This window comes from Anoxybacillus sp. ST70 (assembly GCF_019553625.1).
Lineage (GTDB): Bacteria > Bacillota > Bacilli > Bacillales > Anoxybacillaceae > Anoxybacillus > Anoxybacillus gonensis.
Window position 1 is genome coordinate 115,343 of the sequence record NZ_JAHZOF010000004.1, and the last position, 102,399, is coordinate 217,741.

Here is a 102,399-nt window from a genome sequence, read left to right on the forward strand (position 1 = left end):
TTTAATTTTCGTCTTATTTCCAACCATGTCGTTGCCTTGTTTAATTTGTTCTGCACGACGCACTTCTAAACGAACAGACGCATAAAACTTCAATGCACGACCTCCAGGAGTTGTCTCTGGGTTCCCAAACATAACTCCCACTTTTTCCCTTATTTGGTTAATGAAAATGGCGATCGTTTTAGATTTGTTGATGGCGCCTGATAGTTTACGTAGCGCTTGGGACATGAGTCGCGCCTGCAATCCAACGTGAGCATCACCCATTTCCCCTTCAATTTCTGCCTTCGGAACAAGAGCTGCGACTGAGTCAATGACGATAATGTCAACTGCCCCACTTCGCACAAGTGCTTCGGCGATTTCTAACGCTTGCTCTCCTGTATCTGGCTGTGAAAGCAACAATTCATCGATATTGACCCCTAATTTTTCAGCATAAATAGGGTCTAACGCATGTTCCGCATCAATAAATGCAGCTTGACCTCCTTGCTTTTGCACTTCTGCAATCGCGTGAAGGGCAACCGTTGTTTTCCCCGAAGACTCCGGACCGTAAATTTCAATAATCCGTCCGCGCGGATATCCTCCTACGCCTAGCGCAATATCAAGAGCAAGAGAGCCACTCGATACCGTCGAAATTTGACGATCTGTTTGCTCCCCTAGCTTCATAATTGAACCTTTTCCAAACTGCTTCTCAATTTGCTTTAACGCTTGTTCTAATGCTGCTTGACGATCGTTCAAAGAAACTCCTCCTTTTGCTTGTGAAAAATAAAGCAGTAACTGCTACTTATTACTATACAGCTTTTCTATTTATTTGCCAAGAAAAAATCGAATAAGTGTTCGTAAATTAATGTAGCAATTGCAGCAAATAATAACAACCGTATTTCGCTGTACGCATCCGAATGGCTCGGCGTCCGCCTGATAATGTAAGGCCAAATGTCTTTGTCCCTTGTTCTGTCGCAATCCCTATCCATACCGTTCCTACTGGCTTTCCTTCCAACTCGTTCGGTCCTGCAACACCTGTAAAACTAATACCGATATCGCTTCCACAAAGTTTTCGAACATTTTCTGCCATCAACTGCGCACATCGTTCACTAACTGCCCCCTCCGTTTGTAATATTTCTTTCGGCACATGGAGCACATTTTCCTTTATTTCATTCGTATAACAAACAACTCCCCCCGCGATAACTGTAGAAGCCGTTGGGAGTGCTGTCATTTCTTCTAAAAATAAACCTCCCGTTAAACTTTCAGCAACAGCGAGCGTCTGATTGTTTTCTTTCAATGTAGCTAACAATTTGCTAAACAACGTGTCATCATTATAACCGTAAAAGTAAGGACGAACGCGGGCTAAAATGTTTTGCTCCAACTCATCAATGAGCCGCTTTGCTTCTTCTTCACGCTCATGCTTCGCTGTTAAGCGAAGAGTTACTTCGCCATCAGACGCCAGTGGAGCAATCGTCGGATTTGTTTGAGCATCGATGAAATCCTCAATTTCTGCTTCTAACTGTGATTCACCGATATGAAAAAAACGGAGAACACGTGAAACAATTTTCTCGCGAACATGACGTTTTTGCAATAAAAAAGGACGTCCATATTTGATGAACATCGGTTGCATTTCTTTTGGCGGTCCCGGGAGGAGCATGTACGTGATGTGATCAACAGTTATTGCCATTCCCGGGGCCATCCCATGTTCATTTTTTAACACATAACTTCCTTCCAATACGAGCGCTTGTTTTCGATTGTTCGGAGACATTGGGCGCTTCGTTTTCGAAAAATAATCACAAATAGAACGCCATGCTTCTTCATCTAAAACGAGCGATTTATTTAACATGTTTGCAATTGTTTCTTTCGTTAAATCGTCTTTTGTCGGACCAAGTCCCCCTGTGAAAATGATTAAGTTCGAGCGTTGCTTCGCTACTTCAATCGCATGTGTAAGCCTTTGAGGGTTATCGCCAACAACCGTATGGTAATACACATCTATTCCTATTTCAGCTAATTGTTGCGATAAAAACTGAGCGTTCGTATTTGCAATTTGACCAAGTAAAAGTTCTGAACCGACCGCAATGAGTTCTGCTTTCATCTTTCTCCCATCCCTTTTTATTTACTTTGAATGACGAAATGCGTGTTTATTTTTCGCAAAGTAATCCCATCCTGACCAAATCGTGAAAACAAGTGCAACCCACAACGAAATGTCCGCAAACGGAAACGACAAAAGCGAAAAAGGAAGATTATGCAAAAGAAGCGCAGCAATCGCTACAATTTGTGTCCACGTTTTAATTTTTCCAAGCATATTTGCTGCTACCACTTCACCTTCTCCCGCTAAAACAAGCCGTAATCCGGTTACAGCAAATTCACGGCTAATAATGACAATCACGATCCATGCAGGAGCTAAACCTAATTGGACAAGCGCAATGAGCGCAGCAGATACAAGTAATTTATCTGCGAGAGGGTCAAGAAACTTCCCTAAATTCGTTACTAATCCATATTTTCGTGCATAGTATCCATCAACCCAATCGGTTGTTGATGCGATGATAAAAATAAGCGCAGCTATGGCGTGTGTTACCGGCAACTGTTCTGTTCCGATTTGAATCACACCGAAATCAATCGGTGCCAACAAAAAAATAAGAAAGAAAGGAATAAGCAACATTCGCGCAATCGTAATTTGATTCGGTATATTCACAACACTGACCTCCAACACTTCATCCAACATTATTGTTTTTTATAGATAATAGTAATATCTTGGCGCACATGATCGTTTGGATTGACAGGGTATTGTAGCGTCTGCCCGTTTATTTTTACTTCTGCATTCAATGTTTGTCCGATGACTAGCAATACTTCTGTTTCATTTGTTAAATCAAATGTTTCAGATTGATTCGCATACATCATTTTCCGTGCAAACGCCTTTCCTTTTCCGTTTTTCACTTCAATCCAAGCATCTCCTTTTGTTGCAATGTCAATGATCAATTGCTCTCCTGTCACTTCAAGTGTCGATCTTCTTCCATTCGTTTCAATCACTTTAACCGTCGCTTCTAATGGTTGTTCCTGCTGTTCATTTTCTCCTTCGTTTTCAGACTGTTGTTCACTTTGTTTTTCCGGTTGTTGCTCGTTTGCTTGCTCGGACTGTTCAAATTCTGTCTTTTCGTTAATCACTTGCTCTTGTGGTTTTTCGTTCACCGTCCGATTTTGGAAAAAAAACCAAAGAACAACAGCCACTCCAATCACTAATGTACCAATTAAAATTTTCGGAAGAACATCGAGCACTTTTGCGCCTTGTTCTGATAATTGTCGCGATTTTACACGCGATAGTTCGCCAGGAAGTTCTTCTTGTTGGGCATTTGGAATTTCGTTTGCATATTGCTCAAACAGTTCGTCAGCATCAAGGCCGACTGCCTCAGCATATTGCCGAATAAATGCTCGAACATAAAATTTTCCTGGCATAATTACATAATTTCCTTGTTCAATTGCGATTAAATATCGTTTTTGAATTTTAGTGATTTCTTGCAAATCATCTAAACTCATATGACGTTGTTCTCTCGCTTCTTTCAAACGCTTCCCTAACTCTGTCAACGGAAACACCTTCCATCTTTAAAAGTCGATATTTGAAAATCCGTCATTTCCAAAAAATGAAGACTGATCAACGAGATCATACGTAATTTCCTCATCTGCATCGTGACGCAATTCAATGATATAGTCAAAGTCATCGAGCTTATATTCTGTATGCCTTACAAAAATATCAGGATGTTCAATCACTTTCGTCGCCGGTAGACGCATGAGCTCACGAATGAGTTGCCAATGTCGCTCGTTTGACCGACGCGTCGAAACAATCCCGTCAATAATAAAAACATTATTTTCGCTATATTCATCTTCGATTAATTGACTACGAATCGTCTGTTTAATTAATGTAGAAGAAACAAACAACCAACGCTTGTTTGCACACACGCTTGCAGCTACGATCGATTCCGTTTTCCCCACGCGTGGCATGCCACGAATTCCAATTAACTTATGCCCCTCTTGTTTAAATAGCTCTGCCATAAAATCAACGAGCAAACCTAGCTCGTCTCTAACAAAGCGAAACGTCTTTTTGTCGTCAGCATCGCGCTGAATATAACGCCCGTGCCGAACAGCAAGACGGTCCCGAAGCTTCGGTTCACGTAATTTCGTTACCGTAATATCTTCCATCGTCGCTAAAATGGATTGTAAGCGCTCAATTTGTTCATGACTTTTACATAACAAAAGCATACCTCGCCGCGAATCATCCACACCGTTGATCGTGACGATATTAATGGAAAGCATGCCAAGGAGCGATGCGATATCTCCTAACAACCCCGGGCGATTCATATGTATTTCATACTCTAAATACCATTCTTTTTTCTCCATATACCCCTTCTCCCCTTTACGTTACACGATGCGATCATTTAAGCAACGCTTTGTCGAAACACGCATGTATGTTTATTTTACCATTTGAATGCGAGAATGAAAAGAATGGACGAGGGTTTTTTGTGAACAGATAAACATAGTAAAACAAGCTGGTGGATATCACCAGCTTGCGCTTACATGACTTATTTATTTTGGACAAGTTTAATCATCATGTTTGCAATAGCATGTTGCTCTTGCTCATTTGCGACATGCCACAAATCAGCAAGTACACGCTCTTCTGGGTTTTTCGGATCGACTTGTTTCGCCAAATAATCCCCAATTTGATAAGCAATATCCGAAATGACTTGCTGGTTCATCCCTTGCTCTTGTGCTTGATGAAGACGATCAGCTAAAAAGCTTTTCCATTGTTCAAAATTATCAAGAACAGACATATGCAAACCTCCTTGAAATTCGTTTCAAGAACAGTTTGCCTCACAACATAAAAAATTATGCTTGCTTAACAATACCAACCGCCATTTACAGATAAAATTTGTCCCGTAATATACGATGCATGATCAGAAATTAAAAATGACACAGCTTTTGCAACATCTTCGGGCTTCCCTATTCGCCCGAGTGGAATATCATCAATTAGGGCTTGAATTTCTTCTTCAGTAAACTCTTGAAGCATCGGTGTATCAATGGCCCCTGGAGCGATCGCATTGACTCGTATGCCACTTGGAGCAACTTCTTTTGCTAACGCTTTAACAAATGTATTTTGCGCACCTTTTACCATCGAATATAACACTTCGCAAGACGCACCGGTTAGTCCCCAAATGGATGAAATCACTACAATTTGTCCACGACGTTGTTGAATCATAGAAGGCAACAGTCGTTTTGTCAGTAAAAATGGACTTGTTACATGTAGTTGCACCATTTGTTCTACTTGTTCATTAGTCATGTCCGTCATCAATCCATACGCACTCATTCCACTATTATGAATAAGCACGTCAATAGGATGGAAAATAGAAGACATTAACACATCTACCCCAGAAGGATGAGATAAATCAGCTTGAATCGCATATGTGTCTGTGGATAGTTCTTTCATTACATGTCGAACGGATTGTTCATTTTTGTAGTAATGTAAGTATAAACCATACCCATCTTTAGCGAGCTGCCGAGCAATTTCTTGCCCAATTCCCCCGCTCGCTCCCGTAATTAACGCATATTTCATCTCATTTCACCTTTTCGGAACAACTTGACATACAGTAAACTGTTCGCGAACAAAACATTCGCGAGCGACCGTTTTTAAATCGTCAGATGTTAATGATTGTAACGTTTCTACCACATCGAACAAACTCATATGATCAAACGCATACCGAGTAAACTGATTTGCAATATATTCAAGAGAGTTTAACGAACGTAAAAATGTGCCGATCTTTTTTCTTTTCATTCGTTCGACTTGCTCATCATCAATATCGTCAAACTCCAAAAGAATACGCTGAATTTCTGCCGCTAATTGATCAGGTTGCGATGTATCACCGCCAACTAAGCCGAACCCAAAATCACTTTCTTCCGTATAGTCGACCATAAATGTTTCGTCAATTAATCCTTGTTGATACAATCGCTCATAATGCGGCGAGCTTTTCCCAAATAAATAGTCGAGCAATAAACCGATGGCACATTCATGTTTTAACTTTTCTTTTCCTTTTGTATATACGTTGGTTGCTTTTATACCAACGAAACATTTTGGCGTTTGTACGTTCATTTCAATGACATGTCGTTCACGAGCAACATGAGTCGGCTCCTCATAACGAAATCGCTCGATCTCTGTTGGCGGACGGAACGTTTTTTTCGCTTGATTCGTTCGAATTTGTTCAAGTATAGCGGATGGCTCAATAGGACCTGTAACAAACAATAACATGTTGCTCGGATGATAAAACGTTTCATAACACTCATATAATAAGTCTTTCGTAATGTGTGAAATCGACTCTACCGTTCCTGCAATATCAATTTTTACGGGATGGTGATGATACATGCTTTCGATTGTCCCAAAATACAAACGCCAATCCGGATTGTCATCATACATGCGAATTTCTTGACCGATAATTCCTTTTTCCTTTTCAACCGTTTGTTCTGTAAAATACGGCTCTTGCACGAAATCCAGTAACGTTTCTAAATTTTTTTCTACATTTGTTGTACTAGAAAATAAATAGGCCGTGCGTGTGAAAGACGTAAAAGCATTCGCAGATGCGCCTTGTTTGCTAAACGTTTGAAATACATCGCCATCCTCTTTTTCAAACAATTTATGTTCTAAAAAATGAGCGATGCCATCTGGTACCTTTTTCATCGTTGTTTTTCCGTATGGAGTAAAGTAGTTATCCACCGAACCGTATTTCGTTGTAAACGTCGCATATGTTTTGTTAAATTCTTTTTTTGGCAAAATGTAAACATCTAATCCATTGTTTAACCGTTCATAAAATAATTGTTCCTGTAATTGATCGTGGTGAATGATTTTCATTTTTTCTCACCTTCCTTCTCCGTTAAAAAATAAATCGTATCTAATTCAATTTTTTCCCCCACACGAACGATATCTTCTCGCGTCACTTTTTCAATCCCTTCAAGCCATTGTTGTAACGGACGTTGATTTGTTGCAATGACATTGTGGTAAGACATTTCGATCATCCCTCTAGCTGTATCAATCGTTTCTAATAGTTGATTACGAATGACCGCTTTTGTTTGAACGATTTCTTCATCGCTAAATTGTCCGTTACGCATCGCTTCTGCTTGAGCATGGATGATTTCGAGTGCACGCTCGTATTTGCTTGGGTCAATTCCTGCCATGACCATCATCATTCCTTGGTGACTTTCAATACGTGAAGCTGCGTAGTAAGCTAAACTCGCTTTTTCGCGCACATTAATAAACAATTTTGAATGTGCAAATCCTCCAAATATCCCATTCCATACTTGTAACGCATCATAATCTGGATCATTATATGTCGTGTTCGTTCGATAACCGAGATGAAGCTTCCCTTGTTTCACATCTTGTTTTTCTACAACTTCTTGCACATCTGTTCGTCTTATGATCGTCGGTGTCGCTATTGAACGCGGCGGGCGCACTTCTAACGAAAAACGTTCAGCCACATCATGTTCTACATCCGCTAACATGACATCTCCGACAATGTATAAATCTATTTCATCGTGTTTCAACATGTGCTCATAATGTTCATATAAACGTTTGGCATCAATCGAATCGACATCCTCTAGTTTACCATGAACATCGAGCGCATAAGGTGAACCTTTATACATTTCTTCCATGAGTCGATGTTGGGCATATCGCATTTTATCGTCAAACAACGATTGAATTTTTTGTTTCAATGCTCGTTTCTCCTGTTCAACGATCGCAACAGAAAATCCATCTCCCTCGGTAAACGGACGAAATAGCATATCGCTAAATAACGTCAACGCTTCACGTAATAATGGGGATGTGTCACCTAAAAATTTTTCGTTTGCAATATCCATTCGAATAGTAATAATATGATTTTCTCCTTTTTTCGCTAAATCAACTTGTAACGTAGCACCATATAGTTCGTCTAAATATGTACGTAACGCTTTCATCGACGGATGTCGCTCAGTAGCGTTTTGTAGCACGTATGGAACAAGAGCTCGCATCGTTACATCTCGTTCACATAACGGCGCTTTCATCTTTAATACGAGCGTATTCGTTTTATATTTTTTTGTCGGAATGACATGAAGACGAAGACCGCCTATCGTTTTTACTTCTTCTTGAAACATACAATCACTCCTTTTTATTTTATAGCCTCGACATTTTTTATCGCTCTTATCCGCTAAATAAATCGGATGATAAATATCGTTCTCCTGTATCTGGTGCCATGCAGAGCACACGTGCATCTTCCGGAAGAGTGCGAGCCACTTGAATAGCACAATAAGCTGCCGCTCCAGCTGAAGCTCCGACGAAAATTCCTTCTTCTTTCGCTAATCTTCTTGCCATCATTTGCGCTTCTTCATCTTTGACGAGCAAAATATCATCATACACCGTTCGATTTAAAATGCGAGGAATAAAACCTGGCCCAGTACCAGGAATTTTATGCGGCCCCGGTTGCCCACCCGAAAGGACGGGAGACCCATATGGTTCCACAACATAAATGCGTAAACGAGGAAATTTTTTCTTTAATTCTTCCCCCGTTCCTGTCACTGTCCCGCCAGTTCCTGCCGTAAGTACAAACGCATCAATCCCATCTGGAAATGCTTCTATAATTTCAAGCGCTGTGCTAATTCGATGAGCATCTGGATTTGCTTCATTTTCAAATTGCATGGGGATAAAGCTGTTTGGAATGTTCTCGGCAAGCCGATACGCTTCATCAATCGCCCCTTGCATGCGCAAAGCTGCCGGAGTTAAGTACACTTCTGCGCCATATGCTTTTAATAAATTGATCCGTTCTTTCGTTGCATTATCTGGCATCGTAATGATGCAACGATATCCTTTCGCAGCACATACCATCGCTAATCCGATCCCTGTATTTCCTGATGTCGGCTCAATAATTGTGCTTTCATAAGGCACGATTTTTCCTTCTTTTTCCGCTCGTTCAATCATTCGTCTAGCTGCGCGATCTTTCACGCTTCCACCTGGATTAAACGACTCGAGCTTTATATATACACTTGCTCCCTCTCGAAAAACGACCCGATTGAGCTTTACAATGGGCGTGTTTCCGATCAAATCGATAATCGATTGATACATCATTTTCCCTTCTTTCCATGTAAACTTTTTTTCATTGTACTACATATGAAAATAACAATGGTGTCGAAACGTTTGAAGAAATGAAAAAAATAAGCTAGAATACATGCGTGGGTATTTGATTATATACGGAGGTTGATGACAAGATGAAAAAATGGACTGCTCTTTTATTCACATTTCTCCTCATCATAAGCGGATGTGCACAAGAGCGCTATACAAACATTTCTGTTGATGAAGCCGCACAAATGATACAAAAAGGAGACGTTGTCGTTCTCGATGTTCGCACGGAAGAAGAATACGCTTCTGGTCATATTCCGGGCGCGATGTTACTTCCTTTACAACAACTGCAAGAGCGCATAAATGAATTGAAAAAAGACGAGACATATATCGTTGTTTGTCGTTCAGGTAATCGCTCAGCGCAAGCAAGCGAATTACTAGCGAAAGAAGGGTTTACAAATATATATAATATGACTGGCGGCATGAACGAGTGGAATGGTGATGTTGAAAAATAGGAGGCAGTCCTCCTATTTTTCAAACGAAAACGATATACGTTTTTCTTTTTCATCCCATATGAGCGCGGCGTTAAATGTGTTTTCTCCTTTTTTAAACCCTTTGATGACATTTGTCTTTCCTTCTGTTAACAATTTTTTTATGTTTGTTTGTGAAATGGATTTTCCTAACATCGTTTTTGAAATCGTAAATGAGCACTTTGTTTTTGTATAGTTGACACAACCGTAAAACGAACCTTTATCAATGACCGAGCCCCCACAAAGCTTACAAACCCCAACTTGTTTTCCGATCGTTGTTTTTTTCTTCCGCTGAATCGAAGCAGTATCAAGCCCTTCAAATGACCAGCCGCTTGCCATTTGCACCGCATCTGTTACAATTTTCGCTGCTAATTTTTTGACTTGTTCCATAAAATGTGTCGCTGACGCTTTCCGTTCACCAATTTCACTTAACCGTTGCTCCCATTTCGCTGTCATCTCGGGTGACGCTAAAATATGTGGACCGATTGCTTCAATTAATACTTTTCCTTTATCGGTTGCATATACTTGATTATTTTTTATTTCGATATAGTTTCGCTCCTTTAATGTTGTAATAATGGAGGCGCGCGTCGCTTCCGTGCCGAGTCCTTCTGTTTTTGCTAATACTTTTTCTAGTTGTTCATCGTCTAAAAATTTCCCTGCTGTCTTCATTAACGTAATGAGTTCGCCTTCCGTGTATCGCTTTGGCGGCTGTGTTTTTCCCTCTTTCACATGCACATCATATACCGTTCCTTTTTCTCCGCTTTGTACATTTGGTAAAAGTTGTACATCATCATCTTGTGACATAAGGACGTTCCGCCATCCTGCTTGTATTTGCTTTTTTCCTTTTGAAATGAAACGTGCTCGCCCATCGACGAGAGTGATTATCGTCGTATAGTCAAATACCGCCTCTTCACAATGGGCAGCGATCAATCGTCGAACGATCAGATCGTAAATATTTCGCTCATCATGGCTCAGTTTTTCCAAATCTGGAACTTGTTCAGTCGGAATAATGGCATAGTGATCCGTTACTTTCTTTTCGTTTACATAACGTTTATTATGTAAAATTGAATCATGAGCAAGCGGAAAGTAAGAAGCATACTCTTTCTTTTGCGCAAGCTCCTTTAAAATGTGCGGAAACGTTTCCGCTTCCCCTTTCGTGACATATTGTGAATCCGAACGCGGATACGATACATATCCTTTTTGGTATAGATTTTGTAATATATCCAGTGTTTTTTGTGGTGAATATTTAAATCGCTTGTTGGCTGTTGCTTGTAATGTTGACAAATTAAACAAAAGCGGCGGTAAAAATGTTTTTCGCTCACATGTCACTTCTTCTATCTCTACTTGTTTTCCTCTGCAAAATGCGCTCACCTTTTCGGCGAGCTGCTGATCATATGTTCTTGTTTCATTTTCATGCCACCACTTTCCTTCGTATCGTTTTCCATTCACATCAAACGTAGCAACAACTTCCCAAAACGGCTCGGGACGAAACTGTTCAATTTCTTTTTCTCGTCTCACAATTAATGCAAGCGTCGGCGTTTGTACACGCCCGACGGAAAAAACATCGTTCATCCCTTTTTGTTTCAATAAAATTGTATACACTCTCGATGCGTTCATACCAACAAGCCAATCGGCACACGTCCGCGCATACGCCTCTTCATATAGCGGACGCGTCTCGTTTTCATCTAACAACTGGCGAAACCCTTGTTCGATTGCTTTCGGTGTTAACGATGAAATCCACAGCCGTTTGATCGGTTTTTTGACGCCGCTCATATAAATGATATTTCGAATAATCAATTCTCCTTCTCTCCCTGCATCGCCTGCATGAATAATTTCTGTCACTTCTGGCTGACGGAGCAATTGTTTAATGATAGAAAATTGTTTCGCCTTTTTTCGATCCATTTTATATTGAAAACGATCAGGAATAATCGGCAACGTATCTAGTGTCCACCGCTTCCAGCTTGCTTCATACGTTTCCGGAGAAGCTAACTCAAATAAATGTCCAACTGCCCATGTCATATAAGCACCTTTCGGAAACAGCTCATTCGGTAAAATTTCAATATACCCTTCTCGTTTTTTTGTTTGAAAAATAGATGCAAGCGTCTTTCCTTGATCCGGTTTTTCAGCAATAATCACTTTCATTTTTTCACCCCTTCACGAAAAGAAACCTGCTCAGCTAGCGAGCAGGTTATTTGGCAACTTCTGTATCGTATCTTTTCCATTGTGCACGCATGATAAGCGACTGAATAATTGAAAAACATCCACCAACGACCCAATATAGCGACAAAGCCGAAGGGACAGAACTCGCTCCCATGAAAATCATAACAGGCATAATATATGACATCATTTTCATTTGTGTAGCCACTTCTGCTGTTGTAGCAGTCGGAGATAACCGCATCGAAATAAATGTCGTTAAGCTTGCTAATATCGGCATAATGAAATACGGATCGCGATGACCGAGCTGCATCCATAAAAACGAGTGCAGTTTAATTTCTTCCGTTCGCGAAATTGCGTAATACAGCGCCATAAAAATAGGCATTTGAATAAAAATCGGTAAACAACCGCTCATTGGGTTGACACCGTGTTTTTGATATAGTTGCATCATTTCTTGCTGTAGCTTTCTTTGCGTTTCCATGTCTGTGCCTTTATATTTTTGTTGAAGTTTTTGTATTTCCGGGCGAATGCGCTGCATCGCAATATTGGCACGAAACTGTTTGATGATCAGCGGAAGCAATCCAAAGCGAACAACAATCGTCAATGCAATAATAGCGAGTCCGTAATTTTCTTGAAATGCGTGTCCAAGCATCAGTAATAGCTTTGACATCGGGTAAACAAAATAGTGATCCCATACACCTTGACTATGTTCTGTAATTGGTACATTTCGATTGCATGCACTTAATAAAAATACAAAAAATAAAATAATCCATTTTTTCATTATTTTACTCCTCCTTGTTTGTTATCATAAGCAAACAAGGAGTGTCCTTCCTTCTTCATCACTCGCATACGATCGTTCATCAATCGGAATTTTCCGCTGTTGAAATGTAACAAATCGCACGTGTAACGACATATATCTATACGCATCGCTCGTCTTCACACAGACGTTTACATCGTATGGAACGAATCGTTGAATGGAGATCGGGTAATTTACTTGTCGCGTCACATAGCACGTCATCGCCACAACGAACATACTGAAGAGCGATACATACGTAAATACATCGAATGAAAACTCCATAAACATGACCATTCTCCTTCCCCTATCAATTATAACATGGAGAAGAGAAAATTACATACGAGAACGAAAATGCGCGTTGATTTGTCCTTTTCTCATCGTTTCACGAATTTCTTTCATCATTTCATAACGAATTTCTCGTGTTTGCACTCCTTCCTCGCGTTTGTTTGCGATCTCAACAAGCCATTCAACATCAGCAAAGGAATACTTTCTCGTTCCTTTTGATCGATCAGGAAAAATAAGTTGGCGTTCTTCATAATACCGAATTTGTCTCGGTGACAAACCTGTTAACTCACTAACAATACCAATCGAAATGACTTTTTTATGTTTATACGATTCCATCCTCATCCTCCTCATGTACGTTACATTTCATAACATTAATATACTGTATTTTATGAATATTGAAATGAATTTTGTTATAAAAATTAACAAAATTCATTATTCGTGTTATAAAAAGTAACAAAAATGCTGTTTACAATATAGAGAATAGATATAATGATTATCAAATAAATGACGGAAGGAGGAAAGAACATGGGAACCCTTCTGCAAATAACGATGAAACAAAAACAATTTTATATCGACAAACTGCATGAAGGAGGAGAAATACATCATTGGACATTAGCAGAACTGCGAAAAAAATATGAACAACTTCGAAAGGAGATTGCCAATGGAAAAGAAAGCGATAGATTTAGCGAAACAAATTATTGAGCTTGATCTGCAGCGAGACGCGATATTCGAGCAACTCCTTGCACTTCTTGGCGATCGCGCCTATGAAATATTGCGGCATATGCAAAACAAGTATTAAAGGCTCTTAGCGCTAAGAGCCTTTAATACTCATATACGTACGGTTGCTCTGGCGCATTCACAACGGTGACACTTGGCTTTATGATTACGGGAACAAACCTTTCTCTGTATGTCGTTTCATCAATAATCCCTTCAACTTTTACCCATGTATCGTTTTCCCACTTTGCTGCCTCGTCTGTTTTTACTAATATCCCATAAACGGTTGCATCAGCCACACAACAAGTTAATCCATAACGTGCAACAACGAACTCATTTGCAGCAAAATCACGTTCCCGAAATACAAATCCTGTAATTTCAATTCTTTTCCCAATCATAGCATCGATTTGTTCGTTAATGAAATTTAACGTTGATACGTACTTGTCATCGTTTACAACAACTGTTTGCGCCTCTAACAAATCTTCTTTTAACTGTTCTTGTTTCTCAACTTTTTCCATACCTTCATCTTGCATAATATTTTCAATTTGCTCATCAATATTTTCCATATATCCTTCTGGATCTTCTAAAAACTGTTCGACGATCTGTTTATTTTCTTCACTTATTTCTCTTCCACCTAACTGCACACCACGTTTAGCTGCAAGTGAGCTATCTAGTACATAGTTCGAAAACATAAAACCGATAAGCAAAGGAACAATAAACACTCCATACACTCGTATGCTTTGTCCGACTGTTTTCGGAACATGATGCCCCCCTTCACAATGATGACAACATCTATCCTCTTCCTTTCTCCATATTTGTATACTTCCAAGTAGTAAAAGTGTGAACGTTGCAAAATAAATAAAAGGTAACATTTTAGGGGCGATATAGTTTGTCAAGTTCCCGCTTAATAATAATTTGATAAACAATAAAGCATATCCACACAATAAAACACCTCGAATCATCATCATCCCTCCTCATCCTATGAAGTGAAATATATAGATGCACACATACACAACAGTCGTCACAACACCGATAAATATAACGACAAATATTCGCCGAAAATATGCAAGCATCATTAACGTATTTTTAAAATCAATCATTGGACCATATATTAAAAATGCTAACAGAGACGCTGGAGTAAATGTCGATGTAAACGATGCCGCAACAAACGCATCTGCCTCTGAACAAAGTGACAACACATAAGCAAGCCCCATCATTAAAGCCGGACCAATTATTTCGTGTTGTCCAACTTCAACTAATATTTCACGATTAATCACAACTTGAAAGAAACTAGCGACAAATGCACCAATAATTAAGTAGCGACCAACATCAAAAAACTCATCAATTGCGTGAGTCAACGTTGCTGTTAGCCGACTATTTACATGATGATCATGTGAATGCTTAATCGACTTTAATGGCAAATGATTCTGAAAAATAACATAAACAATTAAACCAATAATCAAAGACGCAACAAATGCAATGCCCATTCTTCCATAAACGATAGACATATTTGACGAAAACGCATAGTACGTAGACGCAAATACAACAGGGTTTAAAATCGGTGCCGTTACCATAATAACTACCCCTACATGAAGCGGCATTCCTTTTGCGATGAGTCGACGAACAACAGGAATAATGGCACATTCACAAATAGGTAGCAGGGCACCAACAACTGCCGCTGGAACAAGTGCAGCTAATGGGCGTTTCGGAATCCACTTTTGTACCATCTGTTCCGAAACGAACGTCTGAATTAATGAAGAAGCAAATACACCTAATAAAATAAACGGAATAGCCTCCAACAAGATACTTAAAAAAATTGTTCCTACTTGTAAAGTAAATGAAGGAACGTTTACTCCCTTAACAAGAACATCCCCAAATAAAAATAAGACCATGATCAATATAAACAATATTAATGAAGCTAAATCCCCTTTTTTATCAACCACTTTCTCCATATCCACCCTCCAAAAAAGAATGATTCTTATTTTCTTTATATGCTTGTCTATCTTTTAACATACAACTTTTTTCTTGTCAAAATAAAATCCCGAATAGATGAACATCCATTCGGGCTACTTCAGCACACGTATTTGTTTGTTTACTGAAATCGTAATTTCGCCTTCGCCAATTTGCTCGCCATCTGCATGGAGAGGAAGAGACATATTGCTGCAAATATGAATATATTTCCCTTGAAACGTATGTACTTCTTTCATCCTTATATGACCACCCCAAAAAACCGTCACAAATAAAGCGAGTAATTTTAGACGGGATATATTATCGACAACAACTACATCAAAATATTGATCATTTGACTGTGCAAATGGAGCAATCTTCATTCCACCGCCATAATACGGATGATTCGCAACAGTGACAAGCCACGCATTCGAAAACGTATATTGTTTTTGATCAACTGTCAATTGCACAACGGTCGGTTTATATATAAACAACTCTTTCAATAAATAAAACACATAAACAAACTTTCCTAAATATAATCTATTCAAAAGATGTTTCCATCTCGAATGATTCACCTTTCGTGAAATATGTGCATCGAATCCACAACCGACACTATTCACAAAAACACCTTGTTTCACACCTTTAAACGTTCCGATATCATACGGTTCGACATGCATATCCTTCACACGTAATAACATTTGACTAAGCGCTTTTCTCCACGTTATCGGGATGTTTATCCCTCGGGCAAAATCATTTCCTGTTCCAGCTGGAATGTATCCGACAGTAACATGATCATACATTTCAACACCGTTCATCACCTCATGGATCGTTCCGTCTCCACCAACTGCAATTAATATAAACGGTTCATGCGTTTGTCCAGCGATTTGTTTCGCTAGCTTCGTTCCGTCTCCTTGTTTTTGTGTAAATACAACATGATAACGAATGTGATGATCTCGAAGTGTTCGTTCGATTTTTTTCCATATTTCTTTACATTTCTCATTTTTCGCTGAAGGATTTACAATAAAATATAGTACCAAACCTTCTCCCCCATTCTCTAACCCTTTCCTTTCATTTTACCATGGCATATACATGTATGACATCAATCTTTTCCCTTGACATACTTTTTAAAGCCTTATACAATTAAAAACAAATTGTTACACCGAACGATTAATAGCAAACTCGTTTCCTAGTTTTGTCTTAGCGTTTTTGACATGGCGACATGGCGAAAACGAAAGGACTGACGCCGAAACGAGTTGAGCTAAAAATACATCGGTATGTTTCACTTCAATCTATATGTGAGGCATGCCGTTTTTTGTTTCTAAAGGGGGATCAACGTGAAAACAAAAGGAGAACTAGAAGATCAAATTAGTCGCGCGCTCACCCAATGGGAAAAAGAATATTTAGGCCGCGGTCCACTCTCTGTGAAAACAGATATTTTACGAAATATGGTCATCGTACAGTTGCGCGGTATTTTAACTCCTGCTGAAAAAGTATTGTGCGAAACAAAAGAAGGGATGTTGTCGATTAAACGCATTCGCGCAGATTTAATCGAGTCAGGTAGCGAGCATCTAAAACAAATGATTTATACATTGACAGGTAAGCAAGTAACAAGCATGCATACAGATATTAGCACAAAAACAGGAGAACGAATGATCGTCTTTTTATTACAAGAACCAATCGATATACAAGGTTGATCTTTTAAAGGCCCATGGCGGTCAGTAAAAGATAAGCCGGAAATATTTTTCGATCGCGTCGAAAAATGTTTCCGGTTTTTTTGTTGAATATAAAAAAAGAAACATAAAGGAGAGGATTAGCATGCAAGAAATGGTGATCAACAATTTAACATCCCCAGCCATTTTATTTTTTATTCTCGGCATTATTGCTGCTCTTGTCAAATCAGATTTAAAATTACCTACCGGGTTAAATGAATCGTTAAGCATCTATTTGTTAATCGCAATCGGAATGAAGGGCGGCATTGAACTTGCAGAACATTCTTTTCATGAACTTATTCGCCCGTTAGTTGGAACGTTGTCACTTGGTGTGATTATTCCAATTATGACGTTTGCGATTTGCCGTCGTCTTGGTATTGATCGCAAAAATGCAACCGGCATTGCAGCGACTTACGGATCCGTTAGCATCGTTACGTTTGGTGCCGCACTTGCTTTTGTTGAACAAGCAAATATGTCATACGAAAGCTATATGAATGCCTTTGTCGTCTTATTAGAGAGCCCTGCAATTATCGTGTCGCTCGTCATATTGAAATTGTTAGAAAATCGCTCATATAAGCAAGAAGTAGTATATCGTTTCTCAGCTACATCTGTATACGGACCGATCATTAAAGAAGGACTATTTGGAAAAAGCGTCTTTTTAATGGTCGGTAGCCTTCTCGTTGGGTTAATCGGCGGCGAACGCGCCCTTACGATTGTTAAACCGTTGTTTATTGATTTATACCCAAGTGTTCTCGTCCTCTTTTTACTAGGGATGGGATTAACAGCAGGAAATCAACTTGCAGCCGTACGTAAATATGGGATCAAACTGCTCGCATTAGGTATTCTTTTACCTCCTGTATACGGGTTTTTAGGAGTGGTGATCGGTTATTATTCAGGGCTATCTTTGGGAGGAACCATTTTACTTAGCGTGCTTGCTGCAAGTGCTTCATATATCGCTGCTCCAGCAGCGATGCGCGCATCCGTTCCTGAAGCAAATCCTGCGATTTATCTTGGCATGGCACTCGGGCTTACATTTCCGTTTAACTTAACGATCGGCATGCCACTATATTATGAAATGGCTAAATGGTTTTATTGAAAAAGCAAGGGGCGTCCCTTGCTTTTCTATTTTTGAATATGTGGTGGTTGTTGTAAATGATTCGTTGCGTGACGAAGGAGAAGAACGAACTGTTCTTCATTTATATCATCTTTCGGAAAAGCGAATTGTTCATGGCGTTCATCATATATAACAATGTGCTCACTTTTTCTTTGAAATATATGATAACGATTTTTACGTTTTTCAAAAGTCACTCGTTTTATTTGATGGAGAGGAATTTCTCGTATATCCCATCGGTCAGCGTACATCAATTTTTTCGTTGTGAGCACAATTTCTCTATTTCGTTTTCTCCAATCGTTTACAACAAAAACAATTCCTAATGCGGTTAACAAAAAGGAAAGAACATATAAAAACACACTTTTTTCTTCAACTGCCACTAGCCAGCGTGAACAAATAAACAACATCAATACAGCATAAGATAACATATTTGTCCAACGAAATGACCACTGTCGTTGGAACAACGTATGTTCGATTTGTTGTTCTTTCTTTAATTGTTCAATAAATTGCTTTTTATGCTCCCCAATTTCATATTGCTGAAAGCGAATAAATGGTACATACGTATATTCAAACATACTTCCTCTATTTTTATGTTGAACATACATTCCAATCCAAGCGATGTATACTTCTTGTTCATCAACAAAAGAAAGGAGATAATAGCGAATTCTTTCACCATACTCATTTTCTATCTCAACATAATCGATGACCTTTATATCGGTCGGAACCACATCATATTCATGAGTCAATACATAAAATAAATGGCTTTTCGCAAAATGAGCTGGGTGATTGAATTCCATCGGAAACAGCTGTTGTTTTCCAATACGTTTCATTTCTTCATATAATAAATCTGCACTTTCAATATTGTTTGCACAAGTAAAAATAACATCATCATTAACAATGATATGATGTCGTAAAGAAGTAACGATCGCGCGTGCTTGAATAGTCGGATCACGAAACGATAACGCCTCTTGTAACAAAGTTGCTATTTGTTCATTGTAATAAAATTCCATCAAACAAAGGCACACATGCATATCGGATCGAACGGATAAATAATTTTCCCTCCAAAATCGAAAGACAAACGTCGGATTATAGTCTGCATCATACTGTTCATACATTTCTTTCGTTTGACAATACTGTCGAACAAGTATGGAAACAATTTTGTCGCGCTGCAAATGACAAGGTACCTCTGCGCGATGCAAATGAAGCAATAACCAGCAAAAAAGATCTGATGGTAAGTGAGCATGATCGCAATCGATAACCTTTTTAATGACCTTCATTCGATGGAGAAGTTGTTCCCATGGAATGGAAAATGTTTGCTGTTTCAACTCGCTATGAACAATATGATATAGCGCATCATCATATTGTTCATCCCCTAACTCGCATATGTAACGAAAAGCCATTTCTTTCGCCGCAGGACTAAAACGTGCAAAATGTTCGAGAATATCAGGAACAAACTGCGCGCTAAAAAAATATAACGAAAACTGAAGTACATAGTAGCTTGGATCATCCCATTCATCAACTGGATCAGGAAACGTTTCTGCCGCATATGCAATCATTTTTCGAATGAACGTAGCTTGAAGTTCTATCTCTTCTTCTGATAATTGTTCAAGCGCACACAAAGCCTCATATCGCTTTTGTGGATCGTCATGTTTTAAATCGCGCATAATTTGCTTTAGTTGTAAGTCAACCGTCGTCAATCTATACACCCCAATGACATCATTTGTTAACCCCTCTATTTTATAATGAGAAATGATTAGCGACAATATAAAGATTATGTTATTGTTAATGATGCGAAATGAAATAAAGAAGGTGTGAACAATGAATCGTTATATCGTCATCGGGGCTGGAATTGTTGGTGCTTCTGTCGCCTTTCACCTAGCAAAAGAAAAAGTGCAGGTGATTTTGATCGATCGTGAAGACCGAGGGCAAGCAACAGATGCGGCAGCAGGAATCATTTGCCCGTGGACGTCACAACGGCGAAATAAAAAGTGGTATGCACTTGCCAAAGGCGGTGCGGCATTTTATCCCCATCTCATTGAACAATTACAAACATACGGTCACCAAACAGGATACAAGCGTGTCGGAGCAATTTGCTTACATCATGATCATAATAAGTTACAAAGCATGGAAGAGCGTTTGTACAACCGGCGTGAAGAAGCACCTGAAATTGGGGAGATTATTCGTCTATCTTCGCAAGACGTAAAAACACGATTTCCTGTATTAAGTGACGAATACGAAGCATTATATGTAAGCGGAGCTGCTCGAGTGGACGGACGTGCATTGCGACGTTCTCTTATTCATGCTGCTATTCAATTAGGGGCAACATATATAAAAGGAAGTGCGACACTTCTACATAAAAATAACCGAGTCATTGGTGCTACAGTGGCAAATAAATGTTACGAAGGGGATGCTGTCATTGTTGCGGCAGGTGTTTGGGCGAAATCGTTACTTTTACCGCTAAGTATCGATTTTCTCATTACCCCACAGCGAGCACAAATCGTCCATCTACAAAACCTTGAGCAACATACTGATCATTGGCCTGTCGTCATGCCACCAAACAACCAATATATACTCGCCTTCCCAAAAGGAAAAATTGTCGTTGGAGCTACACATGAAGATGGTGTTGGCATCGATTGTCGCGTGACTGCTGGTGGAATATATGAAGTGTTACATAAAGCGTTAACCGTCGCCCCCCATCTTGCTGATTGGACTCACGTAGAAACACGTGTCGGCTTCCGACCTCACGCACCGAACTTTTTACCTGTATTCGGTGCCGTCCCACAAATTGAAGGTCTTTATGTTGCAAACGGCCTTGGGGCATCCGGTTTGACTGCAGGACCATACGTTGGCTTCGAACTAGCCAAAATGATTCTCGGGCAATCTACCTCATTACAACGAAGCGACTACGATGTCGCTCAGGCGATTCGATTTCTTTGACGAACGTACTGTTTAATGACATATCCTATTGAAAGCGGAGGTTTTCTTATGAACAAATGGGCATTTGTTTCTGACTTTGACGGAACGATCTCTCATCAAGACTTTTATTGGATCGTTATTGAAAAATATTTTCCTGAAGGTAAACAGTTGTTTCAACAATGGCGTGACGGAAAAATGAAAGATATTGACTTTTTAAGCACCGTCTTTACATCCATTCATCAAGATGAAGAAAAAATTATTGAAGATATTTATCACATTCCGATTGACGAAACGGTTTTACCCTTTATTACACGCATCCAGCAAAATGGGGGCGATTTTTACGTGCTAAGTGCGGGGACGGATTACTATATTCGCCATATTTTAAAAAAATACAATATACATGGCGTAGACATTTTTTCTAATGAAGGGTATTATCACGATAAAAATATTCATATGCGCATCGATCCGAATCATATTCATTATTCAGAACGATACGGCATCGATAAATCAAGTGTCGTTCGCACATTAAAACAAACGTACAAAACGGTTTATTTTATCGGCGATAGTGAACCAGATGTTCATGCAGCGAAAGTCGCAGATGTCACATTTGCAAAAGGCACTTTGCAATCGTTGTTGCGCGAACAACATATTCCTTTTGTTCCTGTGAACACATTTGCGGACGTTGAACGTTATTTACAAGAAAAAGGAGTATTGAAATGAACATCCCCATTCCATCCATTCTTGAAATTGGCGAAGGTGTCATTTGGCGCATCGACGAGCTGATGAAAACGTATCGTTTTTCCAAAGCTGTTATCTTATTTGATGATTTCACTTACCAAACGTACGAGAACGAAATGAAGCGAGCCATTTCATCTGCTTCTGTTCATACTGTTTTCTTACCACCGCAGCTTGATATCGTCGACATTATGAAAAAGGCGTTTGAACTTCCTCACTGTGATGTCATGATGGCGATGGGTGGCGGAGCAGTCATTGACTGCGGTAAATATATGGCGTTTTTACGACAAGTGCCGTTTCTTAGCATACCGACATCTGCGTCAAATGACGGGTTTGCAAGCACAAACTGCTCGTTACTTGTCAATGGTAAAAAAACAACCGTTCCCGCTAAAGTACCATTCGGGATTTTAGCTGATTTACATATTGTTCAACAAGCACCGAATCGTTTTATTTTAGCAGGCGTTGGGGACTTAATGTCCAATATTACGGCGTTGTATGACTGGGAATTTGAACAAAACCATGGAGTCAGTCGGGTAAACGCTTTTGCGGCGATGATCAGTAAAAAAGCAGTCAATAGCTTCATTCGTACGCCGATGCAAAACATTAAGCATCCCATTTTTTTAAAAGAATTAATTAGTTCCTTAACAATGGGCGGCATTTCAACAGTTATTAGTGGAAATAGTGCACCCATTAGCGGATCTGAACATTTAATCTCCCATGCGCTCGATCAAATTAGCGAATCACCGCATATGCATGGCATTCAAGTCGGGATCGCTACGTATATCATGGCACACGTACAACAACATCGGGCGGAACGCATTACAAAAGTGTTTACACGTACCGGATTTTTTGACTACGTTAAAACATTACGTTTAAATAAAAAAGAATATCGAGAAGCGATCGACATCGCACCAACGATCAAGCCAAACCGTTATACGTATATTCATGATGAACAATATCGTAAGCGCGCCATTCAACTTCTTGACGAAGACCCTATTTTACAAGAGATTTTCGTATAACGCACATAATTGATCACGAAACCGCTTACCCTACTGTTGAGGAGGTGGAGCGGTTGAACCAAACGTTAGCTTATTTACGTGAAGCATTAGCAAACTATGCTGACCGACATCACACGATTGCCATTCATTTATATAAAAAACTAATGAGTAAATCATACAAAAACGAGGAACAGTTCGTTCGGGATTTATCACAAAAAGAAGCGGCATTTTTAGATCGCATGCTGCGTCAAGAAATGAAGTATGCAAAAGAAGAACAAGATGTTGTTCGCGTTTATCATTTAAATGAAGTATATGAACAACTCATTTAAGCAAACCATGTCTAGCGCTTACATGGGCGCTAGACATGGTCATTTGTTTTCATCCATAAAATAACAAAACAAATAGTCCATCGTAAACAAATCGTCAGGATAATCGATCCCTACCTCTTCTCCTTCATAAATGAGCGTTTGAATGAAATCATGAAGCGAATCGATATAAAACTCATATAAAAATTCATAACTAAACGGTTCATTCGGCATATGTGAGTTCGCACATACACTCGGTGAGCAGTAATTTACATACGTGCGACACGGAATCGGCCGTACGTCATAAATGAAACATGTGTTTGTTTGTTGATTTAAAAATATACAAGGGATTTGTTCTTCCATGTACATTTTTTTTAAATGTCTTTCTTCTGTAAAATTTAACGTTTCTACTCGCTTTATTTGTTCCGCGTAGTGCTGAGTATACCATTGTATATGCTTATATATGCGTTCTCGCTCGTCATTTGGCAGTTTAGCGATATGAGTCATCATCCATCTTGCTTCTGCACGCGTCGTAATAATGGGAAAATAGCAACAGTGTGTACACCCTTTTGTACAAGTTGGGCGAATATTCACTTTGCGCTCAATTGTATGAATATGTTCATCAACAAGCGAAAGCAATTTTTTAAACGCTTGAAACATAAATTCTTTTCCGTTTTCCCCATCATATCGTTCCAACCATTCATCAACCACATCAACGAACGCTTGTCCATCCGGCATATGCTTGTCGTTAATTTGCTTACAAATCCGAACAATTTGATCATATGTTAAAGCCATCTTTGTTCTCCTTTCAAACTAGCTTCCTTTCAGTTCAATCATACAAACAGAGCATTTATTTGTCGATCTATTTTGCCCAAAACAAAAACCTTCCTTTTTCTTTTCAGAGAAAATAATAGCACTTGGCGTGCAAATGAAAAGAAAGGGTCCCCCTACACCCTTTCTTGTTTCCCTTTTAAAAACTGTAAAATTACCGATGCCGCTATCCTGCTTGTCATTTGTCGAAAATCAATCGTCGGGTCGATTTCGACAATGTCCATTGCCTGCACCTTATCATAACGCGCAAGTAGCGAAATGGCGTGCAACAGCGTGCGGCTATCCATGCCGCCTGGCCCAATCGCTGGACACCCAGGGGCAAACGCTTGGTCGAGCACATCCATATCGACCGATACATACACCGCGTCCACACCCGATAACATCTGCATACTTTTTTCGATTATCGTTTGTATACCGAGGCGATACACCTCTTCGATCGTATACATCGTAACCCCACATTGTTTTCCGTATTCCGTATACGCGCGGCTATTCGCAAAGTCGCGCAAGCCAATTTGGACAAGCCGGCTTCCATCGACGATGCCCGCTTCGATTAACCGACGAAATGGCGTACCGTTTGTTGGTCCCCCATCTTCTAAATTGCGCAAATCGTGATGAGCATCGAACTGGATAATGCCAATTGTCCCTTTCTGTTTTTGCCAGCCGCTAACGACTGGACACGTGATGGAGTGATCGCCTCCGAGGACAATCCACATCGACTTGGGCTGTAACGCGACAACTTGCTCGATTGTTTCCGCAATGCGCCTTTGTGACGCAGCAATATCAGTCGGGTGCATCACTATATCGCCATAATCAGTAACCGTAACATCCGCTAAATCTATTCCCGATTCGATAGAGTATGTGCTATAAAACGATAGCGCTTGCCGAATGGCCTGTGGGGCGAACGCTGCTCCCGAATGGCTAATCGATGATTTCGAGAGCGGTGCGCCAATCAAGCCGATGCTGCTACAATGCTTTCCGTCCCACGAAATGAGCAGTTCATTTGCTTTTGTCACATAACGGTCTTGAAAATTCGCTTTGCCTGCTTCTTTAAGATACGGAAACATCGCCTCTTCCCCTTTCGCTCACAACTTTCCCATCTTTTAGCACCATTCGGACATGGTTAATTCCGTAATGGTATGGTACGTACATATAATTCGGTGCGTCCCAAATGACGATGTCCGCTCTTCTGCCAACCATAATTCGCCCGGCGTCTTGCCCGCGATTAATTGCATATGCCGCATTGACCGTTACCGCATGCCAAATTTCTTCCGGGGTCATCCGCAAATAGAGAGCAGCGAGCGTCATAATGAATTGTAAATTTTCTGTCGGCGAGCTACCTGGGTTAAAATCTGTCGCGAGCGCCACCGCTGCTCCTTCGTCGATCATTTGCCGCGCTTTTGCATACTTTCTTTTCCCTAAGTAGAACGACGTCCCAGGAAGCAGCACTGCTATTGTATTGGAATGAGCAAGCTGCTGAATTCCTGCTTCCGATGATCCGACAAGGTGATCAGCGCTTACCGCTCCCACTTCCACCGCTAACTCCGTCCCACCAAGCGGGTCAATTTCATCAGCATGAATTTTGACGGCAAATCCTTTTTCTTTTGCTTTTTGTAAAAAGGTGCGCGACTGTTCGACGGTAAATACGCCCGTTTCACAAAAAATGTCGACAAACTCGGCAAGCTGTTCTTGCTTAATGACATCTAGCAAATCCACCATTTGTTGCAGAAAATCATCAGGATTGTCTTGATGTTCTGCAGGAATCGCATGGGCGCCTAAAAACGTTGACACGACTTCTACATGGTGCGTTTGGTGTAAGCGCTTCGCGACGCGCAATTGTTTCTGTTCTGTTTCCACGTCTAACCCGTATCCGCTTTTCGCTTCGACCGTTGTTACCCCGTAGGAAAGCATGCGGTTCAAATGCACGCGTGCTTTTTCGTACAACTCATCTTCACTTGCTGCTCGCGTCGCGCGTACAGTCGATAAAATGCCGCCGCCTCGCTTTAAAATGTCTAAATACGAAACACCTTGCTGCTTTAGCGGCAGTTCATGTTCGCGCGAACCAGCGAAGACAAGATGGGTATGCGGATCAACAAGACCGGGCGTGACGAGTTTCCCTTCTGCGTCAATGAGATGACTAGCAGAAATAGTTTTTGCTTCTTCATTGCTACCAATCCACGCCACGCGTCCATTTTTTATTCCAACGGCTGCCTGTTCAATTAGAGGGAGCGTCTTCATCTGCTCCCCCTTTACCGGTCCGTCCCCTTCCATCGTTAATAGCTGCCCAATATTTACAATCAGCGTATCCATCATATTTACCCCCTTAGCATCGGGATATGAACGTTCATTTCTTTTGCTACTTCAATTGCTCGTTCATAGCCCGCATCTGCATGGCGGATAATGCCCATGCCAGGGTCGGTCGTTAGCACCCGCTCGAGCCGTTCCTCCGCTAAATCTGTTCCATCGGCAACGACAACCATTCCCGCATGCAACGAATAGCCCATGCCAACGCCACCGCCATGATGGAATGAAATCCAAGAGCCTCCAGCAGCAGTGTTAATGAGCGCATTGAGCACCGCCCAGTCCCCGACAGCATCGCTTCCGTCTCTCATCGCTTCTGTTTCGCGGTTTGGAGAAGCAACCGAACCGCAATCTAAATGGTCGCGCCCGATGACAATCGGCGCTTTTACTTCGCCTTTGCGTACTAATTCGTTCATCGCTAGCCCCATTTTCACCCGCTCGCCATAACCGAGCCAGCAAATGCGCGCAGGAAGCCCTTGGAACGCTACTTTCTTTTGTGCCATATCAATCCAGCGCAAGAGCGCCTCGTTTTCTGGGAACAGTTCTTTAATTAGTTCATCTGTGCGATAAATATCTTCTGGATCGCCGGATAGCGCTGCCCAACGGAACGGTCCTTTTCCTTCACAAAATAGCGGACGGATATACGCAGGAACAAACCCCGGAAACGCAAAGGCGTTTTCGACTCCTTCGTCTTTAGCGACTTGGCGAATATTATTGCCGTAATCAAAAACGATCGCACCGCGTTTTTGGAACTCTAACATAGCTTCTACATGTTTTGCCATGCTTTGTTTTGAACGGCGGACGTATTGTTCTGGATTGCTTTTTCTCCATTCAGCTGCTTCTTCTAACGATAGCCCTTCTGGTACATAGCCGTTTAATGGATCGTGGGCAGACGTTTGGTCGGTCACGATGTCGATATGCACACCGCGTTGTAACAACTCATGGTGCACTTCGGCGGCGTTGCCAACAAGCCCGATCGATAACGCCTCCCCTTTTTCTTTCGCTTCCTGCGCCCAACGAAGCGCTTCGTCGAGCGAATACGTCATCCGGTCACAATATTTCGTATCCATCCGCTTTTGAATTCGGTTTGGATCGATTTCTACGGCAATGACGACTCCTTCATTCATCGTTACCGCCAGCGGCTGTGCCCCGCCCATACCGCCTAATCCAGCAGTAAGTGTAATCGTTCCTTTTAACGTGCCGCCAAAATGCTTTTTGGCTACCGCAGCAAATGTTTCATACGTTCCTTGTAAAATGCCTTGAGTGCCGATATAAATCCAGCTTCCCGCTGTCATTTGACCGTACATGATTAACCCTTTTCGATCGAGCTCATGAAAGTGCTCCCACGTCGCCCATTTCGGTACAAGGACAGAGTTTGACAAAAGTACGCGTGGTGCCCGTTCATGCGTTTTAAACACGCCGACCGGCTTTCCAGATTGAATCAATAACGTTTCATCGTTTTCGAGCGTACGCAACGTACGGACAATCGCATCGAATGCTTCCCAATTTCGCGCCGCTTTCCCAATGCCACCATAGACAATTAACTCTTCCGGTTTTTCCGCTACTTCTGGATCTAAATTGTTGTATAACATGCGTAACACCGCTTCTTGTTCCCAGCCTTTACATTCGAGTTCTAATCCTTTTTTTGCTTGAATATGTCTCATTCTCATATCCCCTTTCATCTATTGGTTACCGTTTCTATCGTTTGTAGAAAAAAATCCCCTTTCACATCCTTCAGCCATTTTGCCGCTGCCTCGATATCTTTTGCGAAGACGCGGTCTTTTGTAATGGACGGAATGATTTTCCGCGCTGCTTCATAAAACGCGCGCGTCTTTGGTGCCATTTGTTCCACTCCACGATATTCGACGGCCTGCAACGCACAAATGAGTTCAATCGCCAAGACGCGCCGCGCATTTTGAATGATCGCATATGCATGGCGAGAGGCGATCGTTCCCATGCTGACATGGTCTTCTTGATTGGCGGATGACGGAATCGAATCGACACTTGCAGGGTGTGCTAACGTTTTATTTTCCGATACAAGTGACGCGGCCGCATACTGCATAATCATTGCCCCTGATTGTAGCCCAGGTGCTGGACTCAAAAACGGCGGCAAATCGTTTAGTTGCGGATTGACAAGCCGTTCAATGCGTCGCTCCGAAATGTTGGCCAGTTCTGCCACAGCAATTTTCATAAAGTCCATCGCTAAAGCAATCGGTTGTCCGTGGAAGTTCCCGCCAGAAATAACGGCTGCACCGTGATCGAAAATAAGCGGGTTATCAGTGGCGGCGTTTATCTCAATTTCTAGTTTTTCTTTTACATAGTCGAGCGCTTGCCAAGAAGCCCCATGCACTTGCGGGATACAACGAAGCGAGTAAGCGTCTTGGACACGCAATTCGCCTTGTGTCGTCGTCAGTTTACTTCCTGCTAAATACGAACGGATGCGTTTGGCTACTTCCGTTTGTTGGCGGTAGCCACGCACAAGGTGCACGCGCTCATCAAATGCATCGATAATGCCGCGCAAGCCTTCCATCGTTAACGCTGCAATTAACTCACTTTCATAAGCGAGCTGCTCTGCTTCCAAATAACCGACGACCCCCATTGCCGTCATCGCTTGTGTGCCGTTAATAAGCGCTAATCCTTCTTTTGCTTTTAATGAAAGAGGAGCAATGCCCGCTTGTGTCAACGCAGCGAGCGCAGGCATACGGCGCCCTCGGTAAAACACTTCTCCTTCACCAAGCAATGCAAGCGCTAAATGCGATAGCGGCGCTAAGTCACCGCTCGCTCCGAGAGAGCCTTGCTGCGGAACGACTGGATGAATATGCGCATTTAATAAATCAAGCAACCGTTGAATGACGATCGGGCGAACGCCGGAACAGCCTTTTAAGAGCGCGTTGGCCCGCAATAAAAGCATCGCACGCGAAACGATTTCTGGAAACGGCTCACCTACCCCACAAGCATGTGAATGAATTAAATTCCACTGCAACTCCTCTACATCGTCTGCTTCAATAAACACGTCACTAAACTTTCCAAAGCCTGTCGTAATCCCGTATACAATTCGTTTGTTAGCAACGATTTCTTCGACCGCCTGTCGGCTTTTTTTGACTGCATCTATACTGTCTTTCGATGCAATAACGGCTTCATTTTGATATAACACCCGTTTAATCTGCTCTAACGTTAACGTGTATCCTGTTAAAATGACCACGTTCACACCCCATTCCTTTAATGAAATAAAAAAGGAGGCTACACCACCATTTGGTGGAATAGCCTCCTTCTAAACTAAAGATCTATAGGCTACATATGATTAATTCCTAATCCGATTGTTTCGTGCTCTAACCCACGAATCGGCGCCCCGATTGTTCCGTATAACGCCACAGCAATCCATTCGCCTTCTGCTTCGTTTTCATATGGCATTCCGCGTACAACCGCAAAGCGAAGACCGACCGTTCGCATGAAATCACCTAATTCTACTTGACCTCTTGTAACCCCTTGCATCGCTTCGACAACCGCGTGATATAAAGCATGCATTTCACGGTACAACTCTCCGTTCACGACACCGTTTCGTTTAGCTGCTGTTTCGATGGCGGCTACAATTTTTTGCAGTTCCATGGCTCCAACTTTTCCTTTGCAACAACGCCACTGCAATGTAGCTAAGTGCTCAAGCAGCGCTTGCTCCTCTTCTTCTTCCATCAAAGCGAGCAATATCGCATTGCGGCCAATTCTTCCTCCTGTCTTTTTTAGCAACGTATATCAACACCTATTTTTTAAATTTTCTAAAAAACTAATGATCTATCATCATTGTAAAGGTCCTTTTGCCAACTGTCAATTGTTTTTTACCACTTTTTAACAAATTAATATAGTGCCTTATTACTAAACTAAAGTTTAACTTCGCGATCTCAATAACATGACACCGGACAACTATTAAGCAAATCATCTATATCTGGCGTTTTTTATCTCCCCGCCATCCCCAAAATATAAAACGCCCTTCATATTTTTTGTTGCGGATCATTGAATTTTTAAACGGTTTGTCGATTATCATAATTTTGTAAAAAAAAAATAAAGAGGCGTTTCGCGCCCCTTTATTTCAATACCCCCATCAATTCATCGACAGATAATAGCTTTCCTGTTGATACAACTTTTTCATTTACGACAAGCGCTGGCGTGCTCATCACTCCATAGCTCATAATTTTTCCAATATCCTCTACTTTCTCTACTTGCGCATCGATTTGAAGTTGCGCAATGGCCATTCGAACGTTTTGTTCGAGCTCTTTGCATTTTTTACATCCTGTTCCTAACACTTTAATCACCATTTTTTCATCCTCCTACAATATCGCATTAAATATATAGCCAATGGCGATAATGCCAATGGTTACAATAAGGACAAACATACCAATGAGCTGCGGTTTCATTACTTTGCGAAGCAACACCATCTCTGGGAACGATAGCGCTGTCATCGCCATCATAAAGGAAAGTGCCGTTCCCGGCGCCACTCCTTTCCCCATTAACGCTTCAATCATCGGAAGTGATCCGACTGCATTCGAATATAAGGGTACTCCAAGAATGACCGCTACTGGAACAGCTAATATACTTTTTTCTCCAGCATAACGAACGAGTAAATCTTCAGGAACATATCCGTGAATCCACGCCCCAATTCCAATACCAATAAGCAAAAATACCCATATTTTTTTTACAGTATCAATGACATTTGTTTTTGCATAAGCGAATCGCTCACGCATCGTCATTTCTTGGACAACAGATTCCCCTAATTGAATATTAAACACATATGGCTCGACATATTTCTCTAATTTTAGCTTTCCAATCACCCATCCAGCGATAATGGCTAATAATACGCCAAACAAGACGTACAACACCGCAATTTTCCACCCAAAAATCGAAAACAACATAACAAGTGAGACTTCATTGACAATCGGTGACGAAATTAAAAAGGTAAACATCACCCCAAGCGGAATGCCTGCCTCGACAAATCCGATAAAAAGAGGAACGGTTGAACACGAACAAAATGGCGATACGACACCAAGCAAAGCTGCTAGTACGCTCGCAATTCCTTTTTTCTTCCCGCTAATCCATCGCTTTACTTTTTCAGGCGGAAAATAGCTACGTACAAACGAAATGGCAAACACCATAACAGACAATAAAAAAAGAATTTTTAACGTATCATAAATAAAAAAATGGAGCGCTCCTCCAAACTTTGAAGTGATCGACAGTCCGAATACATCTTCAACTAACCAATCCGCAAACATGTTAAACATGAATATCTCTTCTTTCTTCCATAAGTGGCATGACCACTTCTTGATTTAGTTGATAAATTGTAAATTTTCCTTGTTTATATACATGTACTACTTTTCCTCGCTCAAGCAATTTCAAATGATGCGTAACAGTCGATGGAGGTAGCTGCAAGGCAGCTGTAATCTCACACATACATAAATCGCTGTGCATTAACATACCAACAATGCGCAAACGTGTTTCATCACCAAGTGCTTTAAACAATTGAGCGCGATGTTGTATGAGCTGATCATCTTGAAGAAAAGGAAACGTTTGCTTTGCTTTTTCAATCACGCCGTTTAGTTCTTGCTCATTTTTTAGTTGCCAATGATTTTTCATCCGTCATTCACTCCCCTCACTTTTATAATAAAACTATTTTTCTAGTTTTATAGTTGTAAATAATGAACATTTTTTGAACATCATTTTTAAATTCCCCCAGTCTTTTTTCGTAGTCTTTAAATGACTGTTTACTCATAAAAACCCATGGTGCTACGAGCACCATGGGTTTTGCCATTAAACCGCTTCATCTACTTCTTTAAGCGTTGTTAATAGACATTGATGTGCGGGATGGACATGATTACCTTCTCCCTCTTTCAAATACCCAAAAACGACTTCCTGCAAAATTAACTGCCATGCCCGCAACCGTCGCCACGGCTTTACTGCTAAATAGCTGCATTCCTGCTAATTTATGCAGCAAATAAAGCAAAACGATTGTCGTGCTTAACGATACAAGGTTGATGAAAATAAACTGAAGAAACTCTTGAACAGATGCTTTTTTTCGTACTTGAAACGTCCATGTGCGGTTCCAAACATAGCTATTCATCATACCTGCGCTATAAGAACATACTTGTGAAAAAACATATGGAACTCCTATCGAAGCAAGCAAGAAAAATACTACGAAGTCGACGAGTGTATTTCCTATCCCAACAACGGCAAAGCGAACAAGCATCATTTTTTCATTCCACATAATATGGTACCTTTTCATTTCCGCGTCTGATTCCCCAGCTTTCTTTTAAAATATAGAGCGGGCGATGCTTCACTTCATCGTAAATGCGACCGATATATTCTCCGATTACGCCAAGCATTATAAGGACAACACCGTTGAAAAAAAGAACCGTCATCACGAGCGATGACCAGCCCGTGACGGTAGAATGGGTAAACAATTTTAAATACAAGACAGCTATCATCCAAACGACACTAACAAACGAAAGCAAAAAACCTAACAAACTGGCAAGCTTTAGCGGTTTGTATGAAAAAGACGTAATGCCGTCAAGCGAAAAGCGAATCATTTTTTTGAGCGGGTATTTTGTTTCCCCCGCAAACCGCTCGTCGCGTTCATATTCAATCGCCGTTTGTTTAAAGCCAACCCAGCTCACGAGCCCGCGCACGAACCGGCTCCGTTCTCTCATTCCTACTAACTCGTCGCGCACTTTTCGGTCGATTAAACGGAAATCGCCCGTATCAAGCGGAATATCAATTTCCGTCGCTGCCTGTAATAACCGGTAAAAGGCGTAGGCAGTTGCTTTTTTAAAAAACGTTTCTCCTTTTCGTTTCGTTCGCTTTGCATAGACGACATCGTACCCTTCTTTCCACTTTTCAATCATTTCTAAAATTAACTCTGGCGGATCTTGCAAGTCTGCATCAATAATGACAATCGCTTCCCCAGAAGCATAATCCATCCCTGCTGTAATTGCAATTTGATGCCCAAAGTTGCGGGAAAAATCCAAATATTTCACTGTATCATCTCTAACCGCAAGTTCTTTTAACATATCAAGCGTTTCATCTTTACTACCATCGTTGACAAATAATAGCTCATACGCTCCGTCCGTTTGTTCCATTACTCTTTTTAATCGCTTATACGTTTCACGAATCACAAGCGCTTCATTATAGACAGGAATCACGACCGAATATTTCACCACGTTTCTCTCCTCCTATCCTTCATATTTATACAGCTTTTCTGCACCGTCTCTCCCAAACGACTGTTGTGTATCGCTGGATTGTTTCCATTCGGATTGCGGTATTTCTTTGCAGTGTGTTTGAATCCACTCGACAATGTCATTATTGCTTTGACCGCCGCCGAATCCAGAAAGAAGGAAATATTTCACTTCCCCATTTTTCACTAAGTTCTCTAGCTTTTTAGCCGTCAATGCTGGATCGTTTCCAGAGAATCCACCCATTGCCATGACCGCTTTATCGGTTTTTAACATGATTTGTGCCGCTTCTGTCGCACGGAACGTCGCTACTAAATAAGTTTCTCCATCATAGTTCTTTTCTAAATATTGAATGAGCTTCTCATTTGCTTCATTTCTTTCCACACTCCCTATCATCCGCCCATCTTGTCGGCCATCGAAGGTTGTTTGCGGACCTGCTGCTGGAATCATGCTATTGCCACCGTACAATATAGGTGTGAGCGCCCAATAAAACGGCATGAGCAGAAGTCCAAATAAACTAGCTACTTTTACATAGTAGGCCATTCGCGTATGTTTCCGAAATGCAAGAAGCAAAACAAACGAAGCGAGACCTAATAAGCCGACGAACCATATCCAGATAGTTGACATCGCCGCTTTATTTTGATAAAGAATGTACGCTTCTAATGAAAATGTCGCCAAAAACGCACTTGGAAGCAGCCATTGTTGTTTGCCCTCTTTGTAAAATTCCCATAATAACACACTACCAATCGCCACAAGCGCTGCAATCGCTGGTGCCATCATGCTTAAATAATAGCGATGGAAAAAACCAGCAATACTGAAAAATCCCATCATCGGAATGAGCCATGCCAACCAAAATACCGCTACTTTATGCGAAATGGTAAACATCCGCTGTTTGTGGATCGATAACCCAACCGCAATCGTGCTAAAAAGAACAAACGGTAATAACCAGCTAATTTGTCCGGAAAGCTGCTGGTTAAACAGGCGAAAGATTCCGCGATTGCCTGTTTCTCCGATGCCGATCCCACCTCCACCTTTAAACTCCGGCAGTTGTGGTGGTGTATTCCCGCTGTTCTCGGATTGCCCCATACGTTGCATGCCGTTCGGTAGTTGTCCCGCACCATTTGGCAGCTGCGGCATCTCCCCTCTTTCCCCTGCGTTAGCGTCCATCGTACGATTCCCACCTGGTCCTGCACTGCCAGTAAGCCGACCGATGCCGTTATAGCCAAGCGCCAATTCCAATACAGAGTTTGTTTGGCTGCTGCCGATATACGGACGGTTGTCTTTCGGCATAAGATCAGCAATTGCGGCATACGATAGCGACGTCATCAGCAACACCACGGTTGCGAGGGCTAGCTGTTTCAATTTTCGTTTCCAAGTCTCATTTTTCGCCAACCAATAAAATATGTAAAACGCCGGCAACACCATATACGCTTGCATCATTTTCATGTTAAAGCCAACCCCAACAAGCGCAAAGCTAACAAGGAGCAATGTTGCTTTTTTCGTATGAATGGATTGGATAAGTGCCCACGTCGCAACTAACAGCGTAAAAATTAAAATCGTATCTAAATTGTTCGTGCGAGTAACTGCGACAAAAATAGGAGTGCACGCAAAAATAAAGCTCGCCCATCGCGCTGCGACGCGACCAAAAAACGGCTTGACGATGAAATAAAGAATCCATGTGGACAACACGCCAGCAAGCGCTTCTGGAAGCAAGACGCTCCAATCGCTTACGCCAAATAAGGCGACGCTCAGCGCTTGAAACCATAGCGCCACCGGCGGCTTGTCGACCGTAATAAACCCAGCTGGGTCAAGCGATGCGAAGAAAAAGGCTTTCCAATTCGCCGTCATACTTTTCGCCGCAGCCGTATAATATTCGTTCGAACCAGCGTTGCCAATGTTGTAAAAATACAAAAACGAAGCCAATCCGATGATGGCTATGAGCCACCAGTCCATCTTTTTCTCTTTCATTTTTCTTCCTCCATTTATAAAATTTTCTCTTCTAATTCACTGGTCCCATCATACAGTCTTTCAATGAAAATTAAGTGAAAATAAAAAAGAGCCAATAAACCATTTGGCTCCTTTAGTTCCTCGGCCCCCATAAGATAATCAGCACACCAAGCAAGCATACGGCTGAGCCGATCCAGTCGTAGAGATCAGGAGTTTTTCGGTCGATTCCCCAGCCCCATAAAACGGATAAAACGACAAACACGCCACCGTATGCCGCATAGACCCGCCCAAATGACGGAAACTGCTGCAACGTCGGAATGATGCCGTAAACGATCAAAATCACTCCCCCAACTAATCCGTACCAAACCGGCTTTGATTCACGCAACGAAAGCCAGATTAAATAGCCGCCGCCAATTTCTGCAAGCCCTGCTAAAATGAATAACATCACTGCCAACATCGAACCAAATCCTCCTATTTCCCAAGAAGTTCCAACCAGTCTTTCATTAGGCGATGGGTTGCTTCAAAAAACAACTCATCAACTGTATTGCCTTTCACCATGTCTCCATCGATGAGTACAAACAATCGTTTTTCATTTCCCTAAACAACCTTTTCGTTTCGCTATTTTTATACGTCCGCTGCAAAAATTTATATAATTTTTTGTTTCATATTTCTGTTCCTTATAAAAGCAAATTTTTGTTATGGTGCAATCCTCTCTTCGTGATGATAAAAATTATCATTTTCATATTATCATAAAAAATTACCCCCACGAAAAAATTTTTTTGCTGTTTTCTTGTTGTTTTTTGTAGATTTCCGTAGGTTTATTTTACATTTAATTCAGAAAAGAAAAAATAGTTTAAAAATAGGAAGGTGGGGACATATTGATCTATTTTCATCAAGTGAATAAACATTACGGAGACTTTCACGTCTTAAAAGATATTAATCTCACTATCCAACAAGGCGAAGTCGTCGTGATTATCGGGCCGTCCGGTTCTGGAAAAAGTACGTTAGTCCGCTGCATTAACCGCCTAGAAACAATTACAAGCGGCGAACTGATTGTCGATGGCGTGAAAGTAAACGATAAAAACACTGATATTAACAAACTGCGCCGCAACATCGGCATGGTTTTTCAACATTTTAACTTATATCCACACAAAACCGTCTTGCAAAATATTACATTGGCACCGATGAAAGTGCTCGGCGTGCCAGAACAAGAAGCAAAAGAAACAGCCATGTATTATTTAGAAAAAGTCGGTATTCCCGATAAGGCGAACGCCTACCCAACAGCGCTTTCCGGAGGCCAACAGCAGCGCGTCGCTATCGCTAGAGGACTAGCGATGAAACCGAAAATTATGCTGTTTGACGAACCGACTTCCGCGCTTGACCCAGAAACGATTGGCGAGGTGCTCGATGTCATGAAAACGCTTGCAAGAGAAGGAATGACGATGGTTGTCGTCACCCACGAAATGGGATTTGCTCGGGAAGTCGCTGATCGCATCGTCTTTATGGACCAAGGGAGAATTTTGGAAGAAGCACCACCAGAACAGTTTTTTGCCAATCCGCGCGAAGAACGGGCGCGCCTGTTTCTCAGCCGGATTTTAAATCATTAATATAAGGGGGAAATTTTTCATGTTCAAAACCGTTTGGAAAAAAATGATTGGGCTTGGGCTTGTCGCCATGCTCAGCGCCACTGCCTTAGTCGGCTGCAGCAGCGAAACAACAACAGAAAACAAAAATAGCAACAAATCAGAAGAAAAAGCAGCAGAAACCACGTTGGACAAAATTAAGGAACGCGGAAAATTAGTCGTCGGCGTCAAATACGACCTCAACCTTTTCGGCTTAAAAAATCCGCAAACGGGCGAAGTAGAAGGCTTTGACATTGATATTGCGAAAGGATTAGCGAAAAAAATTCTCGGCGATGAAAACAAAATTGAGCTAAAAGAAGTAACATCCAAAACGCGCATTCCGATGCTAAACAACGGCGAAATTGACGCGATTATCGCGACAATGACGATTACCGAAGAGCGGAAAAAAGAAGTTGACTTCTCCGACGTCTATTTCATGGCGGGCCAATCGCTACTCGTCAAAAAAGACAGCAACATTAACGGGATTGCTGATGTAAACAAAAAAGGCGTGACGGTATTAACGGCAAAAGGCTCTACTTCCGCACAAAACATTCGGGCAAAAGCGCCAGAAGCAACCGTGCTAGAATTTGAAAACTACGCCGAAGCGTTTACAGCGCTAAAAGCTGGACAAGGCGATGCGCTCACGACAGACAATGCGTTGTTGTTCGGAATGGCAAAACAAGATCCAAACTTCCGTGTCGTTGATGAAACGTTCTCGGAAGAGCCGTATGGAATTGCGGTTCGCAAAGGCGATAAAGAATTATTAGACGTCATTAACGAATACTTAAAAGAAATTAAAGCAAACGGCGAATACGATAAAATTTACGAAAAATGGATTGGCGAAAAGCCAAAACAATAACGAAAAGACGATGAGCGGAAATATATCCGCTCATCTCTTGTTCATTTGGAAAGGAGGCTACAAGGTGCTTGACTATTCGATTCTTATCGAACATTGGGATATGTATATGCAAGGGTTTGCCAATACATTAAAGGCGAGTGTCCTTGCGTTAATCGGCAGTTTAGCGATCGGAACGGTAATGGCCGTTTTTCGCATCGCACCCATTCGCCCATTAAACTGGATTGGCGCTGCCTATGTCGAATTTATTCGCAACATCCCGCTCATTTTAATTGTATTCGTCTTTTTTGTCGGGTTGCCTGCAATCGGCATTCGCTTTGATTCATTCACTGCCGGCACGTTAGGGTTAACTGTTTACACGGCGGCATTTATTGCCGAAGTCATCCGCGCGGGCATTCTTGCCGTTCCGAAAGGACAAATGGAAGCTGCGCGCTCATCGGGACTGACGTATTTGCAGGCGATGTGGCATGTGATTTTGCCACAAGCAGTAAAAATCGTCATCCCGCCAATGGGCAACCAATTTATTAACCTCGTTAAAAACTCATCGGTTCTCGGGGTCATCGCTGGGCTTGATTTGATGTATTTCGGTGACTTAATTTCGTCAGAGACGTTTGTCACATTTGATGTGTATATTTTCGTTGCCTTATTTTATTTACTTTTAACAATTCCATTAAGTTTAGGCGTTGGCGCATTAGAACGCCGCCTAGCAAAAAGTCGATAAAGGTGGAGTGAGAGATGGATTTTGTCGGTGCATATGCTCCTGCGCATTTGAAGTTTTTATTGGAAGGATTTATTGTTACTCTTGAAGTTGCCTTTCTCTCCATTTTCTTTAGTTTTCTCATTGGTATTATCATCGGCGTGCTACGGTATAGCCGTATTCCTTTTCTTTCTCCAGTACTTGCGGTCGGGGTGGAGACGATTCGGAACTTGCCGCTGTTATTAATTATTTTCTTTACGTACTTTGCGCTCCCTGAAGTCGGATTCAAACTTGATAAGTTTTATGCTGCGATTTTAGCGCTCGTCATTTTCGAATCAGCGATGCTATCAGAAATTGTGCGGAGCGGGCTGAATTCGATTGAAAAAGGACAAATCGAAGCCGCACGATCATCGGGACTCACCTATACACAAACGCTATGGCATATTGTTTTGCCGCAAGCGTTGCGTCGTATGGTTCCTCCGATTGTCGGGCAGTTTATTTCGCTTTTGAAAGATACGTCGCTCGCTGTCGTCATCGCCTTGCCGGAATTAATGAACCATGCCCAAATTATTAACGGCCAAAACGTCAACTATGTCATTCCTATTTTCCTATTAGTTGCCGTCATGTACTTTGTCGTCAACTACTCCCTTTCGCTCGTTTCGCTAAAACTGGAGCATAAACATACGTAACAATGAATCTCCGTTTCCTGTATAATAGGAAATGGAGATTATTATTTCCAAGATAAAGGAGATATGTATGCGCGAACGGATACTACCAATCTTGCTTCTCATCATAGCAACCGCTTTTTTCGGAGAAATGAAAGTGAATCCGTTTGGAAGTTCGTTTCGGTTTTCGCTCGGAAGCGCCGTTTTCTTTTTCGGGCTTATTTGGTTTCGAACCGTGCCAGTAATATGGACAGGAGTGCTCACAGGTCTTTTTATTTCTCTATTTCGGACAAGCATCGACCTACTGATGAACGACGAATCTTTTAGCGATCATTTTCTTTCTCATCTTCCGGCTGCGTGCTATTATCTCGCTTTTGCATTTTTTGTTCACCTATGCCGCATTCGCACTTATATGGAACTGCCTATTCATGTCGCGTTGCTCGGGGCAAGCATTGATTTCGCCTCTAATATTATCGAACTGTTTGTCCGTCATCTAATGGGCGAAATGATTGCTGTCACGCATGAAACGATTTTTATGCTTCTTTTGTTCGGAATTTTACGAAGCTTTTGTGTTGTTGGACTATACAACATTTTGATGCTTCAACAAATGCAAACGTTAGGAGAAGCCCGGCGGCAAGAACTCGAACGGCTCGTGATGATGAACGCCAGCCTCTATGAAGAAGCATTTTATTTGCGCAAATCAATGAGCCATATGGAGGACATTACACGCAAAAGCTACGAGCTATACACAACGTTAATGGACGGGAAAAGGGTTGAACCGCGCACTGCGCTTTATATCGCGGAACATGTGCACGAAGTCAAAAAAGACTCCCAGCGCATTTTAGCTGGTCTGTCAGAATTAATGAACCAAGAACAGCGTGATTTGCGCCTGTCGATTGCTGAGCTTTGCGGTATGGTCATTCGCGCGAATCAAAAATACGCGGAATCGTTAAAAAAAGAAATTGCTTTTCAATTCACGTGCGATCTCGACTTATCGACTAAGCACGTCTACGCCCTTCTTTCTGTCTTAAATAATTTAGTCGCCAATGCGGTAGAGGCAATCCCCTTATCCGGGTGGATTCAGCTTCGCGCTGAACTTGATGGCAGCGACCTCGTCTTTACCGTCACTGATTCCGGTCCTGGAATACCGGAAGACGAGCGCGATTGGGTGTTTGAGCTTGGGTTTACAACCAAATACGATGAGAATGGCAACCCATCCACTGGCATCGGGCTAACGCACGCGAAAGAAATTGTTCATAGTTTCAATGGAAACATACGATTAACAACCGACGAAAATGGCCAAACGCAATTTCAAATACACATTCCTAGCAAACAATTATAAGGAGAGGATGCCATGCACTTTTTTCTAATTGAAGATGATGCGGTTGTAAGAAAAATGTTAGAAAAAATTATTCATGAAAGCGGACTTGGAGAAGTCGTGGGACAGGCTGAGGATGGGCTAGATGTATCGATCGATCAGCTATATGCTGTCGATGTCGTGCTTATCGATTTACTTATGCCAGGGCTTGATGGCATTCAAACGATGAAAAAGCTGCGGGCGCAAGGGTTTACCGGCCCATTTATCATGATTTCCCAAGTAGAAAATAAAGAAATGATTGGGCAAGCGTATCTTCACGGCATCGATACATATATCCATAAACCGATTAACCGTTACGAAGTCGTCTCGGTTTTAAAACGAGTCGCCGACTACCTTTCTGTCGCTTCATCGCTTGACTCCATCCGCCGCCTATTGCAAACGCTAGAAAAAACGAAACAACCTCTCGCCACCCATGAAGCGACGACCGAACAAAAGGCACGGCAGCTTCTTCTCGTCTTAGGCATCGCTGGCGAAGCGGGGGCAGCCGATTTATTAGCCATTATGCGCTGGCTTTCGGAACAAGAACAACAAGGGCGATCGATTCACGACTTGCCGCCATTGAAAGAGCTATATGCCCAAATAGTGCGACGTGTGTATAAAGAAGAGCAACTTGTGCAAAAAGAAATACGCGCGATGGAACAGCGCATCCGCCGTATGGTGCTACAAGCGTTTACACACTTATCGTCACTCGGGTTAGCCGATTACACCAACCCGACATTTGAGCATTTCGCCCCACGCCTGTTTGATTTTGAAGAAATTCGCCTGCGCATGCAAGAGTTAGAAGCTGGGGAAAAAGCAACAAAATGCCGAATTAACGTAAAAAAATTTTTAACTGCCTTCTATATGGAAATAAAAAATATGTAGCAGAGGTGCCCGTAACGGACACCTTTTTTCTTTCTTTTTCTACCGTCGAATGGGTAGCTTAATAACAAACGTCGTTCCTTGTTCCGAGCTGTTGTGAAGCGCAATCGTTCCGCCATGGTTTTCAATAATTCGTTTGACGATCGTTAATCCTAATCCTGTCCCTGATGACTTCGTTGTGATAAATGGTTCAAAAATCGTCTCCTGCATATGTGTCGGAATGCCGCTTCCAGAGTCGTACATGTACATGTTGTACGTTTCATCGACATCGGAATATATGCAAATCGTTCCGCCTTCTTCCATCGCTTCGATGCTGTTGTGAAGCAAATTATATAACACTTGCATCATTTGTTTTGAATCAAGCTGTAACGGCACGTGATCAAGGCGCACGTGCACGCGTATATTTTTCGCCTCTAACGTTTGTTCAAAAAGAGAAAGAACATCTTGAACAATCGTTTCCATATACGCTTCTTTCATCACGGGGGCGCTCGGTTTTGCGATAAGAAGCATATCTTCCACAATCGCGTTAATGCGATCAATTTCTTTTAATAAAAGTGGAATATGATATTGTTCGCGATCGCGTTCATGTAAATTTTCGTTCATAAACGCTAAAAAACCGTGAATGACCGCAAGCGGATTGCGAATTTCATGCGCTGCCTTTGCCGCCATTTCCCCCATTAACGCCAACTTTTCTGATTGATGTATTCGTCTAGAAATTTTTTCAGCTTCAGTAACATCAAGAAAGAAAATAATACGTCCAATTGGCTCTTTATGTGGAATAATTAAATCTGTTTTAGAGACCAGAAATTCCCTCTCTCCCTCATCTGAGTCGTATGATATTTTTACTTGTTGAAAAGAATCTTGAGATGTAAGTAGATTCCAAAACAAACTGTTTTCTTCCGATCCTTCTCTAATTTTCTCCTTTATTTTTCTTTGATCTAAGCACAGTAATAACATAGCTGATTTGTTAATAAAATAATCAGAACGAGTTTCATCCATTGTGATAATTCCAATCGGTAAAGAGTTAAGTAATTTTTCGATGTACGCCTTATCGTCTGCCAATCTCTCGTACAAATGAGAGTATTGCCTAAAAACTGCTGAAAGTAACAACATAATAAACATATATAAAAGCAAACCGAATATAGTATCAAAAACGAAAAGAATAGCCAAGATAAGTGAGGCTGTCAATTCTACCATATAAATGTATATTAATTCTTTTATAGTATTTAACAAAATCAAACGAAACTCAGTAGATGAGCGCAATGAAAAATATATGGTCATAAGCAATACGTTTAAAACAAAAAAAGCAGCGAAGGAAGCGATATAGGCTCCAAAATAGTAAATAGAAACTTTCCCGACAACGCCCCCAAAAACGATATAAGCATAATAACTCCCAAAAATCATCATTGTATAAACAGAAAAATTAAATACATGGTTAAACCATGACGTTTTTCGTGGATACCAAAAGTACATCACAAAACTACTTATTAAAAGTATGATTAAAGAAAAGTGCAACCCATGAGTAAAAAGCAAAGCAAGGTAAACAGACGACTCTAACGTAAAAGTATTTCCATTTGGTGGCAAATATATCGTATATCTACTAAGCAAAACGGCAGCCCCAGCAAACAACAATAACAAAAACCATTCGTTTTGTACGTTCACGTCCGAAAACGGCCATGTATATAAAAATAATGCACATCCAAGCAGCGAGATGAGCGTCACATATATCGCAAATAATCGTTTCATCACATTCACCTATGACGTAAAATTGACTCTATCATTCTATTTTAAAACAAAACAATAAGCAACAAGACAATTTTCTTCTTTTTTCTGTTCAGCCCAATTCACGGTGCGATATAATAAAGGAAATGATCAAGAGGTGACCGCGATGTTTAAAATTCCGAGAAGTCGATCAAAACAATGGTATATGGTTAGCATTTTTTTGTTTTTTCTCTTTCTTTGTACGCTGATCGTATCTCGTATATTGCTCAGTATACAAATAGACTTGAAGCAATTTATTAGCTTTGCGATTATATCCTTTGTTTTATCGTGCATCATCGGAATAGGTGGCTTTTTCGGCAAAACAACGTTCATCACTATATCCTTTGCTTTTTTCCTCATAGGAATGAGCTATGTCTTGTTCATTTCCGTTACCGATTTGCACGATGGCTGGAGCGATATAACAAGCATCATTTCTTTTCTCACTATTTCATTGTTTGGCGTTGTTATCGGAGTTATTGCCGAAATCATTCGCACTCTTTTGAAAAAGAAGTCCAAGTAAAAAGAGCCATCTATAAAGATGGCCCCTACATATAAAGCATTTGTTTTTTGATTTCTACCGCAAGTGGATGATCAGACGGGAGCTTCGCGTACGTTTCAAGTGCTCCTTCTACTCCGCTTTCTTTTATCGTTTGTTGAAGTTGTACTGCTTCTGCATCCCCTTCATAATCAAATAACAACAATGCTGCGATTCCTTTGGCTAAAGATGTAGGAACTTCTCCAAAGCATTCATAATATTTCATCGCTGGGCGAATGAGCCGATCGTTTGGTCCGAGTTTACGAATTGGCGAACGAGCTACTCGTGTTACTTCATCTGTCATGGAAGAATTGACAAATCGTTGAACAATTTTTTCAATATACGCTTGATGTTCAGCTTCATTCCAACCGTATTGATGAACAAGTACTCGCCCTGATTCACGTAAAGCGTTTGTCACATCCGATAAAATATCACCGTCTTCCATCGCTTGATGGATCGTCTCATATTTTTTACGATATCCTAAATAAGCAACGATCGCATGACCTGTATTCACAGTAAACAATTTTCTTTCGATGTATGGTTGTAAATCATCAACAAAATGGGCTCCGATCATGTGTGGAATATCTCCAATCACTTCTTTCGTTTCAATGACCCATTCAAAAAACGGCTCAACGACAACGGTTAACGGATCGTCGTGACTTTGATTTGGGACGATACGATCGACTGCACAGTTTAAAAATGCACATTTATCTTTTAAAGATGTTTGTTCTTGTTCTGATAAATGTTCCCATACATATTTCTTTAAATGCTCACTACCACCAATCATGTTTTCACAAGCAATAACATGTACAGGCTGAGAACATACCGTTATTCTTTTTTGCAATCCTTCTGCAATTGTCTGTGAAATAAGCGGTAACACATTTGGCCCAACAGCTGTTGTCACTAAGTCAGCACGCGCAATTTGAGCGATAATTTCATGTCTTTGATGTTGACTATGCAATGCTGATACATGGCGAACAACTTGTGTTTCTGTCGTCTCTCCCGCGATGATCACTTCATATTGCCCTCTTTGTTGAAGCGCTTGTACAACTTTATCGTTTACATCAACAAACACAACATCGTACCCTGACTGAGATAATAAACTTCCGATAAATCCTCTTCCTATATTTCCTGCTCCAAAATGGACAGCTAACATGTTACTCCACCTCGTTTAATAGTGCTAAAATCTCATCTTCAGTCGTTGCTTCAATCATTTTTTGAATGTTTTCTTCTTCTGAACATACAATCGCAACTTTCGAAAGAATTTCTAAATGCTCATTATCTTTACCTGCAATACCGATTAAAACTTTGACGATATTTCCTCCTCCAAAATCAACGCCGTTCGGCACTTGAACAATTGATAAACCGGCTTGTTTCACAAGTTTTTTTGCTTCTTCCGTACCGTGCGGAATCGCTACAAAATTCCCCATATATGTTGAAGTTAATGCTTCTCTCTCAAACATTTTGTCGATATAAGACTCCTCTACGTACCCTCGTTCAACTAAAATACGTCCTGCTAATTGAATCGCTTGTTCTTTCGTTTTTACATCTGCACCTAGTACAATATTTTCTTTTGCTAAAACTGCCACTGTGATTCACTCCTTATGATGTTGAAGTTGTTCGTAAAAAAATTTTTCTAATTGTGTGCTTAAAAATGCATAAATTTGTTCTTTATTACCTTTTGAAAATAACTCTATACTTTCTTCGTCTTTAATAATGAGCGAACTGACATGACTAAGCACTTGCAACATATCGTCTTGCGCATCTTGAGGTGCAAGCAACAACAAAAGACGATTCACTTGCATCGGTTGCTGATCCATACCGACGATCGTTTTTGGTTGTGTTAGTGTATACATCGTAAAAGATGGTCGCAAAACAGCCTCGCTTCGCGTATGATACAACGCTAAAGTAGTATTCGGGATTCCTAATCCACCGATTTGCTCTCGTCGCAACAACTCCTTCACGACGATCTCTTTCGTTCGAATGGCTCCATGTCGTTCAAGATGTGTACAAGCATACATTAATGCATCATTCATGGAATGAGACGATAATTCGAGCAACGAAAAACTGTTTAACAATTGAACGATTGTCTCACTGACCACGTGAATCGAACGGATTTTTTCAATCCCTTTTTTCGATGGATTCGTTTTTCGAAAACGCATAGAAAACGTTTTTGTTTTTAAAAATTGGCGAATTGCAACAGCTTCCTCTTCCGGCAACATCGGATTCACAAGAAAATATGGTTGCGACGTATGAAGTGGAATCGTTGATACGATCAAATCGTATTCGTGCACATCCATATGTCGAACGTCAAAAAACGACTTTTGTTCAATATGAGAAATATCTGGAATTTCTTGTTTGAGACGTGTAGCTAATATTTTTGCCGTTCCAATTCCGCTTGAACAAATAACGAGCGCACGCAACCCTTTCTTTTCGCGCAATAACGCTGATGCAAAATGAAGAACTAAGTAACCAACTTCTTCTTTCGGCACCGTTATATCCGAAAATACATGTTGTACACCTTGTTGCACAATATGAAACAATTCGCTATAGTCTTGCATAATTTTATGAAGCAACGGATTAGTAATGCCCATATGATGCTGTATACGATATAAAGCTGGTTTTAAATGGACAATTAAATCTTCGTACAATGGATAGTCGTCCGTTAAATCAATCCCTATTTTATCGCTCACAAAACGAATGAGCTCTTGCGCTTTCATCGCGATTGCTAAACTCGCCTCTTCTAACATATATCCACGCCGAGTTCTTAGCTTTGCACCCATTAAATGCATCGTGATGTAACCAATTTCTTCTTCGGGAATCACAACATGAAAAACTTCTTCTAATTTTTTTGCGATTTTTTCTGCTGTTTCATATTCTTTCGTTGCACGAATCGCTTGCAAATGTTGGGCATCAAAATGGATAGCCTCTCCTTGCACAATGCGTTCAATGGCTAATGCCAGATGAATAACGAGAGCGATATACGAACTATCGGCAATCGTAAACGTAAGATTTTCTTTCATCGCTTCAATTTGTTGTTCGATCATAAACAATTTTTCTTTATCAACAAGCCCAAGCAACTTCTCTGTTACTGTATTTACTAAATCTGTTGACTTTTTTTGAATAGACTCTTTCATTAAAGAGAGAAATTGTGATTCATCAAAATGATCAAATAACAGTTCGCTCATCATTTTACGTTTTGCTGCTTCGGAGCCACATATTTCGACCCCGTATCCCCTTTTACGAATGAGGGAAAGGCCGTGTTTTTCTACCTTTTCTTCCATTTTGTCTAAATCGTTGCTGATCGTGGCGACTGTTACGTTTAAATCATTCGCAAGAGAGACTAACTTTACCGGTTCTCCTGATTCTAATAAAGCAATTAAAATCATCGTTTGCCGCTCTTCAGGTGTATATTCCGTATGTGATAAACGAAATACATGCATTTGTAGCTGACGCTTTTTTTCTTCTTCTCCGACGATTTGAATACCAACACCTGCTTTTTTTATTAGTTGTAAATCATATGATTCAACAACTTGTTCAACACCTTTTAAATCACGGTGAACCGTTCGCTCGCTTACATCTAATTGCTTAGCGACATCTCCTACTGTAATTCCTTTTGGGTTCGCTAATAAAAGATCTAATATTTTTCTTTCTCTCGCTGATATATACACACACTCACCTCCCATCTAGCAACGATTGTTGACAATTTTTAAAAACGCGTTTGCTTTTCAAGAAAAATTTTACCGTCACTCTTCTTGAATCACAACAAATAGAAAGCGCTTTTTCGTCATTTTACATGTTGACATTTTTTAAATGGAAGAAGCAAAAAGGTAAGCTGTTCACTTACCTTTTTGCTTGTTTATTCGTTATTCACCTTTTTTTAACATCTCGATCAATTCATCATATTTTGGACTATTTAAGAAGTTTTCAACAGATACGTGGTATGCATTTGGTAATTTTTCTTTCGCACGATCTGTTAAATTTTGATGAGTAATAACCACATCTGCATCCGCTGGCAATTGATTAATCGCTGTATTTGTTACTTCAATATCAAGTCCAGCTTTTTGCACTTTGTTTCTCATAATGGAAGCACCCATCGCACTTGATCCCATTCCTGCATCACAAGCAAAAACAATTTTTTTCACTTGTTTTGGCGCCGCAGTGCTTAAAGCTGAAGCCACGCTGCTTTTCTTTCCTTTTAATTGTTGCATTTGTTCTGTTGCTTGTTCTAAATCGCCTTCTTCTTGTTTTGATGTTTTTAAGAAGAAGGATGCCACTAAGAAAGAAACGGTAGCAGCAACGATTACACCAGCAAGAACTCCTAAGTAATGACCGCGCGGCGTCATAGCAAGTAGCGCAAAAATACTTCCTGGCGATGGAACTGCAACAAGACCTGCATTAAATACTGTGAATGTAAACACCCCACTCACACCACCGGCAATTGCAGCTAAGATGAGTACTGGGCGCATTAAAATGTAAGGGAAGTAAATTTCGTGAATTCCTCCGAGGAAATGGATGATCACCGCACCTGGCGCTGATTGTTTTGCCATCCCTTTTCCGAATAACCAATAAGCAAGTAAAATACCAAGACCTGGACCTGGGTTTGTTTCAAGCAAGAATAAAATAGATTTTCCTGTTTTTGCTGCTTGTTCAATACCAAGCGGGCTTAAAATACCATGGTTAATTGCATTGTTTAAAAATAATACTTTTGCTGGTTCAATAAAGATGTTTGCTAAAGGTAACAATTTCGCGTTAACAATTGCTTCTACGCCTGCTGCTAATGTTTTGTTTAATCCTAAAACAACTGGACCAATTCCTTTGAAAGCGACTAATGTGAGTAACCCACCAATAATACCTGCCGAAAAGTTGTTTACTAACATTTCAAAACCTTGTTTCACTTTCCCATGAACAAGTTTGTCAAACTGTTTAATGGCATATCCGCCAAGCGGCCCCATGATCATGGCACCTAAAAACATCGGAATGTCTGAACCGACAATCACCCCCATAGTTGCGGTTGCACCGACGACACCACCACGAACGTCATAAATCATTTTTCCGCCTGTATAACCAATTAATAATGGCAATAAATACGTAATCATTGGACCAACTAATTTAGCGAATGATTCGTTTGGCAACCAACCTGTCGGGATAAATAATGCAGTAATAATTCCCCACGCAATAAATGCTCCGATGTTTGGCATAATCATTCCACTTAAATAACTGCCAAATCGTTGCACTTTTACACGAAAACCTGTTTGATTTTCCATGTTCCTTCCTCCTCTTTTTTATTTGGTCTTGCTATAGCTTCATATTAAAGCGCTTACAGGTCACATTCAATGTAAAGTAAATATCATTTTGTCTGTCACAATCTTGTCATTTTTTAAAAACAAAAAGAGGAAAAAACATTTCTCAACCATTCCCATTATTAGTTTGCTTCGTAACGGCAAAAACTAATGATGCATAACGATTAAAATACCAAGGAGGGATGCACAAATGATAACAAAACTAACGAAATCTATTGCCGCCTTAAGTTTACTTGCCATTGTTGGCTGTAACAACGCAATGGATATGAACAACCGTTCAAACATTTCTGCTTTGCATACGACGCTATCAAGCGATCAATATCCTCATACAAAAGCGATATTGATTCAAGAAGCTCGCTATAAATTTGTTCCGATCGATCCGAAAGACGCAGCCAATTTACGTACACAAATCGAACGATCGTTAACGGAACAACAAAGAATGTATGTGCAACCAAGACCTTACACGCCGTCACCAAATGTGTATCAACGTCCAAATCAGGTGACGCCGACGCAACCGAACAGACAAACACAACAACCGACTCAGCAGCAACCAAGACAAACAACACCGACAACAAGTATTAGTCAATATGCACAACAAGTCATCGATTTGACAAACAGAGAACGTGCCCGTGCAGGGCTTCCAGCTTTACGTGCTGATGCACAGCTCAGCTCGGTCGCTCAGAAAAAATCAGAAGATATGCGAAAAAATAATTATTTCTCGCATACAAGCCCAACATACGGTTCTCCTTTTGATATGATGCGCGATTTTGGCGTTTCTTATCGAACAGCTGGAGAAAACATTGCGAAAGGGCAGCGAACACCTCAAGAAGTAGTTAATGCGTGGATGAATAGTGCCGGACACCGCGCGAACATTTTAAATCGAAACTTTACGCATATCGGGGTTGGATTTGACGGAAACGGAAACTATTGGACACAAATGTTTATTGGAAAGTAAAGTCTCCTTTACCATTGTAAAAGGAAATATCATTTGAAGCTAAACAACATCATAAAAAAACCGCCGTCTCCATACGAGGCGGCGGTTCTATCTTACCGTTCAGACACTTTTTCTAATAACGCATCTCCTGTCTTACTTACACGTACATAGGCAAAGCGAGCATGGCGTTGGATCTCTCCTCCTGTTTTTTCTGGAACAAAATACGTTTCCATTCCATAAATGATTGTATTTCCATATATATGTCCGTTTACTAACACATCGCCTTCTCGGTACATCGTCGAATTTCGTGGCTTCCCATTTAATGAATAAACACCAACAAATCGATGAACGCCTGTTTCATCTTTCCGTAAAATGACTTGTGCTTTTCCCCACTCATTCATTCCCTCAATTGTTGAAATTTCGTATTGAAGACGAACATAATCTCCTTGAATGAGAGAACGTGGATCGACTGGTTCAAGTTGCAGTTTTATTCGTTGACCATATTGAAGATGTTGCTCTTTATCAAACGTGACATAAGTGATAAAAGCAACTTGCAACATGATGATGACGAAAAGCGGTAACCATTTTTGCTTATGGAAAGATAATGAAATCGACTTTCTTTTTTGTACGACCGAAGCAACGATCAATAAACATACTCCAACAATGGCTAATGTCACAGATTTATGCAATAAACTCCATACCCATTCATAATACTTTAACGTTAAAAACAAAAAGATATATAACCAAGCAATCGACTGTTCTTTTTCATTCGTACGAAAAAAGAGAACAAGGGCAACAAAGCCAAGAAACAGTATATTCCATACAACATACGCCCAATCCACCACAACTAAATCAGCACTCGTTAATAAAAGAAGCGTAGCGAATGAAAAAACGAGGAAAACGAGTCGCTCATACGTATGTTTTGCCATCCAATAAATGATGCCGTAAAAAACAAATACAGTAAATAACGTAAAACGAATGTCGCTCCACTCATCAAGCATCATCATGGCGAAATAAAGCGAAACTGCCATATTCGTCATCGTTCGTACACCCGCCGACATTCGCCATGAAACAATAAATAATACAGCGATATATACAGTGATTACGATAAAGGAGACCTCTGTTACGCTAAATGCACCGAGGATATATCCAATCGCAAGCAATGTGTAACGAACAACATCGTTCCATCTTTTCCATAACAATCCCGGAACAACAAATAAAAAAACAGATATACTAAATAACCAATAAGGAGAAAACACATTAAACCAAAACGATAATAATTGCAATATACTTCCAACTACAATGATGGAAGCCACCCCTGTGACAATCACTTGAAAAGCAACAAAAAATATTTTCTCTACTTTTCCGTTGCTTCGCTTTTTCATCCAACGAAGCGCATAAATGCCTATATAAACGATAATGGCTGCCAACACAAGCCCAAATATATACCAATTGCCACCAAAATGTCGCTCAACAAAGCGAAAATATTGCACAACCCCAAACATACCTGTAAACAGCACAGTACATATAAAATACGGTTGTTTTCTTACATATATTAAAAACAACACGAAGATAAAAGCATATACGTATGGCCAAAAATGAAACTGGTCTGTGGAAATCCCTTGGATAAAGATGACAAATAGCCAACTGTGCATCGCCGTATAAGCCAGAACAGAAACAATTGATGGACGTCCAAGAAATGAAATGATTCCGTTGATTACGGCAAAAAGCAATAAAATAAAAAACGATGGCCACTCTCCACGTTCAATTTGATACGAAGACGGAAAATAGTAAAACCAACATGTAAGCTGTAGCAGTCCGAAACTGAATATAGAGAGAAACGAAATGCGAGTAAACATGGCAAACATAGCAGTAGGAATAAACCAAATGAAAAACAATAAAAAGCTATCCGCATGCGAGTTATATACTTGACCAATTAATGCGATACAAATCCCAAATGTTATCGCCCCAAAAATAAGCAACCATTTACTTAAAAAATGATGACGAAAAACCGTGGCGCTCATGCCATAAAACAAAATCATAAACCCAGCACCAATCCCGACTTTCATCAAGCGTCCAAGTTCAGGCCAATTAGAAGCAAAAAAATAAACGAGCGCTGCGACCAAAAACAAAAGTCCTAACAAATATGTTGTTTTCACAACACGTTGTGCCATAAAGTGGCCTCCTTAAACATCCTTTTTATCATTATACTATGACTAGAGGCCAAACGTATACATCATTCATCGATATCCAAGCCGTTCTGAAATTTGTTTACCTATCATTCTCATTTGTGCGTGAAGTTGTTCAATCCGCTCATTTGTCATACGAATGGTCGGTCCAGAAACACTGACTGCGGCAATGACTTGTTTCGTATGGTCAAAAATCGGAACAGCGACACATCGTATACCGTATTCGTTTTCTTCTAAGTCGAGCGCATAACCGTGTTGCCGAACACGTTCGAGCTCTTGAAACAACATTTGACGATCTGTAATCGTATAATCAGTATGTGGCGGCAATCCTTTTCGATCTAAAATATCTGCAACAACATGTTTAGGCAAATGCGCTAAAATCGCTTTTCCAACAGCCGTACAATGCATCGGTGCTCGCTTTCCAACTTTCGAATGCATGCGCAACGTTTCATTCCCATCTAACTTTTCAATATAAATGACTTCTCCTTGATCGTACACGACAAGATGCACGACTTCATTTGTCAATTTTTCCAACTCACGCAAATACGGTTTTGCTTCTTTTCGCAAATCGATCGATTCTAACAACTTTGAACTCATTTCTAGTAGCTTGTAGCCAAGTTTATAGCGCTCTGTTTCTTCATCTTGTTCGACATATCCATACTCAACAAGCGTCGACAACAACCGGTACACCGAGCTTTTATGAATTCCTATTTGTTTTGCGATTTCGGTTACACCCATTCCATGACGTTCATTACTTAAAATATCCATGATTTGCAACGCTCTACTCACTGATTTCACAAACGAATCTTTTTCCATGCTGCTTCCCACCTTTAGCACATAACGAGGGCATTCACATGGAATGCCCTCATCACATTATTGTTTTACATGCGCAAATTTTGCTTTTGCTTCTAAACGGCGGCGATGCAAAATCGGTTCTGTGTAGCCGTTCGGCTGTTCATATCCTTTGAAAACGAGATCACATGCCGCTTGAAAAGCAACGGATTGATCATAGTCAGCTGACATCGGTCGATACAATGGATCATCAGCATTTTGTTCATCTACCACTTTGGCCATTCGCTTCAATGTTTCCAGTACTTGTTCTTTTGTGCAAATTCCATGATGCAACCAGTTCGCAATATGTTGGCTCGAAATACGTAACGTTGCTCGATCTTCCATTAAACCAACATTATGAATATCAGGAACCTTTGAACAACCAACACCTTGGTCAATCCAACGAACAACGTAGCCAAGAATACTTTGGGCATTGTTATCTAGTTCCTGTTGAATTTCCTCAGGCGTCCATGTTGGATGGATTGCGACAGGAATTTGTAATATGTCATCACGATAGTTTTTCACATTTTTCTTCAGCTCATCTTGCACCGCAAATACGTCAACTTTATGATAATGAAGCGCATGTAAAGTCGCTGCAGTCGGTGACGGCACCCACGCTGTGTTTGCCCCTGCTTGCGGATGAGCAATTTTTTGCTTTAGCATCTCCGCCATCATATCAGGCATCGCCCACATTCCTTTGCCAATTTGAGCTCTTCCTTGAAAACCTGTCGCTAACCCAATCGCGACGTTCGATTTTTCGTAGCTTTGTAACCATGTGGCCGACTTCATTTCGTTTTTCCGAATCATCGGACCTGCTTCCATTGACGTATGGATTTCATCGCCTGTACGATCTAAAAAGCCTGTGTTAATGAAAACAATTCGATCTCTTACTTGATAAATGCAATTTTTTAAATTCAACGTTGTCCGACGCTCTTCATCCATCACGCCAATTTTAATTGTATTGCGTTCAAGACCGAGCATGTCTTCCACACGATCAAACAATTCGTTCGCAAATGCTACTTCTTCTGAACCGTGCATTTTCGGCTTTACGATGTAAATGGAACCTTTTCTTGAGTTCACGTATTTTCCGTTACCGAGAAGCGAATGTTTCATAATTAAAGTTGTCACAACGGCATCTAAAATGCCCTCATACACTTCTTCCCCATTTTCAAGCAAAATCGTACTGTTTGTCATTAAATGCCCAACGTTTCGCACAAACATGAGTGAACGACCTGGCAATGTGAGCGTTTCGCCATTTGGTGTCGTATACACGCGATCCGGTTGAAGGGCACGAGTCACTATTTTATTCCCTTTTGTAAAATTCGCTGTTAAATCCCCACGAACTAAGCCAAGCAAATTGCGATAAACAAGCACTTTATCTTCTGCGTCCACCGCTGCAACGGAATCTTCGCAATCCATAATCGTTGTTAAAGCTGACTCTAAATAAACATCTTTAATCCCAGCTGCATCTGTCTGCCCAATCGGATGAGTCCGATCAATTTGTATTTCAATATGCAGACCGTTATTTTTTAACAAAACGGCAGATGGTTGCTCTGGTGAGCCTTGATACCCGACAAATTTCTCACCATCTTGTAATGTTGTCGTTTGTCCATCTTTTACTGTGACAGTTAATGTCCCGTTTACAACAGCATATTGAACGGCATCTTTATGCGAATATTCACGAAGCGGTACCGCTTCATCTAAAAAGGCACGGACGTAAGCAATCACTTTCTCACCGCGTACTGGATTGTATCCTTTTCCTCGCTGTGCACCACCTTCTTCACTAATCACATCTGTCCCATATAGCGCATCGTACAAACTTCCCCAACGAGCATTGGCTGCATTGAGAGCATAACGTGCGTTTGTAATTGGAACAACGAGCTGTGGACCGGCTTGCTTAGCAATTTCATCATCTACATTTTCTGTTGTAATTTCAAAGTCATCAACTTCTGACTCTAAATATCCGATCTCTTGTAAAAACGATTGATATTGTTCAAAATCGAACTGCCCACGATGTTGCTTATGCCACTCATTTATTTTTTCTTGCAGCTCATCACGCTTCGCAAGCAACGCTTTATTTTTCGGTGTCAACTCTTCAATTAGCTGCTCAAAATCGCTCCAAAACTTGCTTGCATCTACCCCGCTATTTGGTAATACTTCATTTGTCATAAAATCATAAAAGATGTTTGCTACTTGCAAACGCCCAACTTGTACATATTCTCCCATCATCATTCCCCTTCCCCTTTTTTGTTGCGTATTACGAAACATAGTTTCAAATTTCTCGAAAATATCATACCACATAAAAACAGAAAATTTCAATAATTTTCTTGCAATGAATAAAGGCGGGAAGATCCCCGCCTCACTTGTAAATCCCATATTTTATAATATTCACATATTCCTCTAACTCTTGCACAAGCAAATTCCCGTGTTGAATTGGATTATATTTTTTATTTTTATACAATTGCATGTACTTATTCGATAATTGTTCAACGATCAACATCGTCATGCGCACGACAGTTTCAGCACATACATCATCACGTAACGTTTCTTTCTGAAGAAGATCTTTTAAAAAAATATGTTGCAATTGAAAATCTTCAGCATATGTTTCGTAATGTTTCGCAAGCAGTTGTTCCATTTCTTTTTTTACCGCTTTTGGTGGATTAGCCACTGCATCGATGACTAGTTGTGTTTCATGCGGATATGTCATAAATATTTGTTGTTTAGTAAGCACAATTTGCTTTATTCGTTCAAAAAAGTCACTACATCTTATTTCGTTTACTGCTTCCATCGTTTTTTCGGTCAACAACTGTTTTGCATAATGAACAACATATAAATATAAATTTTTTTTGCTTTTAAAATAATGAAATAACAATCCCTTTGAAATGCCAGCGCGACTCGTCATCACATCCGTTGATGCATTGTCGTATCCGTTTTGTACAAACTCTTCGATCACGGTTTGAATAATGAGTTTCTTTTTTTCTTCCGGTTGCCTTTCAAACGCTTCGTACAATCAAATCCCCCTCACACGACAATATCTTTCTTTTGATAAATTGCGTATGCTGCAACAATACTTGAAATAATGATCGCAATCATTAAACTTGTATACAATGGATCTATTTGTAAATCATAAATAATCGGTGCTGCATCAACATATTTAAACGGACTCACATATTTTAAGAACGATAAATCTTCAGAAATACTTGACATCATATTCATAAAATAAGTAACAAAGACAAGCCCAAGGGCAAATGATGATGCATTTCTCGTTTTACGCATCATCGTTGATAATAAAAATACTATGGACGCAAACGTAAAGTGAAGGAATACAGTTGCCAACGTCAATAAATAAATCGCTTTTAATGAAACATCGTATTCTTTAGCCATTTGAAAACCAATCAAACTAACAAGCAAAGAAACCACATTTAAAATAAGAATATTCACCACCACAACAAGCCATTTATTCGTTAAAATTTCTCCTCTCGTTACCGGTTTAGCAAGTAAAAATTCAATCGTTTTATCGTTTTCCTCTTTTGCAACGATGTTGGCAGCTAACATCGCTGCATAAACGCTACCAAGTAACGTTGTCATCATATATACCCGAACACCGTAATACCCTGTTAAATCGCCAATGCTTAGTTGATCCATCCCAAACGCCTTAATCATCGCTGGCGGCAATGATTGAAGAAGTTTTGTTACTTCTTTTTGCTGTTCCGCAAACTGTGGGAAAATGCTTAATGTCAAAAACACAAGACCACCAAGTACGATACTCCAAATCATTAAAGATTTTGCATTTCTCTTCCATTCACGTTTAAACATCGTCCATCCCTCACTTTTCGTAATAGTGCATAAACACATCTTCTAAAGATGGCTCGCTAATCGACACATCTTTTATGCGCAAGCTGTACAATAGGGCGATCAGTTCATTCATATCTCCTTTATATAGCATCGTCATTTCATTGCCGTTCATTTCTTTTTTTACAACACCTGCTAAATCAAATGAAGTATATTGCCCTTCTTCAAACACGATCGTCACATGTTTCAAATGGTTTTTCGTTAAATGTTCAATCGTTTCCACTTGAATTAATTTCCCTTCTTTAATAATCGCTACACGATCGCAAAGTTTTTGTACTTCAGAAAGAATGTGCGAGGAGAAGAAAATCGTCACTCCTTTTTTCCGTTCTTCCAAAAGTAGTTCAAAAAATGTATGCTGCATGAGCGGATCTAATCCACCGGTTGGTTCATCTAAAATTAACAATTTCGGCTCATGTAAAAGCGCCTGAACGATACCGACTTTTTTTCGATTTCCAAATGATAAATCTTCAATTTTTTTATAAGTATCTAAATCAAGACGTTCAGCTAACTGTTTCAATCGTCGATCCGACACTTTGTAAAATGATGCCGAATACGTCAATAAGTCGATTACTTTCATATCATCATAGTAATGCACTTCAGAAGGTAAATAGCCGACATGTCTCCGAATTTCTTTTGCATCTTTCACAATATCTTTTCCGAAAATTGTAGCACTACCGCTTGTTGGATAAATAAAATTTAATAATGTGCGAATCGTTGTGCTTTTTCCTGCCCCATTCGGCCCGATAAACCCAAAAATTTCCCCTTCCTCAATTGAAAATGTGACTCGTTCAATTCCTCGATTGTTTTTATACATTTTCGTTAACTGTTTAACATCAACAATGCCCATTATTCCGCCTCCCCGGCATCACTCATTTATTGACTAACAAGTCAATTCCATTATATAGAATTTTGACTGATTAGTCAATAAAGAATAAAAAATAATCCCCCTACACTCGTAGAGGGATTATTTCGCAAATACATGGTTTCCAATGATCACAGTCACTTGTCGTGAGCGGATCCATTCGCTTTTCGCCGTTTTTGGATTATAAAAATATAGCGACCCGCTTCCTAAACCGCGAAAAGCAATGGCTTCTTCGACCGCTCGATATGCTTCACGATCTGCCGGCTTATTAATTTCACCATTTTGTACAGGTGTAAATGCGTAATATCCTCCGGAACGATCATAAATGACTTGGCGAATAGTGTTTGGAAAATTCGGATGATCAACACGATTCAACACCACGGTTGCTACCGCCACTTTTCCTGCAAATGGCTCTCCTTTTGCTTCTGCATGAACAAGACGAGCTAATAAATCTTTATCAGCCTGAGAAATGGGTTGCGGGATGCGTAACGTTTCTCCAACAAATAAAACATCTGTTTGTTTTTGATTGATTCGTTGCAACTCTAGCAATGAAACATTGTAATGTTTTGCAATCGTCCAAAACGTTTCCCCTTGCTTGACATAACGAACTGTCGTTTGCGCAAAAGTTTCAGTTGCTGAGAAAAAGACAGTAGCTACAAACAGAGAAGCAAGTACTAGTAATTTCCTCATGTTATCCCTCCTAGTCTGTTGCTCGCTTACAAGACTAGCAGAGATTTATTAATCTATCATTATCTAATTGTTGGAAAATAGCTCAAATGATATGACGCTCAACATTCCAAAAGATATATGGAAAATGCTTCATTCACACTCCATATTCTAGTTGTCACAACTTTTTCAAAATCGCAATGATCATGTGACAAGCATCACAACAATCAACTAAAAAAAGAGATATGATTACATTGTGATATAAATCCATTTCGGAGGGTGAAAACGATGAAGAAATTATTTACCGCACAATCAACAGTTGGTGAAATTGTAGCTATATTTCCAAAAGCGAGCGATTTGTTTAGAGCATATAAAATTGATTTTTGTTGTGGTGGAAGTCGCTCTTTATCTGATGTGGTCACTGAAAAGCAATTAGATATAGAAACAATTTTAAACAAGCTACAATCAATGTATGAAAAATCGCTTGAAAAGGTAGAAAAAAATTGGTTAGAAGTTTCATATAAAGAGTTAATCGATCACATTATTCAAACACATCATCAATTTTTATTAGAAGAATTGCCTCAACTTACTCCATATGTAACAAAAGTAGCGCGCGTTCATGGTCCAACACAGCCGCACTTAATTCAAGTGCACCAATTGTTTCATGAATTAAAAATTGAGCTAGAGCAACATCTGATGAAGGAAGAAAAAGATGTATTTCCGCTTATTATACAATTTGAAACATCTCCGACGAAAGAAAACGAGCAAATAATGAAACAAGCAATTGAAGAGCTTACAGCTGAGCATGAACGTGCGGGTGATATAATTAAACGCATTCGAGAAGTGACAAACGACTTTACTCTCCCTGTCGACGCTTGCGGAACGTACCGACTAGTGTACAATCGCCTTGAAGCATTGGAGAATGATTTATTTACTCATATTCATTTAGAAAATAACATTTTATTTCCACGTATTCTACACGGAAAATGACATTCAAAAAATATCTTAGAAAACCGCTCTTTATTTAGCTATAGTCATTTACCACAAAAAATTCAAGAAGGTGTCGGAATTACTGACATCTTCTTTCTCTTTGTATCCCAATGACATATTAATCGTTGACAACTTACTTTTCGTAAGTTTATAATTATCTTGAAATCAAGATAAAGGTTGATGCATATGAGCCAAAACGATCAAACATTATCATTAAAACTATTCATTGTCCTTTCTAGAGCACATAAGGCGGTGTCGGAACATGTTAAACATGACATTCAACGTTACGGACTAAATCCAACGGAGTTTGGTGTTCTCGATTTGTTGTATCATAAAGGAGCGCAGCCGATTCAGCAAATCGGTGACAAAATTTTGCTTACAAGTGGAAGCATGACATACGTCATCGACAAACTCGAAGAAAAAGGATATATCGTCCGGCAACGTTGTGAAAAGGACCGCCGCATTACGTACGCTGTCATTACAGAAGAAGCACGAACATTAATGGATCACATTTTCCCACAGCACGCACAAAAAATGTTGGAAATTTTCCAATCTTTATCGACAGATGAAAAAGAAATGGCGATTCACTTGCTCAAAAAGATAGGTCTTTCATTAGCGCCTTTTTAAAGGCCTATCGCGCAACTTTTATCTTGAAATCAAGATATATGAAAGGAGAAATGATTATGATGCACATCGGTATTTTACTCATTCGTCTAGCTGTCGGTTTAACTTTTGTAGGTCATGGCGCTCAAAAATTATTCGGATGGTTTGGAGGATATGGCTTAAAAGGAACGGGAGGATGGCTTGAATCTATTGGACTAAAGCCCGGGGTGACAATGGCTCTCATTGCTGGATTAGCTGAGTTCGTTGGAGGGTTATTGTTTGCGCTTGGGTTGTTCACCCCATTTGCAGCTTTGTTAATCGCCGCAACGATGTTCGTTGCCATTGTAAAAGTACATGCACCAAATGGATTTTGGATTACACAAAACGGATTTGAATACAATCTCATTTTAATTGTGGTTGTCATTGGCGTTGCACTTATTGGCGCAGGCGACTACTCAATTGATGCACTTATCAAATAAGGAGGCGCACCATGATTCACGTATATCCTGCACATGAACGATTTGAATCAAATCACGGTTGGTTGCAAAGTTATTTTAGTTTCTCATTTGCTGAATATTTTGATCGAAAAAATATGAACTTTGGCCCATTACGCGTATTTAATGACGATATAATTGCTCCACAACGCGGATTTGGAGCACATCCTCATCAAGAAATGGAAATCGTTACAGTCGTCTTGAAAGGGCAACTCGAACATCGCGATAATCTTGGCAATCATCGCATCATCTCATTCGGTGAAGTACAACGAATGACGGCCGGAACAGGTATTGTACATTCAGAAATGAATCCGTCTACTACGGAAGAAGTCAATCTTCTACAGCTTTGGTTTTTACCTGAAACGTACGGTCTTACTCCGTCATACGAACAAATTTCATACGATGTTGAAAACATGAAAAATCGCTTATTGCCTATTGTTTCAAAAAAACAAGCCAGTGAGCAAGTTGCCTACATTCACCAAGATCTAACCATGTATTTATCCGATTTAGAAAATAACCAACAACTTACATTCCACCAACAAGAAGGACGCCGGATGTATGTGTTTGTTATTGAGGGAGAACTTGTGTTGAATGATGATACAATTTTACAACGTCGTGATGCCGCTCGTATCACAGATGTCACACAATTGCACATAACAGCGAACATAGACAGCCGTTTTATGCTCATTGACTTACCGTAGTTGCCAGCTTGCCCATGAAAACGGGCAAGCTGATCTTCTTTTGGAAAAGACTTTTTTCATCATTATGCCGCTCGATTTCTGTCAATCCAATATCGTTCTGACTAAAATCCTCCTGAAATATGAAACCTTTTACACCTCCATCAAAAAAGAAGTAAAATATAACTATACGTTGTCAAAAGCAGGTGAAAATATGGCAAATATTCGTGAAATCGCAAAACGTGCAGGCGTTTCTGTTTCAACTGTCTCACGTGTGCTCAATGGGTATCCATATGTCAAAGAAGAAAAACGAAGAGCCGTATGGGATGTGATCCATCAATTAAACTATAAAAAAAACATTAACGCCGTTCACTTGTCGAAAGGAAGAACAAATATTATTGGAGTGATGTTACCGACTATCAATCATCCATATTTCAGCATGATTGTAGAGGGAATTTCCGAAGAAGCATTGCGATACGGATACCATCTTCTCTTTTTTCAAACAAACTATGATATACATAAAGAACAAGAAGCACTTGAAATGTTGCGTGTCAAGCAAATAGATGGCCTCATTATTTGTTCGCATACCATTCGTCTCGAAACAATTGCATCCTATACAAACGACGGTCCAATCGTTTTATGTGAAGATACATCAGAGCCGCATCTGTTTTCCGTGTATATCGACCATTACCACGCCTTTGCGCTTGGAATGGATTACTTAATAAAAAAGGGACATTGCAAAATCGGATATTGTCTCAGTCGACCAACGAGCATCAATAGCCAAAAACGGAAAGCAGCTTATAAAGATGCTCTTCAAAGCATACATGCTCCGATTCGTCCTGATTGGATGTTCCATCATTGTTTACATATGAGCGACGGAAAACGAATTGCATCTACCATTCTCTCTCTCAAAGAAAAACCGACCGCCTTGCTCGTTGCTAGCGATCAAGTTGCTGCAGGGATCGTTTTGTGGGGAAAAACATATGGATTACATGTTCCAAACGATTTAGCCATCGTTAGTTTTGATAATCATCCTATTTCAGAAGCGTTGCATATCACGACAATTGAACTACCTCTTTCGCTTATCGGAAAAAAAGCTTTCCAGATGATATACGATTATTTTACGAATGATAAGACTCAACCAACAAAAGAAAAACTACCCGTCCGCTTGATCGAACGGGCATCTGTATAGTGGCAAACAACAAGCTTGCCACTATGCTTCTTTTGGCAACCAAAATGTCAACACGCCAAACAAAGGAAGAAAGCTACACATAACCATAAGTGTTTTTAGCGTATACACGTCTGCGATTTTGCCAAGTGCAACCGCTCCAAGCGCCCCCATTCCAAATGCGAGACCAACAATTAATCCAGAAGCCATCCCGACATTTCCTGGAAGCAATTCTTGTGCATAAACAACAAAAGTAGCGAAACTAGACGATAAAATAAAGCCTGTGACAAAAACAATTGGCAAAACAAAATGAAGTGGCACATATGGCAAAATGAGTGCAAACGGTGCCGTACCAAGCGTGGATGCAAAAATTAAATTTCGTCTCCCAAATCGATCAGCAAGCGGGCCGCCAAAAACGGTACCGATCGCTCCTGCAATCATAAAAACAAACAAATAAAGCTGCGCCTTACGAATAGAAATGTCGTAATATTCCATTAAATAAAATTGATAATAATTCGCAATCCCTGCATAATACCACGAACGTGCAAATACTAGCAACACGAGAAGAACGAGGGCAAATATAATTCGTTTGCTTGTATGTGTCTTTCCTTCTATTGTTCTGTTCGGACGATTTTTCAGTTGATGTAACTGAAGAGCGTACCATTTTGACACCCAAAATAAAACAGCCATTCCTAACGCCGCAACAATGACAAAACAACCTGCTCCCTTTTGACCAAACGGAACAAAAATGAGCGCTGTAAACAATGGGGCAAGGGCGTTCCCTGTATTGCCACCAAGTTGGTAAATGGATTGAGCGAATCCCCTTCTCGCCTGCGCAGCAAAATAAACGACACGCGAACCTTCTGGATGAAAGATAGCTGAACCAAGTCCAATGAATAAAACGGACAATAACACAAAGAAAAAATTAGGTGCAAACGCTAATCCAACCATCCCTAACAAGCTCGCTCCCATACCCAACGGCAAAAAGCTCGGTGATGGATACCGATCGGAAAACAATCCGACAACCGGCTGTAGGATAGACGAAGTCATATTAAGCGTAAACGCAATCCAACCGATTTGTGTATAAGATAGGTGCATTGATGATTCTAAAATCGGAAACAACGCCGGTACCACAGCTTGCATCGCGTCATTCAATAAATGACCAATACTAATGGCAATTAAAATCGGATAAACGACTGTTTGCATATTTGTACGTTGTTCAACACTTGCTTGCATCTTCCTCTCTCCCTAGAAAACAAATTGAATATTTACATTATAATACCTTTTGTTAATCTTTCAATTTTTTTGCCTGTTTATAAAAAAAGCGCCCTATCTTACTGATAAGGCGCCTGTTCTCCTGATTAATCATTTAGAAAAGTCCACGCGCGTTTCCAAGTTCGTCGACATCCATCTGAAGCGCTGCTGGTTGTTTCGGCAGCCCTGGCATCGTCATTACATCTCCTGTTAAGGCAACGAGAAAGCCAGCACCAATCGACGGTTTTAATTCGCGCACTGTAATAGTGAAATCGGTCGGGCGGCCAAGTTTTGTTGGGTCGTCGGAAAGCGAATATTGCGTCTTTGCCATGCAAATGGGGAACTTGTCCCACCCAAACGATGTAAATTGTTCGATTTGCTTTTTCGCCTTGTCAGAAAAAGAAACGTCGCTTGCGCCATAAACAATGCGCGCGATTTTTTGAATTTTATCCGTAATCGGTTCGTCTAATTCGTATAACGGAGTGTACGTGCTTTTTGTATTTTCGATTGCTTCCAATACTTTACGAGCTAAATCAATTCCGCCATCTCCGCCTTTTTCCCACACTTCCGTTAACGATACAGGATATCCTTTTTCTTCACAAAATGTCGTTAATGCGTGAATTTCTTTATCTGTGTCCGTGATAAAACGGTTAATGGCAACGACAAACGGCAAGCCAAACGCTTGAATCGTTTCAATATGTTTCTCTAAATTGGCTAGTCCTTTTTTTAATGCTTCGACATTTTCGCTCGCTAACTGTTGTTTTCCTACCCCGCCGTGCATTTTTAACGCTCGAATCGTTGCGACGATGACAACAGCTTTCGGTTCAATTCCTCCCATGCGTGCTTTGATATGTAAAAATTTCTCCGCACCTAAATCCGCACCAAATCCCGCCTCTGTCACAACATAGTCTCCGAGCTTTTGTGCCATTTTTGTGGCAATGACGCTATTGCATCCGTGAGCAATATTGGCAAACGGGCCACCGTGCACAAGTGCAGGTACATGTTCTACCGTTTGGACTAAATTCGGCTTTAGCGCATCTTTTAGTAAAAGCGTGAGCGCTCCTTCGACGCCAAGATCAGCTACTGTAACAGGTTGACGATCCACATTATATGCTACCACCATGTTTGCTAAACGTCGCTTTAAATCTTGCAGATCGGTTGCTAAGCAAAACACCGCCATGATTTCAGAGGCAACAGTAATATCGAATCCGTCCTCGCGTGGCACGCCTTGCGTCGGCCCACCTAATCCGACCACGACTTTACGTAGCGCACGGTCATTTAAGTCCACTGCTCGCTTCCAAACGATGCGACGCGTATCGATTCGTAATTCATTTCCTTGATGAATATGGTTGTCAATGAGCGCAGCTAAGGCGTTATTCGCGGTCGTAATCGCATGCAAATCGCCAGTAAAGTGCAAATTAATGTCTTCCATCGGCAACACTTGTGAATACCCTCCACCTGTCGCCCCGCCTTTTATGCCCATCGTCGGGCCAAGGGAAGGTTCCCGCATCGCAATCATCACTTTTTTACCGAGTTTATGTAACGCTTGACCAAGCCCAACAGTAACTGTCGATTTTCCTTCTCCCGCTGGCGTTGGATTAATTGACGTCACTAAAATGACATGGCCGTCTTGTTTCGTCGCTAACCGCTTCAGTGCATGAAGAGAAATTTTCGCTTTATAATGCCCATACGGTTCAAGCTCTTCTTCTAACAAATCCAGTTCACTTGCAATGTCTTGAATGCGCTTTAATTTTGTTTCTTGGGCAATTTCAATGTCCGTTTTGATCTTCGTCGTCGTTGTCATTGTTCAGTCCCCCAGTATAAAAATAATCCCCCCTTATTTTAGCACGATAGCATGAAAAGACGACAGAACTTAAGCAAGGAAAAAAAACACTTTTTCAGCAATCGCCAAAAAAGTGTTTTCGTCAATTACGGCAACCGATGACCTGCCGCACGGTAGATTTCGTACCATTCTTGTCGGGAGAGTTGCACATGGTTTGCTTGGCAAATGTCTTTTAAACGAGCAGAGTTTGTTGTGCCAACGATCACTTGCATGTTCGCTGGATGACGCAAAATCCAAGCGACAGCAATCGCTGACTTGCTTACTCCTTTTTCCTCAGCTAGCCGTCCGAGTACTTCATTGACTTCCGGAAATTGCTCGTTGTCAATGAACACTCCTTCAAAAAAGCCGTATTGGAACGGAGACCACGCCTGTATCGTAATCTGTTTAAGACGGCAATATTCTAAAATATGTCCGTCGCGGTTCGGCGCTCCGTCAAATAGCGTATTCGCTTGAATGCCGCTTGTCACTAAATTCGCATGCATAATACTGAACTGCATTTGATTCGCGATGATCGGCTGTTTAACGTATGCTTGCAATAGCTCGATTTGCATACTATTGAAGTTGCTCACCCCGAAATGACGGACTTTTCCGCTTGCATGTAGACAATCAAACGCCTCTGCTACTTCTTCTAGTTCCATAAGCGTATCCGGTCGATGTAAAAGCAACATGTCTAAATAATCGGTTTGAAGTCGCTTCAATATGCCGTCGACGGATGTTAAAATATGCTCTTTTGATAAGTCATAATAGCCATCACGAATCGAACATTTGCTTTGAATGTGAATGCGTTCGCGTAAATGCGGACGAGAAGCAAGCACTTCGCCAAACAGCTCTTCACAACGCCCTTTTCCATAAATATCTGCATGGTCAAACATCGTAATTCCTGCTTCAAGCGCTTCGTCTATATACCTTGATAGCTCGGAAACAGACATTTCCGAAATTCGCATGCATCCTAACACAATTTCTGAGGCTATTAGTCCAGAGTTACCAATGTTTATTCGTTTCATTTGTCCATCCTCCATATTAAAATGCCAAGGTATCATAAACTGTTTCCTATATCCTTAAAATATAAGAATCATATTTTTCGCATTTCATTTGCTAAAAATTCAACGTCTGTTCCAACGACTACTTGCAAATCTGACTGGTTGAGACGAACGACGCCTTTTGCCCCTAAACGCTTTAACTCTGCCTCGTTTACTTTTGACATATCATTTATTTTTAACCGCAAACGTGTGACGCAATTATCAAGATGGGCAATGTTCTCTTTTCCGCCTAACGCCTTCATATATTGTTGCGCCAATTCTTCGTACTTCGTACCCGACGGAATCCCACTTTCCGCAAATTCTCCCTCCACTTCGTCTTCTCGGCCCGGTGTCTTTAAATCTAGCTTTTTGATTAGGAAATAAAATACGACAAAATAAATGGCGCCATAAACAATCCCTTGCACAAATAATAGTAGCGGTTTTTGAGCGATTCCGTAGTTTAAGAAATAATCGATTGCACCAGCGGAAAACCCAAACCCGTGATGAATGCCTAATAGCGTAGCAATTGATAGCGATAGCCCCGTTAGTGCAGCGTGAACGAAATAAAGTAATGGTGATAAAAACATAAATAAAAACTCAATCGGTTCTGTAATCCCTGTTAAAAACGATGTAAAAGCAACCCCGAGAAGTGCGCCAGCTACTGCTTTTCGCCGTTCTTTTTTCGCTGCGGCAATCATCGCAAACGCAGCGGCTGGAAGACCAAACATCATCACTGGGAAAAAGCCCGCCATAAAAATCCCTGCATCAGGATCTCCTGCGAAGAAACGGTTTAAATCACCTGTTTTTCCATGGAACTCACCAAAGACAAACCAAACTAAACTATTAAGAACATGATGCAGACCAGCAGGAATTAACAAGCGATTCAAGAAACCAAAGATGCCGACTCCAATCGCCCCTGCTCCAACAATCCACTCCCCTACTGCATTAATACCGTGCTGAATTGGAGGCCATATATACCCAAATATTAGCGCGAGCACAAGCATTGCAAACGACGTAACAATCGGTACAAACCGCTTGCCGCCAAAAAATCCGAGCCAATCTGGGAGCTTTTTATCGTGATAGCGATTATACAGCACCCCTGCGACGGCACCAGAAATAATTCCACCTAATACAGCCATATTCACTTCTTCATTGATTGCAGCAGTTCCTTTCGTCAACACGAAATACCCAACTGCCCCTGCTAATGCTGCTGCACCGTTGCCGTCTTTCGCTAATCCTACCGCTACACCAATAGCAAATAAAAGTGCTAAGTTAGAGAAAACAGCATCTCCTGCAGCAGCGATAAACGGGATGTTCAGTAAATCTGGTTGGCCTAACCGGAGCAATAGCGCCGCTGTTGGCAATACAGCAATCGGAAGCATGAGCGCTTTCCCAATTCGTTGTAAAAATCCTAACATACAAATTCCCCCTTTTTCATGTATAGAAAAGCAAATGAGTTGCCTTTCTCCCGCATTAACGTTCCATTTCAATCATAAATTTGTAGCGATCCGCGCGATACACGGATTTAACGATTTCAAGCGGCTGGCCAGTTTGTAAATAGCTGTTGCGTTGAATAAGCAGCACTGGGGCTCCTTCTTTAATTTGCAGCAACTCTGCCTCCAGCTTCCGTGCGACGGATGCTTCTAGTACTTGTGTTGCGGAGCGAATGGTTAATCCTAGTTTATTTTCAATAAATTCATAAATAGAACCGCTTACATTTTGCTCCGTGAGCCCAGGAACAAGCGAACAAGGGACATACGCTGTTTCAAGCGCCATCGGCAATCCGTCAGCGAGGCGGATACGGCGGATTTCATAAACGTCCTCTCCTTCACCAATTCCAAGTTGGCTAGCGAAAGATGGAGAGGCAGGAATGGTGTGAAAAGCTAATAGGGTTGTTCCCGGTACCATTCCTCGCGCTCGCATATCTTCTGAAAAACTTGTTAGCCCTTTTAACGGTTGTTCAATTTTTTTCGTTGCGACAAACGTTCCTTTTCCTCGTTTTCTTACTAAATAGCCGTCATTGACTAAGTTGTTAATCGCTTGGCGAACGGTCATCCGGCTAATTTCATACATTTCCGCCCATTCCCTTTCCGACGGAATCATTTCCCCAGGTTGAAGCTGTCCTTTCTCAATCATTTCTTTAATTCCTTGTTCCAGTTGATAGTAAATTGGTAGCGGTGAATGTTTATTAATCATGGACGATGCACCTTTCTTTTCTCTTGGCTTACATGCGACAATGCTTCCGTATCGGCAATCACAATGACGTTTGGATGCGCTTTTAAAATAGAAGCAGGAACAGCTGGCGTGACTTCCCCTTCAAGAAGGTGAGAAACCGCCCATGCTTTTCTTTTTCCTGACACTAATAAAATGATTTGCTTGCTTTTCATAATCGTCGCAATTCCCATTGTAATCGCATGCGTTGGTACTGCATCTGCAGAAGGAAAAAAACGGGCGTTTGCTTTTCTTGTCGACTCTGAAAGTTGAACAACATGTGTCGTGGAAGCAAAAGACGTGTTTGGTTCGTTAAACCCGATGTGCCCATTTTGTCCGATTCCTAACAGCTGCAGATCAATTCCTCCACATTGCTCAATCAATCGCTCGTAGCGGGCGCATTCCTCTTCTAGAAGGGGAGCACATCCATTCGGAATATAGGTTTGTGCTAAAGGGATATCGAGAAAACGAAACAGTCTCTCATTCATATAATAGCGATAACTATTTGGATGAGTAGCGTCTAATCCAATATATTCGTCTAAATTAAACGTCCGAACATCTCGATAAGACGTGTTGTGTTGTTGATGCTCATTTACAAGCGCAGCATACGTTCCAAGCATCGTTTCTCCTGTTGCCAATCCTAGTACAGAATCGGGCTTTTTTCTGACTTGTTCGCTAATCATCTCCGCCGCCTTTTGGCTCATTTCGGCATAATCGTTCACTTGTATCACTCGCATCTATTTCCCCTCCTGTCATATGCCAATTTTCCACGGCAAAATGTCATGACAACCTCATAGGTTTCGTTTAGTACAACAAGATCGGCATCTTTTCCTGTACGAATGCTCCCTTTGCGATCAAGTACACCGAGTTGTTTTGCTGGGTTCCAACTCGCCATATGAATGGCATCTTCGAGCGAACACTTTGCAAATGCGATCACATTTTGCACCGCTTGTTTCAACGTCAGCACGCTCCCTGCTAACGTTCCGTCTACTAACATTGCTTTTCCGTTACGAACAACGACCCGTTGTCCTCCTAGTTCATATTCTCCTTCTCCAAAGCATTTCGCTCGCATTGAATCAGTAATGATGACCAATCCTTCTTTTCCTTTGTTCTTATAAGCAAACCAAACCATTTCTGGTGCAACATGAATCCCATCCGCAATTAACTCGCACATTACTTCCTCATGCATAAGTGCAGCTAAAGCAATCCCTGGTGTTCGATGATGAATACCGCTCATGCCATTAAACAAGTGTGTGACATGCGTGACCCCTGCCTGAATTGCTTTTTTTACTTGTTCATACCCCGCATCAGAATGACCAATGGATGCAATAACATCGTTTTCTTTTAAATACGAAACAAGCGCTATGCCATTGTTCTCTTCTGGTGCAAGCGTAACGAGCCGAATGTTTCCGTTTGCTTTTTGTTGCCAATGCTGAAACAACGCAACGTTTGGTTCGATAATATCGCGCGGATGCTGCGCTCCTGCCCGTTTAGGCGAAAGGAACGGTCCTTCTAAATGAATGCCTAGCACTTCCGACTGACCGGGAACGTTATATCGCATGTAACGTGCAACATTTTCTACTGCTTGTTCAATCTGTTCGGCGGGCGCCGTCATCGTTGTTGCTAGAAAACTAGTCGTCCCTTCCTCCGGCAAACGGGAGACAATCGTTTGCAGTGCCTCCATCGATGCATCCATCACATCCGCACCGAAAGCACCGTGAATATGAAGATCAATGAACCCTGGAACAAGGAAGTAGCGAGGAGCTAATTCAATCGTTGGTACATCTGGAAAAAATGTATTTGAACCAACATAAGCAATTTTCTCCCCTTCTACCAATACGCATCCATTTTCTATCCACCCTTCTTCTGTATAAACAGTTGCATTTTTCAAAAGAAATCGGTTCACCTTTTACACCATCCTTCTCTTTATATATATTAATATTATATTATCTAGTTGTCTATACCACTTATTTTATTTTTAAAATGAAATTCGGTCCCGATATTGTCGAATCCATTTTTCGTTATGCTCTTTTCCACCAGGGAGATGGTTGCTAAGAAAAATAGGTGGGGTAACTCCTTCCTCAGCCAATCGGATCGTTGCTTCTGCGAAAATAGCATGTAAAATAGCTGCACCTACAATTGTGGACGTCGGTGCAAACGAAACAGGAATCGCGGGATGGGTTAAAATCGCATCCCCTGCTGCTGAATGGTTATCAATGACAAGATCAACACATTCCGCTAATCGCTTTCCGCTCGAGTGCAGCGTTGGAAGAGACTGCGAATATGCCAATGACGTTACGCCAATCACGTAAGCCCCTTTCTCTTTCGCCCATAGCGCAACATCAATTGGCACTGGATTGCATCCTGAAGTGGAAACAACAAAAGCAACATCGTTTGGCGCAAACGTTTCTTTTGCTAAAAACATTTGCACGTATCCCTCTTTCTTTTCTAATTGCGAGGATCGGATCGCCCCTTCATGAAGCATTAACGGTTCTATCAGTATCGGTTTCACGGGCACAAGCCCACCGGCACGATAAAAAACTTCCTCCGCTGGTAGATGGGAATGCCCACAGCCGAAAATATGGACGAGTCCGTTTTGTCGCATACATTCCGCAACTTTTTCCGCTGCGAGTAAAACCTTTTCTTTTTCTTTTTGTTCTACTATAGTAAGCAACCGATGAATGTGCCCAAAATATTCAAAAAACACAGCTATTTTCCCTCACTTTTATTAAACTAACGATTCTAAAATAGAGAAATCAAACATACAAGGGCTTTTCGACAAAGCCCTTGTATGTTTCAATTAACTAAAAATCTTTGCTACATCAACCGAAAACGCTGGAAAAATAGATGAACGTACACTTCCCTTTTCCTTAATCACTTCCACCTGGTCGTATTGCTTCCGTTCGTTCAGCGCATACACTTGTATGCTATTTAGCATCGGATTGACAATCCAATATTCTTTTACTTGATAGCGCATATAAATGTTCAATTTAAAAACTAAGTCATGCGCTTGGTTCGATGGGCTTAAAATTTCTATAATCCACGTAGGTACACCAACGTATTTTTGATCTTGTAACCCTTCTTTGTCACAAATGACGCATAAATCAGGAACGACGATATATTTTTCATCAATCTCATTGCTATATAACTCCACATCAAAAGGGGCATGGAACACTTCACAATCCGTTTTCTCAAAAAAGTGAAAAAGTTCAACATACATGCGTCCAGATATTCGCTGATGCTTTGTAGACGGTGAAGGAACCATACATACAACCCCATTCATATATTCCAATGGCTTATCCGTTGTTTCTCTTAATTCATCATACTCCTCTAATGACATCCAACGTTGGTTAACAACTCTCACAACATCACCCTTTTTTACTCTCTATTATACTTTCGTTTTGAAGCTGCTTCTATGGCGAACTGCGCTCCGATTAACTCAACAGCGCACAACATGAAAATAAAAAAGATTCCCATCGTTTCTCCCTCCCTCGTGTCTTTGACACGAGCATAAGGTATGAAACGCGTTTCGATGCAATATGTTTTTTAAAACTTTTTTAATGAAACTTTTCTGCTATACGTCGAATGAAGACGAGCGAAGCGATTGCAATGAAAGCAAGAATCGTTTCTACAATCCAAACATTTGAAATGACTTTCACTTGATATAGCGCAGGGACCACATCAATTAACGCATGAATCAAAATGGCATACACCACGTAACGAAATTGTCCTTTCCGAACCCCATATAAAACAAGAAGAGAAAGCGCAACATGGATCGCTATCGCAAATGTTCGCTCGATACCACCTAATACATACATCCAATCAGGCTGATTTAACATGGTTTTGAGCATCTCCACTTGTGTAGCAGGGAGAGAGGAAGCAATTTGCTCAAACTGACCTGTTTGCACGAGATGAGAAATGACCATCATATTTACGGCGCTAAAAGCACCAATAAGCACAGCTTCCATTCCTCCATGTCCTAAACCGAATGATAATCCATCCCCGTATGCCCGATTGTTTTTTAACATGAAACGAAACCCGACATATCTTCCTATCTCTTCAAACACTCCAGCTGCTAAAGCCCCGTAAGCGACAAACGCCCAAACGCTACTTATTCCTTTTAACGATGTGCCACTCGGATCTATTACAAGCATATGCATAACTTTCTCTAACACTTGTGAAAATAAAACAAAAACAAGCAAGCCAACACCGAACGCTTTCCATGAGAGCCATCCTTTTTTTCGCCCATATATGATAAGTGCGAAAGGAACAATCAAAGAAAGAAACAATTGAACAAACATCCCAACCAAATCGATCTCTCCTTTCATTTACGCGAAAATAAATACGACTGGATAAACAAATACATCGTGCCACCAAATACAATGATCATCAGAAAAATAAAGCGCCATACACTTGTTGCAAATACCGTAAGCATAATGAATACACCCATCATAACAAACACTTTTCCTCCGACACGATGCGTTTTTTGCCAAACTTCTTCATTTTCTAGCGTCCAAGGGGTACGAATACCGAAAAAATAATTCGGTTTAATTTTCGGCATATAATTTCCAAGGGCAATGAACAACACTCCAACTCCAATCGGCACAACGACATCGACTTGCACAGGAATTCCGATATTATACGCAAGCGTCACCACATGTATGCTAAATAAAAATAAAACAAATACATGTAAAAAAATGCGATATACTTTTTCAAATTTCTCGTAGTTTTCTTTGCGTGGATCCACCTTCGGCAAGAAAAGAATAAGAGAGACAATTCCTGTTAAAAAGATCGGAAAAAGTAATGCGCCCCACCATTTGTTCGTAAAGCCGTCAGCTTCCCCAGCCACATTCCAATGAATCGCCACCTCATCCGGCAAAAAAGGGATGGCTAATAAACTCAATACATAGCTACATGCAATGAGAATGATAATAAATAAGTGCTTTTTCATGATTCATCACCTTCTTTTTGTAATATGTCATAAAACCAGCTCATTAAATCTTGGAACACCGTTGTGTTTAGTGAGTAATAAATATGTTGTCCAACACGCCGATCTTCCACTAAATCGGCTTGTTTTAATATTTTTAAATGATGAGACACACTCGGCTTTTGCATATCAAAATGTTCAGCAATTTCCCCTGCTGTTAAATCTCCTTTTTTTAATAAAGAAAGAATTTTTCGGCGGTTTGGATCAGCAATCGCTTTAAATGCCTCGTTAAACGACATCTTTTTCACCCGCTTTCTTTTAGATATTTAGACAAATTCCTAAATATAAAATTAAAAAATAGATATTTAGATAAATTTCTAATTACATCATATCCCATTTTTATACGTCAGTCAATATGCAAAAAGGAACCAAGGAAACCTTGATTCCTATTTCAAGTTACCAGGTACAGATTTAGACAATCGCCCTGTCGTAGAAGCGATCATTGGAGAAATGGCTGGTCGTACGATTTTCATTCGATCACCTCCTTTTCTTGACGATAAATCAGTTGCAACACTTGTTTTATTTTTCTTTTTTCATATGGGCATGGTCGCTTTCCTTTTCTTATACGATATTGTGGACAATGATTTCCTTGACAAGCTGGTCGAAAAAAACAAGATTGACACGCTTCATCTTGTTCCTCGCCTGATGTTACCCATAATGCAAAGCGGTCATAGTCGATTTGTATCGTTCCATCTTCGTGAAGTTGACCAACATGATTATATGACTCATTTAAAAAACAAGTACATTTATACAGTTGTCCATCTGTTCCTATCACAAGTGAATGAGGCTTCGCTGCATAACAAACCGCCCCTCCAGGCATAAGCATCGACTCAATCACTTTACTCATCGAAAGCCCTTGGTTTACTCCTTGTTCAGTCAATTCCCATATTTTTCGTTCAGCCGTACGATCGTCGCAAATCGGCAAGTGATCATCGTTCGTTCCACCCCATTTTCCAACTGGACGGCAAAACAGTTGAAAGCGTGCATCCCCTGCAAACTCGTGTGCTAAATCCGTTAAAAATGATGGAACATGAGCAATGTTTGTCTTATCAAAGTTTAGGCGGAGGTAAATATCGAATGATTCGTCTAATGTACGGATATCACGTAAATGTTGCATAATTGTATCATATGTACCTTGCCCATTTGCTAGAAAGCGACGAGAGTCGTGGACACTTTTCATTCCATCAATTGTAATCATAAAACGACGCACGTGATAACGTAACAGTTGTTGTAACGTTTCTTTTGATAAATAATAACCGTTTGTCGATATGTCCGCTTCATACGTCACTCCATATCGTTCAGCTAAAGCAATAATCCATTCGCTTATCTCTTGAATTATACTAAGCGCTAATAATGGCTCCCCACCAAACCAGCTAACTGTTAAATGTTGCAATCGAGCCATCTTTTGCTCTAAAAAACGTTTTAGCCCTTCTACTATTTCTCGCTTCATCTGTCCACGAGAGAAATCTTGATAACAATATGTACAACGAAAATTACAGGCCTCCGTTGGTAAAATAATAAGATGCATCACATCGGTTCGGTGCATCGAAGCATGTAACAATTGTGCTCGTCGCTTTTCGTCTGTTTGCTCTGGAACTAGAAATCCACATTGTATGAGCGTTTGACAAACATTAGACTGCTCATTGTCTGTTCCTGTTCGCAGTACACGCAATACTTCCATCTTTTCTCTTTCATCAACCGATATAACAGCACCTGTATAACTATTGTAAATAATTACTTCACCTGAATCGGTATGTGAGATCGCATTAAATCGTGAAGCGATCCACCTCATTTCGCTCACTCTCCCTTTTGTCATTCTAATAAAAACCAGTTTTTTGTTCTGTTACATAAATCACAATCTTTATTGTAAAAAATATGTGCCATTCCTTAGTTCATCATGATTGAAAATTACATGTCAGTTTTTCGACAAAAGTTTGAATATCGTTCGTTTAAAGTAAAAAGAAGAAGCCGATTCAGCTTCTTCTCCTCCTTCCCTATTCCTTCAACTTCACCGCTGTACCTGTCGCGATGCACATCATCATTCCGTCGCGCAATGTTTCAAAATCCAAATCGACGCCAATGACCGCGTTTGCTCCCATATTGCGCGCTTTTTTTACCATTTCTTCTACAGCCATGTCTCGCCCTTCAGCCAATTTGCTTTCGTATGTTCCGCTTCGGCCACCGATGATATCGGTAATGCTCGCCAAAAAATCGCGAACGACATTCGCTCCTAAAATAACTTCACCAGACACTAACCCGAGATATTGTTCAATTTGTTTTCCTTCGATGCTGTTTGTTGTTGTAACGATCATGTATAGATGCCTCCCATATTTTAAATTTTATTGGTTCATCACCACAACATGTACTTGACAAGTGATACGCTTTCTTGAACAAAAATGTACAGAAATCATTGGTTTACTGCTTCTTCCTCACAAGCATCGGTAGAGTGTGTTATAAAAAATCAAGTACAACTTTTGGTGAAGAGCCATTTTATTTCAATTTTAATAAAATAACACCTATAATAACAAATGCAACTCCTATGATTTTTTTAAAATTCAACATTTCATGAAACAAAAATAAACCAATAAATGTAATGCATACTATGCCCAGTCCTGACCACATAGCATATGCAATAGAAACATCAATTCCTTTTAAAGCCATAGAAAGCGATGTAAAGCTCACTCCGTAACAAATAAACATAACAATTGTCGCCCATGTGTTTGTCAGTCCGTTTGACCATTTCATAGCCGTCGTTCCAATTACCTCAAAAATAATTGCTACAGACAAATATAACCAATACATCTTTTTCTTCATCTCCTAAACAGACGATTAGGAAAATCCGTCATAACTGCCTTTACATCTCGTTTCATCAATTCAGTAAACAAGAAAGGCTCATTCACTGTATACACACAAATATCTATCTCTTGACTGACTTTCTCTCCTTCCTGTGAAATTAAAAAATTCCAATCACAATGAACTTCTTGGGCATGAAATGAACGAATAGCATTTAATACATGACGTTGTGACCCTTCTACGAGCATCGCCTTGTCGACATTTGGATCAAGCTGATGCAACAAACATAAACTCTGAACGGAAAAGGACGAACATACAACTTGATGCGGCCAAGAGCGATATGAATACAACAAAGTTAATAATTTTTCTTCCATGTTATGATAACGAATTATACTATTTTTTAACTCAATATTCAAAACAATTGATCTTTTTTGATCGGACAGCCAATCACAAACTTCTACTAAAGTAGGAATTCTTTCTCCTGTAAACCGCGTGTGAAACCACCCACCTGCATCAAAAAGTCGAAGTTGACGGTAAGAAAAATCCTTTACATATCCAATACCATCTGTTGTTCGGTCAATACGCTCGTCATGAATAACAACCAATTCTCCATCCTTTGTCATTTGAACGTCTAACTCTATACCATCTACTCCTAGTTCATACGCACGCTGAAAAGCAATCATTGTATTTTCAGGATACTCCCCACTAAATCCTCGATGAGCATAAATATACATATTTCTCTTACTCCTCCCACTAGAAATGTTGATATATTCGTGCTCCTATGATGAAAGGATGTCCAAACGGACACCCTATCTTTTATTTGCTATTTCCAATTCTCGATTCACTTCATTTGCAGCTTGTTCAAGCGCTTTCTTTGGATCAACACCTTGATATAAACTTTCCATGGCATGAACAATTCTCTGTCGTGCTTGTGGAAAGACAGAGATGAACGCTCCTTGGGTCGCTGGTGTAGGTTTCGTTTCTTTCAATTGATTCACTGCAACCTGAAGCTGAGGATATTTTCTCCATTGTTCTTTTACAAGAGGCAACTCATAAGCTGCTGGATTTATTGCAAAATATCCTGTATTTACATGCCATTTTGCCTGTACTTCTGGAGTTGTAACGTATTTCATAAACTTCCATGCTGCTTTTTTCTTCTCATCACCAACATCTTTCATTAACCATAAGGATGCTCCGCCAATAACGACTCCTTGCCTTTCGACACCATCTGGGACTGGCAAATAAGACACTCCTACTTCGAACGGTGCATTATCAACAATCGTTCTCACTCCTGCAGAGGAGTCCAAATACATAGCTATTTTTCCAGATTGAAAAGCCGCTCTCATTTCATCCCAGTTTTGACCAACATTATAAAATATCCCCTCTTTATACATGTCATAAATAAGTTGGAATACTCGTAACCCTTCTTCACCATTGAATTTGACTGATGTGGCTTCTCCTTTTCTCCCATTCTCTTCATTCACGTAAAGACCACCTTGTACAGCAACCATTTGTTCGAAAAACCAACCATAATTCAATATTGAAAAACCATATCTTCCTTCTTTCGTTAGTAATTTGGCTGCTTCTTTCAGCTCGCTGTATGTCGTCGGAGGCTTTTCAGAATCCAGTCCTACTTCTTTAAAAGCGTCCTTATTATAAATAAGCACTGGGGTTGACGAATTAAATGGCATGGAATATATTTTCCCGTTTACTGTATAATAGTTTACGATATTTTTTTCCCACTGCGATACATCGTATCCTTCTTGATCAATAAACGTTTGGATAGGTTCGATTTTTCCGCTCTCAATCATATATTTTGTTCCAATTTCGAAAGTTTGCATAATCGTAGGGGAATCTTTGGTGCCAGCTACAGCATTAAATTTTGTCAATGCCTCCTCATAAGTCCCTTGAAATACTGGTTTAACCTCAATATCTTTTTGTGAGGCGTTGAAATCATTCACAATTTCATTTAACGCTTTTTCTAAATCTCCGCTCATCGCATGCCAAAAAATCACTTCTGTTTTTGGTGATGATTTTTCCTCTTTCGCTTTCGATGTAGTCTCTTCATTACGATCATTACATCCTACGAGAGTCGATGCTAACACAAATGCATAGATCCATTTCTTCATAATCTTTTTTCCCCCTGACTATTTAATTGATCCTTGCATCAAACCTTGTTGCAATTGCTTTTGCCCGACAAACAATAAAAGCAAGGTTGGTAAAATAGCGATTATTACAGCAGCCATCACCACCCCCCATTCAGTTGCCATTTCTTGTGTTTGCATTTGTTTTAAGCCAATTTGAACCGTTCGTACACGTTCGTCATTCGTCACAAGAAGCGGCCATAAATACATGTTCCATGTTGTCAAAAAGCTATAAATGCTTAATGTAGCTAAACTTGTTTTTGAAAGAGGCAAAACAATATACCAGAAAAAACGAAAATGTTTTATTCCCGATACTTGTGCAGCTTCATACAACTCAAACGGAATCGTTTTAAAATGCTGGCGCAACAAAAATATACCAAAAGCTAAAGCGAAAAACGGAATCGTTAAACCAAAGTAATTATTTGTCCATCCTAAAGCTTGCACGGTTAAATAATTTGGAATAACCGTTGCCTCCCATGGGATAAGCATTGTTGTAATTGTTAAAGAAAATAATATATTTCTAAATGGAAAACGTAGGAAAACGAAAGCATATGCTGCTAAACTAGATACAGCTAGCTGTCCTATCATCACAATGAATGAAACAAAAAAACTATTCCATAAATATCTCGCCAGTGGAACTTTTTCAAATGCAGCCATATAATTTCGAAGAGACCAATCACTTGGCCACCACTTTCCTTGTAAAAGTTCAGCACCGCTTAAAAAGCTAATAAGAAATGCATACGCAATCGGAAACATCAAAATAATGGAACTCATAACTAACACCGCATATAAGATCATTTTTTTTAGAAGGCTCATTGGTAATGCACCTTCCTCTCAACAAGTACAAATTGTAAAAATGTCACTATTAATACGATCAAAAATAATATAACTGCTTGAGCACTTGCGAATCCAAAATTATAGTTAATGAACGCTTCACGGTAAATGGAGTAAACAAGTACAGTTGTTGTATTCATAGGTCCACCCTTTGTCAAAATGTCAATTTGACCGAATGTTTGAAAGGCATGGATAAGCGAAACGGTGACAATAAAAAACAAAGTCGGTGACAATAACGGAATCGTAATACGCCACAACTGATACATGCGACTCAATCCTAGAACTTTTGCACTTTCATATAATGTGATATCAATGTTTTGTAAACCTCCAAGTAAAATTAAAAAAGAAAACCCAATGTTCATCCACACTGTTGCAATGGCAACAGCAGCTAAAGCTGTATCAGGATTTAATAACCATTGATACTCTCTCCAACCGAACGCCAAAATAAGTCTGTTAATGATTCCTACTGCAGGATTGTACATAAACATCCAGATAACAGAAGAAGCAGCAACACTCATTCCTAGCGTTGAAGAAAAGATAGTGCGAAAAATCTGTATTCCTCGCAGTTTTTCATTTGCTAAAAGGGCTAAGCCAAAAGAGATAACGACCGTCGTCGGCACCGTGTATAAAACAAACAAAAATGTTGCTTTCAGACTCTCCTTAAAGTTCCGATCTTCCAGTAAATAAAGAAAATGTTCTAATCCTATATATGTCGTTGGAGTACCTTGAAAATCAGTCATATAAAAACTTAAATACCCTGTACGAACCATTGGATAAAAAACGAAAACAGAAAATAAGAGAAACGAAGGAAATATATATAAAATCCCTTCAATTGTTCGTTTTATCGTATACAGCATGCTCCTCTCCCTCTTTCGCTATTCTTTTTCCTTCTTCATCAAAAAATAGAACATGTTCGTCATTAATTGAAATGCGTACTTGTTGCCCTATTTCTATCGAATGTTGTCCTTGCCAACGTGCAATCCACTCATCTTGTTCTGTCAGTTTCAATGTAACAAGCGTTTCTGTACCTAACCGTTCCACATGTGTTACCGCTAACCATACGTGTGGTTCATTTTCATGTGCTAGTCGAATATGTTCTGGTCGAACTGCGATTGTTCCATATTTATTGTCCGCTTGCACATGATGAGCCACTTTTACAATCCATTCTTGTTGTAGCAGAAATAAGTCGTTTAACTTATGTACTCTAGCCATATTTATTGGCGGCGAACCAATAAACGAAGCAACAAATGTATTGTTCGGATTGTTATATACATATAAAGGATCACCAATTTGTTGAATTTTTCCTTCATGTAATATCATCATTCGGTCTGCCATCGTCATCGCTTCTACTTGGTCGTGTGTTACATAGATGATTGTCATACCAAGTTGACGTTGTAGCTGACGAATATATGAACGCATATGCGTACGCAACTTTGCATCTAAGTTCGAGAGCGGCTCATCCATTAAACAAATCGGTTTTTGAGAAACGATAGCTCGTGCCAATGCCACACGCTGCCTTTGCCCCCCGGACAGATGTCTCGGTTTTTTGTTAAGACAATGAGTCAGATCAAGTAACTCTGCGACTTCGCTACAACGTTTTCTTTTTTCCACTTTTGATATTTTAGACTTGTATAATCCTAGCAATATGTTATCTTGAACTGTTAAATGAGGATATAATGCATAGTTTTGAAATACCATAGATAAATGACGCTCACTTGGTTCCACATTATTCATTTCTCTCCCTGCTATTTTCAGCTGCCCACTCGTAATCGATTCTAATCCTGCGATCATTCGAAGTAACGTACTTTTCCCACAACCAGAAGGGCCTACTAGCACAAAAAACTCTCCTTCTTTCACTTGAACGCTTATGTCCTTGATAACAAATGTTTTCCCGTCATATGTCTTACTAATATGAACAAATTCTATCATTGTAACCCCTCCGTCTCAGCAATTTTCCATAATAATGGATTTCCTGTGGATACCGCTTGTGCTCCCTTTTTTAAAGCTTGAATCATTTGATCTCGATTTTGAATTAATCCTCCAGTAATAATTGGTATATTGACCTGTTGTACTAATCGCTCAATCATATCAGGTACAATTCCAGGCATCACCTCAAGCGCATCAGGTGCAACTTGTTGAACAACCTGCAATCCAGTTTCCACCGCGTCTGTATCTACTAAAAATAAACGTTGGATTGTCCATAACTTCTCCTTTTTTGCTAACTGAATCAGCGTACTTTTTGTAGAAACAATACCGTGTGGTTGAACAAATTTTGCTAAAAATTGAAGCCCTTCTTTGTCATAACTAATACCTGGAATCTTCTCAACATGCACAAATACATAACGATCATGTGCTTTTAACAGTTCAACATACCTTTTTATAACGCTAATCGTACCAGTCTGTAACAGTGCTGTTTTCCAGTTCGTTTTTAAAAATAGTTCGATATGTTTCGGATGTTTAATTGTCGCAATAAACTTTTCTTGTAAAAACATTCTCTCCCTCCAAACAAAAAGAAACCGAAAACAACGTAGAATAACTGTACATCTACAATGTTGTTACGGTTTCTCCTTTTCTCCACCTCTTTTATTCATTTTTCTAATTTTTATTCTAATCTCTTTTTTTTAATTGATTGTCATTTCTGTGTAAATATTTTGTAAATTATAAAAACAAATCGGCTCCCAAACGGGAAGACGATTTGTTTAGTCATGAAAGTTTGTTCCATCTGTCACTTCTTTTACAATACCTGCGCGAATAACAAAATCACCAAAGTGTTCACCATCAAATCGCTCTTTCGCGTACCGAGAAAGGAGCGTACGAAGTTCAGATAAAATTTCTTTTTCTCCGATATTTTCCCGATACAATTTACCGAGACGGCTACCGTCAAATGCAGCCCCAAGATACATATTATATTTGCCGACAGATTTACCGATAAATGCAATTTCCCCAAGGACATGACGGGCACAGCCATTCGGACAGCCGGTCATGCGAATCGTTATTTCCTCGTCACGAAGCCCGTTTTCCTCAACAATTTCCTCAATTTTATCAATGAGTGTCGGCAAATATCTCTCTGCTTCTGCCATCGCTAATCCACACGTTGGCAAAGCCACACAGGCTAGCGAGTTACGACGAAGGGCACTATAATGTTTCCCATCTGTTAATTTATATTGCTTAATAAGCGCATCAATTTCTTCTTTTTTCTCACTTGGCACATTGGCGATGACTAAGTTTTGGTTAGCGGTAAGACGGAAATCACCTGTATGCACTTTTGCAATTTCCCGCAAGCCTGTCATCAGTGGATAATCATCTGTATCTTTCACCCGTCCGCCCTCGACAAATAACGTAAAATGCCACGTTCCGTTCACACCTTCAACCCAACCGTAGCGGTCGCCATTATGCTCGAAATAGTAAGGGCGCGCTTCTTCTAAATTCCATCCAAGCCGACGTTCTAGTTCTGCTTTTACTGCATCCAAACCAAGCCGATCAATCGTATATTTAAAACGAGCATGTTTACGTACGGAGCGATTGCCGTAATCACGCTGAATGGTAACGACTTTTTCTGCCACATCAATCACTTGTTCTGGTTTACAAAAACCGATCACTTTTGCGAGCTGCGGATATGTCGTGCGATCACCGTGCGTCATTCCCATGCCGCCACCGATCGCTACATTAAATCCCGTCAGCTTTCCGTGTTCAACAATCGCAATAAATCCAAGGTCTTGTGAAAACACGTCGACATCGTTTGACGGTGGAACAGCGATACCAATTTTAAATTTTCGTGGCAAGTAAAGCGGCCCATAAATTGGTTCTTGTTCTACCTCCGGTGTTCCAGCTACTTTTTCTTCATCTAACCAAATTTCGTAATACGCCCTTGTTTGTGGTAATAAATAATCGCTTAATCTTTTCGCCCATTCATACACTTCTGCATGCACTTCCGATTGGTAAGGATTCGGATTGCACATGACGTTTCGGTTGACGTCACCGCATGCCGCTAACGTCGTAAGCAGTGCCTCGTTAATGGCTTGGAGCGTTTTTTTCATATTCCATTTCAATACGCCGTGAAACTGAAATGCTTGTCGTGTCGTAAGTTTCAACGTCCCGTTCGCATACGTCCTCGCCAATTCGTCCATCGCAAGCCACTGCTCTGGTGTTGCTACGCCACCTGGGGTACGAACACGAATCATAAATTGATACGCTGGCTCTAATTTTTGTTTTTGCCGCTCGGCTCGCAAATCACGATCATCTTGCAAATAGCTACCATGAAATTTCATCAATCGGTTATCATCTTCTGGAATGCCGGCAGTGATGCGATCTTCCATCGTTTCTTTCAACGTTCCGCGCAAATAGTTGCTTTCTCGTTTAATGCGCTCAACGTCGCTTGGTGGTCCATCCGGCGGTGTTAATACAAACTTTTCCACAATCATCCCCCCTAATATACGTCACGTTGGTAACGTTTTTGTTTTTGCATGTCCGCCACATACGCTTCCGCTCGTTCACTCGTCATCTTTCCTTCTTTCGCAATAATCTGGATAAGCGTCTCATGAACGTCTCGTGCCATGCGTTGTTTGTCGCCACAAACATAAACGGCTGCTCCTTCTTCTAACCATCGGAACAGTTCTTTGCTTTGTTCCATCATTCGGTGTTGCACGTATACTTTTTCTTTCGTATCGCGTGAAAAGGCAACATCCATCTTCGTCAACACACCGTTTTTTAGCCACGTTTGCCATTCCTTTTGATAAAGAAAATCGGTCACGAAATGTTGGTCACCAAAAAACAACCATGATTTCCCTTTCGCGCCAATCGCCTCACGCTCTTGCATAAAAGCGCGGAACGGCGCCACTCCCGTACCTGGTCCAATCATAATAATTGGCGTATGTGTATCTTTCGGGAGTTTAAAATTCGGATTTTGATGAACGAACACAGGAAGTTTATCGCCAATGTGTAGACGTTCAGCACAAAACGTTGAACAAACTCCTTTTCGCAAACGCCCATGTGCTTCGTAACGAACCGCTCCAACAGTCATATGCACTTCATCCGGATAAGCTAGTAAGCTACTTGCAATTGAATAAAAGCGCGGTTGCAACTTTCGTAATGAAGAGACAAATTGCTGTGGTGTCATCTCCCACGGGCCGAAATCGCGAAGGACATCCAATACATCGCGCCCTTTCATATAGTCTTTTCGCTTCGCTTCTTGTTCCTCAGAAAGAAGCGCATGAAACTCGCGATTTTTCGAAAATTCAGCTAATTTTTGTAACAACGGCTCTGTCAGTACGGTAATTTCTAAACGGGATAGCAACGCTTCTCGTAATGGTTCGTCATTTTCTTCTACAGAAACTAATGTTTCTGAACTCCATTTCATTTCTGCTATCATCCAATCAACTAACTCTGGATCGTTTTTTGGAAAAACGCCGAGCGCATCGCCTGGTTCAAACACAAGCCCAGAACCTTCTAGCGATAATTCGATATGGCGTGTTTCTTTGTTTGAGCCGCGTCCATTTAAATTGATATTTTCTAATACTTCCGCTTGAAACGGATGTTTTCGTGAATAAATAGTCGTTGGCTTCGCTTGTGCAGATGAAGTTGTTGCTACGGAAATGGCTCCTTGCTTATCTAACTCACCAAGCACTCCCTCTAGCCATTTCGCTGCTTTTTCTTCATAATCGACGTCACAATCGACGCGTTCGTATAACCGCTTTCCGCCTAGCTCTTCTAGCCGTTTATCAAAATCTTTTCCCGTTTTACAAAAATGTTCATACGACGTATCGCCAAGCGCCAATACAGAGAAACGAAGATGATCGAGTTTTGGCGCGCGCTTGCTATGAAGAAATTCGTAAAATGACAAGGCGTTATCTGGTGGTTCCCCTTCTCCGTATGTGCTAACAACAAGGAGCAACGTATTTATTTTTTTCAACTCGTTTGGCTTAAAATCAAGCATCGAGGAAACGGTGACATGAAACCCGCGATGTTTGAGCGTTTCTCCTACTTTTTCCGCTAGTTTTTGCGCGTTTCCTGTTTGCGACCCGTAAAGAACGGTCACTTCCTTCGTTGCAGATGCTTCTTGTTGAAGCGCTCCGACCGACTCGGTTGCAGCTAAATACCCACTTAGCCAAAGTTTTTGTGCGGAATTTAACGTTGGCCAAAGCCGATTGAGGAGCTCGACTTGTTCTTCATTAAATGGACTATTTGTCACTTGAAATGGCAACATGTTTCACCTCTCATTTTTCTACTATTCCTATAAATCAAGTATGTTTTATTTGACTTTACCTTAAAAAATAAAATTAGTAAAATAAATATAAATTATCAGAACTATTTATTTTTTTAATAACTAAGGAGCGAACGATATGTACGAACAATTAAAAACATTTATTACATTAGCTGAAGTGAAAAATTTCACAAAAACAGCAGAAATTCTTCATTTATCTCAACCAAGTGTAAGTTTGCACATTAAAAATTTAGAAAAAGAGTTTCAAACAAAACTATTTATTCGTTCACCAAAAGAGCTACAAATGACGCCAACGGGAGAATTGCTTTATGATCGAGCAAAAAAAATGATCACGTTATACGAACAAACGAAACAAGATATTTTGGAACATCACGACTGTGTGAAAGGAACATTAAAAATTGGGGCTAGTTTTACGATCGGAGAATACGTGCTACCTACTTTTTTATGCGCCTTACAAAACGATTATCCAGAATTACAATTGGAAGTGATCATCGGCAATACAAAAGAAATTGTAGAGCTCGTTCGTACGTATCAAACACATATCGGTTTAATTGAAGGTCAAACAAATGAAAAAGAGCTTGTGGTGTACCCATTTATGCAAGATGAGCTAGTCATCGTTGCGTCTAACGATCATCCTCTCGCTCACAAACAGGAAGTATCGATAAACGATTTACAAAACCAACTATGGATTACACGCGAATTAGGGTCTGGCACACGTGAATATTTTAACCATTTTATTCGTTCAAATGGGCTAAAAGTAAAATCACTGATAATTATTAGCAGCAATCAAGGAATAAAAGAAACGTTAATGCACGGAAACGGTTTAGCCCTCCTTTCACGTCATGTCATTGAACAGGAGTTGAATCATAAAAACTTATCGATTGTTTACGTTAAACATTCTCCTTTTTATCGAACATTTTCTTATCTTTATTCGCCGACAATGAAAAACAACAAACTTGTACACTTACTGATTGATTTACTCCAACAAAAAAGGATGTGACAAACAAGTTGCTTTGTCACATCCCCATCACTTAATGCTCCTCTAGCTGTGAAATCGGAACGCGCTGTTGTTTTTCTGGGTTGTTTAAAAAATGAATCGTTGCCATTTCCGTTTGTACATCGACATGTTCAATATACACGGCTTTTCCGTTATACGTTACATTTTTCATATCGGGTGACTGAGCAATTTGTTGCGCACGTGTGATGTTCATTCGCTTCCCTCCTTTCGAACGATTATTATCATTTGTGTTTCACGCGAAAATATGCAAAAAAAGAGCGCCAACAGGCACCCTTATAACAGTTCAAGCAACTTCTTTTTATTTTGTTGTACGTTTTCTTCTAACGCCTTTACTTTTTCTTTCAACGCTTGTACGTTGACATCATTCTTAGATACTTTCTTTTCTAACGCACGAATTTCATTTTTTACTGCTTTTAATTGATTAGAAGCAGCAATAAGCTTCCCAAACCATTGATCTAACTCTTCTTGTTTTTCCGCTTCGTCGTCTTTATCCGATTGCACGACAGGTGATTGTTCAGTCGTAGTCACAGTAGCGCTATCTTGTTCATTGACTACTTGTGTCATTTCCTCTGTTGTTTGTTCACTTTGTGGTTGTGCTGGTTGTTCAGCTAGTTGTTCAGTTGGTTGTTCTTTCGGCGTGCTAAACGTTTCAAGTGCTATTGTCACCTCGTTTACACGCTCTTCAATCTTGCTTAACTTTTTATTTAGCTCTGCCAATTTGTTTTTTAACATTTGTTGTTCTTTTTTCTTTTTCGCTAATTCTTGTTTTTTCTTCGCCTCTTCTTTTTTCTGTTTAGCTAACTCTTGTTTTTTCTTCGCTTCTTCCTTTTTCACGACAAGCTGACTTTTCTGTACATGTTTTGCTCCATCATGCTTCGCTGCAAAAGTTGGAGAAGCAACGAGCATCGATGCTAGTAAAATTGGTAATCCTTTTTTAAACATTACCATTTCCTCCATATTCATATGTATATTTTTTTGGTAATGGCAGCTGGCTGGCATAGGTATCCCGTTAGCCCCTATAGCTTTGCGACGCTAAGTTTCCTTAGCTGTGCCTTTACTTCTTATTATACTTCGCTCATTTTCATAGGCATGAATCAAAAGTTCTTATTTTTCTTATAAACATATGTGAAAATAAAGGAAGAAAAGGGCGAATAAAGAAGTAGTTATGGTAGATAAAAAGGAGGGATGCGAGATGTTAGAAAAATGGTTGAAAGAGTCTTCGTATACCGTCGTATTTACTGGAGCAGGAATGTCTACAGAAAGCGGGCTTCCCGATTTTCGTTCGGCAAAATCAGGGCTTTGGCGCACGAAAAATCCACAACAATTAGCAAGTACGTATGCGATGCAACATAACCGAGACGAGTTTATTGCATTTTATCAATATCGTATTCGTACGTTGCTTAAATGTAAGCCACATGTCGGGCATATGATTTTGGCCGATTGGCAAAAGCGGGGGCTTCTTCATCAAATCATCACGCAAAATGTCGACGGCTTTCACCAACAAGCAGGCAGTACAAATGTCATTGAATTACACGGAACGTTGCAAACGGTGCATTGCTCGCGTTGCAGGCAAACATACGACGCAAAACAGTATGTAGAGGAACAGTTTACGTGCACATGCGGCGGCTTTTTGCGCCCTTCCGTTGTTTTATTCGGGGAATCGTTACCGTATGATGCGTTTGAACAAGCATGGACAGCAGCCGAACGAGCAGACTTATGGATTGTGCTCGGCTCTTCTTTACAAGTGTCACCAGCTAACGAACTTCCTGTCATCGCAAAACGAAGCGGGGCCAAATTAGTGATTGTGAACATGGAACCGACACCGTTAGATGATTGGGCGGATTTGCTTATACATGGTCGCAAAATTGGAGAAGTGTTGCAGGAAATAACGGAGAAGTTATAGGAAAACCAAAATAACTCATTGTATGCCGTTTTTTCCTAATGATCGAATGCATATATACAATGACGAGAGAGAGAGAGAAGAATGATCGAAAGAAAACAGAAAACCAAAATCTATTTACCCGTTCGTTACTCGTAAAACGTTACATCGTTACTCGTTCTCCGTTCTCCGTTCGCATCCCGCTCTTAGACTAAAAAGGACTTTGAAGAATGGTGATCATTTCCTCATCTCTCTCGTTGGTGCCTAAGCACCCATAAGGGCACTTTGCAAAATGCCCTTAAAGCTGCTTATGCCTCTAAATATTTGCTCGCAAGCGAAACGTCTATTTCCACAGTATAGTTGACTTTATCAATGCGACTAGACAGCACTTCGACTTGGCGTGCCAACATTTCTGCGGCTTGTTTATATTCGCTCGGATTAAATAATGCAATAGTTTCCATCACCACATTTCCACCATAATACTCGCGTGGTTTTGTGTCTCCTAGTCGCTTATACAAATGAACTCGACTCCGCAACATTTTCGCTGTTTCAATCGCGCGAATAAGAGAAATACGTTCCCCTTTCCATTCGACAGTCTGTTGCATATTCGTTTCGTTGATCAGTTCTTGTAGTACAAGCACATCTTTCTGTATTTCGGCCATCTCTGTAAGTACTTGCTCGACCGTCCGTTCTGGCGGTGTATACATCTCCCCTTTTGGAACGGTAACCGTGTGAGTCGTCAACAACTCCGCTTGCAGCTCGTCTACTCGCCTTTTTAAAAACGAAAGGAGATTAATTGATTGCGCTAACGTAATTTTCATTTACTCAGCCTCCACCTTTACTCATCGACTGCATAATTATAATGATGAGGAAGAAAAAAGTAAACTTTGAAACTTATGGTTCATCACCTAAAGATGTACTTTTTAAATTTAAACTTGATAGCAACATAGCAAATAAAGCAATGTAGTATAAAAAGTAAAACAAAGTGTTTAGTTTCTATCACAATCGTCTTTATTTAATAACTACAACTTTTGGTGAAGTGCCAAACTTATTCCTTATTTCTCAAAAACCATTCGTATATTGCTTGTGCCTCATGTTCGTCCACATCAACAACTTTTGTGCGTATGCCCGGCATGACAGTCGCACGTACTGTACATAATCCGAGTCGTTGTTGCATACGAGTTTGCGAGATCGTTAATGACTGAATACGATGTTTTAACATATATACCGTTTTTATCGTCAGCCATCCACTTCTCAATGCTAGCTGCTCACTCTTAATCGTTACTCCCGCTCGTTTATAGCTTCGATAGCCGACATATACTGCGGGCACAAGGAGAAGGAGCGTTTCAAATCGCTGAAAAAATACGATTGTGATGACCGGAATGAGCATAACCGTATAGAGCGACCTCAACATATAGCGCCAACGGACACGTGTACATAACAATCGGAACGAATCGTGCAAACGATATTCAGGAAAGCACGTCGCAACAAGAGAAGCAACTTCATTTTTACGAACAAGCGGAAACAACACGAGACTTCCATGTCTTCCATCATCAAGTGCCCCTCCGGCATGAATAAGGTGAACGGAAACGTAGCCAAACAAGTGCCGAATCGGACTTTCCTTCACTCCAATGGCTTGAACGCGCTCAATCGATGTAGAAATGCTCTTTTTTTGCAGCAATCCTGTTGTTATCGTTATCGTTTTGTTTTGTTTGACAACTGTAAAATTCATATAGCGAAAAAGATGACCGATCACAGACAATACGTAAGCAATCATAAGAACGATAAACAACAAGACAAGTGTAGAAGCTGTATCGTCAGCGCGAAAAAATATGTTTAGCCGTTCAAACGGGATGAAATCATTAAAATCGGAAAGAAATGCGCCAATCGCTGCAATGACTCCAAAAGCACCACCACTTGTGGTCGATAAAAACAAAGCGTCACGAAAACGAAGTGTAAATATGGTAGCCGCCTTATCTTCTATTTCTATACATATATTTTCTCGTTTTTGGTGATGCACCACTCGCTCTATTTGCTTTGCTTCTTCTATGGAAACCGCTGAAAGTATTACTTCTGGTTCATCTATTTGCCTGCCAGCTGTTTCAATATGTACTTGTACAACACCTACAAGCCGCTGAAACACCCCTGACGAATATGAAATACCTTGAATACGTTCAAATGGAATATACCGTTTCTGTTTTACAAATATCCCTTGTTCAATATACATGTCATTTTCTTGTAAACGATATGTAAATCGCTGCCACGACATATACCCAGCGAACATAGCGTAAAAAAGAAATAAAAACAAAGGCAGCCAATCAACGAAAGGATCACCTGTTTTCTTTTTTATTGCTAGAAGCAAAGCAAGCGCCAAAAACGGTCCTTGCTTCAACCGCTTAACTATATAAATAACAATCGCAATCGGATGCAACCGTTTCTTTTCATGCATCATTTTCATCTTCCTTCACTAAAGAGGAAATGTAGTAACGCAACTTCTCTGCTTCTTGCTCATCAAGAAATGGAATTTCGTGCGCAGTTGCCGCTGTATAAATGTAAAGTGAAGCAAGTTTTTTCCTTCGTGCTAACGGACCTTGCTTTACATCAACATGTTGAATGCGAGGAATTGGAATAAGCGTACGCTTTCGAATCCATACCCCGTGCTCGAGTTCAATTTCTCGATCACGAATCATATATCGCCACCGCTCCCATTTCCAGCGCGGAACGAAAAAAACAAACAAAATCGCATCAGCAATCCATAAGCAGACGAGCCCCAAAACAACCCACATAGGAACGAAAAAATGAACAATCACGTATAAGAGAAGAAAAATAAATAAACGAATGACTTCATACATTCGCCACATCAACACGGCTCGGTTGGAAAGTACGTTTTCCATTTTTCTTATCTCCTCTCCTTCAATGCCTCCATTACCGCTACTTCTAAAATACGAACACCATCAAGTATATTTTCGAATATATATACTTTACAATATTTTTATCATATGCTAAATTATTTTTAAAGTTCATAATTTTACATCTACTAGGGGTGTCCAATAGCTTGGACTGAGAGAAGAACGCGCAAAAGTTCTTTGACCCTTTGAACCTGATCTGGGTGATGCCAGCGTAGGGAAGTAGATGGTGCGAGTGTAATTGACTTGTACTATTTGCGGACAAAATCAGGTTCTTTTTGCAGAACCTGATTTTTTTTACGCATTGGCATCGCTCCTAATAAAAAATGAAAAGGAGCGAATAAGAATGAACGATTTATTTTCCAACATGCTATTTCCCTCAAGTAAAAAGGTGTATGTGCAAGGAAGTCAAAAAGATATTTGTGTTCCAATGCGAGAAATCCAACTGTCGCCAACAAAGACAGAAACAGCGATAGTAGAAAATGAACCGATCCGCGTCTATGACACAAGCGGCCCGTATACCGATCCACTTTTTGAACCGAATATTCATAAAGGATTGCCAACATTAAGAGAAAAATGGATAGTCGAACGCGGTGATGTCGAAAAGTATGAAGGAAGGTTTCCTAATGCGAACTTACCTTTTCGACGCAAACCGATGCGCGCCAAAAGAGGAAGAACGGTTACACAAATGCACTATGCAAAACGGGGGATCATTACACCTGAAATGGAGTTTGTCGCAATTCGTGAACAAATGGATCCCGAATTTGTTCGTCAAGAAGTTGCGGCAGGAAGAGCAATTATCCCAGCTAATATTAACCACCCTGAAAGTGAACCGATGATTATAGGAAGTAAATTCCATGTGAAAATTAACGCAAATATCGGAAATTCAGCTGTCACATCTTCCTTAGAAGAAGAAGTTGAAAAGATGCTTTGGGCGATTCGCTGGGGAGCTGATACTGTCATGGATTTATCAACAGGAAAACATATACACGAGACACGAGAATATATTATTCGCAACTCTCCTGTTCCGATCGGTACCGTCCCTATTTATCAAGCATTAGAAAAAGTCGGCGGTGTCGTCGAACATTTATCGTGGGACATTTTTCGTGAAACATTGATCGAACAAGCAGAACAAGGTGTAGACTACTTCACTATTCATGCCGGCGTACTACTTCGTTACATCCCATTAACAATTAATCGAACGACAGGGATCGTTTCTCGCGGTGGTTCGATTATGGCACAATGGTGTTTAGCACATCACGAAGAAAACTTTTTATACACTCATTTTGAGGAGATTTGCGAGATTTTAAAAACTTACGATATCGCTATTTCACTTGGAGACGGATTGCGCCCTGGTTCTATTGCGGATGCAAACGACGAAGCTCAACTTGCCGAGCTACAAACACTTGGAGAATTGACAAAAATTGCTTGGGAGCATGATGTTCAAGTCATGATTGAAGGTCCGGGACATATTCCGATGCATAAAATTAAAGAAAATGTCGAAAAACAAATGGAAATTTGTCACGGGGCACCTTTTTATACATTAGGTCCAATAACTACCGACATTGCACCAGGTTATGACCATATCACCTCAGCCATCGGTGCAGCAATCATCGGATGGTACGGAACGGCGATGCTTTGTTATGTTACTCCGAAAGAACATCTCGGATTGCCAAATAAAGACGATGTCCGTCAAGGTGTTATCGCTTATAAAATCGCTGCTCATGCTGCCGATTTAGCAAAAGGGCATCCTAGTGCACAAAAAAGGGACGACGCCTTGTCAAAAGCACGGTTCGAGTTCCGATGGCATGATCAATTCAACTTGTCTTTGGACCCTGAACGTGCGCGTGAGTATCATGATGAGACGTTACCGGCTGAAGGAGCAAAACTCGCTCATTTTTGTTCGATGTGCGGTCCAAAATTTTGTTCAATGAATATTTCGCACCAACTGCAAAAAACTTTACAGCACGAAGGAATGAAGGAGAAGGCAAAACAGTTTGTCGAACAAGGAAAAACATTATATACAGATTAAGATGCAAGTTGAGCATTATCGCTCAACTTGCATCTTATTTGACAGTTTTCTTTTTTTATCTTAATTTTATTACGAGCAGTATATTTCATAAATATTTAGAGAGGAGAGAAAAACATATTGACCGATTTTATCATTTTTTTGTTAGGACTCCTTTTGATTATAGGTGTATTAACGACAAAGTTTTCTTCGTGGTTAGGAGTACCGTCCCTCGTTTTCTACATACTGGTTGGAATGATTTTATCGAAATTTATATACTTCGACAACGCCTTCCTAACTCAAATATTCGGCATTTTTGCATTGATTGTTATTTTGTTTGAGGGTGGCATGAACACAAAATGGAATACATTAAAAAAAGTGATCGTTCCATCCTCCTCTCTTGCGACATTCGGGGTACTTATTACAGCTATTTGTGTCGGTGCCTTTGCAAAATATATTTTAAATATTTCATGGGCAGAGGGGCTACTACTGGGAGCCATCGTGTCTTCTACTGATGCAGCAGCCATTTTCGCTACATTAGGGAGCGTATATGTAAACCGTCGTCTCTCTGCAACACTAGAGGCAGAATCAGGAATGAATGACCCTATGGCTGTTATTTTAACTCTTTCTTTAATTACGTTCGTCCAAAATCCTGAAATATCTATACTTCATACTTTATTGGGGTTTTTTTGGCAAATTATTTCAGGCATCTTAATTGGACTTGGAATAGGGAAATTAACCATTTGGTGTATGAACAAAATTCATCTGGATTCGTCTGGATTATATCCCATCCTATCTCTATCATTTGCAGTACTCTCCTATAGCACTGCCGCTTTAATGAAAGGTAGTGGATTCCTTGCTGTATATATCATGGCTGTTTTTGTCGGTAATTCCCAAATCGTTTATCGTCATTCTGTTTTTCGTTTTAATGAAGGATTAGCATGGATGATGCAAATATTTATGTTCATTTTACTTGGATTACTTGTTTTTCCGAATGAGTTAGTAGAGGTAGCGTGGGAAGGCATTGTTCTTGCGATCTTTCTTATCATTGTAGCAAGACCAATTAGCGTAATGGTAAGCACAATAAAAATGCGTTTTTCTATGAAGGAAAAACTGTTTCTTTCCTGGGCAGGTCTAAAAGGTGCTGTCCCGATCGTTTTGGCAACTTACCCTCTCATTGCAAATGTTGAAAATAGCCAACTGATTTTTAATATTGTTTTCTTTATTGTTCTTATTTCTGCTCTTATTCAAGGATCAACCATTTCTTTGTTAGCTAAGCATCTAGGATTATTGCATGGAGAAAAAAAGGAGGTCGCTCATTCCCTTGAATTAATGTCAACGACAAAAGCGGATAAAGAAATTGTTGAAATTCATATTGGAAGTAAACAAGCTCATTTATCGAAAATGACAATTAGTCAACTTCCTTTACCTAAAGATTGCTTAATCACAGCTATTATTCGGAATGAAAAAATTATTACCCCGAAAGGAAATGCGCGATTGCTTGAAAATGATGTTGTATATATATTGATTGACAAAGGAAAAATATCAGAAATCTATAAAATATTTTCAATAAACGAAGATATATAATTTTAAGCAAAAATAAATAAGGGCGAGAAGCTTCTCTCGCTCTTACATAAACAAAGCTGACTTTCTACCTACTCCATTCTATCATTAAACAAATTTTATTCGATCTTTTAAAAAATATCTCTAACAAGTCTATTCACTTCAATTCGATTCTTCAAACTATGTTCTTCTACAATTCCTTTTTAGATAATCTCCCCTCTTTATTTAGCTAACGAAATATAAGAACTTCTTGTAATCCGATAATCAATCAAATAAGTGAAATAAAAACGATGTAGTAGATCATATTTCACTAAATCGACACATATGATGTGTATCAGACTTGGTCATTTATTTTCATTTGAAAACGGATACAAAAGGAGGAGTTTACATGATTTATGCTCAGCCTGGGCAACCTGGCTCACTCATTACATTTAAAAAGAGATACGAAAATTTCATCGGTGGAGAATGGGTACCTCCCATTGACGGTGAATATTTTGAAAATATTTCGCCCGTTACTGGACAAGTATATTGCGAAGTTCCTCGCTCGAAAGCAGCTGATATCGAATTAGCACTCGATGCTGCTCATGCGGCGAAAGAAACATGGGGACGCACATCTGTCGCTGAACGTGCACGCCTATTAAATAAAATCGCAGACCGAATGGAAGAGAATTTAGACATGCTTGCGGTCGCAGAAACATGGGAAAACGGAAAACCGATTCGTGAAACGCGTGCCGCTGACATTCCGTTGGCAATTGATCATTTCCGCTATTTTGCGGGTTGCATTCGCGCTGAAGAAGGCACGCTTGCAGAGCTTGACGATGATACCGTCGCTTATCATTTCAAAGAGCCGCTTGGAGTTGTCGGACAAATTATCCCTTGGAACTTCCCAATTTTAATGGCAGCGTGGAAACTCGCACCTGCTTTAGCTGCTGGTAACTGCGTCGTATTAAAGCCAGCAGAACAAACTCCAACATCGATTCTTGTGCTAATCGAGTTAATTCAAGACTTATTACCAAAAGGTGTTATCAACGTCGTCAACGGATTTGGTCTTGAAGCTGGCAAACCGCTCGCTTCTAACCCACGAATTGCAAAAGTTGCCTTTACTGGCGAAACGACAACCGGACGTTTAATTATGCAATATGCATCTCAAAATTTAATTCCGGTTACGCTTGAACTCGGCGGAAAATCACCAAACATTTTCTTCGCTGACGTTGTTGCGAAAGATGACGAATTTTTCGATAAAGCATTGGAAGGTTTTACGATGTTTGCATTAAATCAAGGGGAAGTTTGTACATGCCCTTCACGCGCGTTAATCGAAGAATCGATTTACGATGTGTTTATGGAACGGGCTTTAGAACGAGTGAAGCAAATTAAACAAGGAAATCCGCTCGATACGAGTACGATGATTGGCGCTCAAGCCTCATCTGAACAGCTAGAAAAAATTTTGTCATACATCGACATCGGTAAACAAGAAGGGGCTGAACTTCTAATCGGCGGCGAGCGCAATATGTTAGAAGGAGACTTACAAGGTGGTTATTATGTCAAACCAACCGTCTTTAAAGGGCATAATCGTATGCGTATCTTCCAAGAAGAAATTTTCGGTCCGGTTGTATCTGTCACCACATTTAAAGATAAAGATGAAGCGTTAGCGATCGCAAATGACACATTATACGGACTAGGTGCTGGAGTATGGACGCGCGATATTAATACAGCGTATCGCTTTGGACGTGGCATTCAAGCTGGACGTGTATGGACAAATTGTTATCACGCATATCCTGCGCATGCGGCATTTGGTGGATATAAAATGTCAGGAATCGGACGTGAAACGCACAAAATGATGCTCGAACATTATCAACAAACGAAAAACTTACTTGTTAGCTACTCACCGAAAAAACTTGGATTTTTTTAATCGTCAAGGCAGCGTCTCGAAAGCGCTGCCTTTTTGAAAGGATGGGACACATGCAACCGAAAGTCATAGCGACCGAAGCAGCCCTACAACTTATTGAAAAGCTAAAAGCGAAATATGGTCCACTGATGTTTCATCAATCAGGTGGATGTTGCGACGGAAGTTCACCGATGTGTTACCCGCAAGGAGAGTTTATGATCGGTGACTCAGATGTATTGCTTGGCGAAATTGGAGGATGTCCATTTTATATGCATGCTGCTCAATATGAATATTGGAAACATACACAACTTATTATTGATGTTGTGCCTGGCCGGGGTGGCATGTTTTCACTTGAAGGATCCGAAGGAGTACGTTTTTTGACAAGATCAAAAGTATTTTAGTCATATGATGAGTTGCTTTAGGGCAGCTCATTTTTTATGAATGAAGCACAAAAACGATGATTTTCATAAAACCAAAAATAATGAATGACTATTCATTTTTGTATAGTATAATGGAATTAAGGGGGAGTGGGGATGTTACTAAAGAAAAAATTTGAACAAGAAACGGTTGGCGATGTCCACGTTGCCAAAGGTACTCTAACATTTCAAGGAGTTCGCTTAACCGTTCATTGTTTCTCGATTGATGGTGTATTGATTGACACCGGAGCACAATCGTTAGCACGAGAATTTACACAGTTTTTCAACCAATTACAAATTGACCAAGTTGTCATTACTCATTTTCATGAAGACCATACAGGTTGTGCAGCATGTTTACAAAGCGAACGACAACTGCCCATTTATATGAATGAGCTCATGATTGATTATTGTCGTAAACAAGCAGATTATCCCATATATCGCAAGTTTTTTTGGGGAAAACGCCCCCCTTTCCAAGCCAAACCGATTGGAAAAACATTTTCTACTCACCACGGGACATGGGATGTCATTCATACACCAGGTCATGCGGTCGATCACCTCGCATTTCTTAATCGCGAAACAGGACAACTTTTTACAGGGGATTTGTACTGTCTAGAAAAAACAAAAGTCGTTTTGCGCGAAGAAAGCGTCCCTACATTGATTGAATCATTAAGAAAAGTGTTAACGTACGATTTTAACGAAATATTTTGTGCTCACGCTGGTTATATAAAAGACGGACGAACTGCTTTACAACGAAAGCTTAACTATTTACAAGAACTTCAGGGAAAAATTATTGATTTGTATGAACAAGATGCACAACAAAAACAAATTCAATCCATTCTTTTCTCGAAGAAATATCCAATCACCTATCTTTCCTTCGGTGAATGGAGCTCTTCTCATATCGTCCGTTCAGTGATTGAAGAATATCGGATCAAAAAGATGAGCGAACAGTGACGATTGCTGTTCGCTAAAATCATATATTCTATTGCGTCCTAACCGCCGCAATCGTCGTCTGTGGATTTTTTTCTTTCATCTGCTTTAACGTCGCAACGATGAGAAAGCTGACAATGACTAATAAAAACCATGAACTTACTTTTCCTAAGTGAACGATACTCCAAGCCTTCGCTTGGTTCGGGTATTGCCAAGCGCCAAAGAACGTAGCAATATTTTCCGCAATCCAAATAAAAAACCCGATGAGAAAAAATGAAAGCACAAGCGGCATGCGATAACGCGTTCCATTCACCTCGTATGTGACGGATGACGACCAAAAAACGAGCATAACAAGTCCGATTAACCACCAACGAACATCAAACCAATAATGATGGGTAAAAAAATTTAAATAAATCGCTGCAGCTAGTGGAACAACGACTGAAAATGGCGGCCATTTCACGAGTTCCACCTTTAACCGTCGCCACGCTTGACAAAGATAGCTAGCGACACTTGCATACATAAAACCGCTATATAAAGGCACGCCGAAAATTTTAACATACCCTTCTTCTGGATAAGCCCAAGACCCCATGTGCACTTTAAACAATTCAAGCGCAAGACCAATGAGGTGAAACATCGTAATCACTTTTAATTCATCTCGCGTTTCTAGCCCGGTACGCACCATCCACCATTGCATCAAAAGGCAAATAATAAGCAGCCAATCATACCGTGGCAAGAAAGGAAGCGGCACCATTTTTGTTACGGCTAACGAGGCAAAAATGACAACGGGAAACAAGCAAGATAACGCTTGTTCCCAACCAAAATGAACGAGTTGAATGAACGCTCTCATCGCTTTTGCCTCCCATTACATTTCGTCATCGCTTCGATATTCTAAAATATCTCCCGGTTGGCATTCTAATGCTTTACAAATGGCATCTAACGTCGATAACCGAATCGCTTTTGCTTTGCCGTTTTTTAAGATTGATAAATTTGCCATCGTTATTCCTACTTTTTCTGACAGCTCAGTCACGCTCATTTTCCTTTTCGCCAACATGACATCTAGATTCACAATAATCGCCATGTGATTCACCTCAAACGGTTAAGTCGTTTTCCGATTTGATCTCGATTGCCTTTTGTAAAAGCTTTTGCAGCACTGCGGCAAACACTGCGACGACCATCGCTCCAAACACAACCATCAACCCGATGATGATAATCCCTGGGGCGTCATCTAAATCAGCAGTAAGATAAAAAAACGGCATACCTGCGATATACAACAAACTAATGGCAGTTGCACAATTTTTTATATACTTTAACGCTTTTACTGATAAATCGGAAAACGCTTCGTTTTTGTCAATATAAGTTAAAATGTTGAACGCTTGATACAACGCAAAGAAAAACGGAATCGCGGTAACGTAAAAAAAGATCGTGATCGGATAGCGCAAATACGCTACTTCTGGCAACCACTCGGCATAAAAGTTAGGAAACTTAGGTAAAACAAATACACATAACATAGCAACAGGAGAGCCGATAATCAAAATAGCGCTTTTTAAAAAAAGTGTCTCTCGTTTCACAACAAGCACCTCACTTCGATCATTTCCATTCCATTTTAATACATTATTTATCGTTTTACAATAAATAATTATTGTTTCAAATTATTTATTTGTTTTAAAACATAAAAAGCATTCCTCTTTTTGAGAAATGCTTGTTTCCATTACTTTAGCGCGAAGGTGTACGAGAAACTCTTTTGTATGCAAGAGAAGATTCCGTTATTCAATCGAGCGAAAAAACTTCCGAAATAGCCCCCATATTAAAAGGACATGATAGAATGTGCCTCCTAACCAATACACCCAAAACGTGTTATGATTTTCCGCTAGCGCTAATACTCCTTGAGAAATCCAATATGTCGGAAAGATGAAAGCTCATTCATTTCGCGGAATACCAAAACTAACACTTCACTGTGTATTCTTTAATTGTAGCAACAATTTCGTTAAAGGAATATTGATGATTTACCACATCAACAACAAATTCAATTGCCTCATCTTTTGGCATCACAAACCGATAGCCGTTGTATTTCAAAAATTGAATAAGAGCAACAAAAGCTGTTCGTTTGTTTGCATTATGGAAACAATGGTTTTTTGCCAAAGACTCAAACAATGCAGCTGCTTTCTCAAAAATAGTAGGGTAAGCATCTTCGCCAAGCAGACTTTGTTGTGGACGATACACAGCAGATTCCAATAATGATTTTTCTTTTACACCTTTCATTTCACGAGGTGAGTATTTCTCAATAATGAAGAAGTTCGTCGCAATGATTTCCTCTACTGTTAAATACCTCACCGATCAACAAGCCCCTTAATCGTTTCGTCATACTCCTCGAGCGTTTCATTTAACACGTCAAAAAAATCTTTCGAAATGCCTTTTGGCAAGTTCACTTTGTTACTTTTCTTTATCACAATTTGGTTATCTTTAAACTCCATTTGTATTTCGTCTCCTTGATGTATATCAAGCTTTTGAAGGAATTCCGTAGGAAAAGTAACTCCTAGTGAGTTTCCTATTTTCAACACTTTCCGATCTGCATGTAGCATATAGCTCACCTCTTCGTTATAATCGTTATAACAATTATAACATAAAACAATCGTTCAAACGAGTTGGACAATGAAGTGCCGCCAACAGAAAAAATTCAACCAACGTACGCACCGTAAACGTCCGCGAAGTGTCGTGGTAGCCAACGGCTTCGATCATCGATTGGAGATCTTCATCAGAAACAATTTTTTGCATCAAATGTGGGAGGGTGGTATGCTTGTTCATAGAGAGCACCTTCTTGGTTTGTTTGTGTAGCTACTTACATTCTACAGGAAAGGTGCTCTTTTTTCTATGATATGCATGGATATTATTGGTTAATCAACACGCCTGATTTTATTTCTTTTCTTTATCGCCTTTTGAGATTCAAGCTCCATTTCTTCCTCTCTTTGGTGGTGTTTATCCTGAAAATTTCCTTTTATCACAAAAAACGACCCTCGGATGGTTCCTGCTAGTTTAGATTTTTGCCGAGCGAATTTAAACGTTCCTTCTAGCTCCTTCGGTATATCCATCCCTTCAGATAGCTTGAAACCCACAGCCCGCTTTTTAGGGTCATCGATTGTATACATCACATTGACCACAAGACCGTCTTCGTAAAAGACATAGGCAAATTGAATATTCTCGACTTGAAAACGTGATGTTTCTAAAGGCTTGGCGGCGAATTCAATTCCTCGTTCTTCCTGCAAAATGTGATTTACATAATCAATCGTTGTTTGACTTTCACTCGCCGGTACAACTGTAAATTCATGCTTGTATTTGTTCATAAAATAACGGGCTTCGTTTGCACGCAACCCAGCAAGAGCTTCTGCGAAAGGAGAAGACTCTAAACCAATTGTAGACACGTTTTTAAAATCAACGACATAGGCCATTTCTATTCCTCCATTGCTCTCTTTATCATTTTTACAAAAGATACCATATATCATTTGCCCGTTTGCTCTGGAGGCGACTTTACTACTTTCGCCAAAAACTTGTGCACTCTGCTTTTTCTTGAATATTAAATGCAATGATTTTTTCTAACAATTCGTAGTTTACTGGTTCGCTCCATGGAATTCGAAACAATCCTTTCGTAGCACTATAGCCAGCTTGGGCAATTTCATCGGCAAAATGGGCCATGCATGCTTCTTCAGGTGACACACTTACATGATTCTTTGCCACAGAAAAGCCGATGATAAATGTACCATGATCCGTAAACATTGGTGTATTCCATTTAATCTGAGGTTTTAAATGTGGAAATTTATTAGAAACCCATCGCAACATTTCTTCTATGTAACTATTCAGCCACATCATAAAGTGAGCTGAATATTTTTTGCTTTTCCTGTCTATGATGTGAATATTGATAGACAAGGAGGTGAATCACATGTTGACGGTACAACAAGCTGTATTTACAGTTGAG

At 40.3% G+C, this 102,399-nt stretch carries 105 protein-coding genes, 2 pseudogenes and 2 riboswitches (1 of these 109 running past the window's edge); of the genes and pseudogenes, 28 read left to right on the forward strand and 79 right to left on the reverse strand.

The features are described from left to right. From recA to cysK, 10 genes are all read right to left on the reverse strand, one after another. On the reverse strand, window positions 1-729 hold the 5' portion of the coding sequence (gene recA / locus K1I43_RS07620) for a recombinase RecA (RefSeq protein WP_026011788.1). 309 nt of this gene lie to the left of the window's left edge; 729 of the gene's 1,038 nt are visible here — the first part of the coding sequence; the start codon lies at window positions 727-729; the stop codon falls past the left edge of the window. 106 nt (window positions 730-835) lie between these two features. Beyond that, window positions 836-2,068, reverse strand: coding sequence for a competence/damage-inducible protein A (locus K1I43_RS07625; protein WP_021094601.1), 1,233 nt, complete (start codon window positions 2,066-2,068; stop codon window positions 836-838). A gap of 21 nt (window positions 2,069-2,089) precedes the next feature. Then, window positions 2,090-2,668, reverse strand: coding sequence for a CDP-diacylglycerol--glycerol-3-phosphate 3-phosphatidyltransferase (gene pgsA, locus K1I43_RS07630; protein WP_026011787.1), 579 nt, complete (start codon window positions 2,666-2,668; stop codon window positions 2,090-2,092). Between the two features lie 29 nt (window positions 2,669-2,697). After that, entirely contained in the window at window positions 2,698-3,564 is an 867-nt protein-coding gene (locus tag K1I43_RS07635; RefSeq protein WP_019418271.1) for a helix-turn-helix domain-containing protein, read from the reverse strand. Window positions 3,565-3,573: 9 nt separating this feature from the next. After that, window positions 3,574-4,365: a DUF3388 domain-containing protein gene (locus K1I43_RS07640; protein ID WP_009362682.1), complete on the reverse strand. Its 792-nt coding sequence runs from the start codon at window positions 4,363-4,365 to the stop codon at window positions 3,574-3,576. A gap of 182 nt (window positions 4,366-4,547) precedes the next feature. After that, complete coding sequence (locus K1I43_RS07645; protein ID WP_009362683.1) at window positions 4,548-4,796, reverse strand: DUF3243 domain-containing protein; 249 nt, start codon at window positions 4,794-4,796, stop codon at window positions 4,548-4,550. A 65-nt stretch (window positions 4,797-4,861) separates the two neighbouring features. After that, the gene (gene ymfI, locus K1I43_RS07650) at window positions 4,862-5,575 is read right to left on the reverse strand and encodes an elongation factor P 5-aminopentanone reductase (RefSeq protein ID WP_009362684.1); all 714 of its coding nucleotides are present in this window, start codon (window positions 5,573-5,575) and stop codon (window positions 4,862-4,864) included. A gap of 6 nt (window positions 5,576-5,581) precedes the next feature. Further along, window positions 5,582-6,862, reverse strand: coding sequence for an EF-P 5-aminopentanol modification-associated protein YfmH (gene yfmH, locus K1I43_RS07655; protein ID WP_009362685.1), 1,281 nt, complete (start codon window positions 6,860-6,862; stop codon window positions 5,582-5,584). After that, window positions 6,859-8,136 (reverse strand): EF-P 5-aminopentanol modification-associated protein YfmF, encoded by a 1,278-nt coding sequence (gene yfmF / locus K1I43_RS07660; protein ID WP_035065261.1) that lies wholly within the window; start codon window positions 8,134-8,136, stop codon window positions 6,859-6,861. The genes yfmH and yfmF overlap by 4 nt, the downstream gene beginning before the upstream one ends. 46 nt (window positions 8,137-8,182) lie before the next feature. Continuing rightward, the gene (gene cysK / locus K1I43_RS07665; protein ID WP_035065258.1) at window positions 8,183-9,103 is read right to left on the reverse strand and encodes a cysteine synthase A; all 921 of its coding nucleotides are present in this window, start codon (window positions 9,101-9,103) and stop codon (window positions 8,183-8,185) included. Window positions 9,104-9,243: 140 nt separating this feature from the next. Here cysK and K1I43_RS07670 point away from each other — a divergent pair, with 140 nt between their 5' ends. Further along, complete coding sequence (locus tag K1I43_RS07670) at window positions 9,244-9,609, forward strand: rhodanese-like domain-containing protein (protein WP_006323419.1); 366 nt, start codon at window positions 9,244-9,246, stop codon at window positions 9,607-9,609. Between the two features lie 12 nt (window positions 9,610-9,621). Here the strand turns inward: K1I43_RS07670 and K1I43_RS07675 are convergent, their stop codons facing one another. From K1I43_RS07675 to K1I43_RS07690, 4 genes are read right to left on the reverse strand one after another with little or no spacing between them, the layout of a single operon-like run. Beyond that, window positions 9,622-11,766 (reverse strand): DNA topoisomerase III, encoded by a 2,145-nt coding sequence (locus K1I43_RS07675; RefSeq protein ID WP_035065255.1) that lies wholly within the window; start codon window positions 11,764-11,766, stop codon window positions 9,622-9,624. 46 nt (window positions 11,767-11,812) lie between these two features. Continuing rightward, the gene (yidC, locus tag K1I43_RS07680; protein WP_035065253.1) at window positions 11,813-12,559 is read right to left on the reverse strand and encodes a membrane protein insertase YidC; all 747 of its coding nucleotides are present in this window, start codon (window positions 12,557-12,559) and stop codon (window positions 11,813-11,815) included. Between the two features lie 24 nt (window positions 12,560-12,583). Further along, complete coding sequence (locus tag K1I43_RS07685) at window positions 12,584-12,862, reverse strand: hypothetical protein (protein WP_020424589.1); 279 nt, start codon at window positions 12,860-12,862, stop codon at window positions 12,584-12,586. Between the two features lie 45 nt (window positions 12,863-12,907). After that, window positions 12,908-13,195, reverse strand: a complete 288-nt coding sequence (locus K1I43_RS07690) for a MerR family transcriptional regulator (protein ID WP_006323413.1) — start codon at window positions 13,193-13,195, stop codon at window positions 12,908-12,910. Between the two features lie 189 nt (window positions 13,196-13,384). Between K1I43_RS07690 and K1I43_RS07695 the strand changes: the two genes are divergently transcribed. Then, the gene (locus K1I43_RS07695; RefSeq protein WP_165569759.1) at window positions 13,385-13,561 is read left to right on the forward strand and encodes a hypothetical protein; all 177 of its coding nucleotides are present in this window, start codon (window positions 13,385-13,387) and stop codon (window positions 13,559-13,561) included. A 119-nt stretch (window positions 13,562-13,680) separates the two neighbouring features. On the opposite strand, the gene K1I43_RS07700 is transcribed toward K1I43_RS07695, so the two are convergent. The 3 genes from K1I43_RS07700 to K1I43_RS07710 all read right to left on the reverse strand — a co-directional run bounded on the left by K1I43_RS07700 (window position 13,681) and on the right by K1I43_RS07710 (window position 16,557). Continuing rightward, on the reverse strand, window positions 13,681-14,541 hold the full coding sequence (locus K1I43_RS07700) for a TIGR03943 family putative permease subunit (protein ID WP_100215879.1): 861 nt from the start codon (window positions 14,539-14,541) through the stop codon (window positions 13,681-13,683). A gap of 6 nt (window positions 14,542-14,547) precedes the next feature. After that, window positions 14,548-15,525, reverse strand: a complete 978-nt coding sequence (locus tag K1I43_RS07705) for a permease (protein WP_019418261.1) — start codon at window positions 15,523-15,525, stop codon at window positions 14,548-14,550. A gap of 114 nt (window positions 15,526-15,639) precedes the next feature. Beyond that, window positions 15,640-16,557, reverse strand: a complete 918-nt coding sequence (locus tag K1I43_RS07710) for a diacylglycerol/lipid kinase family protein (RefSeq protein ID WP_035065250.1) — start codon at window positions 16,555-16,557, stop codon at window positions 15,640-15,642. A 297-nt stretch (window positions 16,558-16,854) separates the two neighbouring features. Here K1I43_RS07710 and K1I43_RS07715 point away from each other — a divergent pair, with 297 nt between their 5' ends. Beyond that, the gene (locus K1I43_RS07715; protein WP_009362693.1) at window positions 16,855-17,214 is read left to right on the forward strand and encodes a Na-translocating system protein MpsC family protein; all 360 of its coding nucleotides are present in this window, start codon (window positions 16,855-16,857) and stop codon (window positions 17,212-17,214) included. A gap of 121 nt (window positions 17,215-17,335) precedes the next feature. Next, window positions 17,336-18,325 (forward strand): sodium-dependent bicarbonate transport family permease, encoded by a 990-nt coding sequence (locus K1I43_RS07720; protein WP_009362694.1) that lies wholly within the window; start codon window positions 17,336-17,338, stop codon window positions 18,323-18,325. Window positions 18,326-18,351: 26 nt separating this feature from the next. Here the strand turns inward: K1I43_RS07720 and K1I43_RS07725 are convergent, their stop codons facing one another. Next, complete coding sequence (locus K1I43_RS07725; protein WP_238148409.1) at window positions 18,352-20,046, reverse strand: hypothetical protein; 1,695 nt, start codon at window positions 20,044-20,046, stop codon at window positions 18,352-18,354. 112 nt (window positions 20,047-20,158) lie between these two features. Between K1I43_RS07725 and K1I43_RS07730 the strand changes: the two genes are divergently transcribed. From K1I43_RS07730 to K1I43_RS07745, 4 genes are read left to right on the forward strand one after another with little or no spacing between them, the layout of a single operon-like run. Then, window positions 20,159-21,277 carry an NAD(P)/FAD-dependent oxidoreductase gene (locus K1I43_RS07730; protein ID WP_035065246.1) on the forward strand — a complete coding sequence of 373 codons (1,119 nt, stop codon included), beginning with the start codon at window positions 20,159-20,161 and terminating at the stop codon, window positions 21,275-21,277. 48 nt (window positions 21,278-21,325) lie between these two features. Next, complete coding sequence (locus K1I43_RS07735) at window positions 21,326-21,976, forward strand: MtnX-like HAD-IB family phosphatase (RefSeq protein WP_009362697.1); 651 nt, start codon at window positions 21,326-21,328, stop codon at window positions 21,974-21,976. Beyond that, on the forward strand, window positions 21,973-23,010 hold the full coding sequence (locus K1I43_RS07740) for an iron-containing alcohol dehydrogenase family protein (protein WP_019418256.1): 1,038 nt from the start codon (window positions 21,973-21,975) through the stop codon (window positions 23,008-23,010). Before K1I43_RS07735 ends, K1I43_RS07740 begins: the two co-directional genes overlap by 4 nt. A 44-nt stretch (window positions 23,011-23,054) precedes the next feature. Beyond that, window positions 23,055-23,318 (forward strand): sigma-G-dependent sporulation-specific acid-soluble spore protein CsgA, encoded by a 264-nt coding sequence (locus K1I43_RS07745; protein ID WP_370628347.1) that lies wholly within the window; start codon window positions 23,055-23,057, stop codon window positions 23,316-23,318. A 39-nt stretch (window positions 23,319-23,357) separates the two neighbouring features. Here the strand turns inward: K1I43_RS07745 and K1I43_RS07750 are convergent, their stop codons facing one another. The 13 genes from K1I43_RS07750 to K1I43_RS07810 form a co-directional block, all read right to left on the reverse strand. Further along, entirely contained in the window at window positions 23,358-24,089 is a 732-nt protein-coding gene (locus K1I43_RS07750; protein ID WP_035065243.1) for a YkgJ family cysteine cluster protein, read from the reverse strand. A 152-nt stretch (window positions 24,090-24,241) separates the two neighbouring features. After that, window positions 24,242-25,189, reverse strand: coding sequence for a formimidoylglutamase (gene hutG / locus K1I43_RS07755; RefSeq protein ID WP_019418254.1), 948 nt, complete (start codon window positions 25,187-25,189; stop codon window positions 24,242-24,244). Next, window positions 25,173-26,435 (reverse strand): imidazolonepropionase, encoded by a 1,263-nt coding sequence (gene hutI, locus K1I43_RS07760; protein WP_220382636.1) that lies wholly within the window; start codon window positions 26,433-26,435, stop codon window positions 25,173-25,175. The genes hutG and hutI overlap by 17 nt, the downstream gene beginning before the upstream one ends. A 2-nt stretch (window positions 26,436-26,437) precedes the next feature. Next, window positions 26,438-28,087 (reverse strand): urocanate hydratase, encoded by a 1,650-nt coding sequence (gene hutU / locus K1I43_RS07765; protein WP_240483489.1) that lies wholly within the window; start codon window positions 28,085-28,087, stop codon window positions 26,438-26,440. 14 nt (window positions 28,088-28,101) lie between these two features. Further along, window positions 28,102-29,625 carry a histidine ammonia-lyase gene (hutH, locus tag K1I43_RS07770; protein WP_035067700.1) on the reverse strand — a complete coding sequence of 508 codons (1,524 nt, stop codon included), beginning with the start codon at window positions 29,623-29,625 and terminating at the stop codon, window positions 28,102-28,104. 89 nt (window positions 29,626-29,714) lie between these two features. Further along, window positions 29,715-30,164: a histidine utilization transcription antiterminator HutP gene (gene hutP / locus K1I43_RS07775; protein ID WP_020424588.1), complete on the reverse strand. Its 450-nt coding sequence runs from the start codon at window positions 30,162-30,164 to the stop codon at window positions 29,715-29,717. A gap of 335 nt (window positions 30,165-30,499) precedes the next feature. Beyond that, window positions 30,500-30,730 carry a thioredoxin family protein gene (locus K1I43_RS07780; protein ID WP_009362706.1) on the reverse strand — a complete coding sequence of 77 codons (231 nt, stop codon included), beginning with the start codon at window positions 30,728-30,730 and terminating at the stop codon, window positions 30,500-30,502. A 12-nt stretch (window positions 30,731-30,742) separates the two neighbouring features. Further along, window positions 30,743-31,690 carry a permease gene (locus tag K1I43_RS07785; RefSeq protein WP_035067703.1) on the reverse strand — a complete coding sequence of 316 codons (948 nt, stop codon included), beginning with the start codon at window positions 31,688-31,690 and terminating at the stop codon, window positions 30,743-30,745. Beyond that, window positions 31,683-32,042 (reverse strand): ArsR/SmtB family transcription factor, encoded by a 360-nt coding sequence (locus K1I43_RS07790; protein ID WP_009362708.1) that lies wholly within the window; start codon window positions 32,040-32,042, stop codon window positions 31,683-31,685. The genes K1I43_RS07785 and K1I43_RS07790 overlap by 8 nt, the downstream gene beginning before the upstream one ends. 238 nt (window positions 32,043-32,280) lie before the next feature. Then, on the reverse strand, window positions 32,281-32,670 hold the full coding sequence (locus tag K1I43_RS07795) for a GtrA family protein (RefSeq protein WP_009362709.1): 390 nt from the start codon (window positions 32,668-32,670) through the stop codon (window positions 32,281-32,283). After that, the gene (locus K1I43_RS07800; RefSeq protein ID WP_019418244.1) at window positions 32,660-33,622 is read right to left on the reverse strand and encodes a glycosyltransferase family 2 protein; all 963 of its coding nucleotides are present in this window, start codon (window positions 33,620-33,622) and stop codon (window positions 32,660-32,662) included. The genes K1I43_RS07795 and K1I43_RS07800 overlap by 11 nt, the downstream gene beginning before the upstream one ends. A 12-nt stretch (window positions 33,623-33,634) precedes the next feature. Continuing rightward, window positions 33,635-35,602, reverse strand: a complete 1,968-nt coding sequence (locus K1I43_RS07805) for a glycosyltransferase family 39 protein (protein WP_019418243.1) — start codon at window positions 35,600-35,602, stop codon at window positions 33,635-33,637. Window positions 35,603-35,714: 112 nt separating this feature from the next. Beyond that, the gene (locus K1I43_RS07810) at window positions 35,715-36,038 is read right to left on the reverse strand and encodes a YnfA family protein (RefSeq protein ID WP_019418242.1); all 324 of its coding nucleotides are present in this window, start codon (window positions 36,036-36,038) and stop codon (window positions 35,715-35,717) included. A 421-nt stretch (window positions 36,039-36,459) separates the two neighbouring features. Here K1I43_RS07810 and K1I43_RS07815 point away from each other — a divergent pair, with 421 nt between their 5' ends. The 6 genes from K1I43_RS07815 to K1I43_RS07840 all read left to right on the forward strand — a co-directional run bounded on the left by K1I43_RS07815 (window position 36,460) and on the right by K1I43_RS07840 (window position 41,663). Next, window positions 36,460-37,188 (forward strand): amino acid ABC transporter ATP-binding protein, encoded by a 729-nt coding sequence (locus tag K1I43_RS07815; RefSeq protein ID WP_009362713.1) that lies wholly within the window; start codon window positions 36,460-36,462, stop codon window positions 37,186-37,188. A gap of 19 nt (window positions 37,189-37,207) precedes the next feature. Continuing rightward, window positions 37,208-38,062, forward strand: a complete 855-nt coding sequence (locus K1I43_RS07820) for a glutamate ABC transporter substrate-binding protein (protein ID WP_019418240.1) — start codon at window positions 37,208-37,210, stop codon at window positions 38,060-38,062. Between the two features lie 64 nt (window positions 38,063-38,126). Further along, the gene (locus K1I43_RS07825; protein ID WP_019418239.1) at window positions 38,127-38,780 is read left to right on the forward strand and encodes an amino acid ABC transporter permease; all 654 of its coding nucleotides are present in this window, start codon (window positions 38,127-38,129) and stop codon (window positions 38,778-38,780) included. Window positions 38,781-38,794: 14 nt separating this feature from the next. Next, window positions 38,795-39,445 carry an amino acid ABC transporter permease gene (locus K1I43_RS07830; protein ID WP_019418238.1) on the forward strand — a complete coding sequence of 217 codons (651 nt, stop codon included), beginning with the start codon at window positions 38,795-38,797 and terminating at the stop codon, window positions 39,443-39,445. Window positions 39,446-39,512: 67 nt separating this feature from the next. Next, entirely contained in the window at window positions 39,513-40,763 is a 1,251-nt protein-coding gene (locus K1I43_RS07835) for a sensor histidine kinase (RefSeq protein ID WP_019418237.1), read from the forward strand. Between the two features lie 12 nt (window positions 40,764-40,775). After that, on the forward strand, window positions 40,776-41,663 hold the full coding sequence (locus K1I43_RS07840) for a response regulator (protein WP_019418236.1): 888 nt from the start codon (window positions 40,776-40,778) through the stop codon (window positions 41,661-41,663). 39 nt (window positions 41,664-41,702) lie between these two features. On the opposite strand, the gene K1I43_RS07845 is transcribed toward K1I43_RS07840, so the two are convergent. Next, complete coding sequence (locus tag K1I43_RS07845) at window positions 41,703-43,406, reverse strand: two-component system sensor histidine kinase NtrB (protein ID WP_116052099.1); 1,704 nt, start codon at window positions 43,404-43,406, stop codon at window positions 41,703-41,705. Between the two features lie 142 nt (window positions 43,407-43,548). Between K1I43_RS07845 and K1I43_RS07850 the strand changes: the two genes are divergently transcribed. After that, a complete protein-coding gene (locus K1I43_RS07850; protein WP_009360954.1) occupies window positions 43,549-43,941 on the forward strand; it encodes a hypothetical protein in 393 nt (130 codons plus the stop codon). Between the two features lie 25 nt (window positions 43,942-43,966). On the opposite strand, the gene K1I43_RS07855 is transcribed toward K1I43_RS07850, so the two are convergent. From K1I43_RS07855 to K1I43_RS07870, 4 genes are all read right to left on the reverse strand, one after another. Next, a complete protein-coding gene (locus K1I43_RS07855) occupies window positions 43,967-45,112 on the reverse strand; it encodes a mannitol-1-phosphate 5-dehydrogenase (protein WP_019417229.1) in 1,146 nt (381 codons plus the stop codon). Between the two features lies 1 nt (window position 45,113). Then, window positions 45,114-45,551 carry a PTS mannitol transporter subunit IIA gene (locus tag K1I43_RS07860; protein ID WP_026011586.1) on the reverse strand — a complete coding sequence of 146 codons (438 nt, stop codon included), beginning with the start codon at window positions 45,549-45,551 and terminating at the stop codon, window positions 45,114-45,116. Beyond that, on the reverse strand, window positions 45,552-47,627 hold the full coding sequence (locus K1I43_RS07865; protein ID WP_019417228.1) for a BglG family transcription antiterminator: 2,076 nt from the start codon (window positions 47,625-47,627) through the stop codon (window positions 45,552-45,554). Between the two features lie 195 nt (window positions 47,628-47,822). Beyond that, a complete protein-coding gene (locus K1I43_RS07870) occupies window positions 47,823-49,223 on the reverse strand; it encodes a PTS mannitol transporter subunit IIBC (protein ID WP_009360950.1) in 1,401 nt (466 codons plus the stop codon). A 226-nt stretch (window positions 49,224-49,449) separates the two neighbouring features. Here K1I43_RS07870 and K1I43_RS07875 point away from each other — a divergent pair, with 226 nt between their 5' ends. After that, window positions 49,450-50,214: a CAP domain-containing protein gene (locus K1I43_RS07875; protein ID WP_019417227.1), complete on the forward strand. Its 765-nt coding sequence runs from the start codon at window positions 49,450-49,452 to the stop codon at window positions 50,212-50,214. Window positions 50,215-50,306: 92 nt separating this feature from the next. Here K1I43_RS07875 and K1I43_RS07880 read toward each other — a convergent pair whose 3' ends face one another. From K1I43_RS07880 to K1I43_RS07910, 7 genes are all read right to left on the reverse strand, one after another. Further along, window positions 50,307-52,367 carry a GDYXXLXY domain-containing protein gene (locus K1I43_RS07880; protein ID WP_019417226.1) on the reverse strand — a complete coding sequence of 687 codons (2,061 nt, stop codon included), beginning with the start codon at window positions 52,365-52,367 and terminating at the stop codon, window positions 50,307-50,309. 66 nt (window positions 52,368-52,433) lie between these two features. Then, entirely contained in the window at window positions 52,434-53,198 is a 765-nt protein-coding gene (locus K1I43_RS07885) for an IclR family transcriptional regulator (protein ID WP_009360947.1), read from the reverse strand. Window positions 53,199-53,255: 57 nt separating this feature from the next. Then, complete coding sequence (locus K1I43_RS07890; RefSeq protein WP_026011585.1) at window positions 53,256-55,439, reverse strand: malate synthase G; 2,184 nt, start codon at window positions 55,437-55,439, stop codon at window positions 53,256-53,258. Between the two features lie 133 nt (window positions 55,440-55,572). Then, entirely contained in the window at window positions 55,573-56,223 is a 651-nt protein-coding gene (locus K1I43_RS07895) for a TetR/AcrR family transcriptional regulator (RefSeq protein ID WP_019417223.1), read from the reverse strand. An 11-nt stretch (window positions 56,224-56,234) separates the two neighbouring features. Then, window positions 56,235-57,029 carry an ABC transporter permease gene (locus K1I43_RS07900; protein ID WP_019417222.1) on the reverse strand — a complete coding sequence of 265 codons (795 nt, stop codon included), beginning with the start codon at window positions 57,027-57,029 and terminating at the stop codon, window positions 56,235-56,237. Window positions 57,030-57,039: 10 nt separating this feature from the next. After that, a complete protein-coding gene (locus tag K1I43_RS07905; RefSeq protein WP_019417221.1) occupies window positions 57,040-57,912 on the reverse strand; it encodes an ABC transporter ATP-binding protein in 873 nt (290 codons plus the stop codon). A gap of 117 nt (window positions 57,913-58,029) precedes the next feature. After that, complete coding sequence (locus K1I43_RS07910) at window positions 58,030-58,617, reverse strand: cell wall hydrolase (RefSeq protein ID WP_019417220.1); 588 nt, start codon at window positions 58,615-58,617, stop codon at window positions 58,030-58,032. A 264-nt stretch (window positions 58,618-58,881) separates the two neighbouring features. On the opposite strand from K1I43_RS07910, the gene ric reads away from it, so the two are divergent. From ric to K1I43_RS07935, 5 genes are all read left to right on the forward strand, one after another. Further along, window positions 58,882-59,583, forward strand: a complete 702-nt coding sequence (gene ric / locus K1I43_RS07915) for an iron-sulfur cluster repair di-iron protein (RefSeq protein WP_019417219.1) — start codon at window positions 58,882-58,884, stop codon at window positions 59,581-59,583. 186 nt (window positions 59,584-59,769) lie between these two features. Continuing rightward, complete coding sequence (locus tag K1I43_RS07920; protein ID WP_026011584.1) at window positions 59,770-60,210, forward strand: MarR family winged helix-turn-helix transcriptional regulator; 441 nt, start codon at window positions 59,770-59,772, stop codon at window positions 60,208-60,210. 56 nt (window positions 60,211-60,266) lie between these two features. Beyond that, window positions 60,267-60,665, forward strand: coding sequence for a DoxX family protein (locus K1I43_RS07925; RefSeq protein WP_009360940.1), 399 nt, complete (start codon window positions 60,267-60,269; stop codon window positions 60,663-60,665). Between the two features lie 11 nt (window positions 60,666-60,676). Continuing rightward, a complete protein-coding gene (locus K1I43_RS07930; protein WP_009360939.1) occupies window positions 60,677-61,381 on the forward strand; it encodes a pirin family protein in 705 nt (234 codons plus the stop codon). A gap of 190 nt (window positions 61,382-61,571) precedes the next feature. Next, window positions 61,572-62,549 (forward strand): LacI family DNA-binding transcriptional regulator, encoded by a 978-nt coding sequence (locus K1I43_RS07935; RefSeq protein WP_020424526.1) that lies wholly within the window; start codon window positions 61,572-61,574, stop codon window positions 62,547-62,549. 21 nt (window positions 62,550-62,570) lie between these two features. On the opposite strand, the gene K1I43_RS07940 is transcribed toward K1I43_RS07935, so the two are convergent. The 23 genes from K1I43_RS07940 to K1I43_RS08050 all read right to left on the reverse strand — a co-directional run bounded on the left by K1I43_RS07940 (window position 62,571) and on the right by K1I43_RS08050 (window position 85,812). After that, window positions 62,571-63,761, reverse strand: coding sequence for an MFS transporter (locus K1I43_RS07940; RefSeq protein WP_019417215.1), 1,191 nt, complete (start codon window positions 63,759-63,761; stop codon window positions 62,571-62,573). Window positions 63,762-63,894: 133 nt separating this feature from the next. Then, window positions 63,895-65,583 (reverse strand): formate--tetrahydrofolate ligase, encoded by a 1,689-nt coding sequence (locus K1I43_RS07945; RefSeq protein WP_019417214.1) that lies wholly within the window; start codon window positions 65,581-65,583, stop codon window positions 63,895-63,897. A gap of 125 nt (window positions 65,584-65,708) precedes the next feature. Further along, the gene (locus K1I43_RS07950; RefSeq protein ID WP_019417213.1) at window positions 65,709-66,626 is read right to left on the reverse strand and encodes an aldo/keto reductase; all 918 of its coding nucleotides are present in this window, start codon (window positions 66,624-66,626) and stop codon (window positions 65,709-65,711) included. Window positions 66,627-66,694: 68 nt separating this feature from the next. Further along, the gene (nagE, locus tag K1I43_RS07955) at window positions 66,695-68,059 is read right to left on the reverse strand and encodes an N-acetylglucosamine-specific PTS transporter subunit IIBC (RefSeq protein WP_019417212.1); all 1,365 of its coding nucleotides are present in this window, start codon (window positions 68,057-68,059) and stop codon (window positions 66,695-66,697) included. 55 nt (window positions 68,060-68,114) lie between these two features. Then, window positions 68,115-68,837 carry a GntR family transcriptional regulator gene (locus tag K1I43_RS07960; RefSeq protein ID WP_019417211.1) on the reverse strand — a complete coding sequence of 241 codons (723 nt, stop codon included), beginning with the start codon at window positions 68,835-68,837 and terminating at the stop codon, window positions 68,115-68,117. Next, on the reverse strand, window positions 68,834-69,589 hold the full coding sequence (nagB, locus tag K1I43_RS07965; RefSeq protein ID WP_019417210.1) for a glucosamine-6-phosphate deaminase: 756 nt from the start codon (window positions 69,587-69,589) through the stop codon (window positions 68,834-68,836). The genes K1I43_RS07960 and nagB overlap by 4 nt, the downstream gene beginning before the upstream one ends. Further along, window positions 69,580-70,758, reverse strand: coding sequence for an N-acetylglucosamine-6-phosphate deacetylase (gene nagA / locus K1I43_RS07970; protein ID WP_019417209.1), 1,179 nt, complete (start codon window positions 70,756-70,758; stop codon window positions 69,580-69,582). Before nagA ends, nagB begins: the two co-directional genes overlap by 10 nt. 72 nt (window positions 70,759-70,830) lie before the next feature. Further along, the gene (locus K1I43_RS07975) at window positions 70,831-71,559 is read right to left on the reverse strand and encodes an SIS domain-containing protein (protein ID WP_220382637.1); all 729 of its coding nucleotides are present in this window, start codon (window positions 71,557-71,559) and stop codon (window positions 70,831-70,833) included. Between the two features lie 93 nt (window positions 71,560-71,652). Continuing rightward, window positions 71,653-72,216, reverse strand: a complete 564-nt coding sequence (locus K1I43_RS07980) for a Uma2 family endonuclease (RefSeq protein WP_026011583.1) — start codon at window positions 72,214-72,216, stop codon at window positions 71,653-71,655. Window positions 72,217-72,409: 193 nt separating this feature from the next. Beyond that, the gene (locus tag K1I43_RS07985; RefSeq protein ID WP_019417205.1) at window positions 72,410-73,180 is read right to left on the reverse strand and encodes a YhfC family intramembrane metalloprotease; all 771 of its coding nucleotides are present in this window, start codon (window positions 73,178-73,180) and stop codon (window positions 72,410-72,412) included. Continuing rightward, window positions 73,177-73,803: an SdpI family protein gene (locus K1I43_RS07990; RefSeq protein ID WP_009360923.1), complete on the reverse strand. Its 627-nt coding sequence runs from the start codon at window positions 73,801-73,803 to the stop codon at window positions 73,177-73,179. The genes K1I43_RS07985 and K1I43_RS07990 overlap by 4 nt, the downstream gene beginning before the upstream one ends. After that, entirely contained in the window at window positions 73,800-74,078 is a 279-nt protein-coding gene (locus K1I43_RS07995) for an autorepressor SdpR family transcription factor (RefSeq protein ID WP_003397448.1), read from the reverse strand. Before K1I43_RS07995 ends, K1I43_RS07990 begins: the two co-directional genes overlap by 4 nt. A gap of 230 nt (window positions 74,079-74,308) precedes the next feature. Beyond that, the gene (locus tag K1I43_RS08000) at window positions 74,309-75,631 is read right to left on the reverse strand and encodes a radical SAM/SPASM domain-containing protein (RefSeq protein ID WP_026011582.1); all 1,323 of its coding nucleotides are present in this window, start codon (window positions 75,629-75,631) and stop codon (window positions 74,309-74,311) included. Window positions 75,632-75,833: 202 nt separating this feature from the next. Continuing rightward, the gene (locus tag K1I43_RS08005) at window positions 75,834-76,151 is read right to left on the reverse strand and encodes a YbjQ family protein (RefSeq protein ID WP_009360922.1); all 318 of its coding nucleotides are present in this window, start codon (window positions 76,149-76,151) and stop codon (window positions 75,834-75,836) included. A gap of 178 nt (window positions 76,152-76,329) precedes the next feature. Beyond that, on the reverse strand, window positions 76,330-76,641 hold the full coding sequence (locus K1I43_RS08010; RefSeq protein ID WP_033383306.1) for a QacE family quaternary ammonium compound efflux SMR transporter: 312 nt from the start codon (window positions 76,639-76,641) through the stop codon (window positions 76,330-76,332). Between the two features lie 8 nt (window positions 76,642-76,649). After that, complete coding sequence (locus tag K1I43_RS08015; RefSeq protein ID WP_019417201.1) at window positions 76,650-77,366, reverse strand: glycerophosphodiester phosphodiesterase; 717 nt, start codon at window positions 77,364-77,366, stop codon at window positions 76,650-76,652. Window positions 77,367-77,441: 75 nt separating this feature from the next. Next, window positions 77,442-78,761, reverse strand: coding sequence for an ABC transporter substrate-binding protein (locus K1I43_RS08020; RefSeq protein ID WP_019417200.1), 1,320 nt, complete (start codon window positions 78,759-78,761; stop codon window positions 77,442-77,444). Between the two features lie 18 nt (window positions 78,762-78,779). After that, window positions 78,780-79,592 (reverse strand): carbohydrate ABC transporter permease, encoded by an 813-nt coding sequence (locus K1I43_RS08025; RefSeq protein WP_019417199.1) that lies wholly within the window; start codon window positions 79,590-79,592, stop codon window positions 78,780-78,782. After that, window positions 79,589-80,467 (reverse strand): carbohydrate ABC transporter permease, encoded by an 879-nt coding sequence (locus K1I43_RS08030; protein WP_019417198.1) that lies wholly within the window; start codon window positions 80,465-80,467, stop codon window positions 79,589-79,591. The genes K1I43_RS08025 and K1I43_RS08030 overlap by 4 nt, the downstream gene beginning before the upstream one ends. Beyond that, complete coding sequence (locus tag K1I43_RS08035; RefSeq protein ID WP_019417197.1) at window positions 80,439-81,539, reverse strand: ABC transporter ATP-binding protein; 1,101 nt, start codon at window positions 81,537-81,539, stop codon at window positions 80,439-80,441. Before K1I43_RS08035 ends, K1I43_RS08030 begins: the two co-directional genes overlap by 29 nt. Then, window positions 81,536-82,102, reverse strand: a complete 567-nt coding sequence (locus K1I43_RS08040; RefSeq protein WP_019417196.1) for a glycerol-3-phosphate responsive antiterminator — start codon at window positions 82,100-82,102, stop codon at window positions 81,536-81,538. Before K1I43_RS08040 ends, K1I43_RS08035 begins: the two co-directional genes overlap by 4 nt. A 207-nt stretch (window positions 82,103-82,309) precedes the next feature. Next, a complete protein-coding gene (gene cysI / locus K1I43_RS08045) occupies window positions 82,310-84,031 on the reverse strand; it encodes an assimilatory sulfite reductase (NADPH) hemoprotein subunit (protein WP_033383304.1) in 1,722 nt (573 codons plus the stop codon). 5 nt (window positions 84,032-84,036) lie between these two features. Continuing rightward, window positions 84,037-85,812, reverse strand: coding sequence for an assimilatory sulfite reductase (NADPH) flavoprotein subunit (locus tag K1I43_RS08050; RefSeq protein ID WP_019417194.1), 1,776 nt, complete (start codon window positions 85,810-85,812; stop codon window positions 84,037-84,039). A 136-nt stretch (window positions 85,813-85,948) separates the two neighbouring features. Between K1I43_RS08050 and K1I43_RS08055 the strand changes: the two genes are divergently transcribed. After that, window positions 85,949-86,830 carry a LysR family transcriptional regulator gene (locus K1I43_RS08055; RefSeq protein WP_009360919.1) on the forward strand — a complete coding sequence of 294 codons (882 nt, stop codon included), beginning with the start codon at window positions 85,949-85,951 and terminating at the stop codon, window positions 86,828-86,830. A 31-nt stretch (window positions 86,831-86,861) separates the two neighbouring features. Here K1I43_RS08055 and K1I43_RS08060 read toward each other — a convergent pair whose 3' ends face one another. Both K1I43_RS08060 and K1I43_RS08065 read right to left on the reverse strand, forming a co-directional pair. Beyond that, a complete protein-coding gene (locus K1I43_RS08060; RefSeq protein ID WP_006321816.1) occupies window positions 86,862-87,041 on the reverse strand; it encodes a small acid-soluble spore protein H in 180 nt (59 codons plus the stop codon). An 80-nt stretch (window positions 87,042-87,121) separates the two neighbouring features. Continuing rightward, entirely contained in the window at window positions 87,122-87,790 is a 669-nt protein-coding gene (locus K1I43_RS08065; RefSeq protein WP_019417193.1) for a GumC domain-containing protein, read from the reverse strand. Window positions 87,791-87,828: 38 nt separating this feature from the next. Then, window positions 87,829-87,911: riboswitch (cyclic di-GMP riboswitch) on the reverse strand. Between the two features lie 129 nt (window positions 87,912-88,040). Between K1I43_RS08065 and K1I43_RS08070 the strand changes: the two genes are divergently transcribed. Further along, window positions 88,041-88,751 (forward strand): NAD-dependent deacylase, encoded by a 711-nt coding sequence (locus tag K1I43_RS08070; protein ID WP_026011580.1) that lies wholly within the window; start codon window positions 88,041-88,043, stop codon window positions 88,749-88,751. 284 nt (window positions 88,752-89,035) lie between these two features. On the opposite strand, the gene K1I43_RS08075 is transcribed toward K1I43_RS08070, so the two are convergent. The 3 genes from K1I43_RS08075 to K1I43_RS08085 form a co-directional block, all read right to left on the reverse strand. Beyond that, window positions 89,036-89,548 (reverse strand): DIP1984 family protein, encoded by a 513-nt coding sequence (locus K1I43_RS08075; RefSeq protein ID WP_019417192.1) that lies wholly within the window; start codon window positions 89,546-89,548, stop codon window positions 89,036-89,038. Window positions 89,549-89,775: 227 nt separating this feature from the next. Continuing rightward, the gene (locus tag K1I43_RS08080) at window positions 89,776-91,179 is read right to left on the reverse strand and encodes a PH domain-containing protein (protein ID WP_019417191.1); all 1,404 of its coding nucleotides are present in this window, start codon (window positions 91,177-91,179) and stop codon (window positions 89,776-89,778) included. Continuing rightward, window positions 91,169-91,621 carry a PH domain-containing protein gene (locus K1I43_RS08085; protein WP_019417190.1) on the reverse strand — a complete coding sequence of 151 codons (453 nt, stop codon included), beginning with the start codon at window positions 91,619-91,621 and terminating at the stop codon, window positions 91,169-91,171. The genes K1I43_RS08080 and K1I43_RS08085 overlap by 11 nt, the downstream gene beginning before the upstream one ends. Before the next feature lie 135 nt (window positions 91,622-91,756). Beyond that, window positions 91,757-91,871: riboswitch (TPP riboswitch) on the forward strand. Window positions 91,872-91,979: 108 nt separating this feature from the next. On the opposite strand from K1I43_RS08085, the gene thiC reads away from it, so the two are divergent. From thiC to K1I43_RS08110, 5 genes are all read left to right on the forward strand, one after another. Beyond that, window positions 91,980-93,665 carry a phosphomethylpyrimidine synthase ThiC gene (gene thiC, locus K1I43_RS08090; RefSeq protein ID WP_026011579.1) on the forward strand — a complete coding sequence of 562 codons (1,686 nt, stop codon included), beginning with the start codon at window positions 91,980-91,982 and terminating at the stop codon, window positions 93,663-93,665. Between the two features lie 117 nt (window positions 93,666-93,782). After that, window positions 93,783-95,228, forward strand: a complete 1,446-nt coding sequence (locus K1I43_RS08095) for a potassium/proton antiporter (protein ID WP_019417189.1) — start codon at window positions 93,783-93,785, stop codon at window positions 95,226-95,228. Window positions 95,229-95,592: 364 nt separating this feature from the next. Next, window positions 95,593-97,113, forward strand: a complete 1,521-nt coding sequence (adh, locus tag K1I43_RS08100; protein WP_009360908.1) for an aldehyde dehydrogenase — start codon at window positions 95,593-95,595, stop codon at window positions 97,111-97,113. A 50-nt stretch (window positions 97,114-97,163) separates the two neighbouring features. Beyond that, the gene (locus K1I43_RS08105) at window positions 97,164-97,490 is read left to right on the forward strand and encodes a DUF779 domain-containing protein (protein ID WP_026011578.1); all 327 of its coding nucleotides are present in this window, start codon (window positions 97,164-97,166) and stop codon (window positions 97,488-97,490) included. A 132-nt stretch (window positions 97,491-97,622) separates the two neighbouring features. After that, window positions 97,623-98,456 (forward strand): MBL fold metallo-hydrolase, encoded by an 834-nt coding sequence (locus K1I43_RS08110; RefSeq protein WP_220382638.1) that lies wholly within the window; start codon window positions 97,623-97,625, stop codon window positions 98,454-98,456. Between the two features lie 28 nt (window positions 98,457-98,484). Here K1I43_RS08110 and K1I43_RS08115 read toward each other — a convergent pair whose 3' ends face one another. The 8 genes and pseudogenes from K1I43_RS08115 to K1I43_RS08150 form a co-directional block, all read right to left on the reverse strand. Beyond that, window positions 98,485-99,279 carry a DUF817 domain-containing protein gene (locus K1I43_RS08115; protein WP_019417186.1) on the reverse strand — a complete coding sequence of 265 codons (795 nt, stop codon included), beginning with the start codon at window positions 99,277-99,279 and terminating at the stop codon, window positions 98,485-98,487. Between the two features lie 15 nt (window positions 99,280-99,294). Next, window positions 99,295-99,510, reverse strand: a complete 216-nt coding sequence (locus K1I43_RS08120) for a helix-turn-helix domain-containing protein (RefSeq protein WP_009360904.1) — start codon at window positions 99,508-99,510, stop codon at window positions 99,295-99,297. A 10-nt stretch (window positions 99,511-99,520) separates the two neighbouring features. Next, a complete protein-coding gene (locus K1I43_RS08125; protein ID WP_255571981.1) occupies window positions 99,521-99,940 on the reverse strand; it encodes a DUF2975 domain-containing protein in 420 nt (139 codons plus the stop codon). Window positions 99,941-100,373: 433 nt separating this feature from the next. After that, a complete protein-coding gene (locus tag K1I43_RS08130) occupies window positions 100,374-100,763 on the reverse strand; it encodes a type II toxin-antitoxin system death-on-curing family toxin (protein WP_019417183.1) in 390 nt (129 codons plus the stop codon). Beyond that, on the reverse strand, window positions 100,760-101,011 hold the full coding sequence (locus K1I43_RS08135) for an AbrB/MazE/SpoVT family DNA-binding domain-containing protein (RefSeq protein WP_019417182.1): 252 nt from the start codon (window positions 101,009-101,011) through the stop codon (window positions 100,760-100,762). Before K1I43_RS08135 ends, K1I43_RS08130 begins: the two co-directional genes overlap by 4 nt. A gap of 70 nt (window positions 101,012-101,081) precedes the next feature. Further along, window positions 101,082-101,234 (reverse strand): annotated as a pseudogene (locus tag K1I43_RS08140) (IS4 family transposase); the annotation flags it as partial. A 179-nt stretch (window positions 101,235-101,413) separates the two neighbouring features. Next, a pseudogene (locus tag K1I43_RS08145) lies at window positions 101,414-101,875 on the reverse strand (phage tail protein); the annotation flags it as partial. A gap of 82 nt (window positions 101,876-101,957) precedes the next feature. After that, window positions 101,958-102,293: an iron chaperone gene (locus K1I43_RS08150; RefSeq protein WP_019417179.1), complete on the reverse strand. Its 336-nt coding sequence runs from the start codon at window positions 102,291-102,293 to the stop codon at window positions 101,958-101,960. Window positions 102,294-102,399: the final 106 nt, after the last annotated feature.

What these genes read in the sequence shown, in the direction of transcription:
- K1I43_RS07625 (WP_021094601.1), bottom strand. Translation starts at nt 2,068, where the DNA reads ATGAAAGCAGAACTCATTGCGGTCGGTTCAGAACTTTTACTTGGTCAA.
- K1I43_RS07640 (WP_009362682.1), bottom strand. Translation starts at nt 4,365, where the DNA reads ATGGAGAAAAAAGAATGGTATTTAGAGTATGAAATACATATGAATCGC.
- K1I43_RS07645 (WP_009362683.1), bottom strand. Translation starts at nt 4,796, where the DNA reads ATGTCTGTTCTTGATAATTTTGAACAATGGAAAAGCTTTTTAGCTGAT.
- ymfI (WP_009362684.1), bottom strand. Translation starts at nt 5,575, where the DNA reads ATGAAATATGCGTTAATTACGGGAGCGAGCGGGGGAATTGGGCAAGAA.
- yfmH (WP_009362685.1), bottom strand. Translation starts at nt 6,862, where the DNA reads ATGAAAATCATTCACCACGATCAATTACAGGAACAATTATTTTATGAA.
- yfmF (WP_035065261.1), bottom strand. Translation starts at nt 8,136, where the DNA reads ATGTTTCAAGAAGAAGTAAAAACGATAGGCGGTCTTCGTCTTCATGTC.
- cysK (WP_035065258.1), bottom strand. Translation starts at nt 9,103, where the DNA reads ATGATGTATCAATCGATTATCGATTTGATCGGAAACACGCCCATTGTA.
- K1I43_RS07670 (WP_006323419.1), top strand. Translation starts at nt 9,244, where the DNA reads ATGAAAAAATGGACTGCTCTTTTATTCACATTTCTCCTCATCATAAGC.
- K1I43_RS07675 (WP_035065255.1), bottom strand. Translation starts at nt 11,766, where the DNA reads ATGAAAGTGATTATTGCTGAAAAACCGGATCAAGGAAAGACGCTTGCA.
- yidC (WP_035065253.1), bottom strand. Translation starts at nt 12,559, where the DNA reads ATGAAAAAATGGATTATTTTATTTTTTGTATTTTTATTAAGTGCATGC.
- K1I43_RS07685 (WP_020424589.1), bottom strand. Translation starts at nt 12,862, where the DNA reads ATGTTTATGGAGTTTTCATTCGATGTATTTACGTATGTATCGCTCTTC.
- K1I43_RS07690 (WP_006323413.1), bottom strand. Translation starts at nt 13,195, where the DNA reads ATGGAATCGTATAAACATAAAAAAGTCATTTCGATTGGTATTGTTAGT.
- K1I43_RS07695 (WP_165569759.1), top strand. Translation starts at nt 13,385, where the DNA reads ATGGGAACCCTTCTGCAAATAACGATGAAACAAAAACAATTTTATATC.
- K1I43_RS07700 (WP_100215879.1), bottom strand. Translation starts at nt 14,541, where the DNA reads ATGATGATGATTCGAGGTGTTTTATTGTGTGGATATGCTTTATTGTTT.
- K1I43_RS07705 (WP_019418261.1), bottom strand. Translation starts at nt 15,525, where the DNA reads ATGGAGAAAGTGGTTGATAAAAAAGGGGATTTAGCTTCATTAATATTG.
- K1I43_RS07720 (WP_009362694.1), top strand. Translation starts at nt 17,336, where the DNA reads ATGCAAGAAATGGTGATCAACAATTTAACATCCCCAGCCATTTTATTT.
- K1I43_RS07730 (WP_035065246.1), top strand. Translation starts at nt 20,159, where the DNA reads ATGAATCGTTATATCGTCATCGGGGCTGGAATTGTTGGTGCTTCTGTC.
- K1I43_RS07735 (WP_009362697.1), top strand. Translation starts at nt 21,326, where the DNA reads ATGAACAAATGGGCATTTGTTTCTGACTTTGACGGAACGATCTCTCAT.
- K1I43_RS07740 (WP_019418256.1), top strand. Translation starts at nt 21,973, where the DNA reads ATGAACATCCCCATTCCATCCATTCTTGAAATTGGCGAAGGTGTCATT.
- K1I43_RS07750 (WP_035065243.1), bottom strand. Translation starts at nt 24,089, where the DNA reads ATGGCTTTAACATATGATCAAATTGTTCGGATTTGTAAGCAAATTAAC.
- hutG (WP_019418254.1), bottom strand. Translation starts at nt 25,189, where the DNA reads ATGTTTCCGTATCTTAAAGAAGCAGGCAAAGCGAATTTTCAAGACCGT.
- hutI (WP_220382636.1), bottom strand. Translation starts at nt 26,435, where the DNA reads ATGATGGATACGCTGATTGTAAATATTGGGCAGCTATTAACGATGGAA.
- hutU (WP_240483489.1), bottom strand. Translation starts at nt 28,087, where the DNA reads ATGAGACATATTCAAGCAAAAAAAGGATTAGAACTCGAATGTAAAGGC.
- K1I43_RS07780 (WP_009362706.1), bottom strand. Translation starts at nt 30,730, where the DNA reads ATGGTGATTAAAGTGTTAGGAACAGGATGTAAAAAATGCAAAGAGCTC.
- K1I43_RS07785 (WP_035067703.1), bottom strand. Translation starts at nt 31,690, where the DNA reads ATGTTTAACATGTTTGCGGATTGGTTAGTTGAAGATGTATTCGGACTG.
- K1I43_RS07790 (WP_009362708.1), bottom strand. Translation starts at nt 32,042, where the DNA reads ATGAAAAATCATTGGCAACTAAAAAATGAGCAAGAACTAAACGGCGTG.
- K1I43_RS07795 (WP_009362709.1), bottom strand. Translation starts at nt 32,670, where the DNA reads ATGTGGAATGAAAAAATGATGCTTGTTCGCTTTGCCGTTGTTGGGATA.
- K1I43_RS07805 (WP_019418243.1), bottom strand. Translation starts at nt 35,602, where the DNA reads ATGAAAGAGAAAAAGATGGACTGGTGGCTCATAGCCATCATCGGATTG.
- K1I43_RS07810 (WP_019418242.1), bottom strand. Translation starts at nt 36,038, where the DNA reads ATGTTGGCAGTGATGTTATTCATTTTAGCAGGGCTTGCAGAAATTGGC.
- K1I43_RS07820 (WP_019418240.1), top strand. Translation starts at nt 37,208, where the DNA reads ATGTTCAAAACCGTTTGGAAAAAAATGATTGGGCTTGGGCTTGTCGCC.
- K1I43_RS07830 (WP_019418238.1), top strand. Translation starts at nt 38,795, where the DNA reads ATGGATTTTGTCGGTGCATATGCTCCTGCGCATTTGAAGTTTTTATTG.
- K1I43_RS07835 (WP_019418237.1), top strand. Translation starts at nt 39,513, where the DNA reads ATGCGCGAACGGATACTACCAATCTTGCTTCTCATCATAGCAACCGCT.
- K1I43_RS07840 (WP_019418236.1), top strand. Translation starts at nt 40,776, where the DNA reads ATGCACTTTTTTCTAATTGAAGATGATGCGGTTGTAAGAAAAATGTTA.
- K1I43_RS07845 (WP_116052099.1), bottom strand. Translation starts at nt 43,406, where the DNA reads ATGAAACGATTATTTGCGATATATGTGACGCTCATCTCGCTGCTTGGA.
- K1I43_RS07850 (WP_009360954.1), top strand. Translation starts at nt 43,549, where the DNA reads ATGTTTAAAATTCCGAGAAGTCGATCAAAACAATGGTATATGGTTAGC.
- K1I43_RS07855 (WP_019417229.1), bottom strand. Translation starts at nt 45,112, where the DNA reads ATGTTAGCTGTCCATTTTGGAGCAGGAAATATAGGAAGAGGATTTATC.
- K1I43_RS07870 (WP_009360950.1), bottom strand. Translation starts at nt 49,223, where the DNA reads ATGGAAAATCAAACAGGTTTTCGTGTAAAAGTGCAACGATTTGGCAGT.
- K1I43_RS07875 (WP_019417227.1), top strand. Translation starts at nt 49,450, where the DNA reads ATGATAACAAAACTAACGAAATCTATTGCCGCCTTAAGTTTACTTGCC.
- K1I43_RS07880 (WP_019417226.1), bottom strand. Translation starts at nt 52,367, where the DNA reads ATGGCACAACGTGTTGTGAAAACAACATATTTGTTAGGACTTTTGTTT.
- K1I43_RS07885 (WP_009360947.1), bottom strand. Translation starts at nt 53,198, where the DNA reads ATGGAAAAAGATTCGTTTGTGAAATCAGTGAGTAGAGCGTTGCAAATC.
- K1I43_RS07890 (WP_026011585.1), bottom strand. Translation starts at nt 55,439, where the DNA reads ATGGGAGAATATGTACAAGTTGGGCGTTTGCAAGTAGCAAACATCTTT.
- K1I43_RS07900 (WP_019417222.1), bottom strand. Translation starts at nt 57,029, where the DNA reads ATGTTTAAACGTGAATGGAAGAGAAATGCAAAATCTTTAATGATTTGG.
- K1I43_RS07905 (WP_019417221.1), bottom strand. Translation starts at nt 57,912, where the DNA reads ATGGGCATTGTTGATGTTAAACAGTTAACGAAAATGTATAAAAACAAT.
- K1I43_RS07910 (WP_019417220.1), bottom strand. Translation starts at nt 58,617, where the DNA reads ATGAGGAAATTACTAGTACTTGCTTCTCTGTTTGTAGCTACTGTCTTT.
- ric (WP_019417219.1), top strand. Translation starts at nt 58,882, where the DNA reads ATGAAGAAATTATTTACCGCACAATCAACAGTTGGTGAAATTGTAGCT.
- K1I43_RS07920 (WP_026011584.1), top strand. Translation starts at nt 59,770, where the DNA reads ATGAGCCAAAACGATCAAACATTATCATTAAAACTATTCATTGTCCTT.
- K1I43_RS07925 (WP_009360940.1), top strand. Translation starts at nt 60,267, where the DNA reads ATGATGCACATCGGTATTTTACTCATTCGTCTAGCTGTCGGTTTAACT.
- K1I43_RS07930 (WP_009360939.1), top strand. Translation starts at nt 60,677, where the DNA reads ATGATTCACGTATATCCTGCACATGAACGATTTGAATCAAATCACGGT.
- K1I43_RS07935 (WP_020424526.1), top strand. Translation starts at nt 61,572, where the DNA reads ATGGCAAATATTCGTGAAATCGCAAAACGTGCAGGCGTTTCTGTTTCA.
- K1I43_RS07940 (WP_019417215.1), bottom strand. Translation starts at nt 63,761, where the DNA reads ATGCAAGCAAGTGTTGAACAACGTACAAATATGCAAACAGTCGTTTAT.
- K1I43_RS07945 (WP_019417214.1), bottom strand. Translation starts at nt 65,583, where the DNA reads ATGACAACGACGACGAAGATCAAAACGGACATTGAAATTGCCCAAGAA.
- K1I43_RS07950 (WP_019417213.1), bottom strand. Translation starts at nt 66,626, where the DNA reads ATGAAACGAATAAACATTGGTAACTCTGGACTAATAGCCTCAGAAATT.
- nagE (WP_019417212.1), bottom strand. Translation starts at nt 68,059, where the DNA reads ATGTTAGGATTTTTACAACGAATTGGGAAAGCGCTCATGCTTCCGATT.
- K1I43_RS07960 (WP_019417211.1), bottom strand. Translation starts at nt 68,837, where the DNA reads ATGATTAATAAACATTCACCGCTACCAATTTACTATCAACTGGAACAA.
- nagB (WP_019417210.1), bottom strand. Translation starts at nt 69,589, where the DNA reads ATGCGAGTGATACAAGTGAACGATTATGCCGAAATGAGCCAAAAGGCG.
- K1I43_RS07985 (WP_019417205.1), bottom strand. Translation starts at nt 73,180, where the DNA reads ATGAAAGGAGAGATCGATTTGGTTGGGATGTTTGTTCAATTGTTTCTT.
- K1I43_RS07990 (WP_009360923.1), bottom strand. Translation starts at nt 73,803, where the DNA reads ATGAAAAAGCACTTATTTATTATCATTCTCATTGCATGTAGCTATGTA.
- K1I43_RS07995 (WP_003397448.1), bottom strand. Translation starts at nt 74,078, where the DNA reads ATGTCGTTTAACGAGGCATTTAAAGCGATTGCTGATCCAAACCGCCGA.
- K1I43_RS08000 (WP_026011582.1), bottom strand. Translation starts at nt 75,631, where the DNA reads ATGAGGTGGATCGCTTCACGATTTAATGCGATCTCACATACCGATTCA.
- K1I43_RS08005 (WP_009360922.1), bottom strand. Translation starts at nt 76,151, where the DNA reads ATGATCGTTACAACAACAAACAGCATCGAAGGAAAACAAATTGAACAA.
- K1I43_RS08010 (WP_033383306.1), bottom strand. Translation starts at nt 76,641, where the DNA reads ATGTATTGGTTATATTTGTCTGTAGCAATTATTTTTGAGGTAATTGGA.
- K1I43_RS08015 (WP_019417201.1), bottom strand. Translation starts at nt 77,366, where the DNA reads ATGTATATTTATGCTCATCGAGGATTTAGTGGGGAGTATCCTGAAAAT.
- K1I43_RS08020 (WP_019417200.1), bottom strand. Translation starts at nt 78,761, where the DNA reads ATGAAGAAATGGATCTATGCATTTGTGTTAGCATCGACTCTCGTAGGA.
- K1I43_RS08025 (WP_019417199.1), bottom strand. Translation starts at nt 79,592, where the DNA reads ATGAGCCTTCTAAAAAAAATGATCTTATATGCGGTGTTAGTTATGAGT.
- K1I43_RS08030 (WP_019417198.1), bottom strand. Translation starts at nt 80,467, where the DNA reads ATGCTGTATACGATAAAACGAACAATTGAAGGGATTTTATATATATTT.
- K1I43_RS08035 (WP_019417197.1), bottom strand. Translation starts at nt 81,539, where the DNA reads ATGATAGAATTTGTTCATATTAGTAAGACATATGACGGGAAAACATTT.
- K1I43_RS08040 (WP_019417196.1), bottom strand. Translation starts at nt 82,102, where the DNA reads ATGTTTTTACAAGAAAAGTTTATTGCGACAATTAAACATCCGAAACAT.
- cysI (WP_033383304.1), bottom strand. Translation starts at nt 84,031, where the DNA reads ATGATTGTGGAAAAGTTTGTATTAACACCGCCGGATGGACCACCAAGC.
- K1I43_RS08050 (WP_019417194.1), bottom strand. Translation starts at nt 85,812, where the DNA reads ATGTTGCCATTTCAAGTGACAAATAGTCCATTTAATGAAGAACAAGTC.
- K1I43_RS08055 (WP_009360919.1), top strand. Translation starts at nt 85,949, where the DNA reads ATGTACGAACAATTAAAAACATTTATTACATTAGCTGAAGTGAAAAAT.
- K1I43_RS08060 (WP_006321816.1), bottom strand. Translation starts at nt 87,041, where the DNA reads ATGAACATCACACGTGCGCAACAAATTGCTCAGTCACCCGATATGAAA.
- K1I43_RS08065 (WP_019417193.1), bottom strand. Translation starts at nt 87,790, where the DNA reads ATGTTTAAAAAAGGATTACCAATTTTACTAGCATCGATGCTCGTTGCT.
- K1I43_RS08070 (WP_026011580.1), top strand. Translation starts at nt 88,041, where the DNA reads ATGTTAGAAAAATGGTTGAAAGAGTCTTCGTATACCGTCGTATTTACT.
- K1I43_RS08075 (WP_019417192.1), bottom strand. Translation starts at nt 89,548, where the DNA reads ATGAAAATTACGTTAGCGCAATCAATTAATCTCCTTTCGTTTTTAAAA.
- K1I43_RS08080 (WP_019417191.1), bottom strand. Translation starts at nt 91,179, where the DNA reads ATGATGCATGAAAAGAAACGGTTGCATCCGATTGCGATTGTTATTTAT.
- K1I43_RS08085 (WP_019417190.1), bottom strand. Translation starts at nt 91,621, where the DNA reads ATGGAAAACGTACTTTCCAACCGAGCCGTGTTGATGTGGCGAATGTAT.
- thiC (WP_026011579.1), top strand. Translation starts at nt 91,980, where the DNA reads ATGAACGATTTATTTTCCAACATGCTATTTCCCTCAAGTAAAAAGGTG.
- adh (WP_009360908.1), top strand. Translation starts at nt 95,593, where the DNA reads ATGATTTATGCTCAGCCTGGGCAACCTGGCTCACTCATTACATTTAAA.
- K1I43_RS08105 (WP_026011578.1), top strand. Translation starts at nt 97,164, where the DNA reads ATGCAACCGAAAGTCATAGCGACCGAAGCAGCCCTACAACTTATTGAA.
- K1I43_RS08110 (WP_220382638.1), top strand. Translation starts at nt 97,623, where the DNA reads ATGTTACTAAAGAAAAAATTTGAACAAGAAACGGTTGGCGATGTCCAC.
- K1I43_RS08115 (WP_019417186.1), bottom strand. Translation starts at nt 99,279, where the DNA reads ATGAGAGCGTTCATTCAACTCGTTCATTTTGGTTGGGAACAAGCGTTA.
- K1I43_RS08120 (WP_009360904.1), bottom strand. Translation starts at nt 99,510, where the DNA reads ATGGCGATTATTGTGAATCTAGATGTCATGTTGGCGAAAAGGAAAATG.
- K1I43_RS08125 (WP_255571981.1), bottom strand. Translation starts at nt 99,940, where the DNA reads ATGTTATGTGTATTTGTTTTACCTAAGTTTCCTAACTTTTATGCCGAG.
- K1I43_RS08135 (WP_019417182.1), bottom strand. Translation starts at nt 101,011, where the DNA reads ATGCTACATGCAGATCGGAAAGTGTTGAAAATAGGAAACTCACTAGGA.
- K1I43_RS08150 (WP_019417179.1), bottom strand. Translation starts at nt 102,293, where the DNA reads ATGATGTGGCTGAATAGTTACATAGAAGAAATGTTGCGATGGGTTTCT.